Consider the following 112862-nt stretch of genomic DNA (forward strand, 5'->3'; position numbering starts at 1 on the left):
GTCGGCGAAGGTAAGTTGATGACTCATGATGAACCCTGTTCCATGGCTCCAGATGACAAACATGATCTCATATCAGGGACTTGTTCGCACCTTCCTTAGATTGCTGCGGTATGTTCGGCTCCTGCCATGCCAAAATCGTTATAGAGTCGCCATGATATTTTTCCACTTTTTACACTTGAGTTTATTTTGAAGTTGGCGGTTGATTTTGGCGATACCCAGGTAACGGTATCAATGGCATGGTCATTGATTGTTACCGATGCGAAATTCATATAGTAATTGGTTGGGTTGTTTACCGTTACCGTTCCGCCGGAAATAGACCAGCGTATATTCTGCGTAAACTGTTCAGGTGTTGTCCCCGAGAGTGATTTTGGTCGGTATATTAATTTAATTCGTGAGTTAACGGCAATCTGTACCGAATTGCTGGGTTGTTCATCTCCGGTAGCGGGGATACCTTTAATATTTAACCAGTACATGCTTTCATGATCTTCAGGCATCGGCAGGCCAGAACGGACAATACGCAACACGTTTTTATCACCGACCTCGAGACGAAATAGCGGAGGGGTAATGATAATGGCTTCTTTGCCCGGCGTAGTTGTGTCGGCTGGCGTTATCCATGATTGCACCAGATTAGTGACCTTATCTTTATTTTCGATAGGAAAAGAGATTTCACTTTTGTTGCCGTCATAAATAATACGCGTACCGCCGATGGTCACGCTGGCAAAAACATTACAAGCGTAAAGGCTGACTGCAGCAGAGATGATGCCGAGTTTAAAAAAATTCATTTAATTACCTATAAAAACAAGTGCTAAATGGGGGGTTTAGCACTTGTCGATTAATTATTCATAGCTAACGGTATATGTCAGAGTACTGGATACATCACCCTGAGTGGGGGTATTAGCCGTTGCCACCAACATGGCGGAATAAGTCAGATTAATATCACCGCCAACCGCCGGCAGATCGATCTGTGCGTTACCGTCGTTGTTGATGATTGGAGTACCTTTGCTGTCTTTCAACATGACGCCGGTATTGGTTGCAGCCGTTCCGCTGCCTGAGGTGTTTTTAAAGTAGCTGGTGTTGCCATCGGTGTCACCGGTGAACTTCACAAATGCTTTAGTCGGTATACCCGCCGCAGCTTTCGGACAATCAGCTAAACTAATGTTAAACTCTTTAGGCGCGCCGGTCTGACCCGAGGTAGCGATATCGGCGGCGAGCGTTGAGCCTAAATCCAGACTTGCATTACCATCATTGACTGAAATAGTACAAGCGGATTCAATCACTTTGCCGGTGAAAGTAATTGTGTTGGTCCCTGCAGCTTGTGCACCAAATACTCCGCAAAGCATCAATGCGCATAATGTGAGTGGTTTATTGATGGTCATTCATTTAATCCTTAAATAAGTGCAATAATGGATTCTTAAAAATATTTCTACGTGTCTTCCGACATCTAATATATTAATTTAAGCTATGCGTTGAGCTAACTAAATTCTTGTCTTTGATAGTGTGAAATTGAAGTGATTTTGTCTCTTTTGAGACTTTATTGCGGAAGGTAAAGAACGCGGGTTCTCTTCATAAGATGAAAAGTATTGGTACAACTTATTGAATTAATGGCGTGCGGTCTAGCGTTGCCCTCACTGTAATAGGAGGGTATTCAAGGGAAAGGACGAATTTAAAGCTGGTGCTTTTTCAACAGCGCTCTCAACTGATGGTAGGTGAGGCCTAAAAGCTCGGCCGCCTGTTTTTGGTTAAAGCGGGCCTGTTGCAAACTTTGCTCAAGTAGCTCTTTTTCTTGCACCGATTGAAACTGGCGTAGATCGAGTGGCAGCGTTGGCCCTTTGGCGGTAGGCTGCGGCTGCGGTACCGTCTGGCGGAGGAACGGATCGATAACAATCTCATCGAGCGGAATTTCGCTGCTGCCGTGGCGATACATCGAACGCTCCACCACGTTTTTTAGTTCGCGAATATTGCCCGGCCAGCGGTAATTGAGCAGCGTATCGCGGGCGCGTTCGGTAAAGCCCGGGAACAGCGGGAGCTTAAGCTCCCGGCACATCTGGATAGCAAAATGATCCGCCATCAGCATGATGTCGCTGCGCCGTTCGCGTAGCGAGGGGAGCAGTACGACGTCAAAAGCCAGGCGGTCGAGCAGGTCGGCGCGAAAGTGGCCTTCTTCAACCATCTGCGGCAAGTCGGCGTTGGTGGCGCACACCAGGCGCACATTAACCTGCAGCGGCTGGCTTCCGCCCACGCGCTCAAGTTCACCATATTCAATCACCCGCAGCAGTTTTTCCTGCACCAGCATCGGCGCAGTCGCCAGTTCATCAAGAAATAGCGTACCGCCATCGGCACGTTCAAAGCGGCCCGGGTGGCGTTTCTGTGCACCGGTAAACGCGCCGGCTTCATGACCAAACAATTCGGAATCCAGCAGATTTTCGTTTAGCGCTGCGCAGTTGAGCGAGATAAATGGCCCTTGCCAACATGAAGAAAGGTAGTGCAGGCGGTTAGCGATAAGTTCTTTCCCGGTTCCTCGCTCACCGATAATCAGTACTGGTTTGTTCAGCGGCGCTAGCCGCGACACCTGCTCCAGCACCTCAAGAAAGCGGTTGGCCTCGCCGAGAAGGTTATCTTTGTAATCTGCCATGATGAAATTCGCCACTTGTTGGTGTAATTCGCCATCTCACTGTAGGCGTTAATGGCACAGATTTCAATCACCTCGTTTATAATCAATAAGATAAAAAGTTGGCATGGAATTTGTAATAGTCTCTTCGCAGGGCTAAGCCCGAAACATAGAACTATGAGGATTGAATTATGGGTATTTTTTCTCGTTTTGCCGACATCGTGAACGCCAACATCAACTCACTGCTGGAGAAAGCGGAAGACCCGCAGAAGCTGGTGCGTCTGATGATCCAGGAGATGGAAGACACGCTGGTTGAGGTTCGCTCCACATCAGCGCGTGCGTTGGCGGAAAAGAAAGAGCTGAGCCGTCGCGTTGAGAAAGCACTGGCACAGCAGCTTGAGTGGCAAGAAAAGGCCGAACTGGCGCTGCGTAAAGAGAAAGAGGATCTGGCGCGTGCGGCACTGATTGAGAAGCAGAAACTCACTGACGTTATCGCCACGCTGGAACATGAAGTGACGCTGGTGGATGAAACCCTGGCGCGGATGAAAAAAGAGATCGGTGAGCTGGAGAATAAACTCAGCGAAACCCGTGCCCGTCAGCAGTCTTTGGCTCTGCGTCATCAGGCGGCGAGTTCGTCCCGTGATGTGCGCCGTCAGTTGGATAGCGGTAAACTGGATGAAGCGATGGCGCGTTTTGAATCTTTTGAACGCCGTATTGACCACATGGAAGCGGAAGCGGAAAGCCATCGTTTTGGCAAACAACCATCGTTGGATCAGCAGTTTGCAGAGCTGAAAGCGGATGATGAAATCAGCGATCAGCTGGCTGCGCTGAAAGCCAAAATGAAGCAGGACAACGAATAATAAATCTGGCGGTACGTACAGTACCGCTGCTCATATGCCCGTCATACTTCAAGTTACAGATGCGTTGGCACCCCCGTCACAGACCAGGGTCAGTGACGGGGAAATCGTTCCCTTGCCGCCATCATGCAGTTCGAAATAATGAGGGTAGAAATCATAAGGAGTATTTATGAGCGCGCTTTTCCTCGGCATCCCCTTGACGCTGTTTGTGTTGTTTGTCCTGCCGATTTGGCTGTGGCTGCACTACAGCAACCGTTCCCGCTCCAGCGAGCTTTCGCAGGGTGAACAGCAGCGGCTGATGCAGCTTACCGATGACGCTAAGCGGATGCGCGAGCGTATTCAGGCACTGGAAGCCATTCTTGATGCAGAACATCCGAACTGGAGGGATCGCTAATGGCAGCACTGGATTTTAGCAAAAAGCTCTGGCGTATTCCGCAGCAGGGCATGGTGAAAGGGGTCTGTGCCGGTATTGCGCAGTTCCTAGACGTGCCGGTGAAACTGGTGCGCATCATTACCGTATTGGCGATGCTATTTGGACTCTTTTTCTTTGTCGTCGTCGCCTACATTATTTTGACGTTTGCCCTCGACCCGATGCCGGAAGGGGCGAACTATGGCGAGCACCAGCCGACCAGTCGCGACCTGCTGGATGCGGTTGATGCAGAGCTTTCCGCTGGTGAACAGCGTCTGCGTGAGATGGAACGTTACGTTACATCCGACACCTTTAGTCTGCGCAGCCGGTTCCGTCAGCTCTAAGTAAGAGGTTAATGATGAGCAATAAATGGCAGCGGGCAGGGCAGAAAGTTAAGCCTGGTTTAAAAATTGTCGGCAAGCTCGCCTTGCTGACCGCACTCCGCTATGGCCCGGCGGGTGTTGCCGGCTGGGCGGTGAAGTCCGTCGCCCGTCGGCCATTGAAAATGTTGCTGGCGGTGGCGCTGGAACCCTTATTGTCGCGCCTCGCCAAACGGTATTTCCCCATGGCAAAATAGCGGTATCGGCGTTGACAGGAGTGTCTATTAAGCAATGAAGCGACTCAAAACTGAATTCAATGCGCTGGTCAACCGAAGCGTTGACCGGCATCTTCGTATTGCCGTGACCGGCCTTAGCCGTAGTGGCAAAACCGCGTTTATCACCGGTATGGTCAATCAGCTGCTGAACATTCACACCGGAGCGCGTCTGCCGCTGCTTAGCGCGGTGCGCGACGAGCGCCTGCTGGGCGTAAAGCGCATCCCACAGCGCGACCTCGGGGTTCCCCGTTTTACCTACGATGAAGGGCTGGCGCAGCTTTATGGTCAGCCGCCGACCTGGCCTACGCCGACTCGCGGCGTTAGCGAAATTCGCCTGGCGCTGCGCTACAAATCCAACGACTCGCTGCTGCGCCATTTCAAAGAGACCTCCACGCTGTATCTGGAGATTGTCGATTATCCCGGTGAATGGCTGCTCGATTTACCTATGCTGACCCAGGACTATTTGAGTTGGTCAAGGCAGATGACCGGACTTTTGAACGGCCTGCGCGCGGAGTGGTCGGAAAAATGGCGGCAGCTCTGCGACGGTCTGGATCCGCTAGCTCCCGCCGACGAAAACCGCCTGGCGGAGATTGCGCAAGCCTGGACCGACTATCTGCACCAGTGCAAACAGCAGGGGCTGCATTTCATCCAGCCGGGCCGTTTCGTGTTACCGGGTGAACTCGCCGGAGCTCCTGCGTTACAGTTTTTCCCCTGGCCGGATGTTGACGCGGTGGGCGAAACCAAACTGGCGCAGGCGGGCAAAAGCACTAACGCCGGTATGCTGCGCGAGCGCTTTAACTACTACTGCGAAAAAGTGGTGAAGGGCTTCTATAAAGACCACTTCCTGCACTTTGACCGCCAGATTGTGCTGGTCGATTGCTTGCAGCCGCTCAATAGCGGGCCGCAGGCGTTTAACGATATGCGTCTGGCTCTGACGCAGCTGATGCACAGTTTCCACTACGGCCAGCGGACGTTGTTCCGCCGTCTGTTCTCGCCGGTTATTGACAAACTGCTGTTTGCCGCCACCAAAGCGGATCACGTGACGGTCGATCAGCACGGCAATATGGTGTCGCTGCTGCAACAGCTCATTCAGGATGCCTGGCAGAATGCGGCCTTTGAAGGCATCACCATGGACTGTCTGGGGCTGGCTTCAGTGCAGGCAACCCAGAGCGGACTAATTGACGTTAACGGCGAGAAAATTCCGGCGCTGCGTGGTCATCGCCTGAGCGACGGCGAACCGCTGACCGTTTATCCTGGTGAAGTTCCGGCCCGTTTGCCGGGCCAGGCATTCTGGGACAAACAGGGCTTTCAGTTTGAGAATTTCCGTCCACAGACGATGGACGTTGACCAGCCGCTGCCGCATATTCGCCTCGATGCCGCGCTGGAGTTTTTGATTGGAGATAAACTGCGATGAGCGATTCATTTAAACCGCGGATTGATTTTGCAGGCCCGTTAACGGAAGTAAAAAGCGAACAGTTTAAATCCTCGCAGGCGTTTGACGGTGAGACCGCGGAGAAGTTTGCGCCGGTAGCGCTTGATGATGACGCCGCAAGCGAAGGGCAGGCGGAAGCCAGCATTGAGGCCGCGCTGCGGCCAAAACGCAGCTTGTGGCGAAAAATGGTCGGCGCAGGGCTTGGCCTGTTTGGGATAAGCGTAGTTGCGCAGGGAGTGCAGTGGACGGCTAATGCCTGGCAAACTCAGGACTGGGTATCGCTGGGAGGCTGTGTCGCCGGAGCGCTAATTATTGGCGCGGGCGTCGGCTCTGTCGCCACCGAATGGCGCAGGTTGTGGCGTTTACGTCAGCGCGCACAGGAGCGTGATGAAGCGCGTACGCTGATGAACAGCCACGGCGTGGGCAAGGCGCGTGCTTTCTGTGAAGGGCTGGCACGGCAGGCGGGGCTCGATCAATCGCATCCGGCGCTACAGCGCTGGTATGCTGCAATACACGAAACCCAGAGCGACAGAGAAATCGTCAGCCTCTATGCGCATCTGGTGCAGCCGGTGCTGGACGCCCAGGCCCGTCGTGAAATCAGCCGCTCGGCGGCAGAGTCGACGTTGATGATCGCCGTCAGCCCGCTGGCGCTGGTGGATATGGCGTTTATTGCCTGGCGTAATCTGCGGCTGATTAACCGCATTGCTAACCTGTACGGCATTGAGCTGGGGTATTACAGTCGTCTGCGCCTGTTCCGTCTGGTACTGATTAACATTGCCTTCGCCGGGGCCAGCGAGCTGGTGCGTGAAGTCGGCATGGACTGGATGTCGCAGGATCTGGCCGCCCGTCTGTCTACCCGTGCAGCCCAGGGGATTGGCGCCGGTTTGCTGACCGCGCGCTTGGGGATTAAAGCGATGGAATTGTGTCGTCCACTGCCGTGGCTGGACAACGACAAACCGCGTTTAGGCGATTTCCGTCGTGAGCTTGTAGGTCAGCTAAAAGCCACCTTGCAGAAGGGAAAAACGGCGACGTCGCAGGACAAATGAATGTGAATAAATAACGTTATGCCAAATTGGCATAACGTATATCTATACTTATCTTTACTGAAAGTGACCAGCAGCGCTAATTTAGTCGATAACTTCAACGACATAATCACTTTCAGGAAGTCCGATGACCAAAACGCTGCTGTCTTTATTTGTGCTGACCGCGCTGTCAGCCTCCGCTTACGCTGCAACCCCTGCGAATACGTTGGTGGTCGCTCAAGGCCTTGATGATATTGTCAGTCTCGACCCGGCAGAAGCCAACGAGCTTTCCAGCATCCAGACGGTGCCTAGCCTGTATCAGCGTCTGGTGCAGCCGGACCGTAACGATCCAGCAAAAATCACCCCAATTCTGGCTGAAAGCTGGCAGGCCGATGCGGCTGCAAAAACGCTGACCATCAAGCTGAAAAATGACGCAAAATTTGCTTCCGGCAACGCGCTGCGCCCGGAAGACGTGATCTTCTCCTACACTCGCGCCGTGACGCTCAACAAATCCCCGGCGTTTATCCTCAACGTCCTCGGCTGGCAGCCAGACAACATTGCCAGCCAGTTGAAAAAAATCGACGACCACACGCTACAGGTGAGCTGGACCGCTGATGTCAGCCCGGCGGTGGCGCTGAATATTCTCTCCACGCCGATAGCCTCTATCGTTGATGAAAAATTAGTTGCGGCAAACGTTAAGGCCAACGACTTTGGCAACGAGTGGCTGAAAATGCACTCGGCGGGCAGCGGCGCGTTCAAAATGCGCGTCTACCAGCCTCATCAGGCTATCGTCCTTGAGGCCAACGAGACTTCGCCAACCGGTGCACCGAAGCTGAAAAGCGTGATCATTAAAAACGTGCCGGATCCAGCCTCCCGCCGCCTGCTGATCCAGCAGGGCGATGCTGACGTGGCGCGCGATCTCGGTGCCGACCAAATTGACGCTCTGCAAGGCAAACCGGGCCTGCAGGTGCTGAGCATTCCTTCCGCCGAACAAAACTACGTGGTGTTCAATACCGGCAACAGCGCTAACCCGCTGCTGGCAAATCCGGCATTCTGGGAAGCGGCCCGCTGGCTGGTAGACTATAACGGTATCACCAAAGATCTGCTGAAAGGTCAGTACTTTGTCCACCAGAGCTTCCTGCCGGTTGGTTTCCCCGGCGCACTGGACAACACACCGTTTAAATTCGACCCGGCGAAGGCCAAAGAGATTCTGGCGAAAGCCGGGATTAAAGATGCGCACTTTACCCTCGACGTGGAAAACAAACCGCCGTTTATCACCATAGCCCAGTCAATGCAGGCGAGCTTTGCTCAGGGCGGCGTAAAGGTTGAACTGCTGCCGGCGGCAGGTAGCCAGGTGTACGCCCGTGTGCGTGCTAAACAGCACCAGGCGGCAATTCGCTTGTGGATCCCGGACTACTTCGATGCCCACTCCAACGCCAGTGCATTTGCATTTAACGATGGTAAATCAAGCACCGTGGCGGGCCTCAACGGCTGGAAAATCCCTGAACTGAATAAAGCGACGCTGGCGGCGGTAGCCGAACCGGACGCGACCAAGCGCCTTGACCTGTATAAGAAAATGCAGGAAGAGCTGCAGCGCAATTCGCCGTATGTCTTTATTGACCAGGGCAAGACGCAGATCGTTATCCGCGATAACGTGAAGGGCTACCAGCAGGGGCTTAACGCCGATATGGTCTGGTACGACAACGTCACCAAGTAATTGCTATTGCAGCAGCGGCCCGCAGGCGTGAGCTTTCGGGCCGCTGCTGTTCGTTTTATCGTTGATATACGGAATGCCCATGCCCGCCGCTTTACCTAATCCAACCGCGCAGCGAACCCGGCGTTTACTGTCTGCGCTCTTTCAGGGGCTTTTCACGCTGGCACTGACCCTGTTGGGACTTTTGCTGGTAACGTTTGCCCTCTCGGCGCTATCGCCCGTCGACCGTGTACTGCAAATTGTTGGCGACCACGCTAGTCAGTCAACCTACGATCAGGTCCGTCACCAGTTGGGGCTTGACCGCTCGCTGCCGGTGCAGTTCTGGCACTATCTGCTGAATCTGGCCCACGGCGATCTGGGGACCGCCAGCGCCACCGGGCAGCCGGTGCTGCACGACCTGCTGGCCGCGTTTCCGGCAACCTTAGAGCTGGCAACGCTGGCGCTGGTGGTTGGCGCCGTGCTTGGCGTGATTGCCGGCGTGCTTTGCGCTCGCTACGCCGGTTCGCCATGGGATTTTTCCGTGCGTACCTTAACCCTGCTGGGCAACTCGGTGCCGATTTTCTGGCTCGGTCTGCTGATGCTGGCGCTGTTTTACGCCAGGCTCCAGTGGAGCTCCGGCCCGGGTCGACTCGATGATATTTATCAGTTCACTATTGAAGCGAAAACCGGCTTTGTGCTGATTGATACCTGGCTGTCCGGCGATAAAGAGGCGTTTCGCAACGCCGTCAGCCATCTGGTGCTGCCGATGCTGCTGCTGGCCTACTATTCGATGGCCAGCATTACGCGCCTGACGCGCTCCGCGTGCCTCAGTGAGATGAACAAAGAGTACATTCTGCTGGCCCGAGCCAAAGGGGCGGGGGAGATGAGCATTCTGATCCGCCACGTGCTACCCAATATTCGCGGCACGCTGTTGACGGTGATTGCGTTGGCCTATACCTCGATGCTGGAAGGCGCAGTGCTGACAGAGACGGTGTTCTCCTGGCCGGGTATCGGTCGTTACCTGACGACGGCGCTGTTCGCCGGGGATATGTCGGCCATTATGGGGGGCACGCTGCTGATTGGTGTTTCTTTTGTACTCATTAATAACCTCACCGACATGCTGGTGCGGCTGACCGATCCGAGGGTGAGCTGATGCCAACGTCTCTCTTTTTACATCGTTTACTGCGCTCACCTGCGGCCTGCTGCGGGCTGGCTATTGTCAGCTTACTGGTACTGACGGCGCTGTTCGCCCCCTGGCTCGCGCCGATGGACCCGAACTGGCAGGATGCCGCCATGCGCCTGCAAATGCCCAACCTCCAACACTGGCTGGGTACCGATAGCTTCGGGCGTGACCTGCTATCCAGACTGATTTACGGCACCCGTCCAGCGCTAGGACTGGTGGCGCTAGTGACGGTGATTACGCTGCCGGTCGGGCTGCTGGTGGGTATTCTCTCCGGCTATTACGGCGGCTGGCTGGAACGTATTCTGATGCGCTTTACCGATGTGGTGATGTCGATGCCACGACTGATTCTGGCGTTTGCTTTTGTCGCGATGCTTGGCCCAGGCCTGGTTAACGGCGCGCTGGCTCTGGCGCTGACCACCTGGCCTGCCTATGCGCGTCAGGCGCGCAGCGAAATTCAGCGTCTGCGGCACAGCGACTATCTGGCCGCCGCCGAGATGATGGGCATTCGAGGCCTGCGCCTGCTGGTGGGCCATATTCTGCCGCTGTGCCTGCCGTCAGCTATCGTACGGCTGGCGCTGGATCTGGCGGGGATTATTCTGGCCGCTGCGGGTCTGGGTTTCCTCGGGCTCGGCGCCCGCCCGCCGATGGCGGAGTGGGGTGCGATGATAGCCGATGGTATGCAGGTAATATTTGACCAGTGGTGGATTGCCGCTGCACCAGGGGGAGCGATTCTGATTGCCAGCCTGGCGTTTAACCTGCTGGGCGATGGTTTACGTGACATTCTGGAGCCGCAACATGACTGAACAACGCCTGTCCGTACGGGGACTGAATATTGATTATCCTGGCTCCCGGGTGGTCAATAATATGAACTTTACGCTCGGTAACGAGCGGTTGGCGCTGGTTGGCGAATCGGGTTCCGGTAAATCAATGACTGCGCGCGCGCTGATGGGATTGGTACGCAAACCGGGCATCGTCAGCGCTGACCAACTGAACGTGCTGGGCCGCGATGTACAGAGTCTTGATGCGCGTGGCTGGCGTGCGCTGCGGGGTAACGATATCGCGATGGTGTTACAAGATCCTCGTTATGCGCTCAATCCGGTTAAAACGGTACGCGCGCAACTGGAAGAGGCGCTGGTATTGCACCAGCGCCTGAATCGCCGCGAGCGTCAGGAAAAAATCGCATCGGCGGTACTGGCGATGGGACTGGACGTGCAGGTGCTGAACCGTTATCCGGGCGAACTGTCCGGCGGCATGGGCCAGCGGGTGATGATCGCCATTGCGCTGATCAACGATCCGCAAGTGCTGATTGCCGATGAACCGACTTCGGCGCTGGATGCGCGGTTGCGTAATCAGATCCTCGAACTGCTGGTGACGCAATGTGAACAGCGGAACATGGCAATGTTGCTGATTAGCCACGATCTACCGCTGGTGGCCCAGCACTGCCATCGGGTTCTGGTGATGTACCAGGGCAACAGCGTCGATGAGATGGCCGCCGGTGATTTACCGCAGGCCACGCATCCCTATACGCGCACTTTATGGACCTGCCGTCCCAATGCGCAAACCTACGGGCAGAGGCTACCCACGCTTGACCGTACCAAGAGCTTTGAGGAGTCGACAGATGGCAATCGTTAATCTCGAGGCACTACAGGTCACGTTTGGTGATAAAACGGCAGTCTCCGCTGCCAGTTTCCACGTGGAGACCGGCGAAACCTTTAGCCTGATTGGCGAGTCGGGCTGCGGGAAATCGACGATTTTGCGGGTGAACGCCGGGCTACAGCGCGACTGGCACGGCCAGGTAACGCTTTTCGGGCAGAACATCACTGCGGGAGCACGTTTTCAGGGCCAACTACGCCGTAATGTGCAGATGGTCTTTCAGGATCCCTATGCCTCGTTGCACCCGAACCATACTTTGTGGCGCACGCTGGCCGAGCCGCTACAGATTCATGGCGAGGGCGATATCGAAATGCGGGTGAGTACCGCGCTGGAGCAGGTAGGGTTGCCTGCAGATGCCGTGCGTCGCTACCCGCATCAGCTCTCCGGAGGCCAGCGTCAGCGCGTGGCCATTGCTCGCGCGCTGTTGCTAAGACCGAAAATTCTGCTGCTGGACGAACCAACTTCGGCGCTGGATATGTCGGTCCAGGCCGAGATCCTCAATCTGCTCAACCGCTTGAAGCAGGACCACGGTATGACCTATCTCCTCGTCAGCCACGATGCAGATGTGATTGCCCATATGTCCGATCGCGCGGCGTTTATGGCGGCTGGCGTGATCCAGCGCTTTTTCGATCGCGATGCGATAGGGCGCGGCGAACACCGGATGGGATGAGCTGTGGCTCCCCTCACCCTAACCCTCTCCCCGGAGGGGCGAGGGGACCGATGAGTGCGGTTTTTGGCTTCACGACTCGTTTCTGGAATGGCCATCTAAAGTACGGGCACAATCTGCCCTCTCACCCTAACCCTCTCCCCGGAGGGGCGAGGGGACCAATTAGTGCGGTTTTTGGCTTCACGACTCGTTTCTGGAATGGCCATCTATAGTACGGGCACAATCTGCCCTCTCACCCTAACCTTCTCCCCGGAGGGGCGAGGGGACCGATTAGTGCGGTTTTTGGCTTCACGACTCGTTTCTGGAATGGCCATCTAAAGTGCGGGCACAATCTGCCCTCTCACCCTAACCCTCTCCCCGGAGGGGCGAGGGGACCGATGAGTGCGGTTTTTGGCTTCAGGAGCTATTTCTACCATGCAATGCTGAGGAGAAAATCATCTCAGGTACGGGCACAATCTGCCCCCTCTCCCTTTTTAAGGGAGAGGGTTGGGGTGAGGGTTGCTGCTCCGTGCGCTTTTCCGCTGCTTGAACGCATAACTTTACGGCACAAAGTCGATTTTTCCGCCATACTGTCAATAATTGTTGACAGTCATCTTCCCGCCAGCGAAGAACTGTCTTATTATTCATATGTCTTTGGCTTTTAAGGGTGAAAACTCCCATGCGTCTTGAAGTCTTTTGTGAAGACCGTCTCGGTCTGACTCGTGAACTGCTCGATCTTCTGGTCCTGCGCGGCATTGACCTGCGCGGAATCGATATCGACCCTGTTGGCCGAATCTATCTTAATTTCGCGGAGCTGGAATTCACCAGCTTCAGCAGCCTGATGGCGGAGATCCGCCGTATTGCCGGTGTGACGGACGTCCGTACCGTACCGTGGATGCCATCAGAGCGCGAGCATCTGGCGCTGAGCGCATTGCTGGAAGCCATGCCAGAGCCGGTGCTATCGCTGGATACCCGCAGTAAAATTGAACGCGCTAACCCGGCGAGCTGCCAACTCTTCGGCATGAACCAGGAGCGTATGCGCAGCCATAACGTGACGCAGCTGATTAGCGGTTTTAACTTCCAGCGCTGGCTGGAAAGCGACTCCGTGGAGTCACTCGCCGAGCATGTGGTCATCCAGGGACAAAACTTCCTGCTGGAAGCGACGCCGGTCTACCTGAACGGTGAAGATGACACGCGTATTCTCGGCGGAGCGGTGGTGATGCTGCGTTCGACGCTGAAAATGGGGCGTCAGCTGCAAACCATGACCACGCAGGATGTTAGCGCTTTCAGCCAGATTGTCGGCGTCAGCCCACGTATGCGTCAGGTGGTGGATCAGGCGCGCAAGCTGGCGCTGCTGACCGCACCGCTGCTGATTATCGGGGAAACCGGCACCGGTAAAGATTTACTGGCGCATGCTTGCCATTTAGCCAGCCCACGAGCGGCAAAACCCTATCTGGCGCTGAACTGTGGCTCGATACCGGAAGATGCGGTGGAAAGTGAGCTATTTGGCGATGCGGCAGAAGGTAAAAAAGGCTTCTTCGAGCAGGCTAATGGTGGCTCGGTACTGCTGGATGAAATTGGCGAAATGTCGCCGCGCATGCAAACTAAACTGCTGCGCTTCCTCAATGACGGCACTTTCCGTCGCGTTGGTGAAGATCATGAAGTCCATGTCGACGTCCGCGTGATTTGCGCCACCCAGAAAAACTTGGTTGAGCTGGTGCAAAAAGGGCTATTCCGCGAGGATCTCTATTATCGTCTCAACGTCCTGACCCTCAATCTGCCGCCGCTGCGCGATCGTCCACAAGATATCATGCCGCTGACCGAGCTGTTTGTGGCGCGATTTGCCGATGAGCAGGGGATCTCCCGGCCTAAACTTGCCGCCGATCTCAATACGGTATTAACCCGTTACGGCTGGCCGGGCAACGTACGTCAGTTAAAAAATGCGGTGTATCGTGCGCTGACCCAGCTTGAGGGCTACGAACTGCGTCCGCAGGACGTGCTGCTGCCGGATAATGACGTCTCCAGCGTGGCGGTAGGCGAAGAGGCGATGGAAGGATCGCTGGATGATATTACGCGTCGCTTCGAACGCTCGGTGCTGGCTCAGCTTTATCACAGCTACCCAAGTACGCGTAAGCTGGCAAAACGCCTGGGCGTTTCACATACCGCGATTGCAAATAAGCTGCGTGAATATGGCCTGAGCAGTAAGAAGGGAGAAGAGTAATAAAAAAACAGCCTCTGAAAAGAGGCTGTTTTGCTTTGACGCTCTGGTTGTTACGCTTTCAGCGCAGCCAGGGCAGCATCGTAGTCCGGCTCGTTGGTGATTTCGTTCACCAGCTCGCTGTAAACGACACTGTCGTTTTCATCGATGACGACAACGGCACGTGCCGCCAGACCTTTCAGTGCGCCATCAGCGATGCCCACACCGTAGGTTTGCAGGAATTCTGGCGCACGCAGGGTGGACAGAGTGACCACATTGCTCAGACCTTCTGCACCGCAGAAGCGAGATTGGGCAAATGGCAGGTCAGCGGAAACGCACAGAACAACGGTATCCGGCAGTTCACCAGCCAGTTGGTTGAATTTACGCACAGATGCCGCGCAAACGCCGGTATCGATGCTTGGGAAAATGTTCAGAACTTTACGTTTACCAGCGAACTGGCCGAGGGTGACGTCAGAGAGATCTTTTGCCACCAGCGTAAACGGTTGAGCTTTATCGCCAGCCTGCGGGATAGAACCTTGAACAGCAACGGGATTGCCCTGGAAATGTACGGTTTGCGACATGATTATCTTCCTGTTTACATATAGTTAACGTCTGCCCTAGTGTATGTCATCAGGTGTTAACACGGCAAACCCTATTTGCGCCTCAATAAAAGGAGTGGAAATGAGAAAGCTGCGCGTTTATGAAGAAGCCTGGCCGCTGCACTCACCGTTTGTTATTGCCCGCGGTAGCCGCAGCGAAGCAAAGGTGGTGGTGGTTGAGCTTGAACAGGATGGCGTGAAAGGTATCGGCGAGTGCACGCCGTATCCGCGCTATGGTGAGAGTCTGGCCTCGGTAATGGCGCAGATTATGGCGATTGGCGAACAGCTTGAACGCGGCATCACGCGCGAACAGTTAGCGACCTTGCTCCCCGCAGGTGCCGCGCGTAACGCGGTGGACTGCGCGCTATGGAGTCTGGAGGCGCACCTGGTTAAAAGTGACGTTGTCACTCAGCTTGGTGTTGTGCTACCGACGACGGTGGTGACTGCCCAGACGGTGGTTATCGGTACGCCTGAACAGATGGCTGCCAGTGCCAGAGCGCTATGGGAAAGCGGGGCGACGCTGTTAAAGGTCAAGCTGGACAACCATTTTATCTGCGAGCGCATGGTGGCGATTCGGGAAGCTGCACCAGAAGCCACGCTTATCGTCGATGCCAATGAGTCCTGGCGTGGTGATGGGCTGGCGGCGCGCTGCCAGCTACTGGCCGATCTCAAGGTGGCGATGCTGGAGCAACCGCTGCCGGTCGGCGAAGATGAGGCGCTGGATAATTTTATTCATCCGCTGCCTATCTGTGCCGATGAAAGCTGCCATACCCGCGAAGATCTGTCCGTCTTGCGCGGCCGCTACGAGATGGTGAATATCAAGCTCGATAAAACCGGTGGCCTGACCGAGGCGCTGGCGCTGGCCGCCGAAGCCAAAGCGCAGGGGTTTGCGCTGATGCTGGGCTGCATGCTCTGCACGTCGCGGGCGATTGACGCCGCATTGCCTCTGACCACTCAGGTCAAACTCGCCGATCTTGATGGCCCAACCTGGCTCGCCGTTGATGCGCAGCCCGCGCTACGCTTTACCTGCGGTGAGCTTCATTTGTGATTAGCGGGTTGCCAGTGCAATAGCTGCGTCATCGCGTCGAGATAATTCTCGCTGGCCTCATCAGAGGAGACCGGTGGGAATTCGGCGGTGATGCAGTGCAGGCCAATATCCTCACACCAACTGCCAAACGAACCGGGCGTTTCATAGCCCACGCTGCTGACCAGTGGCAGCGTAAAGGCGTTAGACAACCACTGCCCGAGCTCGCTGTTACGGGAATCTTCGATACAAGCCAGTGGGTCATGGAATGACACCACCCATGCTGGGTTAATTTGATGGATGAGCTGACACAGCCCGCGGCTTTCCGGTTCGGATCCCGGGCGGCTGCCGGTTAGCAGTACGACGTCGCGCTGCTCGGCGGCGCTGTTCCAGCGATACACGGTCTCGCCCGCTTTCCAGTTAGCCGCCGGAAAGTTGCGATTTAAATCGACACCGTTGGCGTTCGCCCGCAGCCCAAGCTGGCAGCCGTCCGGGTTGACCGCCAGAATCACGTGATGGCGACGCAGCTCCGGGGCTAATGCCCGCAGCGCGCAGGAGAGTGTCACCACGGAGGAGTTTTCATCCCCGTGGGTACCGGCAATGATCAACCCACTTTGCGGGCCGGCAACCGTCGCAGGAAACCAGATAAGCGGCGCGCCCAGCAGAGAACGGCCATAGTGTTGTGTTCCCTGAGGGAACGCGCCGCGCTGAGCGCGAGGGCGAAGAGCTGACATAGCGATAGTCCCGATCCTGAGTGCGATACCGAGCAGTGTTGTGCAAAATTCGCCGCGAATCAAATAGTTTCCTGAAGCGTAATTGACGGCGTAAGTCAACTTTCTGTGATAAGGCATTTGCATTTATAGCAAGTGAAACAAATAATATTTCCATTATGTTACTTGGGTTTATCTAATTTAAGGGGATGTCATGAAGTATCCTTTCACCTTGACCTGCTTTGCTGTGTTGCTTTCAGGCCTGAGTTCTGCCGCGTTTGCGGCCGACGTTCCCGCTGGAACGGTGTTGGCAAAACAGCAAGATCTGGTTCGCCACATCAAAGATGAACCCGCTTCATTGGATCCCGCTAAAGCAGTAGGGCTGCCTGAAATTCAGGTGATCCGCGATCTGTTCGAAGGCCTGGTTAACCAGGATGCCAACGGAAATATTATTCCTGGCGTCGCCACCCGCTGGCAGACCAATGACCAAAAAATCTGGACCTTTACCCTGCGTAACGATGCGAAATGGTCAGACGGTACTCCGGTAACGGCGCAGGATTTCGTCTATAGCTGGCAGCGTTTGGTGGATCCGAAAACCACCTCGCCATTTGCCTGGTTTGCCGCACTGGCTGGCATCACTAACGCCCAGGACATCATCGATGGCAAAGCTAAGCCCGAGACTCTGGGCGTAACTGCCGTTGATGCGCGCACTCTGCGCGTTCAGCTCGATAAACCGCTGCCGTGGTTTGTAAATCTGACCGCCAATTTCTCACTGTATCCGGTGAATAAGGCCAACGTTGAAAGCGATATAAATTGGACGCGCCCGGGTAAGCTGGTGGGCAATGGCGCTTATGTTCTGGCGGATCGTGTGGTTAACGAAAAACTGGTTGCGACCCCGAACAAGCAGTACTGGGATAATGCGAAAACGGTGATTCAGAAAGTCACTTTTGTACCGATTAACCAGGAGTCGTCGGCCACCAAACGCTATCTGGCTGGCGATATCGACATCACCGAATCATTCCCGAAAAATCAGTACCAGAAGCTGCTCAAGGAGCTGCCGGGCCAGGTCTATACCCCGGCGCAGTTGGGCACCTATTACTACGCCTTTAATACCCAGAAGGGGCCTACCGCCGATGCGCGTGTGCGCCTGGCGCTGAGCATGACCATCGACCGACGGATTATTGCTGAGAAGGTACTGGGTACCGGTGAAAAACCCGCCTGGCGTTTAACACCAGACGTGACGGCGGGTTTTACTCCGCAGCCATCGGCGCTGGAACAGAGCAGCCAGGCGGAATTGAATGCGCAGGCTAAAATGCTGCTGCAGGCGGCAGGCTACGGCCCGAACCGTCCTTTGAAGCTGACGCTTTTGTATAACACCTCAGAAAACCACCAGAAAATTGCCATTGCGGTGGCATCGATGTGGAAGAAAAATCTCGGCGTTGACGTGAAGCTGCAAAATCAGGAATGGAAAACCTATATCGACAGCCGTAACACCGGCAATTTTGATGTCATTCGTGCGTCATGGGTTGGCGATTACAACGAACCGTCGACTTTCCTGTCTCTGCTGACTTCAACCAATACCGGCAACATTGCACGCTTTAACGAACCGGCCTACGACAAGGTGATTCGTCAGGCGGCGCTGGAAAACACCGCCGCAGCGCGTAACGCTGACTACAACGAAGCGGAAAAAATTCTGGCAGCCAAAGCGCCGATTGCGCCGATTTACCAGTACACCAATGGTCGCTTAATCAAACCATGGCTAAAAGGGTATCCGATAACCAACCCGGAAGACGTGGCGTACACGCATACGATGTATATCGTTAAGCACTAGTTGTATTCGTTCTTCATCTGACCTCATCTAAAACCAGCAATGGCGCTACTTACAGCGCCATTGTCTCTTCCTAACCTTAGTTCGGCACATCATTTTTTGATGGTATAAATGACTTATTAAACGATATAGCCTTGCGGTTAATCCCGCGTTTTTGCGTTCCCAGTTAGGGGCATTTAAGAACATGATTACTTATGCCGCTTTTGTTAATTGAATCAATTAACTGGAGTGAGATCGTGAGCAATAAAAACTGGAATGGAAATATTTCTTCACTACCAAGCGAGTTCGTGGAGAAGTTGTTGGAGATGTTGAGCAGGCCGGATGTTATCGCTGTGAGATTAGGTATTACTGGGAAAGGTATTCAACCAAACTATCAGCTCATCCACGTGGACCGCTCAGTAACCACGATGAATGGCGCTAACCACCAAAAGTTTGATGGTGTTGATGTGTTTGAAGAATCGAATATCACTGAGCCACTAACACGCTGTGATATCACGAAGATGCTCCTTACCGGAAATTAATGAGTATTAAAATGATAACGATGGAGCCCCGGTTACTCGGGGCTTTGTCATTTCGAGGTGCTACCGTTAGGCGATTTTTTTAGTTCCTGGGTCGCGAGCGTTTTTTCGAGTACCAGAACTGTGGCGATATGGCATAGGTCATCGCTGATGCGATTATGCAACCGCAGTCTCGACCGGCACGCTTTGATTCAAAATAACGCGCTGTTATATTTCAGGTTAAAGATAATCAATGAATAATTGCTAACCAATCGATAACAAAAAATTGAATATTTTTTATCAGCAAGATGGCTAAGATTTCCCTGTGATTTCAACTACAGGAAAATAAAAATGACCCAAAAAATCGCCAGCCTGACTCTGTTATCAGCCTCTCTCTTTGCACCGCTGGCGTTCAGTGCGCCAACAGGAACATTGAGTGTTCATATACTGAACCAGCAAACTGGCATTCCATCAAAAGATGTAGATGTCACCCTGGAAAAACAGCAGGCAACCGGTTGGGACACACTGGCCCAGGGGAAAACAGATAGCGATGGCCGGATCAAATCCCTGTACCCTGAACACCAGGATATGTTACCTGGCGTGTACAGAGTGACGTTTAAAACGGGGAATTACTTCAAGAGTGAAAAGCTATCGTCCTTCTTTCCCGAGGTCCCGGTGCTCTTTACCGTGACCAAAACCAATGAAAAGCTCCATATTCCGCTTTTGCTTAGCCAGTATGGGTACTCGACTTACAAAGGGAGCTAATTCACTTTAAGCGGCGAAAGCTTTTTATTCGTGAGGCCGCCGAAACGCCAGCCCTTATCAGGTTAAACCGTGTATTGAGCAGATCTCATCGACGGTTTAACCCATTTTCCTGCACAGAAATTTATCTTTAATGACGCCATCATAAAAACGACCTTTGGACTTTACGGTTAAAAACGTTTCGTAAGTCTTGGCCGGGACCCCGACGTATTGATAAATCCCTAAACCAAAGAATTCAATTTCGAGAGTTTTTTGTTTTACGTCATAACCAATTGATTTAATACGTGATGATGAAACGTCTTGACGCTGCATGATGATCCCATTACTCCCTTCATCTTTGAGCCGCTGTCGGGCTAACTCGGCTGAAGGCTTATCTTAACGCTTACTGACGGATCATCTATAGTTTTCCTGTCGCCTTATACGGAGAACAGGTATGCGAAATCCCACCTTACTACAATGTTTCCATTGGTATTATCCCGCAGGCGGCGAATTGTGGCCTGAAGTGGCGGCGCTAGCCCCGAACCTGAATGAAATTGGCATCAATATGATTTGGCTGCCGCCTGCCACTAAAGGTGCATCCGGCGGTTATTCCGTCGGCTATGACAGCTACGATCTGTTTGACCTGGGGGAGTTTGACCAAAAAGGCTCGGTCGCCACCAAGTATGGTGATAAAGCTCAGCTGCTGGAGGCGATTACCGCATTGCAACAGCACGACATTGCGGTGCTGATGGACGTAGTCGTTAACCACAAAATGGGGGCGGATGAAAAAGAGCGCATCCGCGTACAGCGGGTCAACGCGGAGGATCGCACTCAGATTGACGAGGAAATCATCGACTGTGAAGCGTGGACTCGCTACTACTTTCCGGTCCGTGAGGGGAAATATTCGCAGTTTGTCTGGGATTACAAGTGCTTTAGCGGTATCGACCATATTGAAAACCCGAATGAAGACGGTATTTTCAAAATCGTTAACGACTATACCGGTGAAGGCTGGAACGATCAGGTTGACGACGAAATGGGCAACTTTGATTACCTGATGGGTGAAAATATTGATTTTCGCAACCACGCGGTGACCGAAGAACTTAAATACTGGGCGCGCTGGATGCTGGAGCAAACCTGCTGCGACGGTTTTCGTCTGGATGCGGTGAAACATATTCCCGCGTGGTTCTATAAAGAGTGGATAGAACACGTGCAGGAGGTGGCGACCAGACCACTGTTTATCGTCGCCGAGTATTGGTCCCATGAAGTGGATAAATTGCAGCAATATATCGCGCAGGTTGAAGGCCAAACGATGCTGTTCGATGCACCTTTGCAACTGAAGTTTCACGAAGCGTCACGGATGGGGCGCGATTACGATATGAGCCAGATTTTCACCGGCACGCTGGTTGAAGCTGACCCGTTCCACGCGGTGACGCTAGTGGCTAACCACGATACGCAGCCGCTCCAGGCGCTGGAAGCGCCGGTAGAAGCCTGGTTTAAACCGTTGGCCTACGCGCTGATCCTACTGCGCGAAAACGGGGTGCCGTCAATATTTTATCCCGATCTGTTTGGCGCGCATTACGAAGATACCGGCGGCGATGGCGAAACCTACATCATTGATATGCCGGTCATTGAGCAACTGCATGAGCTGATTGACGCCCGCCAGCGGTTTGCCCACGGTGTACAGACGCTATGGTTTGATCACCCAAACTGTATCGCCTTTAGCCGTAGCGGAACGGATGAAATGCCAGGCTGCGTCGTGATGCTTTCAAACGGTGATGAGGGTAAAAAAGCGCTGACGCTCGGAGAGAATTACGGCAATAAGCGCTGGCGAGATTTTCTCAACAACCGGGAGGAGGTCGTCGAGACCAGCGAAGAGGGCGGCGCGGTTTTTACCTGCAACGGCGGTAGCGTCAGCGTGTGGGTGATGGAAGATGTGCTTTGATTTGACCCGGTTATCATATGTAGCCCGGGGGCATTAACCGTCGTGGCTAAAAATGCGTGATGGCGCTGCTGGCTTTTTTCTCCGCATGCCAGCGGCGCTATCTAATGTTCTCTCCGTTACGCGCCAAACGCACCATCTATGGTGTGCATCGCGCCGGTAACAAAAGAGGCTTCCGGCCCGGCAAGCCACGCCACCATTCCCGCCACTTCTTCCGGTCTGCCGTGACGTTTTATCGCCATAAAGCTGTGCATCAGTTCTTTTAGCGGACCTGACTCCGGATTAGCATCGGTATCAATCGGCCCGGGCTGTACAATATTAACCGTAATCCCCTGTGGCCCAAAATCACGCGCCAGACCGCGCGCAAGACCTTGCAGCGCAGATTTACTGACGGCATAGGCAGCGAGTCCTGGAAGGGGCATGCGGTCACCGTTGACGGAGCCAATCACAATAATGCGCCCACCGGCCGGCATTTTCCGCGCCGCCTCGACTGCCGCATGATAAGGCGCATGAATATTAATCTGGAACAGGCGGTCGACGTCGTCGCTGTCCAACTCGCGCGCATCGCCGAAGAGAATGATCCCGGCGTTTATCACCAGAATATCCAGCGGCCCGCTGTCGCTCACCAGCTTGATTATCGCGTCTCGGTCGGCGCTATCGGCCAACACCGCAGTGCTGCCGCTCTCCTTTGCCAGTTCCTCCGCCGCTTCGCGCGATCCGGCGTAGCTGAAAACCACCGATGCACCGTCGGAGGCAAAGCGTCGAACGATTGCCGCCCCAATACCACGGCTACCACCTAAAACCAGTACGGATTTATGCTTAAATACGGTCATAAGAGAACTCCTGATGAGATTGTCACGGGGCTATTTGCGGTTTTGGAGAGACGAACTGCCAGCAAGTAGTATAGTTGCGGCACTAGAAGACCGACGTTAGTTTGCCCGGCTCGATTCACGACAATAAGACAAGCCCGCTCGGGCGTTATCGCCTGCTATAATTGCTCAATTAATAAGCAGGCGTGCCGCCATTGCAGCCTTGATACTCTCTCATGCTCGGGCCAACGGTTATGACCTATCTGTCTGAAATGATGATTTTCGGCAAGTGGCTGTCTGCTATCTTCCTGCTATTGCTGCTGGCGAGCTATCTCCTGACGAAACTCAACGTTTCTCTCACCGTGCTTTTCGCGACGTGGATTTCGACCGCCGTCGCATTTGCCGGTGTGGTGGTGCTGGTATTGATGCCGGGAATTAAAGATGACGATTTGGCACTGGGCAAGCGCTGGTTGGAAGAGTGCACGGTTATCGAAAAATATGAGCGCCATTCAATAGGCGGGCCGACGAATCGGTTGCTGTGTCACGGTGTCGAAGAGCAGGTGGACGCTGAAGCCTACCAGGCTTTTACCATCGCCTTTCAGGAGCGGGTAGAACAGCGCTAGTCAGTGCGCCGCGCGGACTCAACTGTTGACAGCGCGGGCGCATAAACTGTTAACCTCAGGCCTGTTTTTTCTTGCCGGATGATGAAGAGATATCCCGACGGATTGCCGCAGGCGCATTCGGGTCGCCGCTGAGTGGCAGATTGTTGAGCATCATTTCAATATCTTCCGCCGGTACCGGATCGGAGAACCAGAACCCCTGTAATGCATCGCAGCCTAATCCCGAGAGAATGCGCTGCTGCTCCTGGGTTTCCACACCTTCCGCCACCACATCCATATTCATGGAATGGGCGATATTGATAATGGTCGAGACAATTTTGATATTTTTGCTGTTCTCGCGCATATCCTTGGTAAAACTTCGGTCGATTTTCAGCTCACCAGCAGGTAAATCCTGCAGTGCCAACATATTGGAATATCCCACGCCAAAATTGTCGATGGAGATGGTTATCCCAATACGACAAAAATCGTTAAATATCTGTACGCTGCGGTCAAAACCGTGCAGAGCGGTGGTCTCGGCGAGTTCGATGGTTAACCGAGTAGGAGAGATTTGATGGCGCATCAGCGCATCGCATACCTGCTCATAAAAGTTCTGCTGTTCAAACTGAACCGGGGAAATATTCAGCGATAGCGTCCAATCATCGTGACCGGCTCGGCTCCATTTACGTAGCTGTTCGCAACCTTTTTCCAGTATCCAGTTGCCGACCGGCACAATCAGACCGGTGTTTTGCAGCGTCGGCAGGAAAACCTCCGGCAGCAGGATCCCTTTTTTCGGATGGCGCCAGCGTAACAGCGCTTCAAAACCGTAAATACGTTTATCTTTCACGTGGTATTTGGGCTGATACCACAGCTCAAACTGACCTCGCTCCAGCGCCTGGGTGAGGTCCTGTAAGAAATGGGCGCCTTGCCAGGTACTGTCGAGCATGGATTCGTGATAGAGAACCCAGCCGTTACGGCCATTGTGCTTCACGTGATACATCGCGGTGTCGGCCGACAGTTTCAGCTCCTGCGGTGTTTCACCATGGCCCGGATAGAGGCTTATCCCTACGCTCAGGGATATCTGCAAAATTTGGCCAGAATGGTAAAACGGTCGACGGATACTGTCGACCATACGAGTGCAAATATCGGCAATTTCAGCTTCATCGCAGTTGGGGGCCAGCAGAATAAACTCATCGCCGCCGATGCGCGCCAGGGTCATTTTAGGAGTCAGGCAGGCGCTCATGCGGTTGGCGACGGAAACCAGCAGATTATCGCCAACATGATGGCCCCAGGCGTCGTTAACCAACTTGAAGCGGTCCAGATCCATCAGCACCAGTGCGAACGTGCTGCCCGCGAGTCTTGATTGATGCAGGCACGCCAGCAGCCGCATATCAATCTGGCTGCGGTTTGCCAGCCCGGTTAAGCCATCGTAGCGCGCCTGTTGTTCAAGCTGCTGATTCAGGCGCTGGAGATTTTCCGTTAGACGCGTAGTGCGTACCTGTGAGTCGACCATTGAAATCATCAGCATCAGCCCGAGCAGCAGCAGGGTGGTGACGGATACCCAGATGGATAACCCTTCTTCGCTGACCATGGCGGCATGGCTCGCCATCATATGCCCATGGCCATTAAAAGTGGCGGCGCTCATGCCGGTATAGTGCATCGCGGCAATCGCGATGCCCATCGCTAGCGCTGCGCCGACGCGCGTCAGCAGCACGCCTTTACTGTTCAGACGCAGGCTGAATGCTAGCCACAGCCCAACGCAGGAGGCCACAATTGCAATCACCACCGAAGCAATAATCAGCGGGATGCTCCAGGTAATATCATCGTGCGCCATTAGCGCCGCCATGCCCACGTAGTGCATGGTGACGACGCCGCTGCTCAACAGCGCAGTCGCAATACATAGGCGCTTAAGCGACAGCGTATTACCGGCGACGGCAATATTAATAGCCAGCGAAGAGGCTATAATTGCTGCCAGTAACGAAATAATCGTTAACTCAAGGTGATAGCTCATTGGCATCGGCATTTTCATGGCCAACATGCCGATAAAATGCATCGACCAGATACCAATACCCAGCGTCGCGCCGCCGGTTATTCGCCAGAACAACGCTGCTTTTTTATTAGAGGCAGCAATTTTTGCCGCACTATCAAGCGCGACAAAAGAAGCAATGAATGCCACCAGGAATGAAATACCGACTAGTATCGGGTCCCACGAAGCGTGCAGCATCATGCAATCCATACCTTTTCATAAAGGGGTTCTAATTAATCTATCAGTAAATTCCGAATTTATGCCAGAAAAATAACAATCTAGACACACTCTTTTTACATTATGAAGCCTGTCGATTTAAATATTAAGCGTGGCTAAATATTCATGAGATTTCAATGAATAATAGCCCAAATAATTTTATATTATTCTTTACTTCCATGAAGTTAAGAATATTTCTGGTTTCTTTATGCTTAAGTTTTACTTTGGGTGAATCAAAGAGCTGTTAAAAGCGAAACTTACACTGCTAACGGTTAAAGTGGCACGAAATGCTAAAATGGTCTGGCAAATACAACTTCTGGTGATATAACCAAATAACACAGTAAGTGTTGGGGAAGGGTTATGTTTAAAAACATTAGCGTCCGAACGTTTATCATGGTGTTTATTCTGGCGGTTTTCCTTATAGCAGATGTGACCTGTTTAATATTATCAAAGAATATATTCTTGCTATTGCTGATTAATATTATATGGCTGGCAGCATTAGCGCTCCTGTGGATTTATATGACAAAATACCTCGTCACGCCAATTAATGCGGTAAAGCGCAGTATTGATGAAGTTAATGATGGGAACCTGTCGGTACGAATTCCAATATTCGGTAATAACTGCGCCGGGCGATTAATTCCCGGAATCAACAATTTATCCAATAACATTTCTACATTAGTGGCTGAGATCCGCGCATCCTCTGATAACGCAATGACGATGTCGGATCAACTGGCGAACCGCAGCGCCGAGCTATCGGTGAAGACCGAACAGCAATCAGCGACGCTGATGCAGACGGCAGCCAGCATGGAAGAGATTGCTGCCAGCACGAAAAATAATGCCGAACATACCCGACTTGCCAGTGAACGAGCGGGAGAGGCGACCCAGTGCGCCCGCAAAGGCGGGGCATTAATGGGTGAAGTGGCCACCAATATGCAGTCTATTACCGACTGCGCCCGTCAGATGACTGAAATCATCGCCATGATTGATGGTATTGCCTTCCAGACTAATATTCTGGCGCTGAATGCGGCGGTAGAGGCGGCGAGGGCGGGCGATCATGGCAAAGGTTTCTCGGTGGTGGCCGGTGAGGTGCGTAATCTGGCGCATCGCAGCGCGGAGGCGGCGAAAAATATTAAAACCTTAATTAGTGTGACCAGCGAGAACGTCACCCAAGGGGCGAATATTGTGGCCGAAGCCGAGAAAAATATGCAGGAGATTGTCTCCGGCTCGGGTGAATTAAGTAGTCTGATGGAGCAGATAGCGGTTTCTACCTCGGAGCAGGAAAAAGGTATCGATCAGATTACGATGGCCTTAACGGAACTGGAAACAGTTACCCAAAGTAATATCGGCGTGGTGGAAGAGCTTGCGGGTTCATCTGATGTGCTTAAACGTCAGGTTATTGAGCTGCAATCACGTACGCAGAGCTTCCGTATCGGTAACGAAGGCCAAACGGCTGTCGTTCAGCCCAACCCGCAACCCCTCCAGCCCGCAGTTGCCGGTACCCATGATAGGAATTTCTGGCAATCTTTCTAAGTTATTCTGCAATATCCAGCCCGGCGTATACGCCGGGCTTTTTTATGTTTGCCGTAAGGTTAATAGGGGCTTTTACGAATAATTTCAGCGCGATGGCGCGTCCTCTTATTGCTTAACAAAAGCAGATGGCTAGACTATCAGGATAAACAGTTGCGACCGGAGGCGATGTGGAAGCCATAAAGGGATCTGATCTAAACGTGCATGATGCCGTATTTGCCTGGCTGTTGGATGGGCAGGGCGGCGTGAAACCGTTAACCGACGCGGAGAACGTCAGCAAAGATAATCCATGCTGGCTGCACCTGAACTATACCCATCACGATAGCGCTCAGTGGTTGGCGAACACGCCGCTGCTACCTGCCACGGTGCGTGATGCGCTGGCGGGCGAAAGCGTACGCCCAAGAGTGAGCCGGTTAGGAGAAGGGACGCTGATTACTCTGCGCTGCATTAACGGCAGCACCGATGAGCGGCCGGACCAATTGGTGGCGATGCGTCTGTACATTGATGAACGGGTCATCATTTCTACCCGGCAGCGTAAAGTGCTGGCGCTGGATGATGTGGTCAGCGATCTGCAGGAGGGCAGCGGCCCAACGGACTGCGGCTCCTGGCTGGTGGACGTCTGCGATGCGTTGACCGATCACGCGAGCGAATTCATCGAACAGCTGCACGATAAAATCATCGATCTGGAAGATAACCTGATGGAGCAGGAAGTGCCGCCGCGTGGTTTTCTGGCGCTGCTGCGTAAACAGCTGATTGTGATGCGTCGCTATATGGCACCGCAGCGCGACGTTTATGCCCGCCTGGCCAGCGAGCGCCTATCGTGGATGACCGACGACCAGCGTCGGCGCATGCAGGACATTGCCGACCGCCTTGGTCGTGGGCTCGATGAGATTGATGGCTGTATTGCGCGTACCGCGGTAATGACCGATGAAATCGCCCAGATGATGCAGGAGTCGCTGTCCCGGCGGACTTACAACATGTCGTTGATGGCGATGGTATTTTTGCCGAGTACTTTCCTGACTGGTCTGTTTGGCGTCAACCTTGGCGGCATTCCGGGCGGCGGCTCGCGTGTGGGCTTCTCCCTCTTCTGTATTATGCTGGTGTTACTCATTGGTGGTGTTACGTGGTGGTTACATCGCAGTAAATGGTTGTAAAAAATCACCTTTTTATTGCTCTTTGATGGCGATAACGCAAATTAAATTGAGCGAGGTCAATAAACCAGCACCCCAATCGAGGCAATATCGTTCCTGCAGGTGAATGCAACGTCAAGCGATGGGCGTTGCGCTCCATATTGTCTTACTTCCTTTTTTTGAATTACTGCATAGCACAATTGATTCGTACGACGCCGGCTTTATAGAGTCGGCTTTTTTTTGCCCGTTTTCCGCTATCCCCTGACCAAACCCTTCGATTATTATGTCGCATCGGCCCGCGAGATCTGCGAGGATACGCGCCTGCTGAACGACAGCCCCTAATTCGCGAGAAAATATTGTGACCGCTTTTGCCACCCTGAATGCACTACCAGCCTCCCAGATCGACAACCTGAACGACTTGGGCTACCTTTCCATGACCCCGGTTCAGGCGGCATCGCTGCCAGCGATCCTTGCAGGCAAGGACGTGCGCGTTCAGGCGAAAACCGGCAGCGGTAAAACGGCGGCGTTCGGTCTTGGCCTGCTGCAACATGTAGATGCCAGCCTGTTCCAGACCCAATCGCTGGTACTGTGTCCGACGCGTGAGTTGGCCGACCAGGTCGCTGGTGAAATCCGTCGCCTGGCGCGTTTCCTGCCTAATATCAAAGTGCTGACGCTCTGCGGCGGCCAGCCGTTCGGCGCGCAGCGTGACTCTTTACAGCACGCCCCGCACATTATTGTGGCGACACCGGGTCGTCTGCTTGATCACCTGCAAAAAGGCACCGTCTCCCTGGACGCACTGCAAACGCTGGTGATGGATGAAGCGGACCGTATGCTGGATATGGGCTTCAGCGACGCTATTGATGAGGTTATCCGCTTTGCGCCTGCCTCACGTCAGACACTGCTGTTCTCCGCGACCTGGCCTACGGCGATTGCGGCAATCAGCGGACGCGTCCAGCGCGACCCGGAAACCATTGAAATTGACTCTGTTGATGAGCTGCCAGCGGTTGAGCAGCAGTTTTTCGACGTCCCACGTCATGGCAAGATTGCGTTGTTGCAGCAGCTGCTTAGCCAGCATCAGCCCGCATCTTGCGTGGTGTTCTGCAATACCAAAAAAGATTGTCAGGACGTCTACGAAGAGCTGAACGCCGCGGGGCAGAGCACCATTGCGCTGCACGGCGATCTTGAACAGCGCGACCGTGACCAGACGCTGGTCCGCTTTGCTAACGGCAGCGCCCGTATCCTGGTTGCTACCGATGTGGCCGCGCGCGGTCTGGATATTAAATCGCTGTCGATGGTCGTGAACTACGAGCTGGCGTGGGATCCAGAAGTACACGTTCACCGTATCGGCCGTACCGCACGCGCGGGTAACAGCGGACTGGCGGTTAGCTTCTGTGCGCCGGAAGAGGCGCAGCGTGCCAATATCCTCGCTGAAATGCTGAACATTAAGCTGAACTGGATGCCTGAACCCGCCAAAGCGCGCATCGTGCCGCTGGCGCCAGAAATGGCCACTTTGTGCATCGACGGTGGTAAGAAGGCCAAAATGCGTGCAGGCGACGTTCTCGGCGCGTTAACCGGTGATGTTGGGCTGGTCGGTGCGGATATTGGTAAGATTGATGTGCATCCGGCTCACGTCTACGTGGCGGTCCGCGCAAGCGTTGCTCACCAGGCGTTTAAGCTGCTGCAGAAAGGCAAAATTAAAGGTAAGGCGTGTCGTGCGCGTCTGCTGAAATAATTTTCCAGAATGCGTCTCAGGCTGCAGCCTGAGACGCTTATCGCATTACTTCACTTCCACGATATCCAGACGCAGATCGTTAAGCTGTCCGTCTTCTTCTTCCGGCTGCCAGCCAACCGGCTGTAATGGCAATTCTTCGCGGTCAAATGCCAGATCGCCACCATCGACAACTTCTGAACCGTGTGTCAGCCCTTTGAAATCAAACAGATTGATATCGCTCAGGTGCGACGGCACCACGTTCTGCATGGCGCTAAACATGGTTTCGATACGGCCAGGATAACGTTTATCCCAGTCGCGCAGCATCTCGGCAATTACCTGACGCTGCAGGTTAGGCTGGGAACCGCAGAGGTTACACGGAATAATTGGGTATTCTTTAGCTTCAGCAAAGCGCTCGATATCCTTTTCGCGGCAGTAGGCCAACGGACGGATAACGATATGTTTACCATCGTCACTCATCAGCTTCGGTGGCATACCTTTCATTTTGCCGCCGTAGAACATGTTCAGGAACAGCGTTTGCAGAATGTCGTCACGATGGTGGCCGAGGGCGATTTTGGTCGCCCCTAACTCGGTCGCGGTGCGATACAGGATGCCGCGACGCAGACGCGAACACAGAGAGCAGGTGGTTTTGCCTTCCGGGATTTTGTCTTTCACGATGCCGTAGGTATTTTCTTCGACAATCTTGTATTCAACGCCCAGCTTTTGCAGATATTCCGGCAGAATATGTTCCGGGAATCCCGGTTGCTTTTGGTCGAGGTTAACCGCTACCAGGCTGAAGCTGATAGGCGCGCTCTTTTGCAAATTGCGCAAAATTTCCAGCATGGTGTAGCTATCTTTACCGCCGGAGAGGCAAACCATAATGCGATCGCCATCTTCAATCATGTTGAAGTCGGCGATGGCTTCGCCTACGTTGCGGCGCAGGCGCTTTTGTAACTTATTCAGGTTGTATTGTTCTTTCTTGGTAGTTGACTGATTTTCTTGCATTGTTACCGTTCTCTAAAACCAAAAGGGGCATGTCGGGGGCAACGTTTTTCACGCAGCAAGCCAGTTGTTCAACATGGTTTGCGGGCCACCGTTCATTTTTCAATCCATGTACTGTAGACGTCGTACACCATTTGCGCGTTTTTATGCCCCATCTGATTAACTAAAAATGATGGGTTAGCTCCAGCCGCTCGCGGCCAGCAGGCAAAAGTATGCGCGTATGGTACGGATTACGGCGACGAATGCCAGCACGTTTTACAACGGCGCACCAACTGCCCTTGGGGCTACTCGTCGTGTCATCCGTTTTTTGTTCTCCGGTGTGCGTGTTCAACGCCCATATTCCCCGTGAATTATTTCGACATCTTTAGTTCTCATTTGGTACGCAATCTTTAAACAACTTTGAGTTTGGATGACATTAACTAGCATGTTCACGTGGATAATCGTTCATGAATTCATCACATTAGGGACTGAATACATGAAGCTTTTTTCAAAAGTTATTCCAGCAATTTTTGCTTTTGCGATCTCATCGTCAGTATTGGCGGCAGAACTCCCGGAAGTCATCGGCAGCGACACCTCGTCGGGGTTAGATAGGCTGGGTCGCGTTTCCGTTAGCGGCATCAACGGCAGCCCTGATGATGTGATTAGGGCGCTACAGAAAAAAGCGGGCGCTATTGGTGGCGGTAAATTACGAGTGATTGCGCTGAGCACACCGAGTGACTCCAGCTTATGGATGGGGAATGCGGAAGTGTACCGATAAAGTACATTCTGGCTCATTGAATGGATTCATGTCTGAATATCGCCGCTAGCTTATCGGCTAAGCATCAGCTTCCCTGGCTGACGATACGGGGTTCGACTCCTCGGCGGCGGACCATTTCACATCAGTATCTCCGACACGCGGTGTGCCCGCAGATCGCTAAAGCCCGCAAATTGCTACTTTTACCCTTTCTTATTCGTTGTCGTGATGAATGCATGGTCGCATAATGACGGCCAACCTCCGCAGGTGCGGGGTTAAGCGCCAGCTTTTTCTGGTGATGAAGGATACACAATGGAAAGGCGTCACTTTCTGAAAAGTGCTGCGGCACTTTCTACGCTCGGTCTGGTTAGCCCAGTCTTTGCTAAAACGGAAACCGTCGCGCAACCTGCGGTCGCATCTTCCGGCAAATATCGCCGTTTTGTGATGACCCAGACCTACAGCCTGAAAGCCCCGGAAGGTTCATCCGGTAAGGTCAATTTGTGGATCCCCATCCCGGAAGATACCGCCTTCCAGCAGTTGCTCAATCTTTCCTTTAGCGGGAACTACCAGAGCGCAGCGCTCAATGCCAATAACCGCTATGGCGCAAAAGTTCTGTTTGTCACCTGGCCTTCTTCCAGCGGTCCGCTGGAGATAAAAGTGGAAATGGAAATTGAAACCCGTGATTGGGAAGTGCTGAAAGACAATCGTCTTACCGACTGGCAACTGCCCTCTGAAGCCGTCGTGATCCCTGATGAGATTAAGCCATTCCTCCATGCGACGCCGCATATTCCAGTCGACGGACTGGTCAAAGAGACTGCGCTGAAAATTATCGGCAGCGAGAAAGCGCCGTTGAAACAGGCGCGTTTGATCCACGATTGGGTCAGTACCCACATGCATCGGGATGATGCCGTGATTGGCTGCGGCACCGGTGATGTGGGCGAAATTCTGAAAACCGGAAAACTCGGCGGCAAATGTACCGATATCAACTCGGTGTTTGTGGCGCTGTGTCGTGCGGTTGGCATTCCGGCTCGCGAGATGTTCGGTATTCGTTTAGGTGCCAGCCGCAAGTTGGATAAATACTCTAAAAAAGCCTTCGGCAGTGCCGATGCGCAGGGTGTGGCAAAAGTGAGCGGCGGTCAGCACTGCCGCGCTATGTTCTGGCTGGCCGGTTACGGCTGGATGCCGGCAGACCCGGCGGACGTGACCAAAATGCGTCTGACCGAGAAGAAAGAGAACGGCGACCCGGCGGTGACGGCGGTGAATGACTACCTATTCGGTAACTGGGAAATGAACTGGGTCGGCTTCAACCATGGTCGCGATTTCGCGCTGTCGCCAGCCGCTGAGCAAGGTGATATCAACAACCTCGGCTACCCGTATGCTGAAGTGGACGGCGATCCGCTGAACTTCTACGATCCTGCGCTATTTAGCTACGACTATGTCAGCGTCGAACAACATTAAGGGTGGATTGCTGACGCTGCTGGCGGCGGTGATCGCCGCCGGCGCATCAACCCTGTGCTGCATCGGGCCGCTGCTGTACCTGGTGTTTGGTATTTCGGCGGCGGGGCTGGTGGGTATTCCCGGCGCATCCTGGCTACAAATCCCGATGGTGATAGTGGCCATAGGGTTAATGGCGCGCGGCTTCTGGCGTTTACATCTGTCGCCTAAGCCGGTGTGCGTCAACGTGGTCAGCCGTCGGGTGCTGGTGTGGCTTTACTGGCTGGCGGTGCCGCTGGTGTTGGCGCTGATTAGTTATCCGTACGTGTTGCCCTGGATTTGGGAGTGGATGGAATGAAAAAAGCAGTCATTCTGACATTATTGCTGGTGACGCCATTTAGCTGGGCGGCCGATAAACTGGTCACGATTGATGTAGGCGAGATGAACTGCCCATTGTGCGTGATTTCGATTAATCAGGCGTTACGCACCACCGACGGTGTTATTAAGGCGAAAGCCTCCCTAAAAACGCGTCAGGCGCAGGTAGTAGTGCCGGAGAACTTCGATAATCAACGCCTGCTGGCGGCGATTGCGAAAACCGGATTTAAGGGCGAAATTCACGGAGAAAGCGCGGTGCAGTAATGTGTCGCGCAGGAAGAAGAAACCCGCTGCTGCCAGCGGGTTTTTTGTCGATTAGAACTGGTAAACCAGACCCATCCCGACCACGTTATCGGTGCCGATACCGTTATTGGCGTAGAAGCTATCGTCGCCATCCAGCAGGTTGATTTTGTAATCAACGTAGGTGGACATGTTTTTGTTGAAGTAGTAGGTCGCGCCCACATCCATATATTTGACCAGATCTTTGTCGGTGCTGCCGCCGTTAACCAGATCCAAATCTTTACCTTTAGACTGCAGGTAAGAAATGGCCGGACGTAGACCAAAGTCGAACTGGTACTGTGCCGTTACTTCAAAGTTCTGGGTTTTGTTGGCAATACCGCCGCCGTTGAGGCTGCTAGCGCTACCGTATGGCGTCATATTGCGGGTTTCAGCATACATCACGGCCAGATAGATGTTGTTCGCATCGTATTTCAGGCCCGTCGTCCATGCGTCAGCTTTATCGCCGTTTGCATACTGATGGCTGGTGGCATCGTAGGCGTTAATCTGGTCATTGGTACGGTCAGAAGAGGCATACGCGGCAGCAACGCTGACGCCCATACCTAAATCGTAGGAAGTGGAAATACCGAAGCCGTCGCCATTGGCGTTACGCATGCTACGATCGCCGTTGTTGGTGCCTTCGCCGCTGCCTGGGTTTTCATTTTTACCCTGATACTGCAGCGCAAAGTTCAGCCCATCAACCAGACCGAAGAAGTCGTTGTTGCGGTAGGTAGCCACACCGTTTGCGCGACTGGTCATAAAGTTGTCGGACCTGGTATAAGAGTCGCCGCCGAACTCTGGCAACATATCGGTCCAACCTTCGACGTCGTACAGAACACCGTAGTTACGGCCATAGTCAAATGAACCGTACTCCGCAAATTTTAAACCTGCGAAGCCCAGACGAGTCCATGCCTGATTAGCATCATCGGCAGTAGATTCAGGGTTGTTAGCCTGAACGTTATATTCCCACTGGCCATAGCCAGTCAGCATATCGTTAATCTGAGTTTCGCCTTTGAAGCCAAAACGGACGTAGCTCTGATCGCCATCGCTGCCGGAATCACTGGAGAAATAATGCAGACCATCTACCTTGCCATAGAGGTCTAATTTATTGCCGTCTTTATTATAAATTTCTGCGGCATGAGCTGCGCCAGCTGCAAGCAGGGCAGGTATAATGAGGGCCAGTACTTTTCTGTTCATGGAATAATTCCTTTAGTGTTTTTATTTTAATAAACTTCCCTATTAAGGAAGTGAGTTCATGCTAATGGAAAGTTATGTCAATTAGTAAAAATCATTTGTTACGGCATGAGTAAAATCTAAAGAAGATAATTCCAATGAAATGATGATTGATTTCATGAATATATTCATCATGAAATATATAAAATAAAAATTATACAAATGAAAAACACGGGCGTAATCTACGGCGGTTATATGCCTTTTGTCACACAACGAATGATTGTTGCCGTGTGTCGTTTATTTGTTTGGTTATTATTAAAATAACAAGCCCGAATAATGATTCGGGCTTTTTTTATGGTTGCGGAATAACGCGTGATGCTTATTCCTGTGGCGTCGCTTTCTCGGCTTTCCCAGCCAGCTGCGCGAGGAAGTCGTAGCGTTTTTGCAGGTCAGCGGCGGCATCTTTCCACAGCTGCTCAGCCACTTCTGGCTGCTGGCTGTTCAGACGACGGAAGCGCTGCTCGTTCATCAACGTTTCGGCTAATGCATCAGAAGGTGGACGGGAGTCCAGCGCCAACGGGATTTTGCCTTCATCAGCACGACGTGGGTCAAAGCGGAACAACGGCCAGAAGCCGGTGGCAGTCAACTGGCGCATCTGATCGTGGCTTAACGCCAGATCGTAGCCGTGTTCTTCGCATGGGCTGTAGGCGATGATTAGCGACGGCCCCGGATAAGATTCAGCTTCCTGAATTGCTTTCACCGTCTGGTTAAGCTGTGCCCCTAGCGAGATCTGCGCCACGTAAACATGGCCGTACATCATCATGCTGACGCCGAGATCTTTACGCGCTTTACGCTTACCGTGTTCGCCAAATTTAGTTACCGCGCCGAGCGGGGTAGCCTTCGAGGCCTGACCGCCGGTGTTGGAGTAACACTGGGTATCAAGCACCAGAATGTTGACGTTCTCGGTCAGGCTCATCACGTGGTCAAGACCACCAAAGCCAATATCGTATGCCCAGCCATCGCCACCAATCAGCCAGATGGATTTCTCCACCAGGGCGTCGGCGTCGGTCAGCAGCTCTTCGGCGCCGTCAACGCCTGCCAGCGCTTTACGCAGCTCGTTCACCTGTTCACGACGAACTTCCGGTGTCGCTTCTGCGTGCAGTGCCGCATTAAGTTCGGCGGGGATCTGCTCGGCAAAGCCGTCCAGCAAACGCATCACACGCTGGCGATGCTGATCGACCGTTAAACGGAAGCCCAGGCCAAACTCGGCGTTATCTTCAAACAGCGAGTTGGCCCACGCAGGCCCGCGACCGTTAGCGTCGGTGGTGTAAGGCGTGGAGGGCAGGTTGCCGCCATAAATAGACGAACAGCCCGTTGCATTGGCAATCAGCATTCGGTCGCCGTACAGCTGGGTCAGCAGTTTGATATATGGCGTTTCGCCGCAGCCTGAGCAGGCGCCGGAGTATTCAAACAGCGGGGTGATCAGCTGCGAAGTACGGATATCGATGCGCTCAAGTTTGCTGCGATCAATTTCCGGCAGGTCGAGGAAGAAGTCATAGTTCACTTTCTCTTCTTCAACGTGATCAAGGCGCGACATCATATTGATAGCCTTAATTTCCGGATTTTGACGATCTTTGGCCGGGCAAACCTCAACGCAGAGGTTACAGCCGGTGCAGTCTTCCGGAGCAACCTGCAGCACGTATTTCTGACCGCGCATATCGCGGGATTTTACGTCCAGCGAGTGGAGTGAAGCCGGGGCAGTTTCCATGGCATCCGGAGACACCACTTTTGCGCGAATCGCCGAGTGCGGGCAGGCGGCGACGCAGTGGTTACATTGGGTACAGAGATCTTCTTTCCAGATAGGGATCTCTTCGGCAATGTTACGTTTTTCCCAGCGCGTGGTGCCTACCGGCCAGGTGCCGTCAGGCGGCAGCGCGGAAACCGGCAGCGCATCACCCAAGCCCGCCAGCATCGCGGCGGTGACGGTTTTGACGAAATCAGGCGCGGCATCGGACACCACCGGTGGCCGGTTCGGGCTGCTGGTATTGACCTGCTGGAGCGGCACTTCCGCCAGCGACTCGCGTGCCAGCGCCAGCGCCTGCCAGTTACGCTCAACCAGATCCTGGCCTTTGCTACTGTAGCTTTTGGCGATCGCGTTTTGCAGCTCCATCAGGGCGCTATCGCCCGGCAGGATCTGCGTCAGATGGAAGAACGCCATCTGCATCACGGTGTTAATTCGCGCTGCCAGGCCGCATTCACGGGCGATTTTTGCTGCGTTGATAACGTAGAAGCGGGCTTTTTTCTGATTCAGCACGGCCTGGACTTCCTGCGGCAGGCGTGCCCAGACTTCATCCGCGCTGTACGGCGTGTTGAGTAGGAAGATGCCGCCGGGCTTCAGGCGCTCGGCCATCTGGTATTTATCAATAAACTGCAGCTGGTGGCAACCGACGAAATCGGCCTGCGCCACCAGATAGGCGGAGCGAATAGGGTTATCGCTAACGCGCAGGTGCGACACCGTCAGGCCACCGGCCTTTTTGGAGTCGTAAACAAAATAGCCCTGCGCAAACCACGGGGTGGAGTTGCCGATAATCTTGATGTTGTTTTTGGTCGCCGATACGCTGCCATCGCTACCCAGCCCGTAGAACAGCGCTTCCAGCCGCGCGTTCGACGGCAGGGTGTTTTCCGCGAGCGGAAGGGAAAGATTGGTCACGTCATCGTAGATGCCAACGGTGAAACGTGGTTTTGGCTTCGCGGCTGTCAGTTCGTTGAAAATTGCCAGTACGCAGTCCGGGCCAAACTCTTTCGACGAAAGGCCGTAGCGACCGCCAATCACCCGCGGCAGCGTTTCACGTTCGCCTTGATTGAAGGCTTCCGCCAGCGCGGTCATCACGTCGAGATACAGCGGTTCAGCCTGTGCACCCGGCTCTTTGGTACGGTCGAGAACCGCCACGCTGCGCACGCTTTCCGGCAGCGCCTGTAACAAATGTTTGGCGGAGAAAGGGCGATACAGGCGAACTTTCAGCACGCCCACTTTTTCGCCGCGAGTCAGCAGTTCATCCACCACCTCTTCGCAGGTGCCGATGGCGGAACCCATAATCACAATCACGCGTTCGGCCTGCGGATGACCGTAATATTCAAACGGCTTGTAGTGGCGACCGGTGGCATCGGCGAAATCATTCATCGCCTGCTCAACATGAGAGTAAACCGCGTCATACCAAGGATTAGTGGCTTCGCGAGACTGGAAATAGGTGTCCGGGTTGGCGGAGGTTCCGCGGATAACCGGATGCTCTGGATTCAGCGCGCGGGCGCGGTGAGCGGTTATCTCCTCGTGCGGCAGCAGGTTGCGGATGGTGTCATCGGCCAGCGGCACGATTTTGTTAATCTCGTGTGAGGTGCGGAAACCATCGCAGAAATGAATAAACGGCACGCGGCTTTTGAGCGTGGCGATATGCGAAATCAGCGCGAAGTCCTGTGCTTCCTGCACGCTCGCGGCGCACAGCATAGCGCAGCCGGTCTGGCGAATGGCCATTACGTCAGAGTGATCGCCAAAGATAGACAGCGCGTGGGTCGCCACGGTACGGGCGGCGACGTGCAGGACAAACGGCGTTAGCTGACCTGCCAGTTTGTACAGCGTCGGGATCATCAGCAGAAGTCCCTGCGATGAGGTAAACGAGGTCGATAGCGCGCCGGTCTGCAATGCGCCGTGCACGGCGGCAATGGCGCCCGCTTCCGACTGCATTTCTACCACGCGCGGGACGTCGCCCCACACGTTTTTCAGACCGTTTCCCGCCCAGGCATCGGCTTGCTCAGCCATGGTTGAGCTTGGCGTTATCGGGTAAATGGCGATGACTTCACTGGCCCGGAACGCAACAGAGGCGACCGCACCATTACCGTCAATTGTGATCATTGATTATGACACCTTACATTGCGCAAAAAGAGGTTCGCGGACTTGCCGCAAACCGGGAATTTATCCTTTATAAACTCATCGATTTTGCCGATGGTATTGATTGAAGTTTAGCAAACCCGGCGCTGAATCATTTTTGCTTTTGTGTCCTTGTTGGGGGGCTATATCAACGATGTGAATGTTTTCCGCCAACAAAATTGCCAGAAAATGTTTCTACAGTGCATAAATGCGCGTTTGGTCTCTCGACGTCTCGCGCGGTGATGCCTATGATGCTTAGGTTTGTTCTTATTTTTGCGATTCGGAGGGAAGTGATGCGAGCTGCGTTTTTAGTTGGGTGTGCGGCGCTGTTGTTGTCCGCGTGCAGCAGTGAACCTGTTCAGCAGGCTACTGCGGCACACGTCACGCCGGGGATGAGAGCGGCGATGTCGAGTTCAGGTGATGCAAACTGCGCCATGATTGGTGGAACGCTCTCGGCTGCGCGTCAACTTGATGGATCCAGTATTGGCATGTGCGCGTTACCTAACGGTAAGCGCTGTAGCGAGCAGTCCCTGGCGGGAGGCACCTGCGGCAGCTATTAATCGCTAGTGAATCAGATCGGCGAGTTTATAGACGAACGTCTGGTCAGCCGTGGCCAGCGTCAGCTGCGATTCGGTTAAATCCACCTGCGCGCCCTGGCGAAGCATAGTCGCAAGCGTGGCATCGAGTTGATTAAGCTGTGCATTGCGGCACAGTTTGCGTGTCATAACCAGATCGGGAGCGCTCAGCTCGCCATTAGTCACCGTGGCCATCGCGGAGAACTGATTGCACAGCGCGCCTGACAGGTAAATCTTATTCAGCAGTGGCTGTTTTTCGCCAAAGCTCAGATCCATCGGGGTGTCCTCTCCCTGGACCGGCTTCCCGTTAACACTTTCAAGCACAAAGCGGTGATGCTGTAGCCGATCGCCGCCGGTAAACACTTTGCTGTTATAGACGCATCCGGCGAGCATAGTCGCTGCCGCCAGCAGGAAAACGATTTTCTTCATGGCACTAAACTTCTTATGAATACATGTAGTGAATGACTTGGAAGTCTAACTGTACTGCGGATAATGTCTGCGGGGCTTATCTGAAAATGCTCCCCAGCGGGCGCTGGGGAGCATGGCGTGTCAGGCGAGTGCGTTAGGGCAGTCTGCGCCAGCGTCGATTTGGCTCAGGTTTTCCAGAGTCGTTTCCGAAATGCTGGTCAGCGCCTCGGCGGTCAGGAATGCCTGGTGGCCGGTGAACAGCACATTGTGGCAGGCCGACAGGCGACGGAACACGTCATCCTGAATAACGTCGTTAGACTTATCTTCAAAGAACAGATCGCGTTCGTTTTCATAGACGTCCATCCCCAGCGCGCCAATTTTCTGCGTTTTCAGCGCTTCAATCGCGGCCTGTGAATCAATCAACGCGCCACGGCTGGTGTTGATGAGCATCACGCCGTCTTTCATCTTCTCGAAGGCGCTGGTGTTCAGCAGATGGTAGTTTTCTTCGGTCAGCGGGCAGTGAAGCGTAATCACGTCAGACGCGGCAAACAGCGTCGGTAAATCAACGTATTCAACGCCCAGTTCCAGCGCCGCCGCGCTTGGATACGGGTCAAACGCCAGCAGGCGCATACCGAAACCTTTAAGAATGCGCAGGGCGGCAACGCCAATTTTACCGGTACCGATAACCCCAGCTGTTTTGCCATACATGGTAAAGCCGGTCAGACCTTCCAGCGAGAAGTTAGCGTCGCGGGTACGCTGGTACGCGCGGTGAATACGACGGTTCAAGGTCATCATCATGCCGATAGCATGTTCCGCTACCGCTTCCGGTGAATAAGCGGGAACGCGCACCACGCGCAGGCCAAGTTCTTTTGCGGCGTCAAGGTCAACGTTGTTGAATCCCGCGCAGCGCAGGGCGATGTATTTCACGCCATTCTTTTTTAACTCTTCCAGTACCGGACGGCTGCCATCGTCATTAACGAAAATACAGACAGCCTCGCAGCCATGTGCGGTTTTTGCGGTTTTTTCCGTTAATAGAAAGTCAAAAAACTCAAGCTCAAAGCCATAGGCCTTATTCACATTCTGCAGATACTTTTTGTCGTACTGCTTTGTACTGTAAACGGCGATTTTCATAAGACTTTTCTCCGGTGATTTTAGAGTCAAGTTAGCATATTTCAAATAATCATACAAAATGTAAAAATGTTTTGAATGCTAAAGTTACGTAAGGAAACTATCACCAGTATACGCGCTTTAGAAGTGGGAGCGAAACCGATACGCTCAATCAGAATCAACTGAAATTACACGCATTTTATTTTATAGCAGCTACGCTTAATACCATGACAGCGGCTTTCACTCTCTGGTCTGACATGACACAATATGCGCCTTTGGACCGCTCGCTGTGTGGTCCGGCATGACTGCCTGCTTAAACTGGATATTACTGCACCCATGAAGGGTAAATATAAAGCCGTTATTGCGCTACTCCTGCTCTTAATACTCCTGCCGTTAACGTTGGTGATGACGCTGGGGTACTGGGTCCCTACGCTGGTGGGCATCTGGCTACCGGCAGGAACTCGCATTGCCCTGAACGACAGCCCGCGCTTGACCCGTTCGGCGCTGCGTATTCCTGATCTACGCTATCTTGCCGGTGACTGCGAGCTGGCGACGCTTAAAGATGTCACATTGTCACACCCCAGCCGCTGGCAGCTGCACGCGGCCTCGGTCAACCTCAATTCCGTCTGTTTTGCCAAACTGCCGCAAAACGATGCCGTGCCCGGCGCGCCGCGCACTCTTGCCGAATGGCAGTCGATGCTGCCCAATACCTGGCTTTCTATTGATTCGCTGAGCATTTCGCCGTGGGAAAAATGGCAGGGGAAACTAAACGTTTCACTCACCGCCCAGCGTCAGGATCTGCAATATGAGGGCGAGCAGGTCACGCTACATGCGCGATTACACGGCCAGGCGCTGACGGTCAGTGAATTCCACGCCAGCCTTATCGACGGTGAACAGCCGGTGAAGCTACTGGGTGAGTTCACCATGCCGCTGGTGCCGGATGGCCTGCCGGTTAAAGGTCATCTGGAATCCACTCTCCAGGTGCCGCAAGTGCCTTCGCTGGTTGATGCCGAACTGAACTGGGACGGAAACCAGGGGCAACTGGTGATGATGGCCCGCGGTGAAGATGAACCGCTGGTGGATTTTCCGTGGCTCCTGACCGAACAGCAGCTCACCATCAGCGATGGCCGCTGGAGCTGGCCTTATCAAGCGGGAATACCGCTGAGCGGTCGTTTAGGCGTGAAGTTAGAAAACTGGCAGCAGGGCATCGATAAAACGCTGATCACCGGTCGCCTGAATGTTTTAACCTCCGGCGATGCGGGTAAGGGGAACGCGGTGTTAAGCGTCGGCCCGGGAACGCTCAGCATGGACAACAGCGAGATGCCATTACAGTTGACCGGGGAAGCGAAGCAGGGGGATTTGATCCTCTACGCCAGGCTGCCTGCGCATCTGAGTGGCCCGCTGATGACGCCGCAGCTTGCCTTCCAGCCCGGCGCGTTGCTGCGATCGCGCGGTCGGGTTATTGATGCCTTGAATATTGATGATGTGCGTTGGCCGCTGGCCGGGGTGAAAATATCGCCGCAGGGGATTGATGGTCGGCTGCAGGCAATTTTGCGTGCCCATGAGCAGCAAACCGGTGATTTTGTCTTACATCTTGATGGTAAGGCCGACAATTTTATGCCGGATAAAGGCACCTGGCGGTGGCGCTACTGGGGCGATGGGCACTTTACCCCGATGCAGGCGCGCTGGGACGTGACCGGTACTGGAGAATGGCGCGACAGCGCGATTGTTCTGAATTCGCTATCGACCGGTTTCGATAAGCTCGAGTACGGCACCATGACCATCGACAAGCCGCGGTTGACGCTGGAAAAACCTATCCATTGGATCCGCAATGAGCAGCATCCTTCCTTTACCGGCACTCTGGCGCTGGATGCGAATGAAACCCGCTTTACCGGCGGCAGCGTGCTGCCTGCCTCCGCGCTGAGTTTTAGCGTTGATGGCCGCGATCCGACCTTCTTCCAGTTCAAAGGTAATCTGAAAGCGGAGGCCATTGGGCCCATTCAGGTGAACGGACGTTGGGATGGCGAACGTCTACGCGGCAACGCCTGGTGGCCGAAACAGTCGCTGACCGTATTCCAGCCGCTGGTCCCGCCGGACTGGAAAATGAAGCTGCGTGACGGTTCGCTTTACGCTCAGGTGGCGTTCTCTGCCGCTGCTGGGCAAGGTTTTGAAGCCGGTGGGCACGGTGTGCTGCGTAACGGCAGCGCGTGGATGCCGGATAACGAAGTGAACGGCGTCGATTTTGTGCTGCCGTTTCGTTTAAAAGGCGGCGTCTGGCAGTTGGGGACGCGCCGCCCGGTATCGCTGCGCATTGCGGAAATTGTCAATCAGGTGACAGCGCGGAATGTGGCCGCCGATCTCCAGGGTACCTGGCCGTGGAGCGAAGACTCGCCGTTGCAGCTTAGCGACGTCAGCGTTGATGTGCTGGGCGGTAAAATCACTATGCAACAGCTCCGTATGCCGCAGCATGATGCGGCGCTGCTGCGTTTGCATCATATCTCCATGAGTGAGTTGGTCAGCGCGGTGAATCCGAAGCAGTTTGCTATGTCCGGCCCGGTCGATGGCGCGCTGCCGCTGTGGCTCAACGACAGTAAATGGATAATCAAGGACGGCTGGCTGCATAACCCCGGCCCAATGACGCTGCGACTGGATAAAGACACGGCCGATGCGGTCGCCGATGACAATATTGCCGCGGGCGCTGCTATCAACTGGCTGCGCTATCTGGAAATTAGCCGCTCGTGGACGCGGATTAACCTCGACAGCCTGGGTCTTCTGACCTTACAGGCTGCCGTCACCGGTACCGGGGTGATGGATGACAAACGCAGTACGGTGCAGCTGAACTATACGCACCAGGAGAATGTTTTTGATTTGTGGCGAAGCCTGCGCTTTGGCGACAAACTTCAGTCATGGCTTGAGCAACACGCGACCCTTCCCGGTGCGCCGTGTCGCAGCGGCACGGAATGTAAGGAGCAACAATGAAATTACCCATCGCCATGCTGGGAGTGATGGCCTGCGGTCTGCTGTCCGGATGCGTACCTCGCATCGAAGTGGCGGCGCCGAAAGAGCCGATTACCATCAATATGAATGTGAAGATTGAGCATGAAATCCACATCAAGGCCGATAAGGACGTTGAGGATTTGCTGAAATCACGTAGCGATTTATTCTGAGGTGATCATGCGAAAAATAGGGATTATCGCGGGACTGACGCTTGGCCTGTTAAGCACTCAGGTGCAGGCGTTAACGCTGACGGATGCCCGCCAGCAGGGGCGCGTTGGCGAGACGCAGAGCGGTTATCTGGCGGCACTTAAACAGGATAACGATACGCTGGCATTGGTGAAAAAAATCAACCAGGCGCGCAGCGAAAGTTACCAGCAATTAGCCCTCAGCAATAACCTGCCGCAGCAAGAGGTGGCGAGGCTTGCGGGCAAGAAATTGATCGACAAAGCTCAGTTGGGTGAATACGTTCAGGGCATCAACGGCCAGTGGGTGCGTAAGTAAAGGCCGCGGTGATGTAAGAAAAAATGCATTCAGGTTGAAACAGAGGCTGCAACTCGCTCATACTCTCGGCATGTAACCTGTTCGCCGGTAACGATTTTACCGACAGAAAATGAGAATAATAAAGGAACTCCTAATGGCAGAAGAAACAATTTTCAGCAAAATCATTCGTCGCGAAATCCCGTCAGATATCGTTTACCAGGACGATTTAGTTACCGCCTTTCGCGATATTTCCCCGCAGGCGCCAACCCATATTCTGATTATCCCGAATACGCTGATTGCCACCACGAATGATGTCACCGCCGAACATGAACAGGCGCTGGGTCGGATGGTTACCGTGGCGGCAAAAATTGCGCGTGACGAAGGGATTGCTGACGACGGTTATCGACTGATCATGAACTGCAATCGCCACGGTGGGCAGGAAGTCTACCATATCCACATGCATCTGGTGGGCGGACGCCCGCTGGGGCCAATGCTGGCGCATAAAGGCTAATCTATGAAATCGGGATGTCTGGGTCTTGTGCTTTGCGCGACGCTGCTTGCCGGGTGCCACTCGCGCCCGGAAATTGCCGTCAGCGAGCAGCAGCCGCTGGTGATGGAGTCGAATGTCCTCGCGGCGGGGATCAGCGCGCAATCGCCTGAAATCAGCTCGTCGGATATTCAGGCCACCGCCAGCGCGAAGCTGTTTAATGAAAGGCGAGAGCCGGTCACCGTTCATTATCGTTTTTACTGGTATGACGCCAGAGGGCTGGAAATGCACCCGCTAGAGGCGCCGCGCAGTATCACGGTCCCACCCCAGGGATCGGTTACGCTGTACGGGACTGCCAACGGTTTAGGGGCGCATAAAGCCCGGCTTTATCTTTATCTGTGAGGGGTAAACTGGAATGAGTAAATTGGGTCGCTATGCGTTAATTGCTTCCCTGGCAATATTGCTGGCAGGGTGTACGATTCGCGAGCAACCGGCGCCGGTTGATACGGTTAATCCGCAGCAACCACAACAGCCGCAGCAGCCAACTGAACCGCAACAACCGGTGCCAACGGTACCGACCGTGCCGACTGTTCCGACGCAGCCTGGGCCGATTGAGCACGGCGGGGAAACACCAGCTCAGCCGACGCCTCGCGTGCGGCATTACGACTGGAATGGCGCTGCGCAGCCGCTGGTGGGCAAAATGCTGCAGGCCGCTGGTGTTAACGCGGGCAGTATTTTGCTGGTAGATAGCGTTAATAATCGTACCAACGGTTCATTGAATGCTGGTGAAGCAACTACCGCATTGCACAATGCGCTGGCGGGTAACGCTAAATTCACCCTGGTTTCTCCGCAGCAGCTGGCGGTCGCAAAACAACAGCTTGGCCTGTCGCCGCAGGATAGCCTTGGTACGCGTAGCAAAGCGATGGGCATTGCCCGCAACGTTGGCGCGCAGTACGTTCTATATTCCAATGCTACCGGCAACGTCAATTCACCAACCCTGCAAATGCAGTTGATGATGGTGCAGACCGGTGAAATTGTCTGGTCAGGAAAGGGTGCGGTTGCGCAACAATAAGCTTACGCGTGACGCCGTGCTGTCACGCTATTTCCCGCACTACCGCATCGACGCCAGCCCCGGAACATCGGGGCTGAGCGGCAGCAGCTGTATCCTTCAGGATGGCGAACGGCGGCTGGTGTTACGCCAGCATCATGCGCCTGACGCGCCGGAAAGCGATTTTCTTCGTCAGTATCACGCCCTACGCCGTTTACCGGCGACGCTGGCACCAAAGCCGGTTTTTTATACGCCCGGCTGGATGGCGGTTCAATTTTTAGTCGGTGAGATCAAAAGCGTGCTCCCGGCAACTCGTCCTCTCGCCGCTCTCCTGTATGATTTACACCAGCAGCCTCGGTTTGGCTGGCAGCTTGCCTTGTTGCCGCTGCTTGAACAGTATTGGCAGCAGTGCGCCCCGGCGCGACGTACGCCATTCTGGCTGCGTTGCTTACAGCGCCTGCGTAAGCAGGGCGAGCCGCGTGCGCTGCGCTTGGCCCCGCTGCATATGGACGTTCATGCCGGTAACATTGTACATACCGCGCAGGGCCTACGGCTTATCGACTGGGAATATGCTGGTGATGGTGACGTTGCGCTGGAGCTGGCGGCGGTGTGGACGGATGACAATAGGCAACGCTATCAGCTCACGCAGGTCTACGCGGCACGTGCACACATGGCGCCAGAAATCCTTTGGCGGCAGGTACTACGCTGGCGGCCATGGGTGCTGATACTGATGGCGGGTTGGTTTGAATGTCGCGGGCAGCAAACCGGCGATGAACAATTTTTCACGCTGGCCAATAATATTTGGCGGCAGCTACAGAATAAGAAGGAGGCCGTGTGGGGCCAGTAATGTTGGATGTTGAAGGTTATGAGTTGGACGCCGAGGAACGTGAGATCCTTGCCCATCCCCTGGTAGGCGGTTTAATTCTGTTTACCCGTAACTATCATGACCCTGAGCAGCTACGCGAACTGGTACGCCAGATTCGCGCGGCTTCACGTAATCACCTGGTGGTGGCGGTCGATCAGGAAGGCGGGCGCGTACAGCGCTTCCGTGAAGGTTTTACCCGCTTACCTGCGGCGCAGTCATTTGCCGCTGTCTTGGGCGAAGAGGCAGGCGGCCGCATGGCAGCGGATGCTGGCTGGTTAATGGCCAGCGAGATGATCGCGATGGATATCGATATCAGCTTTGCGCCGGTGCTTGACGTGGGCCATATCTGTACCGCTATCGGCGAGCGTTCTTATCATGCAGACCCGCACAAAGCGTTGGCGATGGCGCGCCACTTCATCAACGGTATGCATGATGCCGGGATGAAAACCACGGGCAAACACTTCCCGGGCCACGGTGCTGTGACGGCTGACTCCCATAAAGAGACGCCGCATGACCCGCGTTCTGACGCAGAAATTCGTGCTAAAGATATGGCGGTCTTCCAGAAGCTGATTACCGAAAATGCGCTAGATGCCATTATGCCAGCCCACGTGATTTATGATGCGGTAGACCCGCGTCCGGCCAGCGGCTCGCAGTACTGGCTGAAGACCGTGCTGCGCGGCGAACTGGGCTTTGACGGGGTTATATTCTCTGACGATCTGTCAATGGAAGGTGCCGCTATTATGGGCAGCTACGCGGAGCGCGGTCAGGCATCGCTCGACGCCGGATGCGATATGATCCTCGTTTGCAATAACCGCCAGGGTGCGGTCAGCGTGCTGGATAACCTGTCACCGATCAACGCTGAACGTGTGGCGAAGCTGTACCACACGGGATCGTTTAGCCGTCAGGAACTGAGGGATTCCGCGCGCTGGAAAACGGTGAGTGCTCAGCTCGAACAACTCCATGAGCGCTGGCAGGAAGTGAAAGCGGCGCAATAATCCATCCCGATGCGGGATAACAAAAAATGATGAAAAGGCGCGGGCGAAATTAAGGCCGCGCTTTTTTTATCGCTGAAATCCATTTTTATCAATAGCATCCCTAATCACAAAATCCAGACCCAACCCGTGCATGATGTGATAGTTTTTTATTAACTAAGAAAAATCTTATGCTCTGTATATATATCCTGGTTGTGGTGCTGTTTTTTTCGGTGAGATTGAGCGGAAGCGAGGCAAATTCTCACTACCAGGAAATGAAAAGTTTCTTATCTGACGATGTCCTGAAGGGAAGAAAACCTTTTACGTGGCGCAGGATTATGCTTCGCTGCTGGAGACAGCCGGGTAAACGATTTGTGGTGTGGTGGCGAATCGCCAGCTGTCTGTTTTTCCAGGGCGGAAGCCTAAGGCGATGGACCGCGCGGAAAATTAACCGGATGCTGGAAACAAAGTACAACACCGAAATAATGCTGGGTGCCCGAATTGGCGGCGGCTTCGTGATAACTCACCATAATGGCGTGGTTGTCTCTCACAATGTTGTTGCCGGTAAGAATTTGCTTATGAGGCAAAATACAACCATCGGCACGAAAAACAATTATGGCGAAAGGATGATCCGCATTGGTGACAACGTCAATATTGGCGCTAATTCATGCATCGTTGGCGACAGGCTAACGATTGGTGATAACGTGACTATCGGCGCGATGTCGTATATCGATAAAGATATTCCTTCCAACTGTGTGGTGTATACAGAGAAAACAAGCAACATTATCGATAAGGCGAGGACGGAAGGCCACAAGCTGCTAGAATACATACAAAATTAGTGGTTATGAGTGATGGGAGTCGGTCAGAAAGATCGCTTATAGCACCATGAATACGTAATGTGTTGTTATCAAACGCTTTGATGTGGTGAGGATACGATGATTATCTATTTACACGGTTTTGACTCGAATAGCCCAGGCAATCATGAAAAGGTGCTGCAACTGCAGTTTATCGACCCGGACGTGCGGTTGATTAGCTACAGCACGCTGCATCCGAAACACGATATGCAGCATCTGCTTAAGGAAGTGGACAAGATGTTGCAATTGAGCGCTGATGAGCGCCCGCTGATTTGCGGCGTTGGGCTTGGCGGCTTCTGGGCCGAGCGGATCGGGTTCCTGTGTGATATCCGCCAGGTGGTGTTTAACCCTAACCTGTTCCCGAATGAGAACATGGAAGGCAAAATTGACCGCCCGGAAGAGTACGCAGACATTGCCACCAAGTGCGTGAATAACTTCCGCGAGAAGAACCGCGATCGTTGCCTGGCTATTCTCTCTCGTCATGACGATGCGCTGGATAGCCAGCGCTCGGCAGGCATGCTGCACCACTACTATGAAATCATCTGGGATGAAGAGCAGGGACATAAGTTTAAGAATATCTCGCCGCATTTACAGCGGATAAAAGCCTTCAAAACCCTCGGATAATCGCCTCTGAATGGCCCCGGTTACGTAAACGTAGCCGGGGCTTTTTTTTGTTATTTTTTAACCTCATTCCCTTGCGGTTTTATGCCAGAAGTTTCATCCGCTCAACTTCTGCGCGATAAAACTTGATGCACATCAATTTTGGTATGACCAATGCACCATTCATGTTATTCTCATTGCAGCTGAATGGTTTCTTGTAAGTAACTTGTTGTTAATTAAAGGCTATATTTATAACTTTTAATTAACAATTGGTTAATAAATTTTAAGGGGGTCTCATGACTACGCCAATCAAGAAAATTGTCATTGTCGGTGGTGGTGCGGGCGGCCTGGAACTGGCTACTCAACTGGGTAGAAAGCTTGGCCGGGGTAAAAAAGCGAAAATCACGCTGGTAGATCGTAACCATAGCCACCTGTGGAAACCACTGCTGCACGAAGTGGCAACGGGGTCTCTGGATGAAGGCGTGGATGCGCTGAGCTACCTGGCCCATGCACGCAATCATCATTTCCAGTTCCAACTGGGATCGGTGATGGACATCAACCGCGAAGCGAAAACCCTGACCATCGCTGAACTGCGCGATGAGAAAGGCGAGCTGCTGGTACCTGAGCGCAAGCTGGCGTATGACACGCTGGTGATGGCGCTGGGCAGTACCTCGAACGATTTCAACACCCCGGGCGTAAAAGAGCACTGCATCTTCCTCGATAACCCGCATCAGGCGCGTCGTTTCCACCAGGAGATGTTGAACCTGTTCCTCAAGTACTCCGCGAATCTGGGGGCTAACGGTAAGGTTAACATCGCTATCGTCGGCGGCGGGGCAACCGGCGTTGAGCTGTCTGCGGAGCTGCACAATGCGGTCAAACAGCTGCACAGCTACGGCTATAAAGGGTTAAACAACGAAGCGCTGAACGTGACGCTGGTGGAAGCCGGTGAACGCATTCTGCCTGCGCTGCCGCCACGTATCTCCGGTGCTGCGCACAGCGAACTGACCAAAATGGGCGTGCGCGTATTGACGCAAACCATGGTCACGAGCGCTGACGAAGGCGGACTGCACACCAAAGATGGTGAGTACATCAAGGCCGATCTGATGGTCTGGGCGGCAGGTATTAAAGCGCCAGACTTTATGAAGGATATCGGCGGTCTGGAAACTAACCGCATTAACCAGCTGGTGGTTGAGCCGACGCTGCAGACAACCCGCGATCCGGATATCTACGCTATCGGTGACTGTGCTTCCTGCGCCCGTCCGGAAGGTGGCTTCGTGCCTCCGCGCGCACAGGCTGCGCACCAGATGGCGACCTGCGCACTGAACAATATTCTGGCGCAGATGAAGGGTAAAGAGCTGAAATCTTACAGCTATAAAGATCACGGTTCACTGGTCTGTCTGTCCAACTACTCTACCGTGGGTAGCCTGATGGGCAACCTGATGCGTGGTTCGATGATGATTGAAGGGCGTATTGCGCGCATGGTCTACATCTCCCTGTATCGTATGCACCAGATTGCGCTGCACGGTTACTGCAAAACCGGGTTGATGATGCTGGTCGGCAGCATTAACCGCGTGATTCGTCCGCGTCTGAAACTGCATTAATTCCTGCCTATTCCCCGGCATCGTTTATGCTCACCCGAGCGTGGCGATGCCGGTTTTTTTACCCTTCAGAATACTCTGAAACCTCTATGTTTCCCTACAAAACTCTGCTTTTAGGCTTCTGTCTGATTGGCTCTGCTAACGATCGGTTGCACAATTGTTAGCAATAGCAACAATGGAGGAAGTCCCGTGAATAAATCGATGTTGGCGGGTATTGGTATTGGCGTTGCAGCCGCATTAGGGGTTGCCGCCGTGGCGAGCATGAACGTCTTCGAACGTGGCCCGCAGTACGCGCAGGTTGTCTCCGCTACACCAATCAAGGAAACCGTGAAAAATCCGCGTCAGGAATGCCGGAACGTGACGGTGACGCACCGCCGCCCGGTGCAGGATGAAAACCGTATCGCAGGCTCCGTGTTAGGGGCCGTTGCGGGTGGGGTGATTGGACACCAGTTTGGCGGTGGGCGAGGTAAAGATGTCGCGACCGTGGTGGGCGCTTTAGGTGGTGGCTATGCCGGCAACCAGGCGCAAGGCGCGTTGCAGAACAACGACACTTACACCACGACCGAACAGCGTTGTAAAACGGTGTATGACAAATCTGAGAAAACGCTCGGCTACGATGTGACCTATAAAATCGGCGACCAGCAGGGGAAAATCCGCATGGATAAAAACCCGGGGAACCAGATCCCGTTGGATAACAATGGCCAGCTTGTACTGAATAAAGCCTAAAAAAGTATCAAGATGTTATTCGCCCCGTTATCACTCAGATAACGGGGCGTTTTTTTATTCTACTGCAACCATTTGCGGCCACAGACGCAGAGTGGTTTCGGTAATCTGCATCAGCGTTTCAAAGCTGGCCCCTTCGCGGGCGCTAATCGACATTCCCTGCAAAATACAGCCCAAAAACAGCGACAGTTCTTTGACGTTTTTCTCGGCGGGAATTTCACCGCGCGTCTGGCGTAGTTGCAGGAACTGGCTCAGCGTCTGTTCCTGTATCGCATGGCGAGACTTGATGGTTTTCGCTATCTCTTTCGATGAAGCCGCCAGCGCCGCAGAGGTGTTAATCATAAAACAACCCGCTGGCGTATCTTTGCTGGTGAAGCAGGTGGCAACGGCGGTGAAGTAGTTTCTTAACGCCTCGACCAACGTCTGCTCTTCGCAAAACAGGCATGCCTCATTCTTGGAAGCAAAGTGGGTGATGTAGTGATCGAGAACGGCGCGGAATAACCCCTCTTTATTGGCAAACTCTGCGTACAGCGTCGGCGCTTTTGCCCCCGTGGCTTCAACGAGGTCAGAGAGTGATGTTGCTTCATAGCCATATTGCCAGAAGAGCGTCATCGCTTTATCAAGCGCCGCTTCCCGGTCGAATACTTTAGGTCGACCACGGCCTTTTTTCGCGCAACTTTGCGTGTCAGTTGTCATCGTGCCGCCTACCTTAGTCGGTTTTAGTGAACATTCATTATAAAAATAATCGTCGGCAGGGGCTAGCGCTTCTGCGATAAATATAAATTATGCATATTCATATGAAAAATATATGAATTCTAATTAATTAAACGGTCGTTATAAAAATAGCGTTGACGTGTGACGCAGATCTCATTATGATTATCTTATCGATCGTTAAGTTAATAACGTCTGACCTACAAAATTCATCTGCAAAGGTAAAAATCATGAAAAACGTAAAAACTCTGGCCATCGCAGCCGTACTGAGCTCCCTGTCATTTGCCAGCTTCGCTGCTGTACAGGTGCAAGCCACTCCGGCTGACCAGCATAAGGTTGGCAACATCGCCGCTTCTGCAGGCCCAAACCTTGAATCTTTAGAACAACAGTTGTCTCAGAAGGCAGATGAAATGGGTGCCAAATCGTACCGCATCACTTCTGTAAGTGGTCCAAACTCCCTCCACGGTACCGCTGTAATCTATAAATAAGCATTAAAACCCTCATAATGCTTATGTCACTGCTATAAAAAAGGCCCTGAGCGAAACCCGCTCAGGACCTTTTCTTTTGTGTTTCTGCTACATATTCTGCTGAGCGACGTCGTGGTGGCGGGTCACATCCACCGGCATCCCGGAGCGGATATCCATCACTTTATTCATCACTTCAGCGTCGGTATTGGCTTTCTGGCTAAACGCCTGCATTCCCGCATTGAGCACGATAGGCAGCGTCTGCGGATCGTCATCAATATGCTCTGACAACGGCTGGTGTACTTCAACCAAATGCACGCCGTTAGGCTCAACCGAGGCTTTAATCGGGGTATTAATGATATTGACCTTCGTTCCCGGCGTGACTTTATCAAACAGCGCCTTAATGTCGCCGTCGCGCAGGCGGATACAGCCCGAGCTGACGCGCATACCGATACCAAAATCAGCATTGGTACCGTGTAGTAAATAGACGCCGCCGTGAGCCGCCAGACGGATAGCGTGGTGGCCCATTGGATTATCCGGACCGGCAGGCATCACCGCAGGGAGATCGATCCCCTGCGCTTTATAGCGGGCGCGGATATTCGCCGTTGGTGTCCAGGTCGGGTTCGCTCGCTTATCGGAGACGGTAGTGACCATGGTCGGCGTGACGGTTGTACCGCCAAGCTGGCCGATGCCAATCGGATAGACGGTGACGGTATTGGTACCCGGCGGGTAATAGTAAAGACGGAGCTCCGCCAGATTCAGGACGATACCTTCACGTGGAACATCCGGCAGTAGGGTTTGCAGCGGGATGGTCAGTACGCTACCCGGGCGCGGAACGTAAGGGTCAACGCCGGGGTTAGCCTGCAGTAAAGCCAGGAAACCGACATTATATTTCTTAGCGATTGCTTCCAGCGAGCCGCCATTGTTCTCCACCACATGGAAACGGTTTTCACCGACCAGACGACTACCCGGTGGCGGTAACGGCCAGGTGTTAGCGCTGGCGGGCAGCGCGATGCTAGCGACGAGGATAAACCCCATCAGCCAGCGAGAAAAGTGCACAGTCTGTCGTTTCACTCGTATCCCTCAAGGTCGAAAAATGTTGCTTAAAAGTTAAAGCGACTATTATGCGGAAGGGAACTGTAGGGAAGTGAAGAGGGATTGAAAGAGTATGTAAAGGCGGCCCCGAAGTGGGGCCGCCGGCCAATCAGAAGGCCATTTTCACCGTGAACTGCACTTCGCGCGGATCGCCAATCTGGTTGCCCAGGTTGTTGCTGGCGATGGACGAGGTGTAGTAGGTCTTATCGAACAGGTTTTTGACGTTAACCTGTAGCGTGACCGGGTACTGTAGCTTCATCTTATACGCCGCGAAGATGTCTGCCACCGCATAGCCCGGCAGGTAGTAGTCCGCGCCATTGGTTCCGGAGCGACGGCTCAGTGCATGACCGCCACCGCCGAGAGTTAGGGTATTGCTGTCATAGACGTTGTTAAAGTCATAGGTCAGGAATAGTGAGCCGGTATGACGCGGGACGTTAGGCAACGGTTTACCCGCATAGTCCGGATCGTCAATCACCTTGGCGTTGGTATAGCCGTAGCTGGCAATTACGTTCAGGTTATCGGTCAGCGAACCGGCAACATCCACTTCAATCCCTTGTGAGCGTACTTTTCCCGCCGTTTTGGCATAGGTTTCATCGCCGATGGTTTCGGTATACAGCACATTGCGCTTATGAATGTCGAAGAAAGTAATGTTCGACGTTACGCCGTCAAACAGGTCGAACTTCGCGCCTACTTCGTATGCCGTAGACTCTTCCGGCGGCAGATTGCCGATGTAGCTGGCAATAGACGATTGCGGCATAAACGACTGCGCGACGTTGCCAAACAGTGAGACGCTTGGGGTCAGTTTATAGACCATCCCGAACTTCGGTGTCAGCTTCTCGTCCTGGCTGTCGGTATTGACGTTAAACGGACGACCTTTGCCCGCATACTGCGTGTAGTACTGGTAGCGCACCCCGGCAACGGCAATCCATTTGTCGGTCAGGTAGAGCGCATCCTGTAAATAGGTGGCATAGGTTTCTTGCTGAATACGCTGGTCGCTGTCGGCGGCGGAAACGTTGGTGCATTTATCCAGCGTACCGTATACCGGGTTGTAAATATTGAAACCTTTCACGTTCTTACAGCGGATCATATCGGTGCGCAGCAGATCGTAATTCTCGTAGGCAATGCCGCCAAGAATTTCGTTGTAGAAACCGCCAATCACCACATTGCCCTGCAAGTCCGCACGGGTAGAGTGCATCCGCTGGGTTGAGCCTTGAGTGGCATCGACTCGCCGCGTCAGATTCCCGGTTTTGGCGTCGTAGGCCATCACGCGCGCCTGATTATCGCTGTATTTATCCTGACTGAAACCGTAATCAAAGCGAGCGGTCCATTGGCTGTTCAGGCGGTATTCGGCGTTCACCTGCGCCAGATCCGAGTCACCGTTGGTGACGTTAAACGGCTCGTCAAAACGTTCATCGCGCGGGACATCGACCGCCCGTCCCGTATTTAAATCAAAAATGGTGCCGCGGTCGAACGGGGTGTGGTAGCTCCGGTGGGACCAGGAGAGGTTGACCGTGGCATCATCGCCAAACCAGGTCAGTGACGGCGCAATAAAGGTGCTTCGTTCTTTGCCAAAGTTGCGCCAGTAATCTTCATTCTGGTATTCGCCGACCAGACGGTAGGCCAACTGAGTGCCTTCAATCGGGCCGGTGACGTCTACCTGACCGGTGCCGCCGCCAAAGCTGCTGGATGTTGCCGAAATATCGCCGGAGAACGTGCGTTCCGGGCGCTTGGTGACGACGTTAATCAGCCCACCCGGGTCGAGAATGCCGTACAGCGTCGAGGCCGGCCCTTTCAGCACTTCAACGCGTGATGTCGCGGCGTTAAAACTGCGCGGCAGAACGGTACGCAGACCGTTGGTCATGATGGAACCATCACGGTTGGCACCGAAACCACGGCGGGTAAAGGCATCCTGCGTACCACCCAATGTGTTGGTTTGCACCACGTTGGCCACGTTGTACAGTGCTTCATCCAGCGAAGTGGCGTGCTGATCTTCCAGCACCTTATCGCTGACCGTATTCACTACCTGCGGAATATCCAACAGCGGCATATTGGTCAGTGTCGCCGTCGAACTGCTAAGTGGCTGATAGCCATCGGTCACGGTCTGGTCGGCCTGAGAGGTACCGACAACCGTCATCGTGTCTTCTTTTTTGGTTTCATCACCGCTGGTTTTCGTTTCCGCCGCCATCAGCGAAGGGGAGCTGACCGCTCCGACAAAAAGCAGTGAAAAAAGTGCGCGCCCGGTTTTTCCCGTGAACGTCGGGTAGAGCTGTGTCATCTGTCTGTTTCCCATGAAAAAACTGCCTAACTTCAGCAGCCAAAAGTGATAAAAATCATTGCCCTGAATCGCAAAACAACTCCGTTCACGTCACCAACTGACGTTCAGGATGTGTAATTGAGAATCATTCAAACACGTGGAAATGTAGTAGTAAATGCAGCGGGCAATAAATTTATCCTTCGGCAAAATTGCGCGGATGGGTAACGGAGTAGATGACAGGGGATTCTTATTATTATTTGATTTTTAATCAGTTAAATTTTTATCGTCACTGCCAATTTACGAGAATAAATACAAAAACCCTATGAAGTGAAACGGTAATGTAGTGCGCTTGACTACTACATGCCGACGCTGCATGATCAAAAGAGAATGAGATTTATTTAAAGTGCAGAACGATACCACGTCGTTGCGGCCGGAGAGAGAGAAACATGCCACAGCGGCAAGATGCCCCGTCAGAACGCGGGATTGTGCTGGAATCCCTGAGCGCAGGATATGGCAACCAGCGCATCGTTGATAACATCAACCTGGCCTTACCCGTAGGGAAAATGACGGTGCTGGCGGGGGCCAATGGTTCAGGTAAATCAACCTTACTCAATACCATCGCGCGGATGCTCAAGCCGCTGGGCGGCAGCGTTCGCCTGGATGGTCGCGATATTCATCAGCAGCCAACCAAACAGGTGGCTCGTCAGCTTGGGCTGCTGCCGCAATCGCCGCTAACTCCGGAAGGGCTAACCGCCTTTGAACTGGTATCGCGCGGGCGCTATCCGTGGCAGGGGCTTATTCGCCAGTGGTCCACGGAAGATGAGCAGGCGGTAGAAGAGGCTCTGCGTCTGACCGGCACGCTGGAATATGCGCATCTGCCGGTGGATAGTCTCTCCGGCGGTCAACGGCAACGCTGTTGGATAGCCATGGCGCTGGCACAGCAAACGTCCACTATTCTGCTGGATGAACCCACGACCTGGCTCGACCTCCGCTACCAGGTGGAAATCCTCGAATTATTACAGCAACTGACGCGCGAACACGGGCGCACCGTGATTACCGTCCTGCACGATCTTAACTTTGCGGTTAACTACGCCGATACGCTGGTCTTTATGAAACAAGGGCGCATTGCGAGCATTGTTGATGAAGGGCAGCCGTGCACGCCGGAGATAATCAAACACGTTTTTGATGTTGATGTGCAGATGCTGCACAACCCGCAAACCGGGAAACCCTTGTTTATGCCATTTTGCGCCCGCCGGGAATCTTGCTGATGGCAACTCAGATTTCGCTTTTGCGACAGCGTTCGTCGCGTCCACTTTGGGCGCTGCTGGCGGTGAGCGTTCTATTGTGCGCTGGCGCAGTTATCCATCTTGGCCTCGGTGCGCGGGCCATTGCGCCACGGGTGGTGGTCGAAGCCTTATTGCATTACGACCCGCGCAATTTTGAACACCGCATTATTGTCAGCCTACGTCTCACCCGCCTGCTGGCCGCTTTGTTGACCGGGGCTGCGCTGGGTGCCGCCGGGTTACTGCTACAAACCATTGTCCGCAATCCGCTAGGCGAACCGCATATTCTGGGTCTTAATGCCGGGGCGACGCTGGCGGTCGTTGCCTGTTCTGCGGCGGGCGTCTCATTTGGCGAATGGGGGATCAACCGCCCGCTAACGGCGGCTTGTGGTGCTGCGCTGCTGTTCGGTCTGGTCATGCTGCTGTCGAGCGCCGGGCGCGCCGGTGCCACGGCGATGAAAATTACGCTGTGCGGCGTGGCGCTATCGGCGTTTGCTTCCGCAGTGACCGCCTCGATTCTGATTCTCGATGAACAAACCCTGCAAGCAATGCGCACCTGGCTGGCGGGGGATTTAGCCGGGATTTCACTGACTACGCTGCAGGTTGCCAGTATTCCGGCACTGCTCGGCTTGCTGCTGGCGGCGTTTATCTCGCCGCGGCTGAATATTCTTGCCCTCGGAGACCGCGTAGCCAGCGGGCTAGGCGTGGCAGTGGCGAGGACGCGCCTACTCGGCGTTATTGCGATTGCTCTGTTATGCGGTGCGGCGGTGTCGGTTGCTGGGCCGGTTGGGTTTATTGGTCTGGTGGTGCCGCATGCAATCCGCCGTTGGGCGGGGCAGGATATCCGCGTGGGTTTGCTGCTGGCACTACCCACCGGCGCGCTGCTGCTATTACTGGCTGATATTCTCGCCCGTTGGCTGCTGGCACCCCAGGAGCTGGCGACCGGCGTGATGACCGCGCTGGTTGGCGCGCCGGTCTTTATCGCCATTGCCGTGAGGTACTTTAAATGACGCGCGCCGTGATTAAAGCCGGTTTTATTCCGCTCGCACTTGGGCCGCTACGCGTGCTGCTGCGCCCGCGGTTGTTGAAAATCGCCGGGATAATGGCCGCATTGATTATGCTGTTGCTGGTGTTCGGTATAACGCGCGGTACCCTGCCTATTCCCACCGGTGCTATCGGACGGGCGCTGTTTTACCCGGAAGCGCTAAGTGCGCAGCAGGTTTATATCGTTCGCGATATCCGTTTACCTCGGCTGCTGATGGCTATTTTGTGCGGTGGAATGCTGGGGCTTGCCGGGGCGGCGATGCAGTCGATCACCCGCAACGGCCTTGCCGACCCCGGACTGATCGGTGTGAAAGAGGGCACCAGCGTCGTCGTACTGACGCTAATCCTCGCTTTTCCTTCGCTGAGTCTGGCCTGGCGCCCGTTAGCCGGTATGTGCGGCGGCGTGCTGGTGGCTCTGTTGGTTATCGTGCTGGCACGGGATAGTTCTCGCCCTCGTTTTATTTTGATTGGTATCGGCGTTTCATGGGCGCTGTCGGCGGCGATGGGGCTATTTGTCACCACGGCCGATATTCGCGATGTTCAAACGGCAATGACCTGGCTTGCGGGCAGCCTGCATGCGGCAACCTGGCCGCTGCTGGCCGTGGCCGTGGCGTGGGCACTCCCGGCGGTGCTGGTGCTGTATCTGACTGCGCGCGCGGCGGACGTTGCGTTGATGGGTAATCAGGTCGCTAGCGGGTTAGGCGTGCGATTGTCGCGTCTGACGCTGCTGCGTTTTCTGGCTCCAGTACTGTTAACGGCGGCGAGCGTCTCCTGCGTGGGAAGCCTTGGTTTTGTTGGGCTCATGGCCCCGCATATGGCGCGATTCCTGCTGCGCGGTGGCCAGGTGGCATTGCTTAGCGGCAGCGCGCTCATTGGCGCATTGTTGGTGCTACTCACCGATACCATCGGGCGGCTGGCTTTTGCACCGCTACAAATTCCGGCAGGGATCATCATTTCGCTGATTGGCTGCCCGTTCTTTATTTTATTGTTGTGGCGTCGTCGCGACGCTTTGTGAGGAGAAGGGATGACCATGCGTGGCCTGTTGTCTGTTTTGTGGTTGTTTAGCGCGACGGCGTTGGCGCAAACTCAAGCGTTCACCGACGATCTCGGCCGGGTGGTGCAGGTGCCGCTGCATCCGCAGCGCATTGTTTCGATGCACGATCTCGATATTACCATTCCGCTGATTGAGCTGGGCGTGCCGCCGGTCGCCAGCCATGGGCGCACGCGCCCCGACGGTAGCCACTATTTGCGTTCCAGCGCGCAGCTGACCGGTATTGATTTTGATAACAGCGATATCAAATTTATTGGTACCGCGGATATCGATCTCGAAGCGGTGGCGGCAGCGAAACCGGATCTCATCATTACCGAGCCCAATCGCAATGTGCCCATCGAACAACTGGCGAAAATCGCCCCGACGGTCAGTATTGACCATCTGCTCGGCAGCGCGCCGCGGATTTACGCCAAACTGGCGCAGTTGACCGGAACCCAAGCGCGACTGGCCGTACTCGACCGCCGCTATCAGGCGCAAATTCAGCAGCTCAAACAGACCATTCACACCGATAAAATCAGCGTGTCGGTGATTCAGGCTAACAATGGCAAAGTGACCGTTCACCATTCTTATCACTCGCTTGGTCGCGTGCTGCGTGATGCCGGATTCCGCTTCCCGCCGCTTATCGAACGTATTCCTGATGGTGAACGTATTGATGTCAGCGCCGAACAGTTACCCGACCTCGACGCCGACTTCCTGTTTGCTACCTGGCGTTCTGATACCGGCGGCAAGCCGCAGGATGAGCTTAATGATATGGAAAAAGTGATGCCGGGCTGGTGTGATTTTATGCAGGCCTGCCGCACCGGGCATTACATTCTGCTGCCGCGTGAAGAGGTGATTTCCAACTCCTATGCGGCGCTCAGCCTGCTGGTGGCACAGGTTCAGTCACAGATTGCCGGGCGTCCTGTCCCTAAGGAGAGCAAATGAATCCGACGGTAGCACGCAAAGAAAAGCGCCGGGTTGATCTGTTCGGTGAGCGGTTGCGCAGCCGAACGGCGCAGCTCTCACCCCGCCTGCTGGCGGTGGTGAACTGGATTGACGACAACCGGGAAGCGGTACTCGACCACACGGCGATGGAGATTGCTGCCGCGACGCAAACTTCGGACGCCACGGTGGTTCGCGCCATCCAGGTGCTGGGGTTTGCAGGGCTGCGCGATCTTAAGCAAACGCTCCAGCATTGGTTTGGCCCGACGATTACTTCGTCAGAAAAGATGGCGTCCACGGTCGGGGCATTGACCAGCGATGTGAATTCAAGCATCGATTTTGTCCTCGAAGGCCATCTTCGCGCCTGTGAGATGCTCGCCAATATAGAGAACCGCTCGGCGATCGCGCAGGCCGTGGCCTTGCTCAGCGATGCCCGCCAGGTGGCGCTTTTTGGTATTGGGGCATCGGGTATTTTAACCGAATACACCGCCCGCCTGTTTAGCCGTATTGGCCTGCCGTCGTACGTGTTAAACCGTACCGGCTTTAGCCTGGCGGAGCAGATTGCCTCTTTGCAGCGTGGCGATGTGCTGATTATGATGGCGCAGAAATCCCCGCATCGGGAAGGGCTGACCACGCTGCGCGAAGCCGCGCGTCTGGGGATCCCAACAATTCTACTCACCCAGGCGACCGATTCGCGGTTCAGCGAAATGTCCCAGGTGGTTATCCACGTTCCGCGCGGCGAAAATGGCCGCGTGCCGCTGCACGGAACGGTCATGGTCTGTCTGGAAATGCTGGTGTTGTCGGTGGCGTCAACGGCTTCGCAGCGGACGATTCGCTCGATGAAGCGGATCAATGACCTACACAAGGCAATTGGGAAGTCGGGCGGGCGCAAAGGCTAACGTCGCGAGTACTCATATTTCGAATCTATAGTAGCTGACTCGATTATCCGTTTGCATTTTGTTCGGATAATCATCAGGCTAGCGAAAACGACCGAGTCTATGAGGAAAGTGAAATGAAGGCATTGCCAGCGGTAGCGGTACTGGGATTAGGCGCAATGGGGCACGCATTTGCCGCCAATCTGCTTAAAAAGGGCTTCACGGTGTACGGCTGGAACCGCACGCCGGGGCGCGGTGAAGATCTCCAGAGCCAGGGTTTACAGCTGTGCAACGACGCCGGACTGGCAGTGGCCGATGCGCAGGTGGTTATCGCGATGCTGACCGATGGTGAAGCGACCCAGGCGGTTATCCGCACTATCGCGCCATCTTGCCCGCAAGGGGCGACTTTCTGCCAGATGGGCACTATCGGCATTCAAGAAACAGCGGACGCTATCTCCCTGCTGGAATCCCTGCGCCCGGATATGCTGTACCTCGATGCACCAGTTTCCGGGACCAAGGCACCGGCGGAAAATGCACAGATTCTGGTAATGGCCAGCGGCTGTCGCGAACGTTCACATGCGGCGCAGCAGGTATTTGACGCCATCTCTCGCGGTACGCAGTGGTACGGTGAGGCAGGGAGCAGCCAGAAGATGAAGCTGGTGATTAACGCCTGGCTTATCGCCATGATGCAGGGCGTCGCCGAAAGCATGCAGCTGGCCAAACAGTTTGGTTTTACGCCTAATCAGCTGTGGGAAACGCTCGAAGGCGGGCCGCTGGCGGCACCGTACGTCAAGGGCAAGCTGGAGATGATTCGCCGCGATGATTACACTCCGCAGATGCAACTACAGCACGCGTTAAAAGACGCGCGCCTGGCGCTGGCTAATGCACCTGAAGGCACTATGCCGGTCATGGACAGCATCACGCACCTGTGGGCGCAGGCCGCTGAAAATGGGCTAGCCGAGCAGGATCTGGCGGCAGTTTACGCTTGGCTTGATAACCCGGGGCAGGCGTAAGAATCAGGGGGCGGTAATGGAGTGGCTACGCCAGCGTATTGAACAGCAGGTGCTTGGCCTGACGGGGATGGCGCTTAACGAGATTGATTTTGAGCGTCCTCCCGGCGAGCCGGGGCTGTTTGGCCCGCAGTCGGCCATTTGGCCGGTACACGGCGACTTTACCTCGATGCTGTGCGGCGGCATTAGCGCATTATTGTTGCAAATGCTGCATCCGCTGGCGCTGGCGGGCGTCTGGGATCACTCTTCTTTTCGTGATGATATCTTTGGCCGCCTCCGGCGTACCAGCCAGTTTATCTCCGCTACCACCTTTGCCACCATCCCGGATGCCGAGCGACTGATCGACAAAGTAAAAGCGATTCATCTGCGAGTCAATGGCACCGATATCGATGGCACGCCTTATGCCGCAAGCGATCCAGACCTGCTGACGTGGGTGCATATCGCGGAGTGCAGCTCGTTTATGGCATCGCATCTTCGCTATCGTCGGACGGTGGTGACACCGTCACGTCAGGCGCAGTATTTCATTGAATCGGCGAGTATTGCTGAACGGCTTGGCGCACGGATTGTGCCGAAAACACCGCAGGCGGTTCAGGATTATCTTGAACAAATGCGTCCGCAGCTCCGCTGTGATGAGCGTACGCGGGAAGTGGCGCGGGTGCTGATGACGACCCGGCTGCCGGGCCGATTAGCACAGCCCGCAGGGACGATTTTAATGAAAGCCGGTATTGACCTGCTTCCAGTTTGGGCGCAGGAGATGCTGGATTTACGGCTGAGTCCGCTAGAGCAAAAAATGTTGCGCGCTAGCGTGCATGTCATTGCAGCGATACTGCGGCGTTCAGTGCGCAATGGGGCATATCATTGTGCAATGAGGCGGGTTAGGGCAGAGCGGTGATTTTTATGAAAATGGAAATTCATCTCAATAAATAAAAAAACCGGCATCAGATGCCGGTTTTTTTATTAAATTTTGCAGGCGTCGCCGCAGTCATCGTCGGCAACAATTGCTTGTGCTTTCTTGTCCGCATCGTCCAGACGTTCTGCATTGCGCTCTTGCGCCTCTTCCAGCCCATCAAAGACCAGATTATTGAGATCTATTTCCATTCGTCACCTGTATTCAGATTGTTCTACACTCGTCACAGTATATTGCAAAAATGTTGATTGATGTAGCCACGAATGACATCAGACGCGATTGCAGCACAAAGCGCGCGTCGATAGTGAGTGGAGTTCCAAAAGTGTGATGTGGCGCGGCGAAAAAGCGCACATTGAGTACAAAAAACAGTCGATAACAAGCGAATACTGGAAACAGGAAAGCATATAACCTTGAAAACAAAACCAGTTCGGAGGGATATGCAATGCAGAAACAGACTCCACAGGAATTAGCCAATTTTGATTTTCTGGCTCGCAGCTTTGCGCGTATGCAGTCGTTGGGTCGACCTGTCGATATCCGTGCAGTCACGGGTAATATGAGCGAACAACAGGGTGCATGGTTCCGCGAGCGCTATGAACATTACCGAACGCAGGCTGTAAGGGCGAAAAAGCAAACGCTAGAAGTATGTTAATGATTAGCGGGCCGAGTGGCCCGTTTTCGTTATTCGCGGGCACAATCAGGTGCCCGTTTTCATTTTTGCGGAGCCACTTTGCACGCTGTAAAACGCCTCGGGATTAATGAAATTTCCTCATAGGTCAGTTCTTATTTCCCCGTCTAATCAATCATTCTTCTGCCCTCTATAATTCCCCTCATTCACCCGGCTTAGCGTATTGCACGCCACACTTCTGGAGACAACATCATGCAAAGTGCACTCACCGTACGTCAGCAGGCCATGATCCCTATCGCGGCGCTAACCGCGTGCGGTGAAATGGAAAAATTGACCGTAGCGCTTAACGAAGGACTCGATGTCGGGCTGCGCGTTAATGAAATCAAAGAAGTGCTGATCCAGCTTTACGCCTACTGCGGTTTTCCGCGCAGCCTGAATGGGTTGGGCTGTTTTATGACGGTGGTTAATGCGCGTAAAGCTGCAGGAATGAAGGATGAAGAGGGGGCGGTCGCGACACCGCCTCCTGCAGGCTGGGATAGCCTGGCAGCCGGTACGCAAACGCAAACGCAGTTAGTCGGGAAACCAGTCAGTGGCCTGCTATTCGAATTTGCGCCAGCGATTGATGTTTATCTGAAAGCACATCTGTTTGGCGATATTTTCCAGCGCGACGTGTTGGATTGGTCGGCCCGTGAACTCGCCACCCTATCGGCGTTGGCGGCAGTGCCCGGTGCGGAAAGTCAGCTCAAAAGTCATTTTGCAATTAGTCTGAATAACGGCATCACCCCTGAACAGTTTCAGGCCCTTGTCGCGGTACTGGCGGTGAAATGCTCCGCTGAAATGGCCGCAAATGCCAGGGCGGTGCTGGCGCAATTCCTCAGTGAAATTTCCCTATAATCAGAGACCACGGAGCAGCAATGAACGAGATATTTGATGGTAATAGCAGTTTCCCACGCGGTGAGAAAAATGAAGCCTATGCGAAGTATTTCACCGGTACCAGCTATCTGACCATGCTATCGCGTGAAGGCGTCACCATTGGCAACGTGGCGTTTGAGCCGGGTTGTCGCAACTTCTGGCATATTCATCATAAAGGCGGGCAGATTCTGCTGGTAACCGGTGGCCGTGGCTGGTATCAGGCATGGGGCGAGCCGGCGCGCGAGCTGAAAGCCGGTGATGTGGTGAACATTCCGGCGGGAACCAAACATTGGCACGGCGCGGCGCACGATAGCTGGTTTGCACACATTGCGGTAGAGGTTCCGGCACAAGGGGCGTCGAACGAGTGGCTTGAAGCCGTCAGTGACGAAGAGTACAACCTGTTACCCTAACAGCGTCAAAACAGAAGACCAGCAGGTACTATGCCAATAGTATTCTCCGCTTTTGACATTGCGCTTTTGTGTTACACATCGCCAAAACCTCAATAAAACCATGGTTATAATGCAGGCTCTACAACCAATGGAGAGGAAAATGATGCGCGTACAGGTTCGATTACTGAAAAACGCTATGCTTGCTAGCGCTATGCTGATGGCATCTACGACCGTGTGGGCCGCGGAGCACTGGATTGATGTTCGTACCCCGGATCAGTACCAGCAAACTCACGTGCAGGGCGCGGTGAACATCCCACTCAAGCAACTTGAGCAGCGTATTGGCGAAGTGACCCAGGATAAAAATGATACGCTGTATCTGTACTGCAATACCGGCAATCAGTCAGGCAAGGCCGAAACGCTGTTGCAGAAGATGGGCTACAAAAATGCGGTAAACGAAGGCGGACTGAAGGACGTTGAGAAGAAAACAACGTTAGTAAAATAAACCTTCGCCGTGCGTAATCAGTCAATTCATTTACAACAGAACCCCGGACTCCGCAGAAGAGTAGTGGCGGTTGGCGTAAAGGCCTGCTCGCTGCTAGCCTGAATCATTCAGGCTCTGGGGTTTTGTCTCAGGGCATCCTCGATACAGCAAGGATTTCCAATGAGTGAAGTTAAGATTGTTGCCACGCTGACCCCTTTTCCTGAACATATCGACACTATCCGCAAAGCAGCGCAAGCCATGGTGCCGTTAACGCATCAGGAAGCCGGGTGCCTGCAATACTGTTTGCATGAGAGCCGGGCAATTCCCGATGTTCGCGAACTGGCAAATGAGGGTGCGGTGTCTTTTGTTTTTATTGAGCGCTGGAAATCGGAGCAGGATTTGGTGAAGCACGTCGCGATGTCATATCACGATGATTTTCTGGAAACGCTGGATGGAAAACTGGAAAGTATCAGCGTTCAACGCTTGACCGAGCTATAAAAAATAGGGGATTTAAGCAGGACTGGAAGATAATGCACCATATCAGATAAGATATGGTGCGTCCGAGTGGACTCGAACCACCGACCCCCACCATGTCAAGGTGGTGCTCTAACCAACTGAGCTACGGACGCATAATGGTGCGTTTAATTGGACTCGAACCAACGACCCCCACCATGTCAAGGTGGTGCTCTAACCAACTGAGCTATAAACGCATAATGGTGCGTTCGATTGGACTCGAACCAACGACCCCCACCATGTCAAGGTGGTGCTCTAACCAACTGAGCTACGAACGCATTGTTGCTTGCGGCAACGGGGACGAATATTAGCGGCAGTCACCGGTTGTGGCAAGCGGAAAATGTTTGATTTCACACGACTGGAGAACTTTTGCCCATCTCTGGCGTATTTTCCCGCCATGTCGGCGATTCCATTGATCTCTCTCGATTTTAGCCATGTTCTTTTTCACGGTTACGCTCGTCAATCGGTGCGGAATACATTTCGATGTCTATTGTTGCAGTATGAAATGTTATGTTATAACATTTTGCGCTTAATGCATCGGATAAGGATAAAACGCGGGTGAAACATTCAGGTAAATTTGCGCTGGCGGTTACGGCGCTGTTGATTGGCGGCCAGGCACTGGCGCATGGACATCACGACCACGGTAAGCCGTTAACGGCCGTGGAACAAAAGGCGGCAGAGGGCATTTTTAATCTCAATGATGTGAAAGACCGTCCGCTTACCGACTGGGAAGGGATATGGGAATCGGTGAATGGCTATTTGTTATCCGGGGACTTAGACCCGGTTTTCCGCCAAAAGGCTGAAAAACAGCAGGGTAAAACTTTCGCGGAAATTAAAGAGTACTACCGCAAGGGCTATGCAACCGACGTTAACATGATCGGCATCGAAAACGGTGTGATGGAGTTTCACGTCGGCGATAAGGTGAGCAGCTGCCAGTATCATTATGCCGGGCACAAAGTATTGACCTACGCATCCGGAAAGCAGGGTGTTCGCTACCTGTTTGAGTGTCAGCAGGCCAATACCGGGGCCCCGAAATACGTGCAGTTTAGCGACCATATCATTGCGCCGCGTAAATCCGCACATTTCCACATTTTTATGGGTAATCAGTCGCAGGAAGCATTGCTGGCGGAGATGGACAACTGGCCGACGTATTACCCGTACCAGTTGACCCGGCAGCAGGTCGTTGATGAGATGCTGCATCACTAAGATGTTGTCGCATAAGCCCGGTGTGCGATGTCTCACCGGGCTTACCGGGTATTTTAGCGCGCCGCGCGCTGGAGAATAACCGTCGCAGGCTGACGTTGCAGGAAACGCATACGCAACATCATTAATACTGCCGCCGACGTCAGGCCGATAATAAAGCCCCACCAGAACCCAGCCGGGCCCATTCTTTCGACGACCAGATCGGTCAGCGCCAGTACGTAACCGCACGGCAACCCGAGAACCCAGTATGCGATAAAGGTAATAAAGAAGATCGAACGAGTATCTTTATACCCACGCAGAATGCCGCTGCCGATAACCTGCACGGAGTCGGAAATCTGATACAGCGCCGCCAGCAGCATCAGTTGAGCGGCCAGCGTCACAACCTCAGGATTATCGTTATACAGCAGGGCAATGTGTGTCCGCATCACGGTGGTGAAAATGGCCGTGCACATTGCCATGCAAATCCCCACGCCCAGACCGGTCCGGGCGGAAACCTGTGCATCCGGCGTGGAGCCTTGCCCAAGTCGGTAGCCGACACGGATGGTGACGGCGGCGGCAAGCGACATTGGCAGAACGAACATCAGCGAGCTGAAGTTCAGCGCAATCTGGTGACCCGCGACGTCGACGATCCCCAGTGGCGATACCAGCAGGGCGACCACGGCGAACAGCGTGACTTCGAAGAACAGCGCCAGCGCAATCGGCAGACCCAGGGTGGTCAGACGCTTGAGAATGACTGGATCCGGGCGGGCAAAACGTTCTTTATTACGGATGTCACGCATTGAGCCCGCGTGGCGAACGTAATAGAACATGCTGAAGAACATCACCCAGTATACCGAGGCCGTGGCCACGCCGCAGCCCACGCCGCCGAGTTCCGGCATGCCAAAATGGCCGTAAATAAAGATGTAGTTCACCGGGATATTGACCAGCAGGCCAATAAAGCCCATCACCATGCCTGGCTTGGTTTTTGCCAACCCTTCGCACTGGTTACGCGCCACCTGGAAACAGAGATAGCCCGGCGCACCCCACAGCAGCGCACGCAGGTAGCCTACGGCTTTGTCCGCCAGAGCCGGGTCAATGTTATGCATCGAGCGAATAATGTAGCCCGCATTCCACAGCACCACCATGATCAGCACTGAGACAAATCCCGCCAGCCAGAAACCTTGACGCACCTGTTGTGCGATACGGTCGCGACGACCTGAGCCATTAAGCTGAGCGATAACTGGCGTCATGGCCAGCAGTAAACCGTGGCCAAAGAGGATGGCCGGCAGCCAGATAGAGGTACCGATCGCTACCGCAGCCATGTCGGTAGCACTGTAGCCACCTGCCATAACGGTATCGACGAATCCCATTGCCGTTTGGGCAACCTGCGCAAGGATTACCGGGATAGCCAGAGATAATAACTGACGCGCTTCGACAAAGTACTTCTGCACGTTAACACCTGTATTGTTGTTATTTATTCTCGCCGTACAGCGGCTACGGGAGACAGAAAAGCCGCCTTAACCGGCAGCAAGAAGAATAAATAGAGGAATTGCTCCAATATTGTAGCGAGGATTTGCTATTAATCTAGTCAAAAAATGAGTGGCGGGGTGCGGAAGGTAGCAACCTGTATTATCTGCTGCTATTGTGCGTAGCAGATGAATCGGTAGACGTACCGAAATGATGATTAACAGGAGTTAACTGTATGTTCACTGGTATTGTGCAGGGCACGGCAAAAATCGTGTCCATTGATGAAAAACCAAACTTCCGCACACACGTGGTCGCGCTGCCTGAGCACATGCTGGCGGGGCTGGAAACGGGCGCATCGGTGGCCCATAACGGCTGTTGTTTGACGGTGACAGAGATTAACGGCGACCAGATAAGCTTCGACCTGATGAAAGAGACGCTGCGGATCACCAACCTGGGTGATGTTAAAGAAGGCGACCTGGTCAACGTTGAACGCGCAGCGAAATTTAGCGATGAAATTGGCGGCCATTTGATGTCCGGCCATATTATGACCACCGCTGAAGTTGCGAAGATTCTTACCTCTGAAAACAATAGGCAGATCTGGTTTAAAATTCAGGACCCGGCGCTGATGAAGTATGTCCTGTATAAGGGCTTTATTGGCATTGATGGCATCAGCCTGACGGTCGGCGAAGTCACGGCAACCCGTTTCTGTGTTCACCTGATTCCGGAAACGCTGGAGCGTACGACGCTGGGCAAAAAGCGTCTGGGCGATCGCGTCAACATTGAAATTGACCCGCAAACGCAGGCGGTTGTTGATACCGTTGAACGCGTGATGGCGGCAAAAGAAGCGGCACTGCAGGCAGCGTCGGAAGAGAAGTAATAAGAAAACGCCTGCGCCAGAACGGTGCAGGCGAGAACCCCTAGCGGGCGACCCGCAGACCCTGCTCAACTCCACGTGAGAACATCACCTGCCACAGCTGGATATCCCGGGCACGGAAAGCGCCCGCACAGGCGTTAAGATAATAGCCAAACATCCGTTTGAACCGTTCAGAATAGTTGTCGGCGATTTCAGGCCAACTGGCAACAAAACGTTCATACCAGGCCATCAGTGTCGTATCGTAGTCAGCGCCAAAGTTGTGCCAGTCTTCCATCACAAAGTGGGGCTCGCTGGCGTGCGCAATCTGGCGTACTGAGGGTAAACAACCATTCGGGAAGATGTATTTGTTAATCCAGGGGTCGACGTTGTTGTCGGTTTTTTTCGAACCAATGGTGTGTAGTAAAAACAGTCCGTCGGGTTTTAAATTGCGGTCGACGACGGAAAAATAAGTGTCATAGTTTTTCGGTCCCACGTGCTCAAACATCCCGACAGAGACAATGCGGTCAAACTGTGCGTCAAGGTCGCGGTAATCCTGTAGCAGAATCTCCACATCCAGCTTTTCACAGCGCGCTTGCGCAAGTTTCTGCTGCTCGGCGGAAATGGTAACGCCGGTCACGCTGACGTGATAGTTCTTTGCCATATACGCCGCCAGCCCACCCCAGCCGCAGCCAATATCCAGCACCTGCATACCGGGTTGCAGCTGCAGTTTCTGGCAAATCAATTCCAGTTTAGCCTGTTGCGCTTCTTCCAGCGTTTGCGCATCTTTCCAGTAACCGCAGGAGTATTGCATATAAGGGTCAAGCATACGGGTGAACAGATCGTTGCCGAGATCGTAGTGTTCTTTCCCGACCTGCCAGGCGCGTTTTCGGCTTTGCAAATTGAATAAGCGTGCGCCCGCAATGCGGAGCGTATCTTTAAAGTGATGGGGGAGTTGGTTTTCTAATCCTGCACGCAGCACCTGGTCGAAAAAGAGATCCAGACGGTCGCATTCCCACCAACCATCCATATAACTTTCGCCAAGGCCGAGTGAACCTTCTTGCAATACTCGTTTAAAAAACTGTGGATTTTTGACCTGTATATCGCAGGGTGCATTGCCGTTGATTTCAATGTCAGCTCGGCTCAGCAGCTCGCTAACGATACGATACCAGTCATCATCCGGTACGTTTACTTCTTCTATACACGATGAGCTCATAGCTTCTCCATCCCGACCTGATGATCAGAACCTTAAAACAGCGTAGACGCTTTTTTCTGGTTGTGAGAAATGTCACGAAAAATTCGTGAGCCTGCTATCCGACGTAGCATAAGGAAAGGGAAGAACCCCTTGCCGAAAGCCTGTCCATGGTTTAACGGGTGGCATCCTGCCGCCGCTCAATAAGTCCAATGTATATTAATTATGTGATGCCGATCCAGTATAGGACGCTAAGTTAGTTGATTCAATAAAAAACTTAGCGTCCTAACTATGCCTTATGGCATTGATATGCGTGATGATTACGCGTGGGAAGTGGAGTGTTTAGTCGAGCATTCTTCACGACGAGCTGCGCGTTGCATAACGTAACCCATACCTGCTAGTAGCACGGTGGCCAGCATTACGCAGGTGGTGGTCAGCAGCGGGGTGGCTATCAGCGTGGAAACCGCAAGGCTTGCCAGGAAGCACAGACCCAGCTGCAGCGTATTTTGTAACGCCGCGGCACGGCCGGTGGCCTGTGGGAAAGGCTTCAGTGCCTGAGCAACAACGATCGGATAGATAGCGCCGTTGGCGATAGCCATCACGCAGAATGGAATCAGCAATGCGGTCAGAGAGACGTTTTCTACCAGACCAGCGGCCCAGGTTGCTATCACGCTAACACCGAAAAGTACCAGCAACCATGGCAGAAGCTGCGAACCTTGCCATTTTTGTAGCGCTGCGCGACAGCCGTAGCCGCCCACCAGGAAGGCGATGGTCTGCGGTACGTAGCTCAGGCCAATCACGGTTGGGCTATAGCCCATTTCATGCAGGATAAACGGTGAGCCGGTGAGCCACGCAAAGAAGCTGGCGGAACAGGCCGCATAAATCAGTACGTTGCCGCGATAGTCTTTGCTGCGCAGCAGGCGCATAAAGGTTAATTTCTCTTCGCTGGTGGCATTCTTTTTGTGCGCAGGTTTCAGGCGCAGCGCTGGCAGCATCAGCACCAAGGTGATGATGAACAGGGTGGCAAAGATAGCCTGCCAGTCAAAGTGCGCCAACAGCCAGCTGCCAAGCAGCGGGGCTAACGCAGGGGAAAGCCCAACCAGCGGCATGATGGTGGCAAAAATTCGATTGGTACGATGCGCTGGATAGTAGTCAGTGACCATCGCCTGCCAGGTGACAGCTGCGGCACAGACGCCGACCGCTTGCACAAAGCGCAGCACCAGCAGTGTGGTGCCATCGCGTACCCACAGCATCCCCAGACAACCAATGGCGAAAATGGTTAAACCCGCCAACAGAATAGGTTTACGGCCATAGCGGTCAGACAGTGGCCCCCACAGCAGTTGCGCTATCGCGAAACCCGCGAGGAACAGACTCAGGCTGGCACTCACTGCGGATGCCGGCGTTTGCAGGTCTTCCTGAATGGCCGCGAAGGCTGGCAGGTACATATCGGTCGCCAAAAAGCCCAGCACGCTGAGTCCCGCGAGCCAGACTAAAAATCCTTTCCCAGGTTGCATAAATCGCCCTTTTTATCGTTAGTAAATAGTCCGGCAGAGTGTAGAGAGTGCAATAGCGGTTGTGAAACGCTAATATTTGAGTCATGGGTTCAAATTTTTTGCAGGCAAAAAATGTGGTCTGAATATTCTCTGGAAGTGGTTGATGCGGTAGCCCGTAATGGTAGTTTTAGCGCGGCAGCGCAGGAGCTGCACCGGGTGCCTTCAGCGGTTAGCTATACGGTGCGTCAGCTTGAAGAGTGGCTGGCGGTCCCGCTGTTTGAACGACGCCATCGGGATGTTGAATTAACGCCCGCGGGAGCATGGTTTTTAAAGGAAGGGCGCTCTGTCATCAAAAAAATGCAGATCACGCGCCAGCAATGCCAGCAGATTGCTAACGGCTGGCGCGGGCAGTTAGCCATTGCCGTCGATAATATCGTTAAACCGGAACGTACCCGCCAGCTGATTGTCGATTTTTACCGTCATTTTAACGATGTTGAACTGATTGTTTTTCAGGAAGTGTTCAACGGCGTGTGGGACGCCCTGGCTGATGGACGCGTGGAATTAGCGATTGGCGCCACCCAGGCCATTCCGGTCGGTGGGCGCTTTGCTTTTCGCGATATGGGCATGCTGAACTGGCACTGCGTGGTGGCGAGCTCCCATCCTCTGGCGAAGATGGAAGGCCCGCTTAGCGATGAAGTGTTGCGCAACTGGCCATCGCTGGTGCGCGAAGATACCTCGCGTTCATTACCCAAACGTACGACCTGGCTGCTGGATAACCAAAAGAGGGTGGTAGTACCGGACTGGGAATCCTCGGAAACCTGCATTTCAGCAGGGCTGTGTGCCGCAATGGTCCCCGGACATCGGGCGCAGCCGTGGCTGGATAGCGGGGAGTGGGTGGCGTTGACGCTGGAAAATCCCTTCCCGGATGCGGCTTGCTGTGTGACCTGGCAGCAAAGCGAAGCTTCGCCAGCATTAAATTGGCTGCTGGAGTATCTGGGGGACAGTGAGACGTTAAACGAGGAGTGGTTGCGGACGCCCGTGTAAGGCGTCCGTTGGAAAATTAACGGCGGTAGTCGCGGTACGGGCCGTCGGCCACGGAGCGACGCTCGATAAGGCGTGGATGCACCTCAATCGACTGCGACTCTTCGCGCTTGCTGACGATACGGTCCATCAGCATATTGAAGGCCGTTTCACCGAGCGAATCTTTTGGCTGGTGAATGGTGGTCAGCGCCGGCGTAAAGAAGCGGGAGTTGCGCACGTTATCGTAACCGATGAGTGAAATATCCTGCGGCACGCGCAGCCCCATCTCATCGGCGGCGCAGAGCGCACCCATCGCCATCACATCACCGCCGCAGAAGATGGCGGTAGGGCGCGGGTGCTGAGACAGAATCTGCTGCATCGCGCGATAGCCTGACTCGGGCTCAAAGTCGCCCTGAACAATCCAGCTAGCCGGGACGTTGATCAGCGCTTCTTCCATTGCCTTCATGAAGCCCGCCAGACGACCTGCGCCGGTGTTACGCTCCAGTGGGCCAGGGATCACGCCAATATCGCGATGGCCGCGCTCGATGAGGTAACGACCAGCCATATAGCCGCCTTCAAAGGCGTTATCGATAACCGAATCGGTAAAATCAGCTTTAGCTTCACCCCAGTCCATCACCACCATAGGAATGTGACGATACTCTTCGAGCATAGTCAGCAGGGGTTCTGGATACTCAGAGCACATGACCAGCAGGCCATCGACGCGTTTTTGCGCCATCATCGACAGATAAGCGCGCTGCTTTTCTAGATTGTTCCACGCGTTGCCGAGAATCAGGGTATAGCCTTTCTCAAAGCAGTTTTTCTCAACGGCTTCGATAATTTCGGCAAAGTAGGCGGCCTCGCTGCTGGTGGCCAGCAAACCAATCGATTTGGTGTGATTGACCTTCAAGCTACGGGCAACGGCGCTCGGTGAGTAATGCAGCTCTTTGATAGCCGCCCACACGGCTTCGCGCGTATCTTCAGCGACAAAACGCGTTTTGTTAATTACATGTGATACGGTTGTAGTGGAAACGTTTGCGCGCTTCGCTACATCTTTAATTGTTGCCATTCCATCTCACTCCAGACCCTGGCCTGCCCCTGATAAAATCGAAAGGAAAACGTTTGCCTTCACACACCCTGGCACAATCTTAGTGATTGTGATTCGCCGGGAAACGATACAGGACGACAGGAGGGGGTCAATGGCCGGTACGCTCATAAATAAGCGTCGAATTTTGACTTATCCTGGCGCAAAGTGGAAGAGCAAAAACAAACATCCTGCTAAATCTGTGAAGATTTTTACGATTAACTGTGCAAAAATGATTAAACGCAGTTTTACTGTGGTAATCAAAAGGAGAAAAATTGATGAGTACCGATCTTAAACTGTCTCTCTGTACGACCGTTATTGCGCTGGCTCTGATCGTCGCTGCAGGTTTTACCGCTATTTTGCATTAATTCCCCAGTGAGGGGGCATCCGCTCCCTCACGACTGATTGTTACTCATTTCGCAATAATCTTTTGCAGTTTTGTACACTTCTGTTTTTCTGTGATTGATGTCATGCTTTTGCACTATGTTGCCAGGCCGCGTCCAGACTGCGGCTAAACGGAGTCATTGCATGAAAATTAACTTTCCCTTACTAGCGTTAGCTATCGGGGCATTTGGTATTGGTACCACAGAGTTCTCACCGATGGGGCTGCTGCCCGTTATTGCGAAAGGCGTTGACGTCTCCATACCGGCGGCCGGAATGCTGATCAGCGCCTATGCGGTAGGGGTTATGGTCGGTGCGCCGCTGATGACGCTGCTGTTGTCCCATCGCGGCCGTCGTAACGCTCTGATCTTCCTGATGGCCATTTTTACGCTGGGCAACGTGCTGTCGGCTATTTCGCCGGACTATACCACCCTGATGCTGTCGCGCATTATTACCAGTCTCAACCACGGAGCGTTCTTCGGTCTGGGATCGGTTGTAGCGGCAAGCGTAGTGCCAAAACACAAGCAGGCCAGCGCGGTCGCCACCATGTTTATGGGGCTGACGATTGCCAATATTGGCGGCGTTCCTGCGGCAACCTGGCTTGGTGAAACAATTGGCTGGCGAATGTCGTTCCTGGCTACAGCGGGTCTTGGGGTGATTGCAATCGCGAGCCTGTGGCTGTCTCTGCCGAAAGGCGGGGCGGGGGAAAAGCCGGATGTTAAACGTGAACTGTCGGTTCTGGTTCGCCCACAGGTGCTTTCCGCACTGCTTACCACCGTGCTGGGTGCGGGGGCGATGTTCACCCTCTATACCTATATCTCACCGGTTCTGCACAGCATTACGCATGCGACTTCTGGTTTTATTACCCTGATGCTGGTGTTAATTGGCGTCGGCTTCTCAATTGGTAACTATTTGGGCGGCAAGTTCGCTGACCGCTCGGTGAGTGGGACGCTGAAAGGTTTCCTGCTGCTGTTGATGGTGATTATGCTGGCGATCCCATTCCTTGCGCAAACGCAGATAGGGGCCGCCGTCAGCATGGTGGTGTGGGGCGCGGCAACCTTTGCGGTGGTGCCTCCGCTACAGATGCGGGTGATGCGCGTGGCGCATGAAGCTCCGGGGCTATCGTCATCGGTGAATATTGGCGCGTTCAACCTGGGCAATGCGCTGGGTGCGGTAGCCGGTGGTGCGGTGATTTCCGGTGGTCTGGGTTACAGCTTTGTACCGGTGATGGGCGCGATTGTCGCCGGCCTGGCGCTGCTGGTGGTCTTCTTCAGTAGCCGCAGCCGAGGCGAAGAGGCGGTTGTTAGCCAGTAATTAAAGAAAAAGCAGAAGGTTAACCTTCTGCTTTTTTTATCACCGGATGACGCAGATGATCGTGGCTTATGCCGCCAGATTGTCAGCAACAAATTTCCAGTTCACCAGAGCCCAGAAGTGCTCCAGATAGTTTGGACGCGCGTTGCGGTAGTCGATGTAGTAAGCATGTTCCCATACATCAACGGTCAGCAGAGGCTTAGCGTCAGTCGTCAGCGGAGTGCCCGCGTTAGAGGTTGACACGATAGCCAGAGAGCCGTCTGCTTTCTTCACAAGCCAGGTCCAGCCCGCGCCGAAGTTTTTCACCGCTGCGTCGGTAAACTGGGCTTTGAACTCCGCGAAGCTACCGAAAGATTTAGCGATGGCTTCAGCCACGGCGCCAGTTGGTTCGCCACCGGCGTTTGGCGCCAGGCAGTTCCAGTAGAAGGTGTGGTTCCAAACCTGAGCCGCGTTGTTGAACACGCCGCCTTCAGAGGTGCGCACGATATCTTCCAGCGTTTTGCCTTCAAATGCGGTGCCTTTGACCAGGTTGTTCAGGTTAGTGACGTAAGTCTGGTGGTGTTTACCATAATGATACTCCAGCGTTTCCACGGAGATATGTGGAACCAGAGCGTCCTTGGCATACGGTAATGCAGGTAATTCGAACGACATTGCTACTCTCCTTATTATAGTTTGTATACCCAATAACCTTGTATTGAGTGCGGATAGAGTAGCAAATTAAAAGGTGAGATAAAAGATAAGCTTACCCCGTTTATTAACAAACGGGGTAAGTGTTTAACGAATGGTCTTCGGGGTCACGACGCGGCGAGCGCCAACGTAGTGGCGTACCCAGTAATCTTCACTCAGAGAAGTGATTTGAATATCGCGACCGGTGCGTGGAGACTGAATGAACTTACCGTTGCCGACATACACGCCAACGTGATCGGCGGTGCCGCGACCACGGGTGCGGAAGAACACCAGATCGCCGCTTTCGAGTTCACCACGGTCAACCGGACGGGCGTCGCGCAGGTGATACATTTCGTTAGCGGTGCGAGGAATGCGAATATTCACCAAATCTTTATAAGCGTAATAAACCAAACCGCTGCAATCAAAGCCGGTACGCGGTGAGTTGCCGCCCCAACGGTATGGTTTACCGAGCTGTCCCATCAGTTTATTCATTGCCGTTTTCTGCGCTTTCTGTACGCGAACTTTGTGCGCCTGGGCAATGGTTGTCGGTTGGCTTTCAACTGGGCTGGTGGTGCAGGATTTTTTGTGGCCTTTGCGTGCTGGTTTGCAGGTGGTCACGATATTGGCGGTTTTAAGCGCGCTGCCTTTCTTGCTGGCTTTGGCGGTACGAGATGGGGTGGTTTTCCGGGTGGCAGAAGCTGTTTTTTTAGCGACTGCGGATGTTGGTTTCTTTTTAGCAACGGCAGCGGTGGTTTTTTTCTTCGCGTTAGATTTACTGTCCGTATTTTTTTTCTTACGTTCACTGCCTTTTACAGGAAGCGACTTCTGCGCCGTCGGTGTTTTGGCATGCCCTGTAGCATGCGCCAACGGCGTGAAAGATAACGATGTAAACAGCAATGCACAGAGCGTGAACGACCATTTTTTTATCTGCGCCACTGAACAACCCTCTGAGTATGCAGGCTAAACATCCGTGCCTGAGTATGATTTTCAAAACCCAACGATTCTAATCCATAAAAACACGAAATGTTAATAGTGTTTTTATGTCTAAATCGTTGTTTCGTTAGCAACTGCAAAAAAAAACATCAATTGATACATATTGAGTTAAAAAATGAGCAGGATTTTCCGCTTGTTGCCGATAAAGACACATTTATAAAGCAACTTAACGCATCAGACGATAAAATAGTAAAGCGTGAACAAAATGTTATTTTCTGTTCAGGGTCTGAAACGCTACAATGGCAGACTACTGTCGTAAAAAGAAGTTTGAGGAAGCAAGATAATGAGCGAGACAATTGAAAAAATTCAGCGCCAGATCGCTGAAAACCCAATCCTGCTGTACATGAAAGGTTCCCCGAAACTGCCAAGCTGCGGTTTCTCCGCTCAGGCGGTTCAGGCACTGTCTGCCTGCGGCGAGCGCTTCGCTTATGTCGACATCCTGCAGAACCCGGATATCCGTGCTGAACTGCCAAAATATGCCAATTGGCCGACCTTCCCGCAGCTGTGGGTTGATGGCGAGCTGGTAGGCGGCTGTGACATCATCATTGAAATGTACCAGCGCGGTGAACTGCAGCCTCTGATCAAAGAGACTGCGGCGAAGTACAACACCGAAGAGCCAAAAGCAGAATAATCGCTGTCCCGGCTTCGCGTCACGATGCCGGGCGTGATATGCCTCCTGGCAGAAACAAAAAAGCGACCCGAAGGTCGCTTTTTTTACACCATTTATTCTTCGGCTATAGGCAGCGGCCAGCCGCCAAGGCGTTTCCAGCGGTTGACGATTTCGCAAAACAGAATCGCCGTCTGCTCGGTATCGTACAGCGCCGAGTGGGCCTGGGCACCATCAAAGTCCATCCCGGCTGCAGCGCAGGCTTTCGACAGCACGGTTTGCCCTAATGCCAGGCCGCTCAGCGCGGCGGTATCGAAAGTGACAAACGGGTGGAACGGGTTGCGTTTGAGCGATGCGCGCTCGGCGGCGGCCATCATAAAACTATGATCGAACGTGGCGTTGTGGGCCACCATGATGGCGCGATTGCAGTCGCTGTCTTTGATGCCTTTACGCACCATCTTGAAAATTGCATGCAGCGCATCGTATTCGCTGACCGCACCGCGCAACGGATTGTTCGGATCGATACCGTTAAACGCCAGTGCTTCCGGCTGCAGGTTGGCCCCTTCAAACGGCTCAACGTGGAAATGTAATGTCGTGTCCGGCATCAACCAGCCTTGCTCATCCATTTTCAACGTGATTGCTGCTATTTCGAGCAGTGCATCCGTTTTGGCATTGAATCCAGCGGTTTCAACATCAATAACCACGGGATAAAACCCACGAAAACGGTCGCATAGACCATTAAGCTGCGCATTGTCGGACATCTGAATCTCTTAACTTAGAAAAAGTAGCGCGCATTATGGCAAATTTTGCCGCGGCTTGGAAACGCGGGAGAAAAAAACGGGCGCCTGATGGCACCCGTGGGAGAGTTAGTTGCCGAGACCTTTACCGGCATCTTTCTCTTCGATGAGCTCGATTTTGTAGCCGTCAGGATCTTCAACGAAGGCGATAACCGTCGTGCCGCCTTTAACCGGGCCAGCTTCACGAGTGACGTTGCCACCGTTGTTACGGATGCGCTCACAGGCTTCTGCAGCATTGTCCACGCTCAGGGCGATATGACCATAGGCGGTGCCGAGGTCGTATTTATCCACGCCCCAGTTATAGGTCAGCTCGATAACCGCTTCGTCGCTCTCTTCACCGTAACCAACGAAGGCCAGAGAGTATTTGTATTCGGTATTTTCGCTGGTACGCAGCAGCTTCATGCCCAGCACGTTGGTGTAAAACTCGATGGAGCGTTGCAGGTCGCCAACGCGCAGCATGGTATGCAGTAAACGCATGATATCCCTCGTCCTAACTTATGAATAATGTCCTAGTATAGCGGCGGATGACCGCCGCTATCAATGAAGGATCACAGCGTAGGGTAGTCGGTATAACCTTCCGCACCGCCGCCGTAGAAGCTTTCTGGGTGCTGTGGGTTCAGCTCGGATTTGTGCTGCAGACGGGCAACCAGATCCGGGTTGGCGATATAAGCGCGGCCAAAGGCGACAGCATCAATTAAGCCTTTTTCGATCAGATCTTCGGCTTTTTCCGGCGTATAGGCACCCGCACCGATAATCGGTCCATGGAAACGGGCGCGGACTTTTGCACGGAATGCTTCGCTATACGGTTCGCCGCCAGCCCAGTCTGGCTCGGACATATGCAGGTAAGCAATACCGCGTTTGCCCAGTTCTTCAATCAGATACAGCGCATCGGCTTCTTCGTTCGGGCCGTTATCTACGTTCTGGAAGCTGCCAATTGGAGAAACGCGGATACCAATACGGTCGGCACCCCATTCCTTAATCCCGGCATCAACCACTTCCAGCACCAGACGCGCGCGATTTTCTACGCTGCCGCCGTACTGGTCGGTACGATGGTTAGAGGAAGGGGACAAGAACTGGTGTAGCAGGTAGCCGTGAGCAGAATGCAGCTCAACCAGATCAAAGCCAGCTTCGCGGGCATTGGCGATAGCCTGACGGAAATCGTTAACGATGCCCGGAATTTCGCTGGTTTCCAGCGCACGCGGCATAGAGGTATCAACGCGGATGGCATGACCGTTTTCATCGCGCAGGGATGTGCGGGTATTTGCGCTCAGTGCGGATGGCGCGACCGGCGCTTCACCGTTTGGCTGCAGGGTATTATGGGAAATACGCCCGGTGTGCCACAACTGTACGGCGATACGGCCGTTTTCAGCGTGTACGCCAGCGGTAATTTTCTTCCATGCGGCGATTTGTTCCGGACTGTGCAGACCCGGTGCACCCTGATAGCCTTTTGCCTGGGCAGAGACCTGGGTTGCTTCGGAGATGATGAGACCGGAGCTGGCGCGCTGGCGGTAGTATTCGCCCATCAGCGGAGTAGGAATATCACCCGGGACGATGCTACGTAGACGCGTCAGCGGGGCCATAAACACGCGGTTCGGGGCGGTAACCGCACCCACTTTCAATGGGGTAAACAGTTTTTCTTGCGACATGATGACTCCTGAGTAGACCGGTCGTCTAGTGGTATAATAAATAAAAACGCCGGTGATTAGTCCGGCGCGGAAATCAGATTCCTGACATGCGTCAGCGCGCTTTCGAGCGGGGCAGAGCTGCGAGCCATTTTGGCTTGCAAATTTGCACCGAGCCACAGTGAGTAAAGAACCTGCGCGGTGGCGTCGGCCTCACCGATAAACTTCAGGCAACCTTCACGGCGGCCATTTTCCAACGCTTGTGCCAGCAGAACCATAATCTGGTTGGCACCCTTATTCATTTCAGCGCGCATATCTTCGGAAAGATCGCACACTTCAGCCGAGAGCTTTACGGTTAGACACCCGCTAATCAATCCCTGCTGGCAAAACTGGGTGAGCGTGTGCTGGTAGTAATCCAGCAGGCGGTCGCGGTAGTTACCAGCACCTTGTGTAAAGTGCTGAACCAGACGCAGATGGTAATCGGCAAAGTGCCGTTCCAGCATCGCCACGCCAAACGCCTCTTTTGAACGGAAATAGTGATAGAACGATCCCTTCGGGACTTCCGCCGTTTTCAGCAGTTCGCTCAGACCCATTCCGGTAAAGCCCCGGTGCATGCAAAGACGCTCGCCGGTTGCCAGAATGTGTTCACGGGTATCATGTTCAATTGATTTGCTCATGGAACGCACTGTAATAGACCGATTGGTCTAATGCAACCGAATTTTTGAAAATGATGCCTGAGGCGCACGATGGTGGAGAAAAGTTGCGCCCGGTCGATTAAACGTCTTCAATGAGAGTATCACGAGGTAAAAGGGGGCTAACGTGGCGGAGCAACTGGAATTTTTCCCGGTTCAAAGTCCGTGCCGGGGCATTTGTCAGTCGGATGAGCGCGGGTTTTGTCGCGGCTGTTTTCGTAGCCGCGATGAGCGCTTTAGCTGGCAAACAATGAGCGATGCGCAAAAACAGGACGTTCTGCGGCTATGCCGCCAGCGGTTGCTGCGCAAATTACGCGCAGGCAAAGCGCCTGACGCTGAAGAACCTCAGCAGCCCTCACTGTTTTAAGCGCAAAAATGCGTATACTCGATGCAAATTATTTATTGAGGAAGTGGTTATGGTTCAACGTATTACCCTGGCGCCGCAGGGCCCGGAATTCTCGCGTTTCGTGATGGGCTACTGGCGTTTGATGGAGTGGAACATGTCCGCGCGCCAACTGGTGAGCTTTATCGAAGAGCATCTCGATCTTGGCGTGACAACCGTTGACCATGCGGATATCTACGGCGGTTATCAATGCGAGGCCGCCTTTGGTGAAGCGATGAAGCTCGCGCCGCACCTGCGTCAGCGTATGGAAATTGTCACCAAATGTGGCATCGCAACGACCGCAAAACCTGAGCATGCGCTTGGGCACTACATTACCGACCGCAACCACATCATTCATAGCGCCGAGCAGTCGTTGCGCAATCTGGCGACCGATGTGCTCGATCTGCTGCTGATCCATCGTCCAGACCCGTTGATGGATGCCGATGAGGTAGCTCAGGCGTTTCTGACGCTGCACCAGAGCGGGAAAGTGCGCCACTTCGGTGTCTCTAACTTTACCCCAGCGCAGTTCGCGCTGCTGCAATCGCGGTTGCCGTTCACGTTGGCGACCAACCAGGTCGAAATCTCCCCAATTCACCAGCCGACGATTCTCGATGGTACGCTGGACCAGCTTCAGCAACTGCGCATTCATCCGATGGCCTGGTCTTGCCTTGGCGGCGGCCGTCTGTTCAATGATAACGAATTCCAGCCGCTACGCGATGAACTGGCGAAGGTGGCGAATGAGCTGAACGCTGGCAGCATCGAGCAAGTGGTGTACGCGTGGGTGATGCGCCTGCCGTCGCAGCCGCTGCCAATTATCGGTTCCGGGAAGATTGAGCGTGTACGTTCGGCGATTGTCGCTCAATCGCTCGATATGACCCGCCAACAGTGGTTCCGCATTCGTAAAGCCGCATTGGGATACGACGTCCCGTAATCTCGGTAGTGCAGGCGGAAACATCCGCCTGCATTTCTTCTTTTAAGCCGTCTGTTCGGTTAGCGTACCGGGCGTTGGTGCGGTCTCAAGCTGTGAAAGTGAACAATACAGCCGCCACAAAATAGACGCCAGCTCGCGCGCCGCCGGTTGATGGTGGTGAGAGAGCGTGTCGCAAATTCGTTGAAGCTCCTGCAATGTCGCTGCCAGCGGCCGTTGCTGTACCCCGCGTTCACTCATGACATCCCGTAACAGACTGATGCACATGTCGCGGACCTGAGAAAGCGGGTCAGATCGCGCTTCCCATTCGCGTAGCTGCCACACCACGTGCGAACAGTTGAGTAGCACCACCCCCCAACGCAGCAACCAACGACGTGCCGGTTCGTCCTGACTGGTACTGAGTTGGCTAACATGATGATAAACCAATGATTCAAACTTATGCTCGCTGTTGGTCGGATGCCTGCTCAACTGGTCAACAAAGTGACGCCGTAACGCCCGAATATGGCGGCGGCTCTTCCGCGCATCGGAACCTGGCGTCAGCACGGCAAAGGCCAGCCATGCCAGGCCTACGCCGATGATTTTCGCCAGGTTGTCGTTGAGAAAAGCGGCGAAATCATAAACCGGCGGATTGGTGACGGAGATAAATGAGCCCATAAAGACGATCAGCGAGCCCCACAGTCTGGCCTGTTTAGGGATTTGCAGCTTAAGCAACTGCATGGTCAGCAGCAGCGGGAATAAGAACAACATAAACTGCCACAGGTCGCTAATTTGCACCATCAGGCCAAACTTCACGCCAAAACTGAAAATGGACAGCAGGATGAGCGTACGCATCAGCAGGGTAAGTGAACTAAACGGCGACGGCACGTTGGAATAGAGCACACAGCAGATAGCGGCGAGCGTTAACGCCGCCGCGCCGGACTCCCACTGCGTGCTAATGCTGAGTGCACCCACGCTCACCAGGGCGAAGAAAGTACGCATCCCGCTCCATGCGGCTTCGATGTGATCGGTATGGCGCATCAGCGCGGGGGCTTCGGGAACTGAAAACTCGGTCACCGCAGTGGCATTTTCCAGCCGTTGTAACCAATGGCTGGTGGTGAGGTAGAGGCGGCAAAAATAACGCAGCCGATGCCAGAAGGCGTGGTGGCGATAATTTTGCGGATCTCGCGGTGCCAGCGGGGCGATGATGCGGGCAACGGTATAAGCATCACAGTTGGGTTTGGCTAGCGCCTGAAGCAATTCTTCCAGTACTGGGCGAATATTCTCTGGTGCGTCGGACCAGTTCATCATCAGGCGGCGTAGGCTTGAAATAACGCTAGTCAGGCGTAGCTGCTGGTGAAGGAGATAGTTGAGCAGCGTATTCTGCCGACGTAACCGATAGTGGCTCCAGAAGGCCTGAATACGCAACAGATTCATGGTCAGGATCTGGCTGATAACGCTCTGGTGAGCGGTGCGCATGGCATCGGTTGTCACCGGCTGCCACAGCAGGCTGGCGTGTTCCAGAAGACGCGCATGCATATTCTTCAGCGCGGTCAATAGGGCGCTGCCGTCGGAGGTGCTGGGCAGGACCATCATCATCAGGCCACCGCACAGTATTCCGACAATGACCTCACAAACGCGGGCCTGAGCGATTTCCCACAGTTGGGTCGCGTCAACGGCATTAATGATGGGAAAGGCAATAATCGCGCAGGTGTAGCCCGCTAGCTGGAAAGCGTAGGCGACGTTATTAGTGTACATCGCGCAGACCCAGGTGCAGAAAGCTAGCCAGCCTGACATAGCAAATAAAAATAGCCAGGGCTCAGTCAGCGTGTGTCCGGCGATGAGCAGCGCGGCGCTGGCACCGAGCAGGCTACCGGCAATACGCCCGAGGCTTTTACTGATAACGCCGCCGACGGTAGGAAAACTAACCACGGCGGCCGACGTCAAGGCCCAATACGGCTCATCAAGATTCAGCCCGTAGGCAATGCTGAGCGCTAGACACATGGCAATGGTGTTACGTAACGCATAGCGCCACTGCGCTGGCGTGGCTTTAACCCAGGGCAAAGATTTCCAGGTCAAAGCGGGCAGGATCATGGCTTGTCACCGAGAATAGAGACGGTGCAGGTGGTCCCGGCGACGAGCAGCGTATCCTCCGTCAGTGAGTCAAATTCAATGCGTACCGGTACGCGCTGGGCCAGCCGCACCCAAGGAATAGTGGGTTTGATATCCGCAACCAGCGTGCCGTCGGTAGCAAGGCTTTGATCGTGTATTGCGCGGCCAATACTGGATACGTGACCCTGTAACTTTTTATTGTCGCTATATAAAACGATGTCGGCGCGGTCGCCTTCGCGAATATGGCGTAGTTTGGTCTCTTCAAAATAGCCCACGACGTAGAACGAGTGACTGTCTATCAGGGCGAAAACCGGATGGCCAATGGCGGCATAATTACCGATGCGGGTGGTCAGGTTAGTGACCCAACCATCAACGGGTGCTTTAACTTCCGTTTGGCCGAGCTGCCAACGCGCATGCTCGCGTTCCGCCTGGGCCGCATCAAAATTAGCCTGCGCTGCTTTCATCGCCATATTGGCCGCATCCAGATCTTCCGCTGAGATGAAATTAGCCGATAACCCTCTGCGACGAGCCGCTTCATGACTCGCGCGGGAGAGATCTGATTGTGCTTTCGTCAGCTTTGCATCAGCGTTCATTACCGCAATGCGCCACGGCGTGGGGTCAATCTGGAACAGGACATCGCCAGCTTTTACGAACTGGTTGTCCTTAACGTTAAGGGCCAGAATACTGCCTGAAACCTGAGGGGTGATGTCGACCTGTTCGGCACGAATTTTACCATCACGCGTCCACGGCGACTGCATGTAGTAATTCCAGACCAGCCAGACGGCGAGGATAGCGAGCGCTGCGATCAGCAGTGTTGAGAAATATTTTAATTTTTTCATTGGATTACATCACCACCAAACCAGAATCATTAACGCAACACAGACGGAAAGCGCAAAGAAGGAGAGATCCATCAACAGCGGATGCCAGATATCACCGGCGTACATCCAATCACGCAAGGTGCGATGGACGACGAGCCAGAAAAGGAAGCCAAGCAGGACGGCTTTGAATAATGGGGGAAAATAAATTGAAGCACCGACTACAAGATCTTGTAGTGGTAGTCCTGGGCGATAAAGATTCAATATCACAAAAAGAAATCCTTTATAATTAATGCGTTATAACCCGAAAACGTGACTTCTTTTGAAATAAATATACATGGTTTGTAACAGTGTAATCCATGGATCTGGTTTAAGTGCACGTGGCAATTCATTTGTTTTGCTAATTTAAATACTGCACACTATTCTAAAATCAGTATAATAACTTAGCAAGCTAATTATAAGGAGATGAAATTGGAATCGCCATTAGGTTCTGATCTGGCACGGTTGGTGCGCATATGGCGTGCTCTGATTGACCATCGCCTCAAACCTCTGGAACTGACGCAGACGCACTGGGTTACGCTGCATAATATTCATCAGCTACCGCCCGAACAGTCTCAAATCCAACTGGCTAAAGCGATCGGCATTGAGCAGCCGTCTCTGGTACGGACCCTGGACCAACTGGAAGAGAAGGGACTGATTTCTCGCCAGACCTGTGCCAACGACCGTCGCGCCAAGCGTATTAAGTTAACTGAGAAAGCGGAACCGCTGATTCAGGAGATGGAAGCGGTGATTAGTCACACGCGCGGCGATATCCTGGCAGGGATCTCAGCCGAAGAACTCGGGATGCTGACCCGGCTTATTCTTAAGCTGGAACACAACATCATCGAGCTACAGTCACGCGACTGATACATAAAACCCGCGAACTCGCGGGTTTTTTCATTTCCGGCTACCCCCGCCACACCTCAACCCGGTTACGCCCAGCTGCCTTGGCTTTATACATTGCTTCATCCGCCCGGCGGACACACTCTTCAACGGGCACAGACAAATCGACTGCGGTAAATACCCCCATACTGATCGTTACCGGCTCCGGAAAATGATTGTCACTGCTCACGTCATCGTGCTGGCTAATCACCAGGCGGATACGTTCGGCAATAGAGTGCGCCACTTCCGAAGAGGTATTCACCAACAGGAGCGCAAACTCTTCACCGCCAATCCGCGCGGCGACGTCGTTCTGGCGTACGGAGTCTTGCAGGATATTGGCGACAAATTGAATGACCTTGTCGCCCTGCAGATGTCCATATCTGTCGTTGATACGCTTGAAGTGATCGAGATCGCTGACGATAACCGAGACCGGCTGGCCATTGGCGACAGCGGGTAGCAGGGCGGTGAATGAGTCATAGAAATAACTGCGGTTATACAGCTGCGTTAACGGGTCGCGGATGGAGTTCTGGTATGAATTAAGATACTTAGCGTTGGACTGACGATACAGCGTGAAGACATCGCAGAACAACACGAAGATCAAGAACAGCGTCGATATGGTTTCAAATAAGCGCGCCTGATACCAACTGTAGCTAGCGACGTTCTCTCCAACCATCAGCACCAACAGCGTGAAAATATAACAGGAGCAAAAAAAAGCACCGCTATACCAAAATACATTACGTAATTGCGTCACGAATAAAATGGTTAGCAGGGTGACTATCCAGATCCCTATGAGAGTCCAGATAAATGTTTCTTTCCAGATATGTGTATATCTAAACGTAATATTATCAATGAAATCGACATGTAAGGCCAAATTATTGCTGGAGTACAACCAGGCCAGGTACATTGCTGTCAGACTAAAAGAAACAATAATAGTTAAGATAGTTAAATGTATTACGCGGCTGTGCATTTGCCACTTGCGAATTGCATACAGAATGACAGCCGTCACAAATAGTATGGCCATCAGAATGTTGCGGAATGAGAAAAAGATTAACGCATCATTGTAATTGGTTTTATTCAACCCGCCACACAAAAACCACCCGGGATAGCTGTTTAAGGTTCCGAGCATCAGCAGCGCCGAGGAGGTGAATGCGCAGGCGATAGGCATCAAATAGAGCTGACGTTTATCACATGCATACTTCATGATCATAAACACGGCGATCATGCTGTGGAATACCATCAAAAAAATTGTCAGCGTCGGAAATAAAATAGGAGCTATTGCTGGGAGATTACGTATGAAAGCATTGGATAAATGGTTCAGAACAAATGCCCCAATGAGAGTAATGGCGAGATAAATCAAAAAACGTCGCAAAGGGAATTTTAAGAGCATATATGTATCCTATTTACATTAAGCGCTGTCGCTTCGGGCGTCCTGGCCCTATATGCATAATAGTTTACTGGACTATCTGTAAAGAAATATTGTTTATGCGCAAATAATAGCAGGGGTAAATGGCTTTTATATATTCATCATATGAATATAGTAATGACGAAAGGCGGGAATAAGGAAATACGAGATATCATGAAAAAGTGTACGTGGTCATAAAAACCACGTACACCGGGAGTCTTAACGTGGGGAAACGGTCACCTGGCTACCATTGCTCGCCATTACGACGCGCTGGCCTGCAGAGAAACGGGTATCGCCCTGTTTCTGGACCACCATGATGGTATTGCCATCATCTTTACGGATTTCCAGTTCGACGCCCTGGGTTTTGTTCATCGCACCTTGAACGCTCTGGCCAGCTACGCCGCCTGCCACTGCGCCGGCTGCGGTAGCCAGAGAACGCCCGGTACCACCACCGACGGTATTACCCAGGAAACCACCAAGTACTGCACCACCGATAGCACCGATAACGTTGCTATCGTCACCACCTTGAATCTGAACAGGACGTACGTGGACAATTGTACCGTAAGTCACGTTCTGTACCTGTTTCGCTTCAGAGGCAGAGTAAACATCGCCGGACAGGCCGCTACTGTTGACACATCCAGCCAGGGATAAACCAATCATTGAAACAGCCAACACGCGTAACATCATTATGAATCTCCAGTTCACCAGAATTGCCCTCATGAGCATCCCTACTGAACAATTATATGGTATTTGAACGACGCGGTCATATACTCCGCATTTATTCGCAAAGAATAATCCGCCCTGGCTTAACCAACGCTAAACGCAAGACAAAATGTTGGGTCTCCGGGAATAGCCGTGCTGAGGGTATATTGTTAAAAAACATTATTAGTTAATAGCATTACGTGCCACTTTATGCTGGAGTGTTAACCCTGCAAAAGTGACTAAGGACGGCGTATGAAATCCGGGCGATATATTGGCGTGATGTCGGGAACCAGTCTTGACGGCGTAGACGTGGTACTCGCGGCCATTGATGAAAGCAGAGTGGCACAGCTTGCCAGCCTGTCCTGGCCCATTCCCATTGCGCTAAAAGAAGCGGTACTGGCTATTTGTCAGGGACAGCCGCTAACGCTCTCGCAGCTGGGTCAGCTCGACAATCGGCTGGGTAATTTGTTTGCCGATGCCATTATCGCACTGATGTCCCAGGAGCATCTCAAGGCGCAGGATATCGTCGCTATCGGCTGCCATGGGCAAACGGTCTGGCATGAGCCGAAGAGCGATGCGCCGCATACGATGCAAATTGGTGACAATAATATTATCGCTGCCCGCACCGGTGTTAGCGTCGTGGGGGATTTCCGCCGCCGCGACATGGCGCTTGGCGGGCAGGGCGCACCGCTGGTTCCTGCGTTTCACCAGGCGCTGCTGGCCCACGAGAGCGAACGGCGAATGATCCTTAACATCGGCGGGATTGCCAATCTCTCCCTGCTGGTTCCGGGTCAACCGGTGCGGGGATTTGATACCGGGCCGGGCAATATGCTGATGGATGCATGGGTCTGGCGTAGTCTCGGCAAACCGTACGATAAAGACGCCGAGTGGGCTAACGAAGGCAAAGTTGTGTTACCGTTGCTGCAGGATATGCTGAGCGACCCGTATTTTAGCGCTCCGGCACCGAAGAGCACCGGGCGCGAATACTTTAACTACGGCTGGCTGGCGCAATTCCTCTCGCGTTATCCTGGGCTGCGGCCGCAAGACGTACAGGCGACGCTGACGGAGCTCACGGCGGTGACCATCAGTGAACAGGTGCTGCTTAGCGGTGGCTGCGACCGTTTGCTGGTATGCGGCGGCGGAAGCCGCAATCCGCTAGTGATGGCGCGTCTTGCCGGGCTGCTGGCGGGTACGGAAGTCGCCGCCACCGATGAATATGGTATTAGCGGTGACGATATGGAAGCGCTGGCTTTTGCCTGGCTTGCCTGGCGCACGGTGGCGGGCCTGCCGGGAAACTTGCCTTCTGTGACCGGCGCATCAGAGGCTACCGTTTTAGGGGCCATTTTCCCAGCGAACCCACAGAATAATAAGAGTTAACTGAAATCTTCTTTTACCATCGGCCTGTAGACTTACCTTGAACGGGAGTGTGAAAATCGCTCCTTGACCAGGAATGTCGAAAGGCCTAATAAAATGAAAAAACTACTTATTGCTGTTATCCCTTTGATGCTTGCCGGCTGTAGCACTTACAACCAGTTTATGGAACGCATGCAAACCGACACGCTGGAATATCAGTGCGATGAAAAACCGTTAACGGTTCAACTTAACAACCCGCGTCAGCAGGTTAGCTTTGTTTATGACAATCAGCAGTTGAATCTGCCGCAGGGCATTTCTGCTTCGGGTGCACGCTATACCGATGGTATTTACGTGTTCTGGTCGAAAGGCGACGAGGCAACGGTCTATAAACGCGACCATATCGTGCTGAATAACTGTAAGTTACAAAACCCCAAGCGTTGAGATTTTCAGGCGGGCGGCGCACAATAACGCCACCTACTGACTACAATTTCAAACGCCATGTCTGATAACGAAGATCTGCAGCAAATCGCGCATCTGCGCCGAGAATACACCCGTGGCGGCCTGCGTCGCCACGATCTTCCCGCCGAACCGCTACCGCTTTTTGAACGCTGGCTTGGACAGGCCTGCGAGGCACGTCTGGCCGATCCTACGGCAATGGTTGTGGCAACGGTGGATGAAAACGGTCAACCGTATCAGCGCATTGTGCTGCTTAAACATTATGACGAGAAAGGGCTGGTGTTTTACACCAACCTGGGCAGTCGCAAAGCACATCAACTGGAGCAGAACCCGCGCATCAGCCTGCTGTTCCCATGGCATATGTTGGATCGCCAGGTGATGGTTATTGGTAAAGCTGAGCGCCTGTCGACGCTTGAAGTGATGAAATACTTCCACAGCCGCCCGCGCGATAGCCAGATTGGCGCCTGGGTCTCTAAACAGTCCAGCCGCATCTCTGCTCGCGGGATCCTCGAAAGCAAGTTTCTTGAGTTGAAACAAAAATTCCAACAGGGCGACGTGCCGTTGCCAAGTTTTTGGGGAGGCTTTCGCGTCACGGTTGAGCAAATGGAGTTCTGGCAGGGCGGTGAACACCGTCTGCATGACCGTTTTTTGTACCAGCGTGAAGCCGACGCGTGGAAAATTGACCGCCTGGCCCCGTAAACGCTGAAATTTGTTGTCTTAAGCGCTAGCGCTGAATGCGCCAGCGCTTTATTCTATAAGGCTTTCGCGTCTGGCGAAAAGTCGTGTACCGGCAAAGGTGCAGTCGGATATAGATGGAGAATTTGATGGCAAGCAGTAACTTGATTAAACAACTGCAAGAGCGGGGGCTAGTTGCCCAGGTAACGGACGAGGTAGCGTTAGCAGAGCGACTGGCGCAAGGCCCGATCGCGCTCTATTGCGGCTTCGATCCTACCGCTGACAGCTTGCATTTGGGGCATCTTGTTCCTTTGTTATGCCTGAAACGCTTCCAGCAGGCAGGGCATAAACCTGTTGCGCTGGTGGGTGGTGCGACCGGTCTGATTGGGGACCCTAGCTTTAAAGCCGCCGAGCGTAAACTGAACACCGAAGATACCGTACAGGACTGGGTTGCGAAAATCCGTAAGCAGGTTGCACCGTTCCTCGACTTCGACTGTGGCGACAACTCGGCAATCGCCGCTAACAACTACGACTGGTTTGGCGGCATGAACGTGCTGACTTTCCTGCGCGATATCGGTAAGCACTTCTCTGTTAACCAGATGATCAACAAAGAAGCGGTTAAGCAGCGTCTGAACCGTGACGATCAGGGGATTTCATTCACCGAGTTTTCCTACAATCTGCTGCAGGGTTATGACTTCGCTTGCCTGAACAAACTGCACGGCGTTGCGCTGCAGATTGGCGGTTCCGACCAGTGGGGCAACATCACCTCTGGTATCGACCTGACCCGTCGTCTGCACCAGAATCAGGTATTCGGCCTGACCGTTCCGCTGATCACCAAAGCTGACGGCACCAAATTCGGCAAGACTGAAGGCGGCGCAGTATGGCTGGATCCGAAGAAAACCAGCCCGTACAAATTCTATCAGTTCTGGATTAACACCGCGGATGCCGATGTTTATCGCTTCCTGAAGTTCTTCACCTTCATGGACATTGAAGAGATCAATGCCCTGGAAGAAGAAGATAAAAACAGCGGTAAAGCCCCGCGCGCCCAGTATGTGCTGGCGGAGCTGGTGACTCGTCTGGTGCACGGTGAAGAAGGCCTGGTGGCGGCAAAACGCATCACTGAAAGCCTGTTCAGCGGCTCCCTGAGCGCGCTGAGTGAAGCTGACTTCGAGCAGCTTGCACAGGATGGCGTGCCGATGGTTGAGATGGAAAAAGGCGCCGACCTGATGCAGGCGCTGGTGGACTCCGAGCTGCAGCCGTCTCGCGGTCAGGCACGTAAAACCATCGCTTCTAACGCGGTCACCATTAACGGTGAAAAACAGGCCGACCCAGAGTACTTCTTCAACGACGGCGACATTTTGTTTGGTCGCTACACGCTGTTACGTCGTGGTAAGAAAAACTACTGTTTGATCTGCTGGAAGTAATATTCCAAAACAGGGGGGCGTGGGAAACTACGCCCCCTTCTTTTTTGTCGTCTGAGTAGAACTAATGAACAACATCCTCGCCATTCAGTCCCACGTTGTTTTCGGTCATGCGGGCAACAGTGCAGCCGAATTTCCTATGCGCCGTCTTGGCGCGAACGTCTGGCCATTGAACACCGTTCAATTCTCCAACCACACGCAATACGGTAAATGGACCGGCTGTGTGATGCCGCCAGCGCACCTGACCGAGATTGTTCAGGGGATTGCGGACATCGACCAGTTATCGCGTTGTAGCGCCGTGCTGAGCGGTTATCTTGGGTCAGCGGAACAGGGCGAGCATATTCTGGGTATTGTCCGTCAGGTCAAAGCGGCGAACCCGCAGGCGAAATATTTCTGTGACCCGGTAATGGGGCACCCGGAAAAAGGCTGTATCGTGGCACCCGGCGTGGCCGAGTTCCATAAGCGCTATGCGCTTCCGGCAAGCGATATCATTGCGCCGAATCTTATCGAGCTGGAGATCCTCTCCGGCCACGCGGTGAACGATGTCAATGAGGCCGTGCTCACGGCGCGTGAACTGATTGCGCAAGGGCCGGAGATTGTGCTGGTGAAACACCTGGCGCGCGCGGGATACAGCCCGGATCGTTTCGAAATGCTGCTGGTGACGGCAGACGAAGCGTGGCATATCAGCCGTCCACTGATTGATTTCGGTTCACGTCATCCGGTTGGTGTTGGTGACGTTACCAGCGGTTTGCTATTAGTGAAACTGCTGCAAGGGGCTTCGGTCCGTGATGCACTGGAGCACGTTACCGCGGCGGTGTATGAAATCATGCTGACGACAAAAGAGATGGGCGAGTACGAACTGCAGGTGGTTGCGGCCCAGGACAGGATTGCGAAACCCGAACACGACTTCAGCGCGACGCGACTGTAAGTCGGTGAACAATGCCCGGTAGCGCCATGCGCACCGGGCAATGCAAATGTTAAACGCTTATTTCAGCCCTTCAGCGGCCATTGCTGCCGCTACCGCCGGACGTGCAGCTACGCGTGCCATATAGTCCGCGATATTCTTATAACCCGCCATATCCAGCTTCACGGCAAATGCCCAGCGCAGCACGGTAAACAGGTATGCATCGGCAATGGTAAAACGTGAACCGCTGATCCACTGAGCGCCTGCCAGGGATTCGTCAATGTAAGCCAGCTTTTTATCCAACAGCGCGCGCACCGTTGGTTTGTACTCTTCTGGCGTGTCCGGGCGGAACAGCGGCGTGAAGCCTTTGTGCAGCTCGGTGGCGATGAAGTTCAGCCACTCCAGCGTTTTGTAACGGTTAATGGTACCCACCGGTGCCAGCAGCTGGCGGTCAGAGACGCTGTCGGCGATGTATTGCATGATCGCCACGCCTTCAGTCAGCAGGGTGTTGTCATCCAGCAGCAGCGCCGGGACCTGGCCCTTCGGGTTCACCTTCAGAAAATCGTCGCCGTTTTCCATACGTTTGTGCATAAGGTCGACGCCAATCAGCGAAAAATCTTTTCCGCTTTCCCGTAGGGTGATGTGCGATGCCAGGGAACAGGCGCCAGGTTTATAGAACAATTTCATGGGTAACTCCTTCAGACTTCGGTTATTTTTGTGGTCCATCAGCAGAAGGGCGGCTGGCGGATATGCAGGTATGTTAGTGCTTGAGTCGATAAAAAAAAAGCCGCTAACGAAAGTTAGCGGCCCAAAATTATTCGTTTCCCGATGACATTACGCGGAAGCGGCTTCACCGTCTGTAGCAGACTTCGGATCGTCCTGAGTCATGCGGTTCAGTTTTGGTGCGGTCAGCAACATCAGCACGGCGACAACGGCAGTGGCGACGCCAATCTGCAGGAATACGCGGCCATAGACTTCCAGCGACATCACCGGGTCGGTTACGTTTTCTGGAACTGCCATCATGCCAGCAACATAGCCACCAATGATGTTTGCACCGGCGGTGGTCAGGAACCAGCTACCCATGATGAAGCCCATCAGGCGCTGTGGAACCAGCTGTGCAACCATAGCGAGGCCCAGACCGGAAATCATCAGTTCACCGATACTCTGCAGACCGTAGCAGATAATCAACCAGTTAACAGAAACAATACCCGCGTCGGTGGCGAATTTCGCGCCCAGCGGCAGGATCAGGAATGCAGCGGAGCACAGCACCATACCAATCGCAAACTTGGTTGGCATTGGCAGAGTGTCACCCATCTTGTTGTAGATAGCGGCAAGAATTGGGCTACCAATGATTATCCAGAATGGGTTCAGCGCCTGATACTGTTCCGGTTCGAACGCGATACCCAGAATGGAGTGCTCAACGTTGCGAATGGCGAAGAAGTTCAGGGAGGTCGGCATCTGGCTGTACAGAACGAAGAAGATAATCGCTTCCAGCATCAGGATGAAGGCCACAATCATCTTACGACGTGCCGCGCCCTGCATTGCAAAGGCTTCTTTACCGAAGATGAATACGATACCCAGCGCAATCACGCCCAGCACCATACGTGCAATTTCCTGGTGGTGGAGCAGCCAGGTAGCAACGGCTACCAGCACTACAACGCCCAGGATGGTCAGCAGCAGGTTGCGGTAGTTAGTCGGTTCAAAGTCAGGTTTAGAACCGTACTGTTTAACCCAACGCTGGCAGAACGCGAAGTTAACTACGGTGATCAGCATACCGACGACGCTCAGTGCGAACGCCGTGCTCCAGCCGTATTTAGCTGCGAGCCATGGTGTTGCCAGCATAGAGAAGAACGAACCGATGTTCACGGACATATAGTACATAGTGAATGCACCGTCCAGACGTGGATCGTCTTTGGCATAACAGGTAGAAAGCAGGGAAGATGGGTTGGCTTTGAACAGGCCGTTACCCACGGCGATAGTCGCCATACCCATATACACGATACCAGCATCGTGGCCGGACCATGCAACCAGCGCATAACCAATCGCCAGTACTACGGCACCGAGCATAATCACGCGTTTCGTACCCAGCACTTTGTCACCCAGCCAGCCGCCGATAGCAACCAGACCGTAAACTAACGCACTGAAGGAAGAGAACAGGGTGATGGAATCTGCTTCAGACATACCCAGTTGTTTAACCAGGTAAACGGCCATAATGCCTTGCAGGCCGTAGAAGCCAAAACGCTCCCATAACTCGATAGAGAAGATGAGATAAAACGCTTTAGGTTGTTTGAAGGCGTTCAAACTCACGCTTTCAGTTGGTTTATTGTTTGCAGTAGACACATATACCTCTTATTTACATCCCAATTACTGGGGGGTGTACTGGGCGGAGTGCTCGTTTTGGCATCCACCTTATAGTTATTCTGGAGGGAAACGGGAAGTAATGTTCACTATCCTGCACTTTCAGACAAGGCCTTTGAAATACTCTGTTACAAATAAAGTAACTGGTATAATTAACCATTTTTATAAATGTTATTCAGCGTTAAATTTCATGCTTTAAAAATAGGTGGTTTATTATGCTATCAGCGGACGCTAAAAACCGGATTGTAACCATATCTTCTGCTGATCGCGCTTGAATATAGTGATATAGGCTGAATTCTGAAAAAATACTGGATGATCGTTTTGTGCATTGCAAATGTTGCAATGCGATGATGTAGGTGTTTTGCCTGTAAAGAAACATAAATGCAACATTATGTTGCTCACATGATCTTGTCAGCAATTGTATAGAAATTTTCGCTAGTGATGACACGTTTGACCTGTAAAAACGGTATATAGGCGTTATAAATGCCAAATACTGAATAATTATATGGGATTAAACGTGGCTTAAGCGCGAGGAGAGAAGGCGGTAAGCGGACTTGCTACACCGCGAAAAATGGTCTACAGCTCAATTTTCTCTTTATATTCACACAGATCTTCGATAATGCATGAGCCGCAGCGTGGTTTGCGGGCAATACAGGTGTAACGTCCGTGTAGAATCAACCAGTGGTGGCAATCAACCTTAAATTCGGCGGGAACAACCTTCAGTAGCTTCTCTTCGACCTGTTCGACGTTCTTGCCCGGAGCGAAATTTGTGCGATTGCAGACGCGGAAAATATGGGTATCGACGGCAATGGTGGGCCAACCGAAGGCCGTATTCAGCACCACATTCGCGGTCTTACGCCCCACGCCCGGCAGCGCCTCTAGCGCCTCGCGGTTTTCCGGAACTTCACCACCGTGCAGCTCAAGCAGCATCCGGCAGGTTTTGATGACGTTTTCGGCCTTACTGTTAAACAGCCCAATAGTCTTGATGTATTCCTTCACGCCATCAACGCCTAAATCGAGCATCGCCTGCGGCGTATTGGCCACCGGATATAGCCTGGCGGTCGCCTTATTCACGCTGACGTCGGTGGCCTGAGCGGAAAGCAGCACCGCAATCAGTAGTTCAAACGGCGAGCTGAAGTTCAGTTCGGTGGTCGGATGCGGATTGTTGTCGCGCAGGCGGGTCAGGATCTCAAGGCGTTTAGCTTTATTCATCAGGCTTTCTCTGCCGTATTAATTTCGACGTTTTCAGCCGCGACGGCCTGGGCACGACGTTGCTTCGTCCGTTCATCAATCAAATACTTGATGGCCAACAGCATGCCAAGACCGATAAACGCGCCCGGCGGCAGCATGGCCAACAGGAAAGGCGTGTCGGTATGGAAGAGCTCAACGCGCAGCGATTTAGCCCAACTCCCCAACAGACCGTCGGCGCCGTCAAACAGCGTCCCGTTTCCTAACAGCTCACGAATAGAACCCAGAACGAACATGGTGCAGGTTGCGCCCATGCCGATGGCAAAACCGTCAAGTGCAGACAGTGCCGGGCCTTTCTTAGCCGCGAACGCTTCGGCGCGTCCTACGACGATGCAGTTGGTGACGATGAGAGGGATAAAGATCCCCAGCGACTGATAGAGGCCAAATGCATAGGCGTTAATCAGCATCTGCACGGCGCTCACCACCGAGGCGATAATCATCACGTAAATCGGGATACGAATTTCAGCCGGCGTCCAGCGACGTAGGCTGGAGATTGCCAGGTTGGTCAGGGTCAACACCAGCGTTGTCGCCAGGCCCAAACCAAGGGCATTGGTCGCAGTGGAGGTGACCGCCAGCAGCGGACACATTCCCAATAGCTGGACCAGCGCGGAGTTATTTTTCCAGAGACCCTGGACAATAACCTCTTTGACCTCGCTCATTATTTACTCTCCACAGGCTTGCAGTTGTGAAAGTTGCTCAGGAAGCGTTTCGGCATACAGCCCGGCCCGCTTAACGGCGTTGACGACGGCGCGAGGCGTAATCGTTGCACCGGTAAACTGGTCAAACTGGCCGCCGTCTTTTTTCACCGCCCACTGGGCGTCGTTTGCGCCGCTGATTTTCTTCCCGGCAAAGAAGGTTATCCAGTCCGAGAGGCGTAATTCAATTTTATCGCCAAGCCCCGGCGTTTCGTGATGTTCCGTGACGCGGGTGCCAAGCACGGTACCGTTGAAATCCGCACCGACTAAAAGCTGGATTGCACCAGAGTAGCCGTCAGGGGCGGTCGCTTCCAGCACGGCAGCAACCGGCTTGTCATCCATTCTCGCGATATAGATTTTATGTTGCCCTTTACCCAGTTCGGGCGCAGTCACCACAAAACAGCTCTTCAGCAGCGCATTATTATAGCTGTCAGCGGGAACCACCTGCTGGAATAACGCGTTTTGCTGCTTTTCAGCCTGTTCGTCAATAGTGTGCTTGGTGAGCTGGTTAATTGCTGCCGTCAGGCCCGTCGAACCGGCAGCGAACAGCGCCAGCGTGACACCGTGTTTACGCATGGTTTTTAACATGGTGAATCCTCAGCGGTGTCCGTAAGTGCGTGGGCGCGTGTAGTAATCAATCAGCGGCACGGTGATGTTGGCCAGCAGAACGGCAAAGGCCACGCCGTCTGGATAGCCACCAAAGCTACGAATAAGCCATACCAAAAGCCCTGCTAGCGCGCCAAAAATAAGACGTCCGCGATTGGTGGTCGATGCGGTGACAGGGTCGGTCAGAACAAAGAATGCGCCCAGCATCGTTGCGCCGGAAAGCAGATGCATCTGCGGCGAAGCAACGTTTTCAGGATGCAGCAGCCAGCCTAGGGTAGAGCAGACCGCGAGGCTGACCAGGAAACCGAGCGGAATATGCCAGCGAATAGCCTTTTGCCACAACAAAAACAGGCCACCCACCAGATACGCAATATTGACCCACTGCCAGCCGATGCCGGCCAGTGCGCCATGATAGATAGCGCCGTCGAGGATTTGCTCAACCGGCTGCCCGGCGTGACGCGAGGTTTTAAAGGTATCCAGCGGCGTGGCCTGGCTGATGCCATCGATACCGATCTTCAGGGCGTTCATATCCTGACCCGCAACGGTGTGGCCGGTGAAAATCATATGTACCGCATCGATAAAGCCCGGCGTCGAGGCGGCAATTTCATGCGGCGGCAGCCACGAGGTCATCTGTACCGGGAAGGAGATCAGTAGCACCACATAGCCAATCATTGCTGGGTTGAATGGGTTTTGCCCCAAACCGCCGTACAGTTGCTTGGCGATAATGACCGCGAACACGGTGCCGAGCACCACCATCCACCACGGGGCGAACGGTGGAATACTGATAGCCAGCAGCAGGCCGGTCAGCAATGCGGAATTATCCGCCAGCGTCTGGACGACATTTTGTTTACGCAGACGTAGCACCAGCGATTCGGCAAGCCAGGCGGTAATGATAGCCAGCATGAGCTGAATAACGGTTCCCCAGCCAAAGAACCAGCTCTGCACCAGAATTCCGGGCAGGGCGGCAATGACCACCAGCATCATGATCCGCGATGTCTGGCGTTGGTTATGGGTATAAGGGGAACTTGCAATTTTGAAAACCATTTAATCCTCGTTAACGGCCTGAGCGGCTTTCCTGGCTTGAACACGGGCGATCGCTGCGGCGACTGCGGCTTTGCGAGAATCGTCGTTAGCGGCAGATTCCGTAATATCTTGCTGCGCCGCTTTACGCGCTTTAGCGCGAGCAATAGCGGCTTCAACCGCAGCTTTGCGCGGGTCGATGATTTCATCAGAAACGGCAGGCGCTGCTTCCGCTTCCTGCTGCTGCGCCGCTTTACGTGCTTTAGCGCGAGCAATAGCGGCTTCAACCGCAGCTTTGCGCGGGTCGATGATTTCATCGGATACGGCAGGCGCTGCTTCCGTTTCCTGCTGCTGCGCCGCTTTACGCGCTTTAGCGCGAGCAATAGCGGCTTCAACCGCCGCCTTGCGTGGGTCGATGGTTTCATCGGACACGGCAGGCGCTGCTTCCGCTTCCGGCTGCTGCGCCGCTTTACGTGCTTTAGCGCGAGCAATAGCGGCTTCGACCGCCGCCTTGCGCGGGTCGATGGTTTCATCGGAAGCGGCAGGCGTTGCTTCCGCTTCCGGCTGCTGCGCCGCTTTACGTGCTTTGGCACGAGCAATGGCGGCCTCAACGGCGGCTTTGCGCGGATCGATGGTTTCATCGGAAGCGGCAGGCGTTGCTTCCACTTCCGTCTGCTGCGCCGCTTTACGCGCTTTGGCGCGAGCAATAGCGGCTTCAACGGCGGCTTTGCGCGGATCGGTTGCCTCATCGGCGGTTTGCTGTTTTTCCGCCTGTGCTGCGCGAGCCTGCGCTTTACGCGCTTCGCGTGCAGCGGCGACTGCGCTGTTATCAGGCAGAGAACCGGATTGGATAACAATCGGCTGGGTGGCCTGCTGTTGTTTTTCCTTCACCCGTGCCAAAGCGGCATGAATGGCATCTTGATCTTTAGCGGTCGGCTGTACCGCCGCCTTTTTGTGGCGCTCTTCACGGGCAATTTTTTCGCGCTCAAGACGCAGTTGACGAGCCTCAAAGCGGGCTTTTGCCTCTGCGGCACGTTGATCTTCAAGGCGAATTTCGTTTATCTCGGCCTTTTCCTGGCGGAAATACTGCACCAACGGAATGCTGCTTGGGCATACCCAGGCGCAGGCCCCGCATTCGATGCAGTCGGACAGATTATGCGCGGTCGCTTTGTCGTGCTGCTGGCCTTTACTGAACCAGTACAACTGCTGCGGCAAAAGATCGGCCGGGCAGGCATCAGCGCAGGCGCTACAGCGAATGCAGCCTTTTTCCTCTTCCGGCTCACCCATCTCGGCAGGCGATGGCGCCAGCAGACAGTTGGTGATTTTGACCACCGGAACGTCCAGCCAGGGCAGGGTAAAGCCCATTAGTGGGCCACCCATAATGACCATCTGCTCGCTGGAAGGACAAAAATCCGCGTGTTTTAACAGATGCTGTACCGGCGTACCCAGGCGCGCCCAGACGTTACCGGGTTTACCGACGGATTCCCCGGTCAGCGTCACTACACGCTCGGTGAGAGGCTCGCCGTCAATAATGGCGCGTTTAACCGCATAGGCTGTACCGACGTTTTGCATCAGGACGCCAATGTCCGACGAGCGCCCGCCGTGCGGAACCTGCTTGCCGGTCAGAATTTGCGTCAGCTGTTTTGCGCCGCCGGATGGATATTTAGTCGGGATAACCCGCAGGTGAATATTATGCTGGCCCGCCAGCACCGCACGCATCATAGAGATAGCCTGCGGTTTATTATCTTCAATGCCGATAAGTACCTGCTGTGGCTGCAGGATATGGGCGAGAATCTGAATACCATCAAGGATTTGCGCTGCGCAATCCTGCATCAGCCGATCGTCAGCGGTGATATACGGTTCGCACTCAGCGGCATTGATAATCAGGGTGTCAATTTTATCGCCACCGCCGCGCAGTTTTGTGCCCGTCGGGAAGCCTGCGCCGCCTAAACCGGCGACGCCAAACTGGTGAATGCGTTCGATAAGCTCTTCGCGGCTACGATTTTTGTAATCACTCCAGCCGTCGCGGGTCGTCCAGAGGTCTTCGCCATCGGCATCAATAATCACGCTCATTTCCGGCAGCGCGGAGGGGTGCGCGGTGGCATGCGGTTCAATTGCCACAACGGTCCCGGACGTTGGCGCATGGACTGGCAGCATTTTTCCCCAACCGTGAGTCAGCGGCTGACCGCGCAGCACGCGATCGCCTGGCTGAACGCTGAGTTCGCCTTCTGCGCCGATATGTTGTTTCAGAGGGATAACAAAACGCTGGGCAAGCGGGATCTGGCGCAGCGGTGTGCCGTTAGACTGGGTTTTCATTTCCGGCGGGTGAATGCCGCCGTTGAAGTCCCAGACTTTATCTTTTCTGAACGCGGAAAATAGCTTAAACATGGTGTTCCACAGGAATAATTCGGACCGGGATGGTGTGCAAATCCCATTTCCAACTGTCGGTGGTGGTCTCTACCGGGCGTAATTCAATGCACTGTGTCGGGCAGGGGGCCACGCACAGGTTACAGCCGGTGCACAGTGAACTCACCACGGTATGCATGGCTCGCGTGGCGCCAACGATGGCATCCACCGGGCAGGCCTGAATGCATTTAGTGCAACCAATACAGTTGGCTTCATCAATAATGGCGAGCATACGTGCGGGTTCCGCCGCAGATTCATCAGCATCAATAGGCTGTGGATCAACGTTTAACAGCTCGGCAATCTTTAACATCACCGCTTCGCCGCCGGGGGCGCAGCAGTTAATTTTTTCACCGTTGCTGACCGCTTCGGCGTAGGGGCGGCAGCCAGGGTAGCCGCACTGGCCGCATTGGCTCTGCGGCAGCAGCTCATCAATTTTTTCGACAACGGGGTCATCTTCAACCGCAAAACGGCGAGAAGCATAGCCAAGAATGACGCCAAAAATCAGCCCTAACAGGCTGATTGCGACGACAGCAATCCAGAAGGTCATCATTACAACTTCACCAACCCGCTAAAGCCCATAAAGGCTAACGACATTAAACCAGCGGTAATCAACGCGATGGCGTTGCCGCGAAACGGTGCGGGTACATCGGAAACGACCAGACGTTCGCGAATAGAGGCAAACAACACCATGACCAGCGAGAAGCCGACGGCGGCGGAGAAACCGTACAACGCCGACTGCAGGAAGTTATGACCGAGGTTGATGTTCAACAACGCCACGCCGAGTACGGCGCAGTTAGTGGTAATGAGCGGCAGAAAAATCCCGAGCAGGCGATACAGCGCCGGGCTGGTTTTACGCACCACCATTTCGGTGAACTGAACCACCACGGCGATGACCAGAATAAAGGCCAGCGTGCGCAGGTAGATTAAGTCCAGCGGGATAAGGATCCAGGTATCGATAAGCCAGGCGCAGATAGACGCGAGCGTCATCACGAACGTCGTCGCAAGCCCCATCCCCATGGCGGTTTCCAGTTTTTTGGACACCCCCATAAACGGGCACAGACCCAGGAATTTCACCAGGACGAAGTTGTTTACCAGCACAGTACCGATAAAGAGCAATAAATAGTCAGCCATCATTTGACCTGTAACAAAAAAAGCTACCTATTATCTGACAAAGCGTTGCCAGCGACAACAGGCTAAGTGTGGGGTTATTAGGTGCGTGTAAACGTGCGCTTGACCCGCGTAGAGCGCTTGAAGTAAGGAACAATCAGCGCGGCGGCCAGCAGCGGAAGCAGCAGTTGGCGTACGGCCAGATCGTCGGCGATAGGCGAGAAGGCAAAGGCTTTCACCGCCAGAATGACGCCTACCATCAACCAAATAATATAGTGCTTTGGCACATTGCTACGTCGTCTGAAGAAGGCAACGGTCAGCCACATCGTGTAATACCACATGGCAACGAATGAGATGAACGATAGCGCGAGTAACGTGACGTTGGATGTGCCCAGGTCTTTTAACAGCGCTAGCGTTTGTGGTGAAAACAGAACATAGGTGAATTTAACCAAGGTTACGCTGATGCTTATTAACTGAACGATTAACCAGGCCAATGGGCCGAGCAGCCATCCGCCGATACGTTCTGCAGAAATATCTGACATTGTGTCTCCTGAAAATCAGCGCCAGTGGTGAGGTAAATTACAGGCCGTGGAGTATAAGCAACTGGCGCTGAGGAGAAAACCCTTATTGCACGAAACGCCAAACGGATTTTGGCACCTGGCCTACATCGTACAAACGGCCACCGGAGACCAGCTCAGCTCGGCGGTGGTCAGCGGCGCGGTACATATTGATCAATTCTTCGGTGTTGGTCAGCGAATAGTTCAGGTGGTCATAAAGCTTTTCAAGGGTGTCAAGCGAACTGACTTTGCGGAATTTTAATAAATAATCCAGGACGGTCATTTGTAGGTATCCATTTAAAATGTTAAAGCCACCGGGCATCGCTTTTCAACCGAGTGGATATCGGGAAAACGAGGTGGGGTTTTCAGTATTTATAGCCAATGTGATTATTGGTATCCGCTTGATCGAGCGTTTAGCCAACCAGGCTAAGTCTCAACGGGATATTATGGATTATTTGTTTTATACGAATGAATTTCAATAACAGAAAATGTGCTTATTGATTTCACCCCGAAATTCGCCGTTTTTTGGCAGTCAGGGCGCCGAATGGCGCCCTGATGAGAGTGGGGATCAACGATTTTCGCCGCGACTGGCAATAACATCCTGATACCAGAAGAAGCTTTTTTTACGCTGACGCGCCAGATTCTTTTTATGGTCGACATAAACGAAGCCGTACTGCTTTTTATAGCCGTTCAGCCAGCTCAGTAAATCGATAAATGACCACGGGTAATATCCCCGCACGTCGGCGCCCAGCGCAATGGCCTTTTCCAGCGCATCAATGTGCATCCGCAGGAAATCGATGCGCGGGTCATCAACGATTTCGCCATCAACAATGGGGTCGACCGCGCCCAGGCCGTTTTCAGTGATATAGATAGGAATATCACCGTAACGCTCTTTGATCATCATGATGCCGTCGGTCAGACCCTGTGGCCAGATTTCCCAACCCCATTCGGTGTAGGTGCTTTGCGGATTACGGACAAAATAGAACAGGCCTTCAACGCCTTGTTCACCGCTCACTTTTTCAACCGGCGGCTGCGCGGAAACCGTTTCGCGGCGATAGTAGTTAAGGCCGATAAAATCACAGCGGTTTTTGCGCAGCAGTTCGTCATCGCCAGGCGCAAAACGCGGTACGCCCCACAGAGCCTGCGACTGCGCTAACAGTTCGGCAGGATAATGGCCTTTCAGGACCGGATCGTAGAACCAATGCGTATGAATCGCATCGGCGAGATCGCTGGCGGTCTTATCTTCCTGGCTGTTGGTGAGCGGACTGTGCGGCTGCAGCACGTTCACGAAACCAATTTCACCGTTAATGCCCATGCCGCGGAAAGCTTTGATTGCCAGCGCATGTGCAACAAAAACGTGGTGACAGGCCTGAATGGCGCGAGCAGGATTACGTACCGACGGTGGGTGATTGCCGGTGATGTAGCCGTGACCAATAAATACGATGGTTTCGTTAAAGGTGGCCCATTTCTTTACCCGCGAACCGAAGCGGGCATAGCACAGACGCGCATACTCTTCGAAGGCTTCCGCTGTGGAACGGGCTTCCCAACCGCCTTCATCCTGCAACGCCTGCGGCAGATCCCAGTGATAAAGCGTAATCATCGGCTCAATATTATGCGCCAGCAGGTCATCAATCAGGTCGCTATAAAACTGAATCCCGGCTTCATTGATTTCGCCACGGCCGTTCGGCAGCAGGCGAGGCCAGGAAATGGAGAAACGGTAGCTTTGCAGGCCCATTTCAGCCATCAACTGAACATCTTCTTTTACGCGGTGGTAGTGATCGACGGCAACGTCGCCGTTGGTCCCCTGGTAGGTTGTACCTGGCTGGTGAGAGAAAATATCCCAAATAGACGGGCCTTTGCCGTCTTCATTATATGCACCTTCGACCTGGTAAGCTGCGGTGGCAGCACCCCATAGAAAATTCGGGGGAAAAGCAGACATATCGCGCTCCTTATCTTTGTGATAGAGGAAGTGTAAAGAGCGAGATAAATACGTGCAACCGGTTTCAGAAACCGGTTGCATAGATGGGATCCGAATCACTTTTTTAGCGTGATAACGTTACTTTTTTTGTAGTGATGCGGTGGTAGTAGGTTCCGGTGACTGATAATTATCGATGTGATGCGCGACAAACAACAGGAGAACGGAAAAACCCAAAATAACCCAACCAATCAGTTCAACAATACGATTCAGTGCGTAAGTCATGAAATTTAGCTAACAGTCCATTGATAAAATAGTGCCGGAGCAAGATCTTAGCGCGCTTTTCCCACAACGCAAGTTTTCAGCCGAAACGATTCGACAAGTGGTGTTTATTTAATCAATATCGCAGCGGGAGGCCGATAATGTTATTAAACTGTTGTATGAAATTGAGAGATCGGGTCAAATAAGAAATCGATTACAAAAAGTATTTAACCGCATAAAACGAAGAGTGAGGCTGCAATATGAGTGACCAAATCCGCGTCGGGCTAGTGGGGTATGGCTTTGCCAGTAAGACGTTTCACGCGCCGCTCATCAGCGGTACTCCGGGTATGACGCTGGCGGTGGTCTCCAGCAGCGATGCCAGCAAGGTTCACGCTGATTGGCCTGCGGTAAAAGTGGTCTCCGACCCGAATGCGCTGTTTGCCGATCCCGACATCGACCTGATTGTTATTCCAACGCCGAACGATACCCATTTCCCGCTGGCGAAAGCGGCGCTGGAAGCTGGGAAGAATGTGGTGGTGGATAAACCCTTTACCGTGACACTGTCACAGGCGCGTGAGCTGGATACGCTGGCGAAACAGCAGGGTAAACTGCTGTCGGTATTCCATAACCGCCGCTGGGATAGCGATTTTCTGACGGTAAAAGCGCTAATCAATGAAGGCAAACTGGGCGAGGTTGCCTATTTTGAATCGCACTTTGACCGTTATCGCCCGCAGGTTCGTGCCCGCTGGCGCGAGCTGCCGGGATTGGGTAGCGGCATCTGGTATGACTTAGGTTCGCATCTGTTGGACCAGACGGTAAATCTGTTCGGCCTGCCGCAAAGTCTGAATGTCGATCTTGGGCAAATTCGGCCCGGCGCACAGGCCACCGATTACTTCCATGCTGTTCTGACCTATCCGCAACGCCGCGTCGTGTTACACGGTACGCTGTTGGCGGCGGCAGAAACCGCCCGCTATATCGTACACGGAACCCAGGCAAGTTATGTCAAATATGGCCTCGACCCGCAGGAAGACAGGCTGAAGAGCGGCGAACGGCTACCGCAGGCAGACTGGGGTTATGATATGCGTGACGGTATTTTAACCACGGTTGAAGGTGAAACCCGCGTTGAAGAAAACTGGCTGACGCTGCCGGGTAATTATCCCGCCTACTACGCTGGGATCCGCGATGCGCTAAACGGTATCGGCGAGAACCCGGTGCCAGCGGGTCAGGCAATTCAGATAATGGAACTGATTGAGCTGGGGATTGAGTCGGCGAAGCATCGCACGGCGCTTAATTTGGTGTGATAGCAGGACAATAAAAAATCCCGGCCGCCTTATACGCTGCCGGGATTTTTTTATCCGCGTACTTTATCCGCGCAGAACGCGGGCTTTCAGCGCCTGCTTCTCGGCGTCAGACAGGAAGGCCATTTCCAGGCCATTGATCTGCGCCTGGCGAATCAGCTGAGGCGTTAAACCGGCTGCCGGGGCGGCAACATGATATTCATGCTGAATATCAATGCCCTGTACTGCCGGGTCATCGGTATTGAGGCTCGCCAGCACGCCGTGCTCAAGGAAGGTTTTCAGCGGGTGCTGCGCCAGCGATGGCACGGTGCTGGTTTGAATATTAGAGGTCAGGCAGGATTCAATGCCAATACGTTTTTCTGCCAGATAATCCATTAATGCCGGATCCTGCACCGCCTTCACGCCGTGGCCGATACGTTCGGCGCCAAGATCGCGAATCGCCTGCCAGATGCTCTCCGGGCCCGCAGCTTCACCGGCGTGAACGGTGATGCGCCAACCGGCGTCACGCGCACGGGAGAAGTGGTTCAGGAACAGATGCCCCGGGAAGCCCAGCTCATCACCGGCCAGATCAAGGGCGGTAATGCCGTCGCGGTGCGCCAGAAGCGCGTTAAGCTCTTCTTCACAGGCGGCTTCGCCGAAGGTTCGGCTCATGATACCGATAAGCCGCGCTTCGACGTTAAAGTCTTTGCAGCCTTCTTTGACGCCGGCGATGACTGCGTCCACCACGCCGTCTACCGGCAATTGGTGGTTCATGGCCATATAACGTGGAGAAAAACGCAGTTCAACGTAGTGCAAACCGTTGCGGGCCGCGTCTTCAATATTTTCATAGGCCACACGACGGCAGGCATCCAGCGAGGCCAGAACCTTGACGCCCCAGTCCAGTTTGCTGAGGAAACTCACTAAATCAGGTTCATTGCTGGTGACTTGCACGTGCGGAATCAAGGTGTCGAGCGAAGTGGCAGGGAGCGCGAGATTGTACTGGCGGCCGAGGTCAAGAATGGTTTGGGCACGAATGTTGCCGTCAAGATGGCGGTGGACGTCGGTTAAAGGCAGGTTAGTATCAATCATGGTTGCACTCATTTTTTAGTTAAAGTGCAAATTATTATAACATAGAGCCATTATCGAATAAAAGTATAGAAAAGGTACTGATATGCAGGGATTTGATTACATAACAGGCATTTTTCAGCGATTTATTTTTTGATAGCCATTTCCCTCTACGTTTATCGGCTCATCCACCAGAACATAGCCTTTCCGGTCGAGATAATTCAGCCGATTGTTATTGAATGAATAACAATGAAGTTCTTTTACCGCTATTTTTCCGCCGCTAACAACCAAGTAAATTGCCTGCAGATGAATTGGGTGCGCTTTCGACATCAATGAAATAGCGTGCCGCTAACTGATGAGGTTTTACGATGTCTAAAGTGGTTACATTTAATCGTACCGGCGGGCCGGAAGTGCTGGAAATTGTTGATGTGCAGGTCTCTGCGCCTGCGGCTGGGGAAGTCCAAATTTGCGTACAGGCGTTGGGCATCAACCGTGCAGAAATTATGTATCGCAGCGGCCAGTATGTCATTGAACCTGAGTTTCCAGCGCGTTTGGGTTATGAGGCCGCAGGTGTGGTTGAAGCGGTTGGCGAAGGTGTAGAAGGCTTTGCTAAAGGGGATGCGGTTAGCGTGATCCCGTCGTTTATGTTTAATCAATACGGCATGTACGGTGAGCGGGTTAATGCGCCGGTACACGCGGTGGTTAAACATCCAGAAAATCTCTCGTTTGAACAAGCGGCTGCAAGCTGGATGATGTATGTCACGGCTTACGGAGCGCTGGTTGAGTTCGGGGATCTTCAAGCGGGCCAGAATGTGGTGATTCGCGCCGCCTCAAGCAGCGTCGGCCTGGCCGCGATTCAAATCGCGAATATGCTTGGCGCAAGGCCGATTGCCCTGACCCGGACCCATGAAAAACACGCCATGTTGATGCAGGCTGGTGCTGCTGCCGTAATCGCTACCGCCGAACAGGATATGGTGGCGGAAATCATGCGAGCCACCAATGGCGAAGGGGCGCATATTGTTTTTGACCCCGTTGGCGGCCCGGACGTGGCGAAACTGACGCAGGCGATGGCACCGCAGGGCATGTTCTTCCAATACGGTGCGCTCGATAGCCGCGATATGCTGGTTCCCGTATTCGATATCCTGGGTAAACATCTCACGCTGCGCGGCTATGAACTGTTCGAAATCACCACCGACGCCGAAAAGATGGCGCGGGCAAAATCCTTCGTCACGTCAGGTCTGCGTTCTGGCAAGCTAGCACCGGTAATTGATAAAACCTTCCCGCTGGAAGAGATTGTCGATGCTCATCGTTATATGGAAGCCAGCGAACAGGTAGGAAAAATTGTTGTCACCGTTGAATAACCTGTCTTCCGTTGATCTGTAGAGGCAGCATCCCTTCACGGGATGCTTTACCTCGTCACAGCCCCAGTTCGCTCAAGCCCGGATGATCATCCGGGCGTCGCCCTTGTGGCCAGTGGAAAAGGCGCTCTGAGGCGCTAATCGGCAGATCGTTGATGCAGGCAAAGCGGCGCTGCATCAGCCCGTCATCGGTAAATTCCCAGTTTTCGTTACCGTAAGAGCGAAACCAATTCCCGCTGTCATCATGCCATTCGTAGGCATAGCGAACCGCAATGCGATGGCCTTCAAATGCCCATAACTCTTTGATTAAGCGATATTCATGCTCTTTCTGCCATTTTCGTTGCAGAAACGCCTGCGCTTCGTCGCGGCCATGAACGAATTCAGCGCGATTACGCCACTGGGTATCCTGCGAATAAGCGAGGGCGACTTTTTCTGGATTGCGGCTATTCCAACCATCCTCGGCCAGGCGGACTTTTTCCATAGCGCTTTCACGGGTAAACGGCGGCAGCGGTGGGCGAATGCTCATTAGACGTTCCTCATGCTTAAATTAGGTAGACAGGTCTGTCTGCCTAATTTAAGCTAATCCGACATCAAGAGGTTGTCAATGAGGAAAACAACAGGATGGCGATAATGGAGAAGCGGGAGCAGGCCGCCAGCGCGCGTGAGAAAATCCTGCTATCAGCGCATGAACTGTTTTACCTGAACGGGATCCGCGCCACGGGGATCGATAAAATTATTTCCCATGCCAGCGTAACCAAAGTGACCTTTTATCGTCATTTTCCCAGTAAAAATGCGCTGATTCTCGCCTATCTGGATTATCGCCATGTGCGGTGGATGCAGTGGTTTAGCGGGCAACTACAGCGACACAGCGCAAACGGACTACCGCCCGCGGATGCGCTGGTAGCGACCCTGGATAGCTGGTGGCAAAGCCCTGAGTTTCGCGGCTGTGCGTTTCTGAATGCCACTGCCGAGATCGGTGAAGCTTTACCGGAGGTGGAACGCCTGACCCGTGAACACAAGGCTTCCGTGGCCGATGCGTTGATCATCACGTGGCAGCTTAAGGATCCGATGCTGGCTTCCGTGCTGGTGGTGGCGCTGGACGGTGCGATTATGCATGCGCAGATGGGCGTAAATCTGGCGACGGTCAGTGACCAGCTGCGCGCTCTGGTTAATGCGACAGTCAACCGCTAACGAAAAGCGCATTCCGACAAATCAAAATCTACCGCTGCGCTACAGTGTCTTCATATTTGATTTCACAGGAGTCGCGCTTTGTTAAGCCATATGCGTATTGCCAGACCCGTTACCGACCTTGAGAAAACCTGCCGGATGTACTGCCAGGGGCTGGGTTTGCAGAAAATTGCCGACTTCAGCGATCATCAGGGCTTTAGCGGTGTGATGGTGGGGAGCGAGCAGCTCAGCTGGCACCTTGAGTTTACCCTCTGTCACCATCACCCGGTTGCGCCATCGCCGACGGATGACGATCTGCTGGTGCTTTACTATCCCGATGCCACCGCATGGCGACAGGTCTGCGCTAACATGGAGACCGCTGGATTCTCAGTCGTTGCTTCCTTTAACCCTTACTGGGATCTCAATGGGCGTACGTTCAGGGATAGCGACGGGTATCGCGTAGTATTGCAGAACCAGACATGGCCGGTGTGATATTTGGGGGAAAAAACGATGCAGCGGCCATGAGCGCTGCATCGTGGGCAGATTATTGCAGGGTACGAATGGCTGCAATCAGGCGTTTGACGCCGTCTTCCAGTTTCACGCGCGGGCAGCCTGCGTTAAGACGGATAAAACCGTTGCCTTCTGCGCCATAGGTGTAGCCCGGCATAATGGCGACTTTCTGTTGCTTAATCAGCACATCCTGCAACTGACGGTCGTCGATATTCAGCGGACGTAAATCGATCCACGCCAGATAAGTGGCCTGCGGGCGCTGCCAGTTAAGCGCGGGAAACGCCGCGTTCAGCGTCTCTTCTATATAGCGCATGTTGTCCTGCAAATAATCGCGCAGGGCATCCAGCCAGGACTCGCCCTGTTGATAGGCGGCAATGTGCGCCACCAGTGCAGGCACCGACGGTGAAGATAGGCCATCTCGTCCTTTGAGCGCATTAAGATAGGCGTCGCGCGCGCTTTCATCGGCAATCAACCCATAGGCGCCGGTGAAGGCCGGAATGTTGAAGCTTTTGGAGCCAGAAGTGAACAGCGCCCATGGCCCTTGCGCTACGTCGCACCATGGAATGTGCGCGTGCCCGGACCAGGTCATATCCATATGAATTTCGTCGCTGATGACCCGCACGTTGTGTTTTGCACACAGCGCGGCCATGGTTTCCAGCTCTTCGCGAGTCCACACTTTGCCGGTCGGGTTCTGCGGGCTACACAGCAGCAGCACGCTGTTATGTGGCTGAGAAAGGGCGTCTTCGAGCTTTGCCATATCGCAAAACCACTGACCGTCCTGCTTATCCAGCGGTACGCCGACAATCTTGCGCTGGTTGCCTTCGATGGTTTTAAAGAACGCGTCGTAAGCTGGCGTATGCACCACGATACCGTCGCCGGGGGCGGACCACTGGCGAATCATCTCGGCGACCATATAAATAACCGACGGCCCATAGACAATGCTGTTAGTGTCAATTGGCGTATGGAAGCGATGGGCGAACCAGTGGGCGATAGCGGGTAAAAATTCGTCGTTTTTCCAGCGGCTGTAGCCAAACACACCGTGGGAAAAACGTTTGCTCAGGGCGTCGAGAATGCAGGGCGCGGTGGCAAAATCCATATCTGAGATGGTAAATGGCAGCAGGTCGGCGTCACCGAAACGGTCGGCAACGTAATCCCATTGCGTGCACCAGGTACCGTGTCGGTCAATCACCGTGGCGAAGTCAAACATGTGGGCATCCTAACGAAGAGAAGATGGGGGCTATTTTGCCCCTGTTTTTTACAGGGGCAAAGAGCTTCAGGCGCTAACGGTATTCATCAGTACCGACATTTCGTCTTTCACCGACTGAACCTGCGGGCCAATCACCACCTGCAGGTTATGCTGGTTGAGCTTCACCACGCCGATGGCGCGATTGGCTTTCAGCACGGCTTCATCCACTTTGCTCATGTCGTGGACCGACAGACGCAGACGGGTGATGCAGTTGTCGAGAGAGACGATATTCTCAGCGCCGCCGAGCGCGGCCAGGATAGCCGGTACGTTGTAGCCGGACTTACCGGTTGCGCCGCTGGTAGCGTGATCTGCCGCCGGCGTGGTGTCGATATCACGGCCAGGCGTTTTGACGTTAAAGCGCACGATAGCGAAGCGGAAAATAGCGTAGTAGACCGCAAACCAGACGGCAGCGACAACCGGCACCAGATACCACTTGGTAGACAGACCGTGCAGAATACCGAACACCACGAAATCGATGATATTGCCGTCGGTGTTGCCGATGGTCACGCCGAGCACCGCCATCAGGGTAAAGCCCAGGCCGGTCAGCAACGCGTGGATGACATAGAGCACCGGAGCGACGAACAGGAACAAGAATTCCAATGGTTCAGTGGTGCCGCCGATGACGCAGGCAATCACGCCAGAAATCAGCAGGCCTTTAATTTTGTGACGGTTTTCCGGGCGAGCACAGTGGTACATTGCCAGTGCAGCACCAGGCAGGCCGCCAAGGAATGCCGGCATTTTACCCTGCGACAGGAAACGCGTGGCGCTTTCAGAAAAACCGTGGGTGGTTGGACAGCTTAGCTGTGCCTGGAAGATGGTCAATGCACCGCTAACGCTATGCCCGCAGACGTCCATGG

Annotated in this window: 119 protein-coding genes, 4 tRNA genes and 1 pseudogene (1 of these 124 running past the window's edge); 71 read left to right on the forward strand and 53 right to left on the reverse strand. The window is 53.7% G+C overall.

Features of this window, described 5'->3' with window-relative positions; genetic code table 11:
* Positions 1-95: 95 nt before the first annotated feature.
* The 3 genes from ABOC97_RS00005 to pspF all read right to left on the reverse strand — a co-directional run bounded on the left by ABOC97_RS00005 (position 96) and on the right by pspF (position 2632).
* Positions 96-782 carry a fimbria/pilus periplasmic chaperone gene (locus ABOC97_RS00005; protein ID WP_349592527.1) on the reverse strand — a complete coding sequence of 229 codons (687 nt, stop codon included), beginning with the start codon at positions 780-782 and terminating at the stop codon, positions 96-98.
* A gap of 54 nt (positions 783-836) precedes the next feature.
* A complete protein-coding gene (locus tag ABOC97_RS00010) occupies positions 837-1376 on the reverse strand; it encodes a fimbrial protein (RefSeq protein ID WP_349592529.1) in 540 nt (179 codons plus the stop codon).
* Positions 1377-1663: 287 nt separating this feature from the next.
* Entirely contained in the window at positions 1664-2632 is a 969-nt protein-coding gene (pspF, locus tag ABOC97_RS00015) for a phage shock protein operon transcriptional activator (RefSeq protein ID WP_349592532.1), read from the reverse strand.
* A gap of 167 nt (positions 2633-2799) precedes the next feature.
* Between pspF and pspA the strand changes: the two genes are divergently transcribed.
* The 12 genes from pspA to tyrR all read left to right on the forward strand — a co-directional run bounded on the left by pspA (position 2800) and on the right by tyrR (position 14319).
* Positions 2800-3468 (forward strand): phage shock protein PspA, encoded by a 669-nt coding sequence (gene pspA / locus ABOC97_RS00020; RefSeq protein ID WP_234505962.1) that lies wholly within the window; start codon positions 2800-2802, stop codon positions 3466-3468.
* Positions 3469-3634: 166 nt separating this feature from the next.
* Positions 3635-3859 carry an envelope stress response membrane protein PspB gene (gene pspB / locus ABOC97_RS00025; RefSeq protein WP_349592534.1) on the forward strand — a complete coding sequence of 75 codons (225 nt, stop codon included), beginning with the start codon at positions 3635-3637 and terminating at the stop codon, positions 3857-3859.
* A complete protein-coding gene (pspC, locus tag ABOC97_RS00030) occupies positions 3859-4218 on the forward strand; it encodes an envelope stress response membrane protein PspC (RefSeq protein ID WP_112204796.1) in 360 nt (119 codons plus the stop codon). Before pspB ends, pspC begins: the two co-directional genes overlap by 1 nt.
* A gap of 14 nt (positions 4219-4232) precedes the next feature.
* Positions 4233-4451, forward strand: a complete 219-nt coding sequence (gene pspD, locus ABOC97_RS00035; protein WP_234505958.1) for a phage shock protein PspD — start codon at positions 4233-4235, stop codon at positions 4449-4451.
* A 34-nt stretch (positions 4452-4485) separates the two neighbouring features.
* Positions 4486-5883, forward strand: a complete 1398-nt coding sequence (locus ABOC97_RS00040; RefSeq protein WP_349592538.1) for a YcjX family GTP-binding protein — start codon at positions 4486-4488, stop codon at positions 5881-5883.
* Positions 5880-6947, forward strand: coding sequence for a YcjF family protein (locus ABOC97_RS00045; protein WP_349592540.1), 1068 nt, complete (start codon positions 5880-5882; stop codon positions 6945-6947). The genes ABOC97_RS00040 and ABOC97_RS00045 overlap by 4 nt, the downstream gene beginning before the upstream one ends.
* A gap of 124 nt (positions 6948-7071) precedes the next feature.
* Positions 7072-8640: an ABC transporter substrate-binding protein gene (locus ABOC97_RS00050; RefSeq protein WP_234505947.1), complete on the forward strand. Its 1569-nt coding sequence runs from the start codon at positions 7072-7074 to the stop codon at positions 8638-8640.
* A 79-nt stretch (positions 8641-8719) separates the two neighbouring features.
* Positions 8720-9769, forward strand: a complete 1050-nt coding sequence (locus ABOC97_RS00055) for an ABC transporter permease (protein WP_349592543.1) — start codon at positions 8720-8722, stop codon at positions 9767-9769.
* Entirely contained in the window at positions 9769-10602 is an 834-nt protein-coding gene (locus tag ABOC97_RS00060) for an ABC transporter permease (RefSeq protein WP_349592546.1), read from the forward strand. The genes ABOC97_RS00055 and ABOC97_RS00060 overlap by 1 nt, the downstream gene beginning before the upstream one ends.
* A complete protein-coding gene (locus tag ABOC97_RS00065; protein WP_349592549.1) occupies positions 10595-11431 on the forward strand; it encodes an ABC transporter ATP-binding protein in 837 nt (278 codons plus the stop codon). The genes ABOC97_RS00060 and ABOC97_RS00065 overlap by 8 nt, the downstream gene beginning before the upstream one ends.
* Positions 11418-12122 (forward strand): ABC transporter ATP-binding protein, encoded by a 705-nt coding sequence (locus tag ABOC97_RS00070; RefSeq protein ID WP_349592551.1) that lies wholly within the window; start codon positions 11418-11420, stop codon positions 12120-12122. The genes ABOC97_RS00065 and ABOC97_RS00070 overlap by 14 nt, the downstream gene beginning before the upstream one ends.
* Before the next feature lie 655 nt (positions 12123-12777).
* Positions 12778-14319, forward strand: coding sequence for a transcriptional regulator TyrR (tyrR, locus tag ABOC97_RS00075; protein WP_349592554.1), 1542 nt, complete (start codon positions 12778-12780; stop codon positions 14317-14319).
* Between the two features lie 50 nt (positions 14320-14369).
* Here tyrR and tpx read toward each other — a convergent pair whose 3' ends face one another.
* The gene (tpx, locus tag ABOC97_RS00080; protein WP_349592556.1) at positions 14370-14876 is read right to left on the reverse strand and encodes a thiol peroxidase; all 507 of its coding nucleotides are present in this window, start codon (positions 14874-14876) and stop codon (positions 14370-14372) included.
* A 100-nt stretch (positions 14877-14976) separates the two neighbouring features.
* On the opposite strand from tpx, the gene ycjG reads away from it, so the two are divergent.
* The gene (gene ycjG / locus ABOC97_RS00085; RefSeq protein WP_349592557.1) at positions 14977-15942 is read left to right on the forward strand and encodes an L-Ala-D/L-Glu epimerase; all 966 of its coding nucleotides are present in this window, start codon (positions 14977-14979) and stop codon (positions 15940-15942) included.
* Here the strand turns inward: ycjG and mpaA are convergent.
* The gene (mpaA, locus tag ABOC97_RS00090) at positions 15933-16652 is read right to left on the reverse strand and encodes a murein tripeptide amidase MpaA (RefSeq protein WP_349592560.1); all 720 of its coding nucleotides are present in this window, start codon (positions 16650-16652) and stop codon (positions 15933-15935) included. The genes ycjG and mpaA overlap by 10 nt on opposite strands.
* 190 nt (positions 16653-16842) lie before the next feature.
* Between mpaA and ABOC97_RS00095 the strand changes: the two genes are divergently transcribed.
* The 3 genes from ABOC97_RS00095 to uraH all read left to right on the forward strand — a co-directional run bounded on the left by ABOC97_RS00095 (position 16843) and on the right by uraH (position 19718).
* Positions 16843-18459, forward strand: a complete 1617-nt coding sequence (locus ABOC97_RS00095) for a peptide ABC transporter substrate-binding protein (protein ID WP_349592563.1) — start codon at positions 16843-16845, stop codon at positions 18457-18459.
* 233 nt (positions 18460-18692) lie between these two features.
* A complete protein-coding gene (locus tag ABOC97_RS00100) occupies positions 18693-18977 on the forward strand; it encodes a hypothetical protein (protein ID WP_349592566.1) in 285 nt (94 codons plus the stop codon).
* A 348-nt stretch (positions 18978-19325) separates the two neighbouring features.
* Positions 19326-19718 (forward strand): hydroxyisourate hydrolase, encoded by a 393-nt coding sequence (gene uraH, locus ABOC97_RS00105; protein ID WP_349593496.1) that lies wholly within the window; start codon positions 19326-19328, stop codon positions 19716-19718.
* 96 nt (positions 19719-19814) lie between these two features.
* On the opposite strand, the gene ABOC97_RS00110 is transcribed toward uraH, so the two are convergent.
* A complete protein-coding gene (locus ABOC97_RS00110; protein WP_349592569.1) occupies positions 19815-20027 on the reverse strand; it encodes a KTSC domain-containing protein in 213 nt (70 codons plus the stop codon).
* A 121-nt stretch (positions 20028-20148) separates the two neighbouring features.
* Here ABOC97_RS00110 and amyA point away from each other — a divergent pair, with 121 nt between their 5' ends.
* The gene (gene amyA, locus ABOC97_RS00115; protein WP_349592571.1) at positions 20149-21636 is read left to right on the forward strand and encodes an alpha-amylase; all 1488 of its coding nucleotides are present in this window, start codon (positions 20149-20151) and stop codon (positions 21634-21636) included.
* 116 nt (positions 21637-21752) lie between these two features.
* Here the strand turns inward: amyA and bdcA are convergent, their stop codons facing one another.
* Entirely contained in the window at positions 21753-22466 is a 714-nt protein-coding gene (gene bdcA, locus ABOC97_RS00120) for an SDR family oxidoreductase (RefSeq protein WP_349592573.1), read from the reverse strand.
* Positions 22467-22696: 230 nt separating this feature from the next.
* Between bdcA and ABOC97_RS00125 the strand changes: the two genes are divergently transcribed.
* Positions 22697-23065: a hypothetical protein gene (locus tag ABOC97_RS00125; protein ID WP_349592576.1), complete on the forward strand. Its 369-nt coding sequence runs from the start codon at positions 22697-22699 to the stop codon at positions 23063-23065.
* A 55-nt stretch (positions 23066-23120) separates the two neighbouring features.
* Here ABOC97_RS00125 and ABOC97_RS00130 read toward each other — a convergent pair whose 3' ends face one another.
* Entirely contained in the window at positions 23121-25265 is a 2145-nt protein-coding gene (locus tag ABOC97_RS00130) for a putative bifunctional diguanylate cyclase/phosphodiesterase (RefSeq protein ID WP_349592578.1), read from the reverse strand.
* A 375-nt stretch (positions 25266-25640) separates the two neighbouring features.
* Here ABOC97_RS00130 and ABOC97_RS00135 point away from each other — a divergent pair, with 375 nt between their 5' ends.
* The 3 genes from ABOC97_RS00135 (at position 25641) to dbpA (ending at position 29669) form a co-directional block, all read left to right on the forward strand.
* Complete coding sequence (locus ABOC97_RS00135; protein ID WP_349592581.1) at positions 25641-26810, forward strand: methyl-accepting chemotaxis protein; 1170 nt, start codon at positions 25641-25643, stop codon at positions 26808-26810.
* A gap of 167 nt (positions 26811-26977) precedes the next feature.
* Positions 26978-27961 (forward strand): zinc transporter ZntB, encoded by a 984-nt coding sequence (gene zntB / locus ABOC97_RS00140; protein ID WP_349592584.1) that lies wholly within the window; start codon positions 26978-26980, stop codon positions 27959-27961.
* 334 nt (positions 27962-28295) lie between these two features.
* Positions 28296-29669 carry an ATP-dependent RNA helicase DbpA gene (dbpA, locus tag ABOC97_RS00145; protein WP_349592586.1) on the forward strand — a complete coding sequence of 458 codons (1374 nt, stop codon included), beginning with the start codon at positions 28296-28298 and terminating at the stop codon, positions 29667-29669.
* A gap of 45 nt (positions 29670-29714) precedes the next feature.
* Here dbpA and ttcA read toward each other — a convergent pair whose 3' ends face one another.
* Positions 29715-30650 (reverse strand): tRNA 2-thiocytidine(32) synthetase TtcA, encoded by a 936-nt coding sequence (gene ttcA, locus ABOC97_RS00150; RefSeq protein ID WP_349592589.1) that lies wholly within the window; start codon positions 30648-30650, stop codon positions 29715-29717.
* A gap of 48 nt (positions 30651-30698) precedes the next feature.
* A pseudogene (locus ABOC97_RS00155) lies at positions 30699-30963 on the reverse strand (site-specific integrase); the annotation flags it as partial.
* Positions 30964-31122: 159 nt separating this feature from the next.
* Between ABOC97_RS00155 and ABOC97_RS00160 the strand changes: the two are divergent.
* The 5 genes from ABOC97_RS00160 to ABOC97_RS00180 all read left to right on the forward strand — a co-directional run bounded on the left by ABOC97_RS00160 (position 31123) and on the right by ABOC97_RS00180 (position 33453).
* Entirely contained in the window at positions 31123-31404 is a 282-nt protein-coding gene (locus ABOC97_RS00160) for a YdgH/BhsA/McbA-like domain containing protein (RefSeq protein ID WP_349592592.1), read from the forward strand.
* Between the two features lie 39 nt (positions 31405-31443).
* A tRNA-Gly gene (locus ABOC97_RS00165) sits at positions 31444-31518 on the forward strand.
* Between the two features lie 174 nt (positions 31519-31692).
* Complete coding sequence (locus ABOC97_RS00170; RefSeq protein ID WP_349592595.1) at positions 31693-32838, forward strand: transglutaminase-like domain-containing protein; 1146 nt, start codon at positions 31693-31695, stop codon at positions 32836-32838.
* Positions 32816-33172 carry a hypothetical protein gene (locus ABOC97_RS00175; RefSeq protein WP_349592598.1) on the forward strand — a complete coding sequence of 119 codons (357 nt, stop codon included), beginning with the start codon at positions 32816-32818 and terminating at the stop codon, positions 33170-33172. The genes ABOC97_RS00170 and ABOC97_RS00175 overlap by 23 nt, the downstream gene beginning before the upstream one ends.
* A complete protein-coding gene (locus ABOC97_RS00180; RefSeq protein WP_349592601.1) occupies positions 33169-33453 on the forward strand; it encodes a heavy-metal-associated domain-containing protein in 285 nt (94 codons plus the stop codon). Before ABOC97_RS00175 ends, ABOC97_RS00180 begins: the two co-directional genes overlap by 4 nt.
* Before the next feature lie 51 nt (positions 33454-33504).
* On the opposite strand, the gene ompC is transcribed toward ABOC97_RS00180, so the two are convergent.
* On the reverse strand, positions 33505-34662 hold the full coding sequence (gene ompC / locus ABOC97_RS00185) for a porin OmpC (protein ID WP_349592603.1): 1158 nt from the start codon (positions 34660-34662) through the stop codon (positions 33505-33507).
* A 355-nt stretch (positions 34663-35017) separates the two neighbouring features.
* On the reverse strand, positions 35018-38545 hold the full coding sequence (gene nifJ / locus ABOC97_RS00190; protein WP_349592606.1) for a pyruvate:ferredoxin (flavodoxin) oxidoreductase: 3528 nt from the start codon (positions 38543-38545) through the stop codon (positions 35018-35020).
* Between the two features lie 308 nt (positions 38546-38853).
* Between nifJ and ABOC97_RS00195 the strand changes: the two genes are divergently transcribed.
* The gene (locus ABOC97_RS00195; RefSeq protein ID WP_234502976.1) at positions 38854-39120 is read left to right on the forward strand and encodes a putative hemolysin; all 267 of its coding nucleotides are present in this window, start codon (positions 38854-38856) and stop codon (positions 39118-39120) included.
* Between the two features lie 3 nt (positions 39121-39123).
* Here ABOC97_RS00195 and ABOC97_RS00200 read toward each other — a convergent pair whose 3' ends face one another.
* Entirely contained in the window at positions 39124-39564 is a 441-nt protein-coding gene (locus ABOC97_RS00200) for an META domain-containing protein (RefSeq protein WP_349592609.1), read from the reverse strand.
* A gap of 120 nt (positions 39565-39684) precedes the next feature.
* Positions 39685-40674: a 2-hydroxyacid dehydrogenase gene (locus tag ABOC97_RS00205; RefSeq protein WP_349592612.1), complete on the reverse strand. Its 990-nt coding sequence runs from the start codon at positions 40672-40674 to the stop codon at positions 39685-39687.
* Between the two features lie 312 nt (positions 40675-40986).
* Here ABOC97_RS00205 and ABOC97_RS00210 point away from each other — a divergent pair, with 312 nt between their 5' ends.
* From ABOC97_RS00210 to ABOC97_RS00265, 12 genes are all read left to right on the forward strand, one after another.
* Positions 40987-43629, forward strand: a complete 2643-nt coding sequence (locus ABOC97_RS00210; RefSeq protein ID WP_349592614.1) for a YdbH family protein — start codon at positions 40987-40989, stop codon at positions 43627-43629.
* Positions 43626-43817 carry a YnbE family lipoprotein gene (locus ABOC97_RS00215; protein ID WP_349592617.1) on the forward strand — a complete coding sequence of 64 codons (192 nt, stop codon included), beginning with the start codon at positions 43626-43628 and terminating at the stop codon, positions 43815-43817. The genes ABOC97_RS00210 and ABOC97_RS00215 overlap by 4 nt, the downstream gene beginning before the upstream one ends.
* 7 nt (positions 43818-43824) lie before the next feature.
* On the forward strand, positions 43825-44148 hold the full coding sequence (locus ABOC97_RS00220) for a YdbL family probable chaperone protein (RefSeq protein WP_349592620.1): 324 nt from the start codon (positions 43825-43827) through the stop codon (positions 44146-44148).
* A gap of 133 nt (positions 44149-44281) precedes the next feature.
* Positions 44282-44638, forward strand: a complete 357-nt coding sequence (gene hinT / locus ABOC97_RS00225) for a purine nucleoside phosphoramidase (RefSeq protein WP_061279538.1) — start codon at positions 44282-44284, stop codon at positions 44636-44638.
* Between the two features lie 3 nt (positions 44639-44641).
* Positions 44642-45016 (forward strand): YcfL family protein, encoded by a 375-nt coding sequence (locus tag ABOC97_RS00230; RefSeq protein ID WP_234502836.1) that lies wholly within the window; start codon positions 44642-44644, stop codon positions 45014-45016.
* Positions 45017-45038: 22 nt separating this feature from the next.
* A complete protein-coding gene (gene lpoB / locus ABOC97_RS00235; protein ID WP_349593499.1) occupies positions 45039-45686 on the forward strand; it encodes a penicillin-binding protein activator LpoB in 648 nt (215 codons plus the stop codon).
* Positions 45667-46509: a thiamine kinase gene (thiK, locus tag ABOC97_RS00240; RefSeq protein ID WP_349593501.1), complete on the forward strand. Its 843-nt coding sequence runs from the start codon at positions 45667-45669 to the stop codon at positions 46507-46509. The genes lpoB and thiK overlap by 20 nt, the downstream gene beginning before the upstream one ends.
* Positions 46497-47522: a beta-N-acetylhexosaminidase gene (nagZ, locus tag ABOC97_RS00245; protein WP_349592625.1), complete on the forward strand. Its 1026-nt coding sequence runs from the start codon at positions 46497-46499 to the stop codon at positions 47520-47522. The genes thiK and nagZ overlap by 13 nt, the downstream gene beginning before the upstream one ends.
* Positions 47523-47773: 251 nt before the next feature.
* A complete protein-coding gene (locus ABOC97_RS00250) occupies positions 47774-48337 on the forward strand; it encodes a serine acetyltransferase (RefSeq protein WP_349592628.1) in 564 nt (187 codons plus the stop codon).
* A 96-nt stretch (positions 48338-48433) separates the two neighbouring features.
* Positions 48434-48976, forward strand: coding sequence for an alpha/beta hydrolase YcfP (ycfP, locus tag ABOC97_RS00255; protein WP_234502839.1), 543 nt, complete (start codon positions 48434-48436; stop codon positions 48974-48976).
* 272 nt (positions 48977-49248) lie between these two features.
* Positions 49249-50553, forward strand: coding sequence for an NAD(P)/FAD-dependent oxidoreductase (locus ABOC97_RS00260; RefSeq protein WP_349592631.1), 1305 nt, complete (start codon positions 49249-49251; stop codon positions 50551-50553).
* Positions 50554-50739: 186 nt separating this feature from the next.
* Positions 50740-51276 carry a glycine zipper 2TM domain-containing protein gene (locus ABOC97_RS00265; protein ID WP_234502841.1) on the forward strand — a complete coding sequence of 179 codons (537 nt, stop codon included), beginning with the start codon at positions 50740-50742 and terminating at the stop codon, positions 51274-51276.
* Positions 51277-51330: 54 nt separating this feature from the next.
* On the opposite strand, the gene ABOC97_RS00270 is transcribed toward ABOC97_RS00265, so the two are convergent.
* Positions 51331-51969: a TetR/AcrR family transcriptional regulator gene (locus tag ABOC97_RS00270; protein WP_349592634.1), complete on the reverse strand. Its 639-nt coding sequence runs from the start codon at positions 51967-51969 to the stop codon at positions 51331-51333.
* 245 nt (positions 51970-52214) lie between these two features.
* On the opposite strand from ABOC97_RS00270, the gene bhsA reads away from it, so the two are divergent.
* The gene (bhsA, locus tag ABOC97_RS00275) at positions 52215-52472 is read left to right on the forward strand and encodes a multiple stress resistance protein BhsA (RefSeq protein WP_234502845.1); all 258 of its coding nucleotides are present in this window, start codon (positions 52215-52217) and stop codon (positions 52470-52472) included.
* Positions 52473-52559: 87 nt separating this feature from the next.
* Here bhsA and ldtC read toward each other — a convergent pair whose 3' ends face one another.
* Both ldtC and ABOC97_RS00285 read right to left on the reverse strand, forming a co-directional pair.
* Complete coding sequence (gene ldtC / locus ABOC97_RS00280) at positions 52560-53486, reverse strand: L,D-transpeptidase LdtC (RefSeq protein ID WP_349593504.1); 927 nt, start codon at positions 53484-53486, stop codon at positions 52560-52562.
* 166 nt (positions 53487-53652) lie between these two features.
* Positions 53653-55818 (reverse strand): TonB-dependent siderophore receptor, encoded by a 2166-nt coding sequence (locus tag ABOC97_RS00285; RefSeq protein ID WP_349592638.1) that lies wholly within the window; start codon positions 55816-55818, stop codon positions 53653-53655.
* Between the two features lie 425 nt (positions 55819-56243).
* Here ABOC97_RS00285 and ABOC97_RS00290 point away from each other — a divergent pair, with 425 nt between their 5' ends.
* The 7 genes from ABOC97_RS00290 to ABOC97_RS00320 all read left to right on the forward strand — a co-directional run bounded on the left by ABOC97_RS00290 (position 56244) and on the right by ABOC97_RS00320 (position 62873).
* The gene (locus tag ABOC97_RS00290) at positions 56244-57065 is read left to right on the forward strand and encodes an ABC transporter ATP-binding protein (protein ID WP_349592641.1); all 822 of its coding nucleotides are present in this window, start codon (positions 56244-56246) and stop codon (positions 57063-57065) included.
* Positions 57065-58090: a FecCD family ABC transporter permease gene (locus ABOC97_RS00295; RefSeq protein ID WP_349592644.1), complete on the forward strand. Its 1026-nt coding sequence runs from the start codon at positions 57065-57067 to the stop codon at positions 58088-58090. The genes ABOC97_RS00290 and ABOC97_RS00295 overlap by 1 nt, the downstream gene beginning before the upstream one ends.
* Positions 58087-59139 carry a FecCD family ABC transporter permease gene (locus tag ABOC97_RS00300; protein ID WP_349592647.1) on the forward strand — a complete coding sequence of 351 codons (1053 nt, stop codon included), beginning with the start codon at positions 58087-58089 and terminating at the stop codon, positions 59137-59139. Before ABOC97_RS00295 ends, ABOC97_RS00300 begins: the two co-directional genes overlap by 4 nt.
* A gap of 15 nt (positions 59140-59154) precedes the next feature.
* Positions 59155-60099 (forward strand): ABC transporter substrate-binding protein, encoded by a 945-nt coding sequence (locus ABOC97_RS00305; RefSeq protein ID WP_349593506.1) that lies wholly within the window; start codon positions 59155-59157, stop codon positions 60097-60099.
* A complete protein-coding gene (locus ABOC97_RS00310) occupies positions 60096-60995 on the forward strand; it encodes a MurR/RpiR family transcriptional regulator (protein ID WP_459253808.1) in 900 nt (299 codons plus the stop codon). Before ABOC97_RS00305 ends, ABOC97_RS00310 begins: the two co-directional genes overlap by 4 nt.
* A 113-nt stretch (positions 60996-61108) precedes the next feature.
* Entirely contained in the window at positions 61109-61984 is an 876-nt protein-coding gene (locus ABOC97_RS00315; protein ID WP_349592650.1) for an NAD(P)-dependent oxidoreductase, read from the forward strand.
* A 16-nt stretch (positions 61985-62000) separates the two neighbouring features.
* Positions 62001-62873, forward strand: coding sequence for an oxygenase MpaB family protein (locus tag ABOC97_RS00320; RefSeq protein WP_349592653.1), 873 nt, complete (start codon positions 62001-62003; stop codon positions 62871-62873).
* Between the two features lie 65 nt (positions 62874-62938).
* Here ABOC97_RS00320 and ABOC97_RS00325 read toward each other — a convergent pair whose 3' ends face one another.
* Positions 62939-63079: a hypothetical protein gene (locus ABOC97_RS00325; protein WP_234502860.1), complete on the reverse strand. Its 141-nt coding sequence runs from the start codon at positions 63077-63079 to the stop codon at positions 62939-62941.
* A gap of 251 nt (positions 63080-63330) precedes the next feature.
* On the opposite strand from ABOC97_RS00325, the gene ABOC97_RS00330 reads away from it, so the two are divergent.
* The 5 genes from ABOC97_RS00330 to ABOC97_RS00350 all read left to right on the forward strand — a co-directional run bounded on the left by ABOC97_RS00330 (position 63331) and on the right by ABOC97_RS00350 (position 65793).
* A complete protein-coding gene (locus ABOC97_RS00330) occupies positions 63331-63537 on the forward strand; it encodes a glycogen synthesis protein GlgS (RefSeq protein WP_349592656.1) in 207 nt (68 codons plus the stop codon).
* A gap of 228 nt (positions 63538-63765) precedes the next feature.
* Positions 63766-64407: a carboxymuconolactone decarboxylase family protein gene (locus ABOC97_RS00335; RefSeq protein ID WP_349592658.1), complete on the forward strand. Its 642-nt coding sequence runs from the start codon at positions 63766-63768 to the stop codon at positions 64405-64407.
* 20 nt (positions 64408-64427) lie between these two features.
* Positions 64428-64835, forward strand: coding sequence for a cupin domain-containing protein (locus tag ABOC97_RS00340; protein WP_349592661.1), 408 nt, complete (start codon positions 64428-64430; stop codon positions 64833-64835).
* 142 nt (positions 64836-64977) lie between these two features.
* Positions 64978-65316: a thiosulfate sulfurtransferase PspE gene (pspE, locus tag ABOC97_RS00345; RefSeq protein WP_349593509.1), complete on the forward strand. Its 339-nt coding sequence runs from the start codon at positions 64978-64980 to the stop codon at positions 65314-65316.
* A 159-nt stretch (positions 65317-65475) separates the two neighbouring features.
* Entirely contained in the window at positions 65476-65793 is a 318-nt protein-coding gene (locus ABOC97_RS00350) for a putative quinol monooxygenase (RefSeq protein ID WP_349592664.1), read from the forward strand.
* A 54-nt stretch (positions 65794-65847) separates the two neighbouring features.
* On the opposite strand, the gene ABOC97_RS00355 is transcribed toward ABOC97_RS00350, so the two are convergent.
* The 3 genes from ABOC97_RS00355 to ABOC97_RS00365 form a co-directional block, all read right to left on the reverse strand.
* A tRNA-Val gene (locus ABOC97_RS00355) sits at positions 65848-65924 on the reverse strand.
* 4 nt (positions 65925-65928) lie between these two features.
* A tRNA-Val gene (locus tag ABOC97_RS00360) sits at positions 65929-66005 on the reverse strand.
* Between the two features lie 4 nt (positions 66006-66009).
* Positions 66010-66086, reverse strand: a tRNA-Val gene (locus ABOC97_RS00365).
* Positions 66087-66366: 280 nt separating this feature from the next.
* Between ABOC97_RS00365 and zinT the strand changes: the two genes are divergently transcribed.
* On the forward strand, positions 66367-67014 hold the full coding sequence (gene zinT, locus ABOC97_RS00370; protein ID WP_349592667.1) for a metal-binding protein ZinT: 648 nt from the start codon (positions 66367-66369) through the stop codon (positions 67012-67014).
* Between the two features lie 53 nt (positions 67015-67067).
* Here the strand turns inward: zinT and mdtK are convergent, their stop codons facing one another.
* Entirely contained in the window at positions 67068-68441 is a 1374-nt protein-coding gene (gene mdtK / locus ABOC97_RS00375) for an MdtK family multidrug efflux MATE transporter (protein WP_349592669.1), read from the reverse strand.
* A gap of 251 nt (positions 68442-68692) precedes the next feature.
* On the opposite strand from mdtK, the gene ABOC97_RS00380 reads away from it, so the two are divergent.
* Complete coding sequence (locus ABOC97_RS00380) at positions 68693-69334, forward strand: riboflavin synthase subunit alpha (protein ID WP_349592671.1); 642 nt, start codon at positions 68693-68695, stop codon at positions 69332-69334.
* 40 nt (positions 69335-69374) lie between these two features.
* Here the strand turns inward: ABOC97_RS00380 and cfa are convergent, their stop codons facing one another.
* Both cfa and punC read right to left on the reverse strand, forming a co-directional pair.
* A complete protein-coding gene (gene cfa / locus ABOC97_RS00385) occupies positions 69375-70523 on the reverse strand; it encodes a cyclopropane fatty acyl phospholipid synthase (protein WP_349592673.1) in 1149 nt (382 codons plus the stop codon).
* Positions 70524-70819: 296 nt separating this feature from the next.
* Positions 70820-72013 (reverse strand): purine nucleoside transporter PunC, encoded by a 1194-nt coding sequence (gene punC / locus ABOC97_RS00390; protein WP_349592675.1) that lies wholly within the window; start codon positions 72011-72013, stop codon positions 70820-70822.
* A 111-nt stretch (positions 72014-72124) separates the two neighbouring features.
* Here punC and punR point away from each other — a divergent pair, with 111 nt between their 5' ends.
* Positions 72125-73036, forward strand: a complete 912-nt coding sequence (punR, locus tag ABOC97_RS00395; RefSeq protein ID WP_349592676.1) for a DNA-binding transcriptional activator PunR — start codon at positions 72125-72127, stop codon at positions 73034-73036.
* Positions 73037-73052: 16 nt separating this feature from the next.
* Here the strand turns inward: punR and purR are convergent, their stop codons facing one another.
* A complete protein-coding gene (gene purR, locus ABOC97_RS00400; RefSeq protein WP_349592678.1) occupies positions 73053-74078 on the reverse strand; it encodes an HTH-type transcriptional repressor PurR in 1026 nt (341 codons plus the stop codon).
* A 293-nt stretch (positions 74079-74371) separates the two neighbouring features.
* Between purR and cydH the strand changes: the two genes are divergently transcribed.
* Together cydH and ABOC97_RS00410 are read left to right on the forward strand one after the other, a co-directional pair.
* Entirely contained in the window at positions 74372-74461 is a 90-nt protein-coding gene (gene cydH, locus ABOC97_RS00405) for a cytochrome bd-I oxidase subunit CydH (RefSeq protein WP_349592685.1), read from the forward strand.
* A 160-nt stretch (positions 74462-74621) separates the two neighbouring features.
* The gene (locus ABOC97_RS00410) at positions 74622-75788 is read left to right on the forward strand and encodes an MFS transporter (RefSeq protein WP_234502877.1); all 1167 of its coding nucleotides are present in this window, start codon (positions 74622-74624) and stop codon (positions 75786-75788) included.
* Positions 75789-75854: 66 nt separating this feature from the next.
* Here ABOC97_RS00410 and sodB read toward each other — a convergent pair whose 3' ends face one another.
* Both sodB and ABOC97_RS00420 read right to left on the reverse strand, forming a co-directional pair.
* On the reverse strand, positions 75855-76436 hold the full coding sequence (gene sodB / locus ABOC97_RS00415; protein WP_349592689.1) for a superoxide dismutase [Fe]: 582 nt from the start codon (positions 76434-76436) through the stop codon (positions 75855-75857).
* A gap of 123 nt (positions 76437-76559) precedes the next feature.
* Complete coding sequence (locus tag ABOC97_RS00420) at positions 76560-77387, reverse strand: C40 family peptidase (protein WP_349592692.1); 828 nt, start codon at positions 77385-77387, stop codon at positions 76560-76562.
* Between the two features lie 340 nt (positions 77388-77727).
* On the opposite strand from ABOC97_RS00420, the gene ABOC97_RS00425 reads away from it, so the two are divergent.
* Entirely contained in the window at positions 77728-78075 is a 348-nt protein-coding gene (locus ABOC97_RS00425; protein WP_052281541.1) for a Grx4 family monothiol glutaredoxin, read from the forward strand.
* A gap of 92 nt (positions 78076-78167) precedes the next feature.
* On the opposite strand, the gene rnt is transcribed toward ABOC97_RS00425, so the two are convergent.
* The 4 genes from rnt to ABOC97_RS00445 all read right to left on the reverse strand — a co-directional run bounded on the left by rnt (position 78168) and on the right by ABOC97_RS00445 (position 81147).
* A complete protein-coding gene (rnt, locus tag ABOC97_RS00430) occupies positions 78168-78812 on the reverse strand; it encodes a ribonuclease T (protein ID WP_234502880.1) in 645 nt (214 codons plus the stop codon).
* Positions 78813-78917: 105 nt separating this feature from the next.
* Entirely contained in the window at positions 78918-79325 is a 408-nt protein-coding gene (gloA, locus tag ABOC97_RS00435) for a lactoylglutathione lyase (protein WP_052281539.1), read from the reverse strand.
* Between the two features lie 71 nt (positions 79326-79396).
* The gene (gene nemA, locus ABOC97_RS00440; protein ID WP_234502882.1) at positions 79397-80494 is read right to left on the reverse strand and encodes an alkene reductase; all 1098 of its coding nucleotides are present in this window, start codon (positions 80492-80494) and stop codon (positions 79397-79399) included.
* Positions 80495-80550: 56 nt separating this feature from the next.
* Positions 80551-81147, reverse strand: a complete 597-nt coding sequence (locus ABOC97_RS00445) for a TetR/AcrR family transcriptional regulator (protein WP_349592697.1) — start codon at positions 81145-81147, stop codon at positions 80551-80553.
* 142 nt (positions 81148-81289) lie between these two features.
* On the opposite strand from ABOC97_RS00445, the gene ABOC97_RS00450 reads away from it, so the two are divergent.
* Both ABOC97_RS00450 and ABOC97_RS00455 read left to right on the forward strand, forming a co-directional pair.
* Entirely contained in the window at positions 81290-81529 is a 240-nt protein-coding gene (locus tag ABOC97_RS00450; protein ID WP_234502887.1) for a DUF1289 domain-containing protein, read from the forward strand.
* Between the two features lie 49 nt (positions 81530-81578).
* Positions 81579-82475, forward strand: coding sequence for an aldo/keto reductase (locus tag ABOC97_RS00455; RefSeq protein WP_349592700.1), 897 nt, complete (start codon positions 81579-81581; stop codon positions 82473-82475).
* A gap of 42 nt (positions 82476-82517) precedes the next feature.
* Here the strand turns inward: ABOC97_RS00455 and ABOC97_RS00460 are convergent, their stop codons facing one another.
* The 3 genes from ABOC97_RS00460 to ABOC97_RS00470 are packed head-to-tail and all read right to left on the reverse strand — an operon-like array spanning position 82518 to position 85645.
* The gene (locus tag ABOC97_RS00460) at positions 82518-84542 is read right to left on the reverse strand and encodes an FUSC family protein (protein ID WP_349592703.1); all 2025 of its coding nucleotides are present in this window, start codon (positions 84540-84542) and stop codon (positions 82518-82520) included.
* Positions 84539-85399, reverse strand: coding sequence for an HlyD family secretion protein (locus tag ABOC97_RS00465; protein WP_349592706.1), 861 nt, complete (start codon positions 85397-85399; stop codon positions 84539-84541). The genes ABOC97_RS00460 and ABOC97_RS00465 overlap by 4 nt, the downstream gene beginning before the upstream one ends.
* Positions 85400-85408: 9 nt before the next feature.
* On the reverse strand, positions 85409-85645 hold the full coding sequence (locus ABOC97_RS00470) for a DUF1656 domain-containing protein (protein WP_349592709.1): 237 nt from the start codon (positions 85643-85645) through the stop codon (positions 85409-85411).
* Between the two features lie 195 nt (positions 85646-85840).
* On the opposite strand from ABOC97_RS00470, the gene slyA reads away from it, so the two are divergent.
* Positions 85841-86281 carry a transcriptional regulator SlyA gene (slyA, locus tag ABOC97_RS00475; protein ID WP_349592712.1) on the forward strand — a complete coding sequence of 147 codons (441 nt, stop codon included), beginning with the start codon at positions 85841-85843 and terminating at the stop codon, positions 86279-86281.
* Positions 86282-86321: 40 nt separating this feature from the next.
* Here slyA and ABOC97_RS00480 read toward each other — a convergent pair whose 3' ends face one another.
* On the reverse strand, positions 86322-87683 hold the full coding sequence (locus ABOC97_RS00480) for a sensor domain-containing diguanylate cyclase (RefSeq protein ID WP_349592715.1): 1362 nt from the start codon (positions 87681-87683) through the stop codon (positions 86322-86324).
* Between the two features lie 234 nt (positions 87684-87917).
* Positions 87918-88385, reverse strand: coding sequence for an outer membrane lipoprotein SlyB (gene slyB, locus ABOC97_RS00485; RefSeq protein ID WP_234502900.1), 468 nt, complete (start codon positions 88383-88385; stop codon positions 87918-87920).
* Positions 88386-88652: 267 nt separating this feature from the next.
* Here slyB and anmK point away from each other — a divergent pair, with 267 nt between their 5' ends.
* The 5 genes from anmK to pdxY all read left to right on the forward strand — a co-directional run bounded on the left by anmK (position 88653) and on the right by pdxY (position 93233).
* Entirely contained in the window at positions 88653-89777 is a 1125-nt protein-coding gene (anmK, locus tag ABOC97_RS00490; protein ID WP_349592718.1) for an anhydro-N-acetylmuramic acid kinase, read from the forward strand.
* A gap of 93 nt (positions 89778-89870) precedes the next feature.
* Complete coding sequence (gene mliC / locus ABOC97_RS00495; protein WP_052281527.1) at positions 89871-90194, forward strand: C-type lysozyme inhibitor; 324 nt, start codon at positions 89871-89873, stop codon at positions 90192-90194.
* 57 nt (positions 90195-90251) lie between these two features.
* A complete protein-coding gene (pdxH, locus tag ABOC97_RS00500; protein WP_349592722.1) occupies positions 90252-90908 on the forward strand; it encodes a pyridoxamine 5'-phosphate oxidase in 657 nt (218 codons plus the stop codon).
* A gap of 125 nt (positions 90909-91033) precedes the next feature.
* On the forward strand, positions 91034-92308 hold the full coding sequence (gene tyrS / locus ABOC97_RS00505; protein ID WP_234502904.1) for a tyrosine--tRNA ligase: 1275 nt from the start codon (positions 91034-91036) through the stop codon (positions 92306-92308).
* Positions 92309-92372: 64 nt separating this feature from the next.
* Positions 92373-93233, forward strand: coding sequence for a pyridoxal kinase PdxY (gene pdxY / locus ABOC97_RS00510; protein WP_349592725.1), 861 nt, complete (start codon positions 92373-92375; stop codon positions 93231-93233).
* 57 nt (positions 93234-93290) lie between these two features.
* Here the strand turns inward: pdxY and gstA are convergent, their stop codons facing one another.
* From gstA to ydgT, 11 genes are all read right to left on the reverse strand, one after another.
* Positions 93291-93896 (reverse strand): glutathione transferase GstA, encoded by a 606-nt coding sequence (gene gstA / locus ABOC97_RS00515; protein WP_349592728.1) that lies wholly within the window; start codon positions 93894-93896, stop codon positions 93291-93293.
* 147 nt (positions 93897-94043) lie between these two features.
* Positions 94044-95549, reverse strand: coding sequence for a dipeptide/tripeptide permease DtpA (gene dtpA / locus ABOC97_RS00520; RefSeq protein WP_349592731.1), 1506 nt, complete (start codon positions 95547-95549; stop codon positions 94044-94046).
* Between the two features lie 594 nt (positions 95550-96143).
* On the reverse strand, positions 96144-96779 hold the full coding sequence (gene nth, locus ABOC97_RS00525; RefSeq protein ID WP_234502908.1) for an endonuclease III: 636 nt from the start codon (positions 96777-96779) through the stop codon (positions 96144-96146).
* Positions 96779-97474, reverse strand: coding sequence for an electron transport complex subunit E (locus ABOC97_RS00530; RefSeq protein WP_349592736.1), 696 nt, complete (start codon positions 97472-97474; stop codon positions 96779-96781). The genes nth and ABOC97_RS00530 overlap by 1 nt, the downstream gene beginning before the upstream one ends.
* Before the next feature lie 3 nt (positions 97475-97477).
* Complete coding sequence (gene rsxG / locus ABOC97_RS00535; protein ID WP_349592739.1) at positions 97478-98098, reverse strand: electron transport complex subunit RsxG; 621 nt, start codon at positions 98096-98098, stop codon at positions 97478-97480.
* A 9-nt stretch (positions 98099-98107) separates the two neighbouring features.
* Complete coding sequence (gene rsxD, locus ABOC97_RS00540) at positions 98108-99160, reverse strand: electron transport complex subunit RsxD (protein ID WP_349592742.1); 1053 nt, start codon at positions 99158-99160, stop codon at positions 98108-98110.
* Positions 99161-101524 carry an electron transport complex subunit RsxC gene (rsxC, locus tag ABOC97_RS00545; protein WP_349592745.1) on the reverse strand — a complete coding sequence of 788 codons (2364 nt, stop codon included), beginning with the start codon at positions 101522-101524 and terminating at the stop codon, positions 99161-99163.
* Positions 101517-102092: an electron transport complex subunit RsxB gene (rsxB, locus tag ABOC97_RS00550; RefSeq protein ID WP_234502919.1), complete on the reverse strand. Its 576-nt coding sequence runs from the start codon at positions 102090-102092 to the stop codon at positions 101517-101519. The genes rsxC and rsxB overlap by 8 nt, the downstream gene beginning before the upstream one ends.
* The gene (gene rsxA, locus ABOC97_RS00555) at positions 102092-102673 is read right to left on the reverse strand and encodes an electron transport complex subunit RsxA (RefSeq protein WP_061279603.1); all 582 of its coding nucleotides are present in this window, start codon (positions 102671-102673) and stop codon (positions 102092-102094) included. Before rsxA ends, rsxB begins: the two co-directional genes overlap by 1 nt.
* 77 nt (positions 102674-102750) lie before the next feature.
* Entirely contained in the window at positions 102751-103191 is a 441-nt protein-coding gene (locus ABOC97_RS00560; RefSeq protein ID WP_349592750.1) for a DUF2569 domain-containing protein, read from the reverse strand.
* A gap of 82 nt (positions 103192-103273) precedes the next feature.
* Entirely contained in the window at positions 103274-103489 is a 216-nt protein-coding gene (gene ydgT / locus ABOC97_RS00565) for a transcription modulator YdgT (RefSeq protein WP_234502925.1), read from the reverse strand.
* A 19-nt stretch (positions 103490-103508) separates the two neighbouring features.
* On the opposite strand from ydgT, the gene ABOC97_RS00570 reads away from it, so the two are divergent.
* Positions 103509-103688 (forward strand): hypothetical protein, encoded by a 180-nt coding sequence (locus tag ABOC97_RS00570; protein WP_349592754.1) that lies wholly within the window; start codon positions 103509-103511, stop codon positions 103686-103688.
* An 86-nt stretch (positions 103689-103774) separates the two neighbouring features.
* On the opposite strand, the gene ABOC97_RS00575 is transcribed toward ABOC97_RS00570, so the two are convergent.
* Together ABOC97_RS00575 and blr are read right to left on the reverse strand one after the other, a co-directional pair.
* Positions 103775-105145 (reverse strand): GH1 family beta-glucosidase, encoded by a 1371-nt coding sequence (locus ABOC97_RS00575; protein WP_349592757.1) that lies wholly within the window; start codon positions 105143-105145, stop codon positions 103775-103777.
* A gap of 117 nt (positions 105146-105262) precedes the next feature.
* On the reverse strand, positions 105263-105406 hold the full coding sequence (gene blr, locus ABOC97_RS00580; RefSeq protein WP_234502929.1) for a division septum protein Blr: 144 nt from the start codon (positions 105404-105406) through the stop codon (positions 105263-105265).
* 236 nt (positions 105407-105642) lie between these two features.
* On the opposite strand from blr, the gene ABOC97_RS00585 reads away from it, so the two are divergent.
* Entirely contained in the window at positions 105643-106683 is a 1041-nt protein-coding gene (locus ABOC97_RS00585; RefSeq protein ID WP_349592761.1) for an oxidoreductase, read from the forward strand.
* A 63-nt stretch (positions 106684-106746) separates the two neighbouring features.
* On the opposite strand, the gene add is transcribed toward ABOC97_RS00585, so the two are convergent.
* A complete protein-coding gene (gene add, locus ABOC97_RS00590; RefSeq protein ID WP_349592764.1) occupies positions 106747-107748 on the reverse strand; it encodes an adenosine deaminase in 1002 nt (333 codons plus the stop codon).
* A 344-nt stretch (positions 107749-108092) separates the two neighbouring features.
* Here add and ABOC97_RS00595 point away from each other — a divergent pair, with 344 nt between their 5' ends.
* Positions 108093-109085: a zinc-dependent alcohol dehydrogenase family protein gene (locus tag ABOC97_RS00595; RefSeq protein ID WP_349592767.1), complete on the forward strand. Its 993-nt coding sequence runs from the start codon at positions 108093-108095 to the stop codon at positions 109083-109085.
* 55 nt (positions 109086-109140) lie between these two features.
* On the opposite strand, the gene ABOC97_RS00600 is transcribed toward ABOC97_RS00595, so the two are convergent.
* Positions 109141-109608, reverse strand: a complete 468-nt coding sequence (locus ABOC97_RS00600) for a nuclear transport factor 2 family protein (RefSeq protein WP_349592770.1) — start codon at positions 109606-109608, stop codon at positions 109141-109143.
* Between the two features lie 104 nt (positions 109609-109712).
* Between ABOC97_RS00600 and ABOC97_RS00605 the strand changes: the two genes are divergently transcribed.
* Both ABOC97_RS00605 and ABOC97_RS00610 read left to right on the forward strand, forming a co-directional pair.
* Positions 109713-110273 carry a TetR/AcrR family transcriptional regulator gene (locus ABOC97_RS00605; RefSeq protein WP_349592773.1) on the forward strand — a complete coding sequence of 187 codons (561 nt, stop codon included), beginning with the start codon at positions 109713-109715 and terminating at the stop codon, positions 110271-110273.
* 90 nt (positions 110274-110363) lie between these two features.
* On the forward strand, positions 110364-110741 hold the full coding sequence (locus ABOC97_RS00610; RefSeq protein WP_349593512.1) for a VOC family protein: 378 nt from the start codon (positions 110364-110366) through the stop codon (positions 110739-110741).
* Between the two features lie 52 nt (positions 110742-110793).
* On the opposite strand, the gene ABOC97_RS00615 is transcribed toward ABOC97_RS00610, so the two are convergent.
* The gene (locus ABOC97_RS00615; protein WP_349592776.1) at positions 110794-111966 is read right to left on the reverse strand and encodes a MalY/PatB family protein; all 1173 of its coding nucleotides are present in this window, start codon (positions 111964-111966) and stop codon (positions 110794-110796) included.
* A 66-nt stretch (positions 111967-112032) separates the two neighbouring features.
* Positions 112033-112862: the 3' portion of a maltose/glucose-specific PTS transporter subunit IIBC gene (malX, locus tag ABOC97_RS00620; protein ID WP_349592779.1), read on the reverse strand. Its footprint extends 763 nt past the window's final position; only the last 830 of its 1593 coding nucleotides appear in the window; its start codon lies beyond the right edge, outside the window — the gene reads right to left on this strand; it ends in the stop codon at positions 112033-112035.

The sequence above is a fragment of the Kluyvera huaxiensis genome, assembly GCF_040149365.1.
Classification (GTDB): Bacteria; Pseudomonadota; Gammaproteobacteria; order Enterobacterales; family Enterobacteriaceae; genus Kluyvera; species Kluyvera intermedia_A.

Coding starts and splice junctions, on each gene's coding strand:
- ttcA (WP_349592589.1), bottom strand. CDS start 30,650: ATGCAAGAAAATCAGTCAACTACCAAGAAAGAACAATACAACCTGAAT.
- ABOC97_RS00295 (WP_349592644.1), top strand. CDS start 57,065: ATGGCAACTCAGATTTCGCTTTTGCGACAGCGTTCGTCGCGTCCACTT.
- tyrS (WP_234502904.1), top strand. CDS start 91,034: ATGGCAAGCAGTAACTTGATTAAACAACTGCAAGAGCGGGGGCTAGTT.
- ABOC97_RS00425 (WP_052281541.1), top strand. CDS start 77,728: ATGAGCGAGACAATTGAAAAAATTCAGCGCCAGATCGCTGAAAACCCA.
- ycjG (WP_349592557.1), top strand. CDS start 14,977: ATGAGAAAGCTGCGCGTTTATGAAGAAGCCTGGCCGCTGCACTCACCG.
- cfa (WP_349592673.1), bottom strand. CDS start 70,523: ATGAGCTCATCGTGTATAGAAGAAGTAAACGTACCGGATGATGACTGG.
- punC (WP_349592675.1), bottom strand. CDS start 72,013: ATGCAACCTGGGAAAGGATTTTTAGTCTGGCTCGCGGGACTCAGCGTG.
- ABOC97_RS00410 (WP_234502877.1), top strand. CDS start 74,622: ATGAAAATTAACTTTCCCTTACTAGCGTTAGCTATCGGGGCATTTGGT.
- gstA (WP_349592728.1), bottom strand. CDS start 93,896: ATGAAATTGTTCTATAAACCTGGCGCCTGTTCCCTGGCATCGCACATC.
- ABOC97_RS00460 (WP_349592703.1), bottom strand. CDS start 84,542: ATGATCCTGCCCGCTTTGACCTGGAAATCTTTGCCCTGGGTTAAAGCC.
- ABOC97_RS00310 (WP_459253808.1), top strand. CDS start 60,096: ATGAATCCGACGGTAGCACGCAAAGAAAAGCGCCGGGTTGATCTGTTC.
- rsxD (WP_349592742.1), bottom strand. CDS start 99,160: ATGGTTTTCAAAATTGCAAGTTCCCCTTATACCCATAACCAACGCCAG.
- ABOC97_RS00350 (WP_349592664.1), top strand. CDS start 65,476: ATGAGTGAAGTTAAGATTGTTGCCACGCTGACCCCTTTTCCTGAACAT.
- ABOC97_RS00595 (WP_349592767.1), top strand. CDS start 108,093: ATGTCTAAAGTGGTTACATTTAATCGTACCGGCGGGCCGGAAGTGCTG.
- ABOC97_RS00260 (WP_349592631.1), top strand. CDS start 49,249: ATGACTACGCCAATCAAGAAAATTGTCATTGTCGGTGGTGGTGCGGGC.
- nifJ (WP_349592606.1), bottom strand. CDS start 38,545: ATGATCACAATTGACGGTAATGGTGCGGTCGCCTCTGTTGCGTTCCGG.
- add (WP_349592764.1), bottom strand. CDS start 107,748: ATGATTGATACTAACCTGCCTTTAACCGACGTCCACCGCCATCTTGAC.
- pdxH (WP_349592722.1), top strand. CDS start 90,252: ATGTCTGATAACGAAGATCTGCAGCAAATCGCGCATCTGCGCCGAGAA.
- ABOC97_RS00600 (WP_349592770.1), bottom strand. CDS start 109,608: ATGAGCATTCGCCCACCGCTGCCGCCGTTTACCCGTGAAAGCGCTATG.
- mpaA (WP_349592560.1), bottom strand. CDS start 16,652: ATGTCAGCTCTTCGCCCTCGCGCTCAGCGCGGCGCGTTCCCTCAGGGA.
- ompC (WP_349592603.1), bottom strand. CDS start 34,662: ATGAACAGAAAAGTACTGGCCCTCATTATACCTGCCCTGCTTGCAGCT.
- rsxC (WP_349592745.1), bottom strand. CDS start 101,524: ATGTTTAAGCTATTTTCCGCGTTCAGAAAAGATAAAGTCTGGGACTTC.
- ABOC97_RS00270 (WP_349592634.1), bottom strand. CDS start 51,969: ATGACAACTGACACGCAAAGTTGCGCGAAAAAAGGCCGTGGTCGACCT.
- ldtC (WP_349593504.1), bottom strand. CDS start 53,486: ATGGGGTTTATCCTCGTCGCTAGCATCGCGCTGCCCGCCAGCGCTAAC.
- hinT (WP_061279538.1), top strand. CDS start 44,282: ATGGCAGAAGAAACAATTTTCAGCAAAATCATTCGTCGCGAAATCCCG.
- blr (WP_234502929.1), bottom strand. CDS start 105,406: ATGACTTACGCACTGAATCGTATTGTTGAACTGATTGGTTGGGTTATT.
- ABOC97_RS00230 (WP_234502836.1), top strand. CDS start 44,642: ATGAAATCGGGATGTCTGGGTCTTGTGCTTTGCGCGACGCTGCTTGCC.
- ABOC97_RS00315 (WP_349592650.1), top strand. CDS start 61,109: ATGAAGGCATTGCCAGCGGTAGCGGTACTGGGATTAGGCGCAATGGGG.
- ABOC97_RS00340 (WP_349592661.1), top strand. CDS start 64,428: ATGAACGAGATATTTGATGGTAATAGCAGTTTCCCACGCGGTGAGAAA.
- nth (WP_234502908.1), bottom strand. CDS start 96,779: ATGAATAAAGCTAAACGCCTTGAGATCCTGACCCGCCTGCGCGACAAC.
- ABOC97_RS00170 (WP_349592595.1), top strand. CDS start 31,693: ATGGAAAGGCGTCACTTTCTGAAAAGTGCTGCGGCACTTTCTACGCTC.
- rnt (WP_234502880.1), bottom strand. CDS start 78,812: ATGTCCGACAATGCGCAGCTTAATGGTCTATGCGACCGTTTTCGTGGG.
- ABOC97_RS00250 (WP_349592628.1), top strand. CDS start 47,774: ATGAAAAGTTTCTTATCTGACGATGTCCTGAAGGGAAGAAAACCTTTT.
- ABOC97_RS00045 (WP_349592540.1), top strand. CDS start 5,880: ATGAGCGATTCATTTAAACCGCGGATTGATTTTGCAGGCCCGTTAACG.
- mliC (WP_052281527.1), top strand. CDS start 89,871: ATGAAAAAACTACTTATTGCTGTTATCCCTTTGATGCTTGCCGGCTGT.
- ABOC97_RS00005 (WP_349592527.1), bottom strand. CDS start 782: ATGAATTTTTTTAAACTCGGCATCATCTCTGCTGCAGTCAGCCTTTAC.
- slyB (WP_234502900.1), bottom strand. CDS start 88,385: ATGATGTTACGCGTGTTGGCTGTTTCAATGATTGGTTTATCCCTGGCT.
- ABOC97_RS00110 (WP_349592569.1), bottom strand. CDS start 20,027: ATGCAGCGTCAAGACGTTTCATCATCACGTATTAAATCAATTGGTTAT.
- ABOC97_RS00455 (WP_349592700.1), top strand. CDS start 81,579: ATGGTTCAACGTATTACCCTGGCGCCGCAGGGCCCGGAATTCTCGCGT.
- anmK (WP_349592718.1), top strand. CDS start 88,653: ATGAAATCCGGGCGATATATTGGCGTGATGTCGGGAACCAGTCTTGAC.
- ABOC97_RS00210 (WP_349592614.1), top strand. CDS start 40,987: ATGAAGGGTAAATATAAAGCCGTTATTGCGCTACTCCTGCTCTTAATA.
- ABOC97_RS00065 (WP_349592549.1), top strand. CDS start 10,595: ATGACTGAACAACGCCTGTCCGTACGGGGACTGAATATTGATTATCCT.
- ABOC97_RS00585 (WP_349592761.1), top strand. CDS start 105,643: ATGAGTGACCAAATCCGCGTCGGGCTAGTGGGGTATGGCTTTGCCAGT.
- ABOC97_RS00175 (WP_349592598.1), top strand. CDS start 32,816: ATGTCAGCGTCGAACAACATTAAGGGTGGATTGCTGACGCTGCTGGCG.
- ABOC97_RS00135 (WP_349592581.1), top strand. CDS start 25,641: ATGTTTAAAAACATTAGCGTCCGAACGTTTATCATGGTGTTTATTCTG.
- ABOC97_RS00160 (WP_349592592.1), top strand. CDS start 31,123: ATGAAGCTTTTTTCAAAAGTTATTCCAGCAATTTTTGCTTTTGCGATC.
- ABOC97_RS00200 (WP_349592609.1), bottom strand. CDS start 39,564: ATGAAGAAAATCGTTTTCCTGCTGGCGGCAGCGACTATGCTCGCCGGA.
- ABOC97_RS00560 (WP_349592750.1), bottom strand. CDS start 103,191: ATGTCAGATATTTCTGCAGAACGTATCGGCGGATGGCTGCTCGGCCCA.
- tyrR (WP_349592554.1), top strand. CDS start 12,778: ATGCGTCTTGAAGTCTTTTGTGAAGACCGTCTCGGTCTGACTCGTGAA.
- ycfP (WP_234502839.1), top strand. CDS start 48,434: ATGATTATCTATTTACACGGTTTTGACTCGAATAGCCCAGGCAATCAT.
- ABOC97_RS00070 (WP_349592551.1), top strand. CDS start 11,418: ATGGCAATCGTTAATCTCGAGGCACTACAGGTCACGTTTGGTGATAAA.
- pspF (WP_349592532.1), bottom strand. CDS start 2,632: ATGGCAGATTACAAAGATAACCTTCTCGGCGAGGCCAACCGCTTTCTT.
- ABOC97_RS00330 (WP_349592656.1), top strand. CDS start 63,331: ATGCAGAAACAGACTCCACAGGAATTAGCCAATTTTGATTTTCTGGCT.
- ABOC97_RS00180 (WP_349592601.1), top strand. CDS start 33,169: ATGAAAAAAGCAGTCATTCTGACATTATTGCTGGTGACGCCATTTAGC.
- ABOC97_RS00040 (WP_349592538.1), top strand. CDS start 4,486: ATGAAGCGACTCAAAACTGAATTCAATGCGCTGGTCAACCGAAGCGTT.
- tpx (WP_349592556.1), bottom strand. CDS start 14,876: ATGTCGCAAACCGTACATTTCCAGGGCAATCCCGTTGCTGTTCAAGGT.
- pspD (WP_234505958.1), top strand. CDS start 4,233: ATGAGCAATAAATGGCAGCGGGCAGGGCAGAAAGTTAAGCCTGGTTTA.
- ABOC97_RS00530 (WP_349592736.1), bottom strand. CDS start 97,474: ATGAGCGAGGTCAAAGAGGTTATTGTCCAGGGTCTCTGGAAAAATAAC.
- rsxB (WP_234502919.1), bottom strand. CDS start 102,092: ATGATGACCTTCTGGATTGCTGTCGTCGCAATCAGCCTGTTAGGGCTG.
- ABOC97_RS00605 (WP_349592773.1), top strand. CDS start 109,713: ATGGAGAAGCGGGAGCAGGCCGCCAGCGCGCGTGAGAAAATCCTGCTA.
- sodB (WP_349592689.1), bottom strand. CDS start 76,436: ATGTCGTTCGAATTACCTGCATTACCGTATGCCAAGGACGCTCTGGTT.
- nemA (WP_234502882.1), bottom strand. CDS start 80,494: ATGTCGCAAGAAAAACTGTTTACCCCATTGAAAGTGGGTGCGGTTACC.
- ABOC97_RS00290 (WP_349592641.1), top strand. CDS start 56,244: ATGCCACAGCGGCAAGATGCCCCGTCAGAACGCGGGATTGTGCTGGAA.
- ydgT (WP_234502925.1), bottom strand. CDS start 103,489: ATGACCGTCCTGGATTATTTATTAAAATTCCGCAAAGTCAGTTCGCTT.
- bhsA (WP_234502845.1), top strand. CDS start 52,215: ATGAAAAACGTAAAAACTCTGGCCATCGCAGCCGTACTGAGCTCCCTG.
- ABOC97_RS00335 (WP_349592658.1), top strand. CDS start 63,766: ATGCAAAGTGCACTCACCGTACGTCAGCAGGCCATGATCCCTATCGCG.
- ABOC97_RS00130 (WP_349592578.1), bottom strand. CDS start 25,265: ATGATGCTGCACGCTTCGTGGGACCCGATACTAGTCGGTATTTCATTC.
- ABOC97_RS00610 (WP_349593512.1), top strand. CDS start 110,364: ATGCGTATTGCCAGACCCGTTACCGACCTTGAGAAAACCTGCCGGATG.
- ABOC97_RS00055 (WP_349592543.1), top strand. CDS start 8,720: ATGCCCGCCGCTTTACCTAATCCAACCGCGCAGCGAACCCGGCGTTTA.
- purR (WP_349592678.1), bottom strand. CDS start 74,078: ATGGCAACAATTAAAGATGTAGCGAAGCGCGCAAACGTTTCCACTACA.
- slyA (WP_349592712.1), top strand. CDS start 85,841: ATGAAATTGGAATCGCCATTAGGTTCTGATCTGGCACGGTTGGTGCGC.
- pspA (WP_234505962.1), top strand. CDS start 2,800: ATGGGTATTTTTTCTCGTTTTGCCGACATCGTGAACGCCAACATCAAC.
- ABOC97_RS00320 (WP_349592653.1), top strand. CDS start 62,001: ATGGAGTGGCTACGCCAGCGTATTGAACAGCAGGTGCTTGGCCTGACG.
- ABOC97_RS00305 (WP_349593506.1), top strand. CDS start 59,155: ATGCGTGGCCTGTTGTCTGTTTTGTGGTTGTTTAGCGCGACGGCGTTG.
- ABOC97_RS00215 (WP_349592617.1), top strand. CDS start 43,626: ATGAAATTACCCATCGCCATGCTGGGAGTGATGGCCTGCGGTCTGCTG.
- ABOC97_RS00615 (WP_349592776.1), bottom strand. CDS start 111,966: ATGTTTGACTTCGCCACGGTGATTGACCGACACGGTACCTGGTGCACG.
- ABOC97_RS00575 (WP_349592757.1), bottom strand. CDS start 105,145: ATGTCTGCTTTTCCCCCGAATTTTCTATGGGGTGCTGCCACCGCAGCT.
- punR (WP_349592676.1), top strand. CDS start 72,125: ATGTGGTCTGAATATTCTCTGGAAGTGGTTGATGCGGTAGCCCGTAAT.
- gloA (WP_052281539.1), bottom strand. CDS start 79,325: ATGCGTTTACTGCATACCATGCTGCGCGTTGGCGACCTGCAACGCTCC.
- pspC (WP_112204796.1), top strand. CDS start 3,859: ATGGCAGCACTGGATTTTAGCAAAAAGCTCTGGCGTATTCCGCAGCAG.
- rsxA (WP_061279603.1), bottom strand. CDS start 102,673: ATGGCTGACTATTTATTGCTCTTTATCGGTACTGTGCTGGTAAACAAC.
- rsxG (WP_349592739.1), bottom strand. CDS start 98,098: ATGTTAAAAACCATGCGTAAACACGGTGTCACGCTGGCGCTGTTCGCT.
- bdcA (WP_349592573.1), bottom strand. CDS start 22,466: ATGACCGTATTTAAGCATAAATCCGTACTGGTTTTAGGTGGTAGCCGT.
- ABOC97_RS00445 (WP_349592697.1), bottom strand. CDS start 81,147: ATGAGCAAATCAATTGAACATGATACCCGTGAACACATTCTGGCAACC.
- cydH (WP_349592685.1), top strand. CDS start 74,372: ATGAGTACCGATCTTAAACTGTCTCTCTGTACGACCGTTATTGCGCTG.
- ABOC97_RS00050 (WP_234505947.1), top strand. CDS start 7,072: ATGACCAAAACGCTGCTGTCTTTATTTGTGCTGACCGCGCTGTCAGCC.
- pspE (WP_349593509.1), top strand. CDS start 64,978: ATGCGCGTACAGGTTCGATTACTGAAAAACGCTATGCTTGCTAGCGCT.
- amyA (WP_349592571.1), top strand. CDS start 20,149: ATGCGAAATCCCACCTTACTACAATGTTTCCATTGGTATTATCCCGCA.
- ABOC97_RS00205 (WP_349592612.1), bottom strand. CDS start 40,674: ATGAAAATCGCCGTTTACAGTACAAAGCAGTACGACAAAAAGTATCTG.
- ABOC97_RS00570 (WP_349592754.1), top strand. CDS start 103,509: ATGTTAAAGCCACCGGGCATCGCTTTTCAACCGAGTGGATATCGGGAA.
- ABOC97_RS00125 (WP_349592576.1), top strand. CDS start 22,697: ATGACCTATCTGTCTGAAATGATGATTTTCGGCAAGTGGCTGTCTGCT.
- ABOC97_RS00285 (WP_349592638.1), bottom strand. CDS start 55,818: ATGACACAGCTCTACCCGACGTTCACGGGAAAAACCGGGCGCGCACTT.
- pspB (WP_349592534.1), top strand. CDS start 3,635: ATGAGCGCGCTTTTCCTCGGCATCCCCTTGACGCTGTTTGTGTTGTTT.
- ABOC97_RS00480 (WP_349592715.1), bottom strand. CDS start 87,683: ATGCTCTTAAAATTCCCTTTGCGACGTTTTTTGATTTATCTCGCCATT.
- ABOC97_RS00300 (WP_349592647.1), top strand. CDS start 58,087: ATGACGCGCGCCGTGATTAAAGCCGGTTTTATTCCGCTCGCACTTGGG.
- ABOC97_RS00220 (WP_349592620.1), top strand. CDS start 43,825: ATGCGAAAAATAGGGATTATCGCGGGACTGACGCTTGGCCTGTTAAGC.
- ABOC97_RS00325 (WP_234502860.1), bottom strand. CDS start 63,079: ATGGAAATAGATCTCAATAATCTGGTCTTTGATGGGCTGGAAGAGGCG.
- ABOC97_RS00380 (WP_349592671.1), top strand. CDS start 68,693: ATGTTCACTGGTATTGTGCAGGGCACGGCAAAAATCGTGTCCATTGAT.
- ABOC97_RS00195 (WP_234502976.1), top strand. CDS start 38,854: ATGCGAGCTGCGTTTTTAGTTGGGTGTGCGGCGCTGTTGTTGTCCGCG.
- ABOC97_RS00095 (WP_349592563.1), top strand. CDS start 16,843: ATGAAGTATCCTTTCACCTTGACCTGCTTTGCTGTGTTGCTTTCAGGC.
- ABOC97_RS00060 (WP_349592546.1), top strand. CDS start 9,769: ATGCCAACGTCTCTCTTTTTACATCGTTTACTGCGCTCACCTGCGGCC.
- ABOC97_RS00010 (WP_349592529.1), bottom strand. CDS start 1,376: ATGACCATCAATAAACCACTCACATTATGCGCATTGATGCTTTGCGGA.
- pdxY (WP_349592725.1), top strand. CDS start 92,373: ATGAACAACATCCTCGCCATTCAGTCCCACGTTGTTTTCGGTCATGCG.
- ABOC97_RS00465 (WP_349592706.1), bottom strand. CDS start 85,399: ATGAAAAAATTAAAATATTTCTCAACACTGCTGATCGCAGCGCTCGCT.